Origin of the sequence: Streptomyces sp. NPDC085900, from assembly GCF_044540925.1 — a bacterium.
Taxonomy (GTDB): domain Bacteria; phylum Actinomycetota; class Actinomycetes; order Streptomycetales; family Streptomycetaceae; genus Streptomyces; species Streptomyces gilvifuscus.
The window spans coordinates 125604-237282 of the sequence record NZ_JBITSP010000004.1; the positions used below are offsets into that span (position 1 = coordinate 125604).

The 111679-nt window shown below is 72.0% G+C and carries 98 protein-coding genes and 1 pseudogene (2 of these 99 only partly in view); 35 read left to right on the forward strand and 64 right to left on the reverse strand.

Features of this window, described 5'->3' with window-relative positions; translation table 11 throughout:
* On the forward strand, positions 1 to 359 hold the 3' portion of the coding sequence (locus tag ACIGDI_RS14670) for a cupin domain-containing protein (protein ID WP_399895597.1). It extends 28 nt beyond the left edge of the window; 359 of the gene's 387 nt are visible here — the last part of the coding sequence; its start codon lies beyond the left edge, outside the window; it ends in the stop codon at positions 357 to 359.
* Between the two features lie 152 nt (positions 360 to 511).
* Here the strand turns inward: ACIGDI_RS14670 and ACIGDI_RS14675 are convergent, their stop codons facing one another.
* Positions 512 to 1339, reverse strand: coding sequence for a TIGR02452 family protein (locus tag ACIGDI_RS14675; protein ID WP_399895600.1), 828 nt, complete (start codon positions 1337 to 1339; stop codon positions 512 to 514).
* Between the two features lie 291 nt (positions 1340 to 1630).
* Between ACIGDI_RS14675 and egtA the strand changes: the two genes are divergently transcribed.
* Genes egtA through egtD form a run of 4 tightly spaced genes read left to right on the forward strand, consistent with a single transcriptional unit; the run spans position 1631 to position 6022 of the window.
* A complete protein-coding gene (gene egtA / locus ACIGDI_RS14680) occupies positions 1631 to 2941 on the forward strand; it encodes an ergothioneine biosynthesis glutamate--cysteine ligase EgtA (protein ID WP_399895604.1) in 1311 nt (436 codons plus the stop codon).
* The gene (gene egtB / locus ACIGDI_RS14685; protein WP_399895607.1) at positions 2938 to 4272 is read left to right on the forward strand and encodes an ergothioneine biosynthesis protein EgtB; all 1335 of its coding nucleotides are present in this window, start codon (positions 2938 to 2940) and stop codon (positions 4270 to 4272) included. The genes egtA and egtB overlap by 4 nt, the downstream gene beginning before the upstream one ends.
* The gene (gene egtC / locus ACIGDI_RS14690) at positions 4272 to 5063 is read left to right on the forward strand and encodes an ergothioneine biosynthesis protein EgtC (RefSeq protein ID WP_399895610.1); all 792 of its coding nucleotides are present in this window, start codon (positions 4272 to 4274) and stop codon (positions 5061 to 5063) included. The genes egtB and egtC overlap by 1 nt, the downstream gene beginning before the upstream one ends.
* Entirely contained in the window at positions 5060 to 6022 is a 963-nt protein-coding gene (gene egtD / locus ACIGDI_RS14695) for an L-histidine N(alpha)-methyltransferase (RefSeq protein ID WP_399895613.1), read from the forward strand. The genes egtC and egtD overlap by 4 nt, the downstream gene beginning before the upstream one ends.
* 99 nt (positions 6023 to 6121) lie before the next feature.
* On the opposite strand, the gene ACIGDI_RS14700 is transcribed toward egtD, so the two are convergent.
* On the reverse strand, positions 6122 to 7357 hold the full coding sequence (locus ACIGDI_RS14700) for an extracellular solute-binding protein (RefSeq protein WP_399897613.1): 1236 nt from the start codon (positions 7355 to 7357) through the stop codon (positions 6122 to 6124).
* A gap of 245 nt (positions 7358 to 7602) precedes the next feature.
* On the opposite strand from ACIGDI_RS14700, the gene ACIGDI_RS14705 reads away from it, so the two are divergent.
* Complete coding sequence (locus ACIGDI_RS14705; protein WP_200698837.1) at positions 7603 to 7821, forward strand: dodecin; 219 nt, start codon at positions 7603 to 7605, stop codon at positions 7819 to 7821.
* Between the two features lie 54 nt (positions 7822 to 7875).
* Here ACIGDI_RS14705 and ACIGDI_RS14710 read toward each other — a convergent pair whose 3' ends face one another.
* The 4 genes from ACIGDI_RS14710 to ACIGDI_RS14725 form a co-directional block, all read right to left on the reverse strand.
* The gene (locus tag ACIGDI_RS14710; RefSeq protein WP_399895616.1) at positions 7876 to 8367 is read right to left on the reverse strand and encodes a hypothetical protein; all 492 of its coding nucleotides are present in this window, start codon (positions 8365 to 8367) and stop codon (positions 7876 to 7878) included.
* Between the two features lie 47 nt (positions 8368 to 8414).
* On the reverse strand, positions 8415 to 8705 hold the full coding sequence (locus ACIGDI_RS14715) for a dsRBD fold-containing protein (RefSeq protein WP_399895619.1): 291 nt from the start codon (positions 8703 to 8705) through the stop codon (positions 8415 to 8417).
* 113 nt (positions 8706 to 8818) lie between these two features.
* Positions 8819 to 9520: a CBS domain-containing protein gene (locus ACIGDI_RS14720; protein ID WP_399895622.1), complete on the reverse strand. Its 702-nt coding sequence runs from the start codon at positions 9518 to 9520 to the stop codon at positions 8819 to 8821.
* Positions 9521 to 9574: 54 nt separating this feature from the next.
* Positions 9575 to 10522 carry a universal stress protein gene (locus tag ACIGDI_RS14725; protein ID WP_399895625.1) on the reverse strand — a complete coding sequence of 316 codons (948 nt, stop codon included), beginning with the start codon at positions 10520 to 10522 and terminating at the stop codon, positions 9575 to 9577.
* A gap of 563 nt (positions 10523 to 11085) precedes the next feature.
* Here ACIGDI_RS14725 and ACIGDI_RS14730 point away from each other — a divergent pair.
* Together ACIGDI_RS14730 and ACIGDI_RS14735 are read left to right on the forward strand one after the other, a co-directional pair.
* On the forward strand, positions 11086 to 11223 hold the full coding sequence (locus tag ACIGDI_RS14730; protein ID WP_399895628.1) for a hypothetical protein: 138 nt from the start codon (positions 11086 to 11088) through the stop codon (positions 11221 to 11223).
* Positions 11224 to 11275: 52 nt separating this feature from the next.
* Positions 11276 to 11698, forward strand: coding sequence for a (2Fe-2S) ferredoxin domain-containing protein (locus ACIGDI_RS14735; RefSeq protein ID WP_399895631.1), 423 nt, complete (start codon positions 11276 to 11278; stop codon positions 11696 to 11698).
* Positions 11699 to 11765: 67 nt separating this feature from the next.
* On the opposite strand, the gene ACIGDI_RS14740 is transcribed toward ACIGDI_RS14735, so the two are convergent.
* Complete coding sequence (locus tag ACIGDI_RS14740; RefSeq protein WP_399895635.1) at positions 11766 to 12563, reverse strand: SDR family oxidoreductase; 798 nt, start codon at positions 12561 to 12563, stop codon at positions 11766 to 11768.
* A 137-nt stretch (positions 12564 to 12700) separates the two neighbouring features.
* Here ACIGDI_RS14740 and ACIGDI_RS14745 point away from each other — a divergent pair, with 137 nt between their 5' ends.
* On the forward strand, positions 12701 to 13699 hold the full coding sequence (locus ACIGDI_RS14745; protein ID WP_399895638.1) for an LLM class flavin-dependent oxidoreductase: 999 nt from the start codon (positions 12701 to 12703) through the stop codon (positions 13697 to 13699).
* Between the two features lie 56 nt (positions 13700 to 13755).
* Entirely contained in the window at positions 13756 to 16098 is a 2343-nt protein-coding gene (locus ACIGDI_RS14750; RefSeq protein ID WP_399895641.1) for an ATP-binding cassette domain-containing protein, read from the forward strand.
* Here the strand turns inward: ACIGDI_RS14750 and ACIGDI_RS14755 are convergent.
* From ACIGDI_RS14755 to ACIGDI_RS14790, 8 genes are all read right to left on the reverse strand, one after another.
* Entirely contained in the window at positions 16062 to 16463 is a 402-nt protein-coding gene (locus ACIGDI_RS14755) for a hypothetical protein (RefSeq protein WP_399895644.1), read from the reverse strand. The genes ACIGDI_RS14750 and ACIGDI_RS14755 overlap by 37 nt on opposite strands.
* A 90-nt stretch (positions 16464 to 16553) precedes the next feature.
* A complete protein-coding gene (locus ACIGDI_RS14760) occupies positions 16554 to 17726 on the reverse strand; it encodes a right-handed parallel beta-helix repeat-containing protein (protein WP_399895647.1) in 1173 nt (390 codons plus the stop codon).
* 124 nt (positions 17727 to 17850) lie between these two features.
* The gene (locus ACIGDI_RS14765) at positions 17851 to 19044 is read right to left on the reverse strand and encodes an alanine--tRNA ligase-related protein (RefSeq protein WP_399895650.1); all 1194 of its coding nucleotides are present in this window, start codon (positions 19042 to 19044) and stop codon (positions 17851 to 17853) included.
* Positions 19045 to 19342: 298 nt separating this feature from the next.
* Positions 19343 to 20149 carry a lysophospholipid acyltransferase family protein gene (locus ACIGDI_RS14770; protein WP_399895653.1) on the reverse strand — a complete coding sequence of 269 codons (807 nt, stop codon included), beginning with the start codon at positions 20147 to 20149 and terminating at the stop codon, positions 19343 to 19345.
* Positions 20146 to 20925 (reverse strand): GNAT family N-acetyltransferase, encoded by a 780-nt coding sequence (locus ACIGDI_RS14775; protein ID WP_399895656.1) that lies wholly within the window; start codon positions 20923 to 20925, stop codon positions 20146 to 20148. The genes ACIGDI_RS14770 and ACIGDI_RS14775 overlap by 4 nt, the downstream gene beginning before the upstream one ends.
* 302 nt (positions 20926 to 21227) lie before the next feature.
* Positions 21228 to 21977, reverse strand: a complete 750-nt coding sequence (locus tag ACIGDI_RS14780) for a succinate dehydrogenase/fumarate reductase iron-sulfur subunit (protein WP_399895659.1) — start codon at positions 21975 to 21977, stop codon at positions 21228 to 21230.
* On the reverse strand, positions 21974 to 23920 hold the full coding sequence (locus ACIGDI_RS14785; RefSeq protein WP_399895662.1) for a fumarate reductase/succinate dehydrogenase flavoprotein subunit: 1947 nt from the start codon (positions 23918 to 23920) through the stop codon (positions 21974 to 21976). The genes ACIGDI_RS14780 and ACIGDI_RS14785 overlap by 4 nt, the downstream gene beginning before the upstream one ends.
* Before the next feature lies 1 nt (position 23921).
* Positions 23922 to 24593, reverse strand: coding sequence for a succinate dehydrogenase (locus ACIGDI_RS14790; RefSeq protein ID WP_399897616.1), 672 nt, complete (start codon positions 24591 to 24593; stop codon positions 23922 to 23924).
* Between the two features lie 120 nt (positions 24594 to 24713).
* On the opposite strand from ACIGDI_RS14790, the gene ACIGDI_RS14795 reads away from it, so the two are divergent.
* Positions 24714 to 25601 (forward strand): LysR family transcriptional regulator, encoded by an 888-nt coding sequence (locus tag ACIGDI_RS14795; RefSeq protein ID WP_200704399.1) that lies wholly within the window; start codon positions 24714 to 24716, stop codon positions 25599 to 25601.
* A gap of 15 nt (positions 25602 to 25616) precedes the next feature.
* On the opposite strand, the gene ACIGDI_RS14800 is transcribed toward ACIGDI_RS14795, so the two are convergent.
* From ACIGDI_RS14800 to ACIGDI_RS14825, 6 genes are all read right to left on the reverse strand, one after another.
* Positions 25617 to 26396, reverse strand: a complete 780-nt coding sequence (locus ACIGDI_RS14800; RefSeq protein ID WP_399895665.1) for an SDR family NAD(P)-dependent oxidoreductase — start codon at positions 26394 to 26396, stop codon at positions 25617 to 25619.
* 31 nt (positions 26397 to 26427) lie between these two features.
* Positions 26428 to 27252 carry an alpha/beta hydrolase gene (locus tag ACIGDI_RS14805; RefSeq protein ID WP_399895668.1) on the reverse strand — a complete coding sequence of 275 codons (825 nt, stop codon included), beginning with the start codon at positions 27250 to 27252 and terminating at the stop codon, positions 26428 to 26430.
* A gap of 225 nt (positions 27253 to 27477) precedes the next feature.
* Positions 27478 to 30174 (reverse strand): ATP-binding protein, encoded by a 2697-nt coding sequence (locus tag ACIGDI_RS14810; RefSeq protein WP_399895671.1) that lies wholly within the window; start codon positions 30172 to 30174, stop codon positions 27478 to 27480.
* Between the two features lie 1059 nt (positions 30175 to 31233).
* A complete protein-coding gene (locus tag ACIGDI_RS14815) occupies positions 31234 to 33369 on the reverse strand; it encodes a putative bifunctional diguanylate cyclase/phosphodiesterase (protein ID WP_399895674.1) in 2136 nt (711 codons plus the stop codon).
* Positions 33366 to 34178, reverse strand: coding sequence for an SAM-dependent methyltransferase (locus ACIGDI_RS14820; RefSeq protein WP_399895677.1), 813 nt, complete (start codon positions 34176 to 34178; stop codon positions 33366 to 33368). Before ACIGDI_RS14820 ends, ACIGDI_RS14815 begins: the two co-directional genes overlap by 4 nt.
* Before the next feature lie 250 nt (positions 34179 to 34428).
* Positions 34429 to 35391, reverse strand: a complete 963-nt coding sequence (locus ACIGDI_RS14825; protein WP_399895680.1) for an SCO0930 family lipoprotein — start codon at positions 35389 to 35391, stop codon at positions 34429 to 34431.
* A 747-nt stretch (positions 35392 to 36138) separates the two neighbouring features.
* Between ACIGDI_RS14825 and ACIGDI_RS14830 the strand changes: the two genes are divergently transcribed.
* The 3 genes from ACIGDI_RS14830 to ACIGDI_RS14840 all read left to right on the forward strand — a co-directional run bounded on the left by ACIGDI_RS14830 (position 36139) and on the right by ACIGDI_RS14840 (position 37790).
* A complete protein-coding gene (locus tag ACIGDI_RS14830; RefSeq protein ID WP_272174465.1) occupies positions 36139 to 36267 on the forward strand; it encodes a hypothetical protein in 129 nt (42 codons plus the stop codon).
* 16 nt (positions 36268 to 36283) lie between these two features.
* Entirely contained in the window at positions 36284 to 37048 is a 765-nt protein-coding gene (locus ACIGDI_RS14835; RefSeq protein ID WP_399895684.1) for a DUF4239 domain-containing protein, read from the forward strand.
* A gap of 199 nt (positions 37049 to 37247) precedes the next feature.
* Complete coding sequence (locus ACIGDI_RS14840; RefSeq protein ID WP_399895687.1) at positions 37248 to 37790, forward strand: hypothetical protein; 543 nt, start codon at positions 37248 to 37250, stop codon at positions 37788 to 37790.
* A 96-nt stretch (positions 37791 to 37886) separates the two neighbouring features.
* Here ACIGDI_RS14840 and ACIGDI_RS14845 read toward each other — a convergent pair whose 3' ends face one another.
* Entirely contained in the window at positions 37887 to 38381 is a 495-nt protein-coding gene (locus ACIGDI_RS14845) for a hypothetical protein (protein ID WP_399895690.1), read from the reverse strand.
* Positions 38382 to 38714: 333 nt separating this feature from the next.
* Here ACIGDI_RS14845 and ACIGDI_RS14850 point away from each other — a divergent pair, with 333 nt between their 5' ends.
* Positions 38715 to 39374 carry a class F sortase gene (locus tag ACIGDI_RS14850; RefSeq protein WP_399895693.1) on the forward strand — a complete coding sequence of 220 codons (660 nt, stop codon included), beginning with the start codon at positions 38715 to 38717 and terminating at the stop codon, positions 39372 to 39374.
* A 30-nt stretch (positions 39375 to 39404) separates the two neighbouring features.
* Here ACIGDI_RS14850 and ACIGDI_RS14855 read toward each other — a convergent pair whose 3' ends face one another.
* Both ACIGDI_RS14855 and lysX read right to left on the reverse strand, forming a co-directional pair.
* Positions 39405 to 40241 carry a polysaccharide deacetylase family protein gene (locus tag ACIGDI_RS14855; RefSeq protein ID WP_399895696.1) on the reverse strand — a complete coding sequence of 279 codons (837 nt, stop codon included), beginning with the start codon at positions 40239 to 40241 and terminating at the stop codon, positions 39405 to 39407.
* 94 nt (positions 40242 to 40335) lie between these two features.
* Positions 40336 to 43614 (reverse strand): bifunctional lysylphosphatidylglycerol synthetase/lysine--tRNA ligase LysX, encoded by a 3279-nt coding sequence (lysX, locus tag ACIGDI_RS14860; RefSeq protein WP_399895699.1) that lies wholly within the window; start codon positions 43612 to 43614, stop codon positions 40336 to 40338.
* An 89-nt stretch (positions 43615 to 43703) separates the two neighbouring features.
* On the opposite strand from lysX, the gene ACIGDI_RS14865 reads away from it, so the two are divergent.
* On the forward strand, positions 43704 to 44165 hold the full coding sequence (locus tag ACIGDI_RS14865) for a universal stress protein (protein WP_058921629.1): 462 nt from the start codon (positions 43704 to 43706) through the stop codon (positions 44163 to 44165).
* Positions 44166 to 44178: 13 nt separating this feature from the next.
* Here the strand turns inward: ACIGDI_RS14865 and ACIGDI_RS14870 are convergent, their stop codons facing one another.
* The gene (locus ACIGDI_RS14870) at positions 44179 to 44994 is read right to left on the reverse strand and encodes an alpha/beta fold hydrolase (RefSeq protein ID WP_399895703.1); all 816 of its coding nucleotides are present in this window, start codon (positions 44992 to 44994) and stop codon (positions 44179 to 44181) included.
* A gap of 57 nt (positions 44995 to 45051) precedes the next feature.
* Here ACIGDI_RS14870 and ACIGDI_RS14875 point away from each other — a divergent pair, with 57 nt between their 5' ends.
* Positions 45052 to 45531, forward strand: a complete 480-nt coding sequence (locus ACIGDI_RS14875) for a MarR family winged helix-turn-helix transcriptional regulator (RefSeq protein ID WP_399895706.1) — start codon at positions 45052 to 45054, stop codon at positions 45529 to 45531.
* A 1-nt stretch (position 45532) separates the two neighbouring features.
* On the opposite strand, the gene ACIGDI_RS14880 is transcribed toward ACIGDI_RS14875, so the two are convergent.
* Complete coding sequence (locus ACIGDI_RS14880) at positions 45533 to 46684, reverse strand: CapA family protein (protein ID WP_399895709.1); 1152 nt, start codon at positions 46682 to 46684, stop codon at positions 45533 to 45535.
* Positions 46685 to 46916: 232 nt separating this feature from the next.
* Between ACIGDI_RS14880 and ACIGDI_RS14885 the strand changes: the two genes are divergently transcribed.
* The 3 genes from ACIGDI_RS14885 to ACIGDI_RS14895 all read left to right on the forward strand — a co-directional run bounded on the left by ACIGDI_RS14885 (position 46917) and on the right by ACIGDI_RS14895 (position 48949).
* The gene (locus tag ACIGDI_RS14885) at positions 46917 to 47462 is read left to right on the forward strand and encodes a sigma-70 family RNA polymerase sigma factor (RefSeq protein ID WP_058921633.1); all 546 of its coding nucleotides are present in this window, start codon (positions 46917 to 46919) and stop codon (positions 47460 to 47462) included.
* A gap of 173 nt (positions 47463 to 47635) precedes the next feature.
* A complete protein-coding gene (locus tag ACIGDI_RS14890) occupies positions 47636 to 48148 on the forward strand; it encodes a hypothetical protein (RefSeq protein ID WP_390626900.1) in 513 nt (170 codons plus the stop codon).
* A 150-nt stretch (positions 48149 to 48298) separates the two neighbouring features.
* Positions 48299 to 48949: a zf-HC2 domain-containing protein gene (locus tag ACIGDI_RS14895; protein ID WP_399895714.1), complete on the forward strand. Its 651-nt coding sequence runs from the start codon at positions 48299 to 48301 to the stop codon at positions 48947 to 48949.
* Between the two features lie 27 nt (positions 48950 to 48976).
* On the opposite strand, the gene ACIGDI_RS14900 is transcribed toward ACIGDI_RS14895, so the two are convergent.
* Together ACIGDI_RS14900 and ACIGDI_RS14905 are read right to left on the reverse strand one after the other, a co-directional pair.
* Positions 48977 to 49840, reverse strand: a complete 864-nt coding sequence (locus ACIGDI_RS14900; protein WP_399895718.1) for an Fpg/Nei family DNA glycosylase — start codon at positions 49838 to 49840, stop codon at positions 48977 to 48979.
* Between the two features lie 49 nt (positions 49841 to 49889).
* The gene (locus ACIGDI_RS14905; RefSeq protein ID WP_399895721.1) at positions 49890 to 51956 is read right to left on the reverse strand and encodes a SpoIIE family protein phosphatase; all 2067 of its coding nucleotides are present in this window, start codon (positions 51954 to 51956) and stop codon (positions 49890 to 49892) included.
* 174 nt (positions 51957 to 52130) lie between these two features.
* Here ACIGDI_RS14905 and ACIGDI_RS14910 point away from each other — a divergent pair, with 174 nt between their 5' ends.
* A complete protein-coding gene (locus ACIGDI_RS14910) occupies positions 52131 to 53555 on the forward strand; it encodes a lipase maturation factor family protein (RefSeq protein ID WP_399895724.1) in 1425 nt (474 codons plus the stop codon).
* A gap of 10 nt (positions 53556 to 53565) precedes the next feature.
* Here ACIGDI_RS14910 and ACIGDI_RS14915 read toward each other — a convergent pair whose 3' ends face one another.
* The 9 genes from ACIGDI_RS14915 to ACIGDI_RS14955 all read right to left on the reverse strand — a co-directional run bounded on the left by ACIGDI_RS14915 (position 53566) and on the right by ACIGDI_RS14955 (position 62897).
* Positions 53566 to 54822: an alpha/beta hydrolase family protein gene (locus ACIGDI_RS14915; protein WP_399895727.1), complete on the reverse strand. Its 1257-nt coding sequence runs from the start codon at positions 54820 to 54822 to the stop codon at positions 53566 to 53568.
* Between the two features lie 239 nt (positions 54823 to 55061).
* Entirely contained in the window at positions 55062 to 55895 is an 834-nt protein-coding gene (locus ACIGDI_RS14920; protein WP_399895730.1) for an amidohydrolase family protein, read from the reverse strand.
* Entirely contained in the window at positions 55892 to 56206 is a 315-nt protein-coding gene (locus ACIGDI_RS14925; RefSeq protein WP_399895734.1) for an L-rhamnose mutarotase, read from the reverse strand. The genes ACIGDI_RS14920 and ACIGDI_RS14925 overlap by 4 nt, the downstream gene beginning before the upstream one ends.
* Positions 56203 to 57189: an aldo/keto reductase gene (locus tag ACIGDI_RS14930; protein WP_399895737.1), complete on the reverse strand. Its 987-nt coding sequence runs from the start codon at positions 57187 to 57189 to the stop codon at positions 56203 to 56205. The genes ACIGDI_RS14925 and ACIGDI_RS14930 overlap by 4 nt, the downstream gene beginning before the upstream one ends.
* Positions 57186 to 57941: an SDR family NAD(P)-dependent oxidoreductase gene (locus ACIGDI_RS14935; protein WP_399895740.1), complete on the reverse strand. Its 756-nt coding sequence runs from the start codon at positions 57939 to 57941 to the stop codon at positions 57186 to 57188. The genes ACIGDI_RS14930 and ACIGDI_RS14935 overlap by 4 nt, the downstream gene beginning before the upstream one ends.
* The gene (locus tag ACIGDI_RS14940; RefSeq protein WP_399895742.1) at positions 57938 to 59278 is read right to left on the reverse strand and encodes an L-fuconate dehydratase; all 1341 of its coding nucleotides are present in this window, start codon (positions 59276 to 59278) and stop codon (positions 57938 to 57940) included. The genes ACIGDI_RS14935 and ACIGDI_RS14940 overlap by 4 nt, the downstream gene beginning before the upstream one ends.
* A 31-nt stretch (positions 59279 to 59309) precedes the next feature.
* Positions 59310 to 60335 carry an ABC transporter permease gene (locus tag ACIGDI_RS14945; protein ID WP_399895745.1) on the reverse strand — a complete coding sequence of 342 codons (1026 nt, stop codon included), beginning with the start codon at positions 60333 to 60335 and terminating at the stop codon, positions 59310 to 59312.
* Positions 60328 to 61830: a sugar ABC transporter ATP-binding protein gene (locus ACIGDI_RS14950; RefSeq protein ID WP_399895749.1), complete on the reverse strand. Its 1503-nt coding sequence runs from the start codon at positions 61828 to 61830 to the stop codon at positions 60328 to 60330. The genes ACIGDI_RS14945 and ACIGDI_RS14950 overlap by 8 nt, the downstream gene beginning before the upstream one ends.
* A complete protein-coding gene (locus ACIGDI_RS14955; protein WP_200698880.1) occupies positions 61827 to 62897 on the reverse strand; it encodes a sugar ABC transporter substrate-binding protein in 1071 nt (356 codons plus the stop codon). The genes ACIGDI_RS14950 and ACIGDI_RS14955 overlap by 4 nt, the downstream gene beginning before the upstream one ends.
* A 163-nt stretch (positions 62898 to 63060) precedes the next feature.
* On the opposite strand from ACIGDI_RS14955, the gene ACIGDI_RS14960 reads away from it, so the two are divergent.
* A complete protein-coding gene (locus tag ACIGDI_RS14960; protein ID WP_272174447.1) occupies positions 63061 to 63762 on the forward strand; it encodes a FadR/GntR family transcriptional regulator in 702 nt (233 codons plus the stop codon).
* Between the two features lie 10 nt (positions 63763 to 63772).
* Here ACIGDI_RS14960 and ACIGDI_RS14965 read toward each other — a convergent pair whose 3' ends face one another.
* The 9 genes from ACIGDI_RS14965 to ACIGDI_RS15005 form a co-directional block, all read right to left on the reverse strand.
* Entirely contained in the window at positions 63773 to 64477 is a 705-nt protein-coding gene (locus ACIGDI_RS14965) for an alpha/beta hydrolase (RefSeq protein ID WP_399895753.1), read from the reverse strand.
* A gap of 337 nt (positions 64478 to 64814) precedes the next feature.
* Positions 64815 to 65957 (reverse strand): RNA polymerase sigma factor, encoded by a 1143-nt coding sequence (locus ACIGDI_RS14970; protein WP_399895756.1) that lies wholly within the window; start codon positions 65955 to 65957, stop codon positions 64815 to 64817.
* Entirely contained in the window at positions 65950 to 66372 is a 423-nt protein-coding gene (locus ACIGDI_RS14975) for a YciI family protein (RefSeq protein WP_399895759.1), read from the reverse strand. Before ACIGDI_RS14975 ends, ACIGDI_RS14970 begins: the two co-directional genes overlap by 8 nt.
* 158 nt (positions 66373 to 66530) lie before the next feature.
* Positions 66531 to 69551, reverse strand: coding sequence for an alpha-mannosidase (locus ACIGDI_RS14980; RefSeq protein ID WP_399895762.1), 3021 nt, complete (start codon positions 69549 to 69551; stop codon positions 66531 to 66533).
* A 34-nt stretch (positions 69552 to 69585) separates the two neighbouring features.
* A complete protein-coding gene (locus ACIGDI_RS14985) occupies positions 69586 to 71586 on the reverse strand; it encodes an endo-beta-N-acetylglucosaminidase (RefSeq protein ID WP_399895764.1) in 2001 nt (666 codons plus the stop codon).
* Positions 71583 to 72839, reverse strand: a complete 1257-nt coding sequence (locus ACIGDI_RS14990) for a glycosyl hydrolase (RefSeq protein WP_399895767.1) — start codon at positions 72837 to 72839, stop codon at positions 71583 to 71585. The genes ACIGDI_RS14985 and ACIGDI_RS14990 overlap by 4 nt, the downstream gene beginning before the upstream one ends.
* A gap of 32 nt (positions 72840 to 72871) precedes the next feature.
* On the reverse strand, positions 72872 to 73777 hold the full coding sequence (locus ACIGDI_RS14995) for a carbohydrate ABC transporter permease (RefSeq protein WP_399895770.1): 906 nt from the start codon (positions 73775 to 73777) through the stop codon (positions 72872 to 72874).
* Positions 73774 to 74676: a carbohydrate ABC transporter permease gene (locus ACIGDI_RS15000; protein WP_200698889.1), complete on the reverse strand. Its 903-nt coding sequence runs from the start codon at positions 74674 to 74676 to the stop codon at positions 73774 to 73776. The genes ACIGDI_RS14995 and ACIGDI_RS15000 overlap by 4 nt, the downstream gene beginning before the upstream one ends.
* A 6-nt stretch (positions 74677 to 74682) precedes the next feature.
* Entirely contained in the window at positions 74683 to 75975 is a 1293-nt protein-coding gene (locus ACIGDI_RS15005) for an ABC transporter substrate-binding protein (protein WP_399895773.1), read from the reverse strand.
* A 231-nt stretch (positions 75976 to 76206) separates the two neighbouring features.
* Between ACIGDI_RS15005 and ACIGDI_RS15010 the strand changes: the two genes are divergently transcribed.
* From ACIGDI_RS15010 to ACIGDI_RS15030, 5 genes are all read left to right on the forward strand, one after another.
* On the forward strand, positions 76207 to 77217 hold the full coding sequence (locus ACIGDI_RS15010) for a LacI family DNA-binding transcriptional regulator (protein WP_200698912.1): 1011 nt from the start codon (positions 76207 to 76209) through the stop codon (positions 77215 to 77217).
* A 108-nt stretch (positions 77218 to 77325) separates the two neighbouring features.
* Complete coding sequence (locus ACIGDI_RS15015) at positions 77326 to 78129, forward strand: SAM-dependent methyltransferase (protein WP_399895775.1); 804 nt, start codon at positions 77326 to 77328, stop codon at positions 78127 to 78129.
* A 98-nt stretch (positions 78130 to 78227) separates the two neighbouring features.
* On the forward strand, positions 78228 to 78470 hold the full coding sequence (locus ACIGDI_RS15020; protein ID WP_399895778.1) for a DUF397 domain-containing protein: 243 nt from the start codon (positions 78228 to 78230) through the stop codon (positions 78468 to 78470).
* 85 nt (positions 78471 to 78555) lie between these two features.
* Positions 78556 to 79473, forward strand: a complete 918-nt coding sequence (locus ACIGDI_RS15025; RefSeq protein ID WP_399895781.1) for a helix-turn-helix domain-containing protein — start codon at positions 78556 to 78558, stop codon at positions 79471 to 79473.
* A gap of 230 nt (positions 79474 to 79703) precedes the next feature.
* Complete coding sequence (locus tag ACIGDI_RS15030; protein WP_399895784.1) at positions 79704 to 80312, forward strand: DedA family protein; 609 nt, start codon at positions 79704 to 79706, stop codon at positions 80310 to 80312.
* A 14-nt stretch (positions 80313 to 80326) separates the two neighbouring features.
* Here the strand turns inward: ACIGDI_RS15030 and ACIGDI_RS15035 are convergent.
* Positions 80327 to 80800: pseudogene (locus ACIGDI_RS15035) on the reverse strand (alpha-1,3/4-fucosidase); the annotation flags it as partial.
* A gap of 129 nt (positions 80801 to 80929) precedes the next feature.
* Complete coding sequence (locus tag ACIGDI_RS15040; protein WP_399895787.1) at positions 80930 to 82795, reverse strand: family 20 glycosylhydrolase; 1866 nt, start codon at positions 82793 to 82795, stop codon at positions 80930 to 80932.
* A gap of 296 nt (positions 82796 to 83091) precedes the next feature.
* Between ACIGDI_RS15040 and ACIGDI_RS15045 the strand changes: the two genes are divergently transcribed.
* Positions 83092 to 84441 carry an amidase gene (locus tag ACIGDI_RS15045; protein WP_399895790.1) on the forward strand — a complete coding sequence of 450 codons (1350 nt, stop codon included), beginning with the start codon at positions 83092 to 83094 and terminating at the stop codon, positions 84439 to 84441.
* Between the two features lie 56 nt (positions 84442 to 84497).
* Positions 84498 to 85136, forward strand: coding sequence for a LysE family translocator (locus ACIGDI_RS15050; protein WP_399895793.1), 639 nt, complete (start codon positions 84498 to 84500; stop codon positions 85134 to 85136).
* A gap of 159 nt (positions 85137 to 85295) precedes the next feature.
* Here the strand turns inward: ACIGDI_RS15050 and ACIGDI_RS15055 are convergent, their stop codons facing one another.
* Entirely contained in the window at positions 85296 to 85469 is a 174-nt protein-coding gene (locus tag ACIGDI_RS15055) for a hypothetical protein (RefSeq protein ID WP_106980896.1), read from the reverse strand.
* Between the two features lie 374 nt (positions 85470 to 85843).
* Here ACIGDI_RS15055 and ACIGDI_RS15060 point away from each other — a divergent pair, with 374 nt between their 5' ends.
* The 4 genes from ACIGDI_RS15060 to ACIGDI_RS15075 all read left to right on the forward strand — a co-directional run bounded on the left by ACIGDI_RS15060 (position 85844) and on the right by ACIGDI_RS15075 (position 89527).
* The gene (locus ACIGDI_RS15060; RefSeq protein WP_399895797.1) at positions 85844 to 86950 is read left to right on the forward strand and encodes an ABC transporter ATP-binding protein; all 1107 of its coding nucleotides are present in this window, start codon (positions 85844 to 85846) and stop codon (positions 86948 to 86950) included.
* A gap of 57 nt (positions 86951 to 87007) precedes the next feature.
* Positions 87008 to 88195 carry a permease gene (locus ACIGDI_RS15065; protein ID WP_399895800.1) on the forward strand — a complete coding sequence of 396 codons (1188 nt, stop codon included), beginning with the start codon at positions 87008 to 87010 and terminating at the stop codon, positions 88193 to 88195.
* Between the two features lie 95 nt (positions 88196 to 88290).
* Positions 88291 to 88686 (forward strand): inositol oxygenase family protein, encoded by a 396-nt coding sequence (locus ACIGDI_RS15070; RefSeq protein WP_200698901.1) that lies wholly within the window; start codon positions 88291 to 88293, stop codon positions 88684 to 88686.
* 25 nt (positions 88687 to 88711) lie between these two features.
* On the forward strand, positions 88712 to 89527 hold the full coding sequence (locus ACIGDI_RS15075) for an SDR family oxidoreductase (protein ID WP_399895804.1): 816 nt from the start codon (positions 88712 to 88714) through the stop codon (positions 89525 to 89527).
* A 17-nt stretch (positions 89528 to 89544) separates the two neighbouring features.
* Here the strand turns inward: ACIGDI_RS15075 and ACIGDI_RS15080 are convergent, their stop codons facing one another.
* The 8 genes from ACIGDI_RS15080 to ACIGDI_RS15115 all read right to left on the reverse strand — a co-directional run bounded on the left by ACIGDI_RS15080 (position 89545) and on the right by ACIGDI_RS15115 (position 101267).
* Positions 89545 to 89778: a hypothetical protein gene (locus tag ACIGDI_RS15080; protein WP_399895807.1), complete on the reverse strand. Its 234-nt coding sequence runs from the start codon at positions 89776 to 89778 to the stop codon at positions 89545 to 89547.
* A gap of 74 nt (positions 89779 to 89852) precedes the next feature.
* Positions 89853 to 91346, reverse strand: coding sequence for an SDR family NAD(P)-dependent oxidoreductase (locus tag ACIGDI_RS15085; RefSeq protein WP_399895810.1), 1494 nt, complete (start codon positions 91344 to 91346; stop codon positions 89853 to 89855).
* 103 nt (positions 91347 to 91449) lie between these two features.
* Positions 91450 to 92787, reverse strand: a complete 1338-nt coding sequence (locus tag ACIGDI_RS15090; protein ID WP_399895813.1) for a wax ester/triacylglycerol synthase family O-acyltransferase — start codon at positions 92785 to 92787, stop codon at positions 91450 to 91452.
* A gap of 156 nt (positions 92788 to 92943) precedes the next feature.
* Entirely contained in the window at positions 92944 to 95262 is a 2319-nt protein-coding gene (locus ACIGDI_RS15095) for a GH92 family glycosyl hydrolase (RefSeq protein WP_399895816.1), read from the reverse strand.
* A gap of 57 nt (positions 95263 to 95319) precedes the next feature.
* A complete protein-coding gene (locus ACIGDI_RS15100) occupies positions 95320 to 97929 on the reverse strand; it encodes a PA14 domain-containing protein (RefSeq protein ID WP_399895819.1) in 2610 nt (869 codons plus the stop codon).
* A 145-nt stretch (positions 97930 to 98074) separates the two neighbouring features.
* Positions 98075 to 99295 (reverse strand): glucose-1-phosphate adenylyltransferase, encoded by a 1221-nt coding sequence (gene glgC, locus ACIGDI_RS15105; protein WP_399895822.1) that lies wholly within the window; start codon positions 99293 to 99295, stop codon positions 98075 to 98077.
* 81 nt (positions 99296 to 99376) lie between these two features.
* A complete protein-coding gene (gene glgA / locus ACIGDI_RS15110) occupies positions 99377 to 100528 on the reverse strand; it encodes a glycogen synthase (protein ID WP_399895825.1) in 1152 nt (383 codons plus the stop codon).
* Between the two features lie 37 nt (positions 100529 to 100565).
* Entirely contained in the window at positions 100566 to 101267 is a 702-nt protein-coding gene (locus tag ACIGDI_RS15115) for a (2Fe-2S)-binding protein (protein WP_399895828.1), read from the reverse strand.
* A gap of 227 nt (positions 101268 to 101494) precedes the next feature.
* On the opposite strand from ACIGDI_RS15115, the gene ACIGDI_RS15120 reads away from it, so the two are divergent.
* Positions 101495 to 102595: a DMT family transporter gene (locus ACIGDI_RS15120; protein WP_399895831.1), complete on the forward strand. Its 1101-nt coding sequence runs from the start codon at positions 101495 to 101497 to the stop codon at positions 102593 to 102595.
* On the opposite strand, the gene ACIGDI_RS15125 is transcribed toward ACIGDI_RS15120, so the two are convergent.
* Entirely contained in the window at positions 102585 to 103766 is a 1182-nt protein-coding gene (locus tag ACIGDI_RS15125) for a transglycosylase family protein (RefSeq protein ID WP_399895834.1), read from the reverse strand. The genes ACIGDI_RS15120 and ACIGDI_RS15125 overlap by 11 nt on opposite strands.
* 278 nt (positions 103767 to 104044) lie before the next feature.
* Here ACIGDI_RS15125 and gndA point away from each other — a divergent pair, with 278 nt between their 5' ends.
* Positions 104045 to 105484, forward strand: coding sequence for an NADP-dependent phosphogluconate dehydrogenase (gene gndA / locus ACIGDI_RS15130; protein WP_399895837.1), 1440 nt, complete (start codon positions 104045 to 104047; stop codon positions 105482 to 105484).
* Positions 105485 to 106093: 609 nt separating this feature from the next.
* Here gndA and ACIGDI_RS15135 read toward each other — a convergent pair.
* The 6 genes from ACIGDI_RS15135 to clpB all read right to left on the reverse strand — a co-directional run.
* Entirely contained in the window at positions 106094 to 106447 is a 354-nt protein-coding gene (locus tag ACIGDI_RS15135) for a GNAT family N-acetyltransferase (protein WP_200705158.1), read from the reverse strand.
* A 36-nt stretch (positions 106448 to 106483) separates the two neighbouring features.
* A complete protein-coding gene (gene panD / locus ACIGDI_RS15140) occupies positions 106484 to 106903 on the reverse strand; it encodes an aspartate 1-decarboxylase (RefSeq protein ID WP_200705159.1) in 420 nt (139 codons plus the stop codon).
* Positions 106904 to 107083: 180 nt separating this feature from the next.
* Entirely contained in the window at positions 107084 to 108886 is a 1803-nt protein-coding gene (locus ACIGDI_RS15145; RefSeq protein ID WP_399895842.1) for an FAD-dependent oxidoreductase, read from the reverse strand.
* On the reverse strand, positions 108886 to 109149 hold the full coding sequence (locus ACIGDI_RS15150; protein ID WP_103547772.1) for a UBP-type zinc finger domain-containing protein: 264 nt from the start codon (positions 109147 to 109149) through the stop codon (positions 108886 to 108888). The genes ACIGDI_RS15145 and ACIGDI_RS15150 overlap by 1 nt, the downstream gene beginning before the upstream one ends.
* Positions 109150 to 109154: 5 nt before the next feature.
* Positions 109155 to 109601, reverse strand: a complete 447-nt coding sequence (gene trxA, locus ACIGDI_RS15155; RefSeq protein ID WP_399895845.1) for a thioredoxin — start codon at positions 109599 to 109601, stop codon at positions 109155 to 109157.
* Positions 109598 to 111679, reverse strand: the 3' portion of a protein-coding gene (gene clpB, locus ACIGDI_RS15160) for an ATP-dependent chaperone ClpB (RefSeq protein WP_399895848.1). 558 nt of this gene lie beyond the right edge of the window; only the last 2082 of its 2640 coding nucleotides appear in the window; the start codon falls outside the window, past its right edge; its stop codon occupies positions 109598 to 109600. Before clpB ends, trxA begins: the two co-directional genes overlap by 4 nt.

The window sequence follows — 111679 nt, forward strand, 5'->3', positions numbered from 1 at the left end:
AAGAGCCGATGCCGACCCCCCTGTGCGACATCGACGCCTTGGCCTCGGCGTCCGCAACGGGGGTGCTCTGGAAGCTCACGGAGAGCGGACGCCAGCTCGACGCCAACCTCGTCCGGCTGGCCCCCGGCCGGCACATCGCCCCGCACGCGGAACCGGACCTGGACGTCCTGGTGCTCGTCGTCTCGGGCGCCGGCACGCTCGCGGCCGGCACGGAGGGTGAACCGCTGCCCCTCGCCGCGGGCTCCCTGTTCTGGCTCCCCCACGGCTCCACCCGCAGCATCAGCGCGGGCGACGACGGCCTCGCCTACCTCACGGTCCACCGCCGCCGACCCGGCATGCAGATCGGCCGGGCGCGCTGAGGCGACGACGGACACGCCGGTGCGAAAGCAGCCGTAAAACAACTCGGCCGACCGGGAACGCGGGCCGCCGCTCGTCCGTCTTCCATAGTGAGACCCCCGCGGCATCCCCCGTCCGCGGGGGTCTCGCCGGCTCCCGGGTCCGGTCCCGCCGCCTACGACGGCTGGAGCCGCCCCGTCGGGAACGCCCGCGCGAACGCCTCCCGCGCCGCACTGTCCGGTCTGCGGTCCAGCACCCCGAACACCACGTGCTCGAAGCGCGCCGCGAACCGTCCGCCCGGCCCGAGCAGCGCCCGGAAGGCGGCGGCCACCTGCACCGGGTCGTTCTGGAACACACCGCACCCCCAGGCCCCCAGCACCAGGCGCCGGTAGCCGTGGGCGGCGGCCGTCTCCAGCACCCGTTCCGCGCGCACAGCCAGGGCCCGCGGCAGCTCGGCGGCCCGCTCGGGCGCCGTACGCCGGACGACGCCCGCGTTCGGTGCGGCGGCCGTGAGAAAGCCCGCCGTGTACGGCTCGTCCAGCAGGCGGCCCCGGTCGTCCCGGAAGACGGGGACGGCCGGTGAGTGAATGACGCGGTCCGTGTAGAACGGGTCGCGGTGGGCGCGGTGATGGTCGTAGAACCCAGGGACCTCGAGCAGGCACCGGTACAGCGCGGAGGAGCGGCACAGCGCCTCCTCCTGGGCCTGGGCGCCGTTGAGGAAGCCGCCGCCCGGGTTGCGGGCGGAGGCGAAGTTCAGCACGGCCGGGCCGCCGCCGACGCGATGTGCCGCCTCCAGGCTGCTCTCGCCCGTGACCTCGAAGAACGTCTCGACGGGCACGGCCTGCGGCACGGGGACGGGCTCCGGCCCGTACATGCGCGTACCGGACCGCGCCGCGGCCACGGACCGCTCGATGGACACCTCGCGCCCGCCGGACGCGCGATACGTGCCCGCCGCGACGATCTCCTCCGTCTCGCGCGCGATGCCGCGCAGGCGCGCGCTCATGGCGCCACCCCCGTGGACGCCATGCTCGCGCGCCGTGCGCGCTCCCCCGTCGTGCTCATGCAGGCATCGTGGGTGATGCTGGAGTGACGGTGCAACAGAGTTTTCCGCGTCCGAAAACGCCCAGGAAAGCCCCGGGAAACGCGGGGAAGGAGGAGATTACCGAGCCGGAACGTACCGGTACGCACCCTTGTGCGATGCGGCGCGAGGGTCTTGGGTTGGACGAGTGTCGCCGTCCAGGCGCCTGACGGGCCGGGCCGGCGGCACGGTGGAATCTCAGAAAGGGATCCCGGAATGTCAGATTCAGCCACTGACTGCGGCGACTGTACGGAGCCACGCACCGCCCTGTCCGAAGCCGAGGTGGAGGCCCTGGTCCGGGGCATCTGCTTCAAGACCGGGCCGCCCCGAGGCATCGGGGTCGAAGTGGAATGGCTCGTCCACGAGCTGCGGCAGCCGCGGCTACCCGTCACCCCCCAACGACTCGACGCGGCCTACGCCGCACTGCGGACCGTGCCCCTGAGGTCGGCGCTCACCACAGAGCCCGGCGGCCAGCTGGAACTGAGCTCGCCGCCCGCCACCTCCCTGATGGAGTGCATCGGTACCGTCTCCGCCGATCTCGACGCCGTCCGTACGGCGCTCGCCGGGCACGGACTCGGACTCGTCGGCATCGGCCACGACCCCTGGCACCCGCCCCGCCGCTTCCTGCGTCAGCCGCGCTACGACGCCATGGAAGTCGCCCTGGACCGTACCGGTCCCGCCGGCCGTCGCATGATGTGCACCTCGGCCTCCGTCCAGGTGTGCCTGGACGCCGGGTACGAGGAGCCCGGCCCCCTCGGCCACGGGCGGCGCTGGTGGCTGGCGCACCAGCTGGGCGCGGTGCTCCTGGCCGCCTTCGCCAACTCCCCGCTGGCCACCGGACGGCCCACGGGCTGGCGCTCCACCCGGCAGCTGACGTGGATGGAGATAGGCGCGGGCCGGGCGGGCGGCCCCGTACTGAACGGCGACCCGCGCACGACCTGGGCCCGGCACGTCATGGACGCCCCGGTGATGTGCGTACGGCGCGAGAGCGGCCCCTGGGACGTCCCCGACGGGCTCACGTTCCGCGAGTGGGTCCGCTCGAAGGCGCCCAGACCGCCGACGCGCGAGGACCTCGACTACCACATCACGACACTGTTCCCGCCGGTCAGGCCGCGCGGTTTCCTGGAGCTGCGCATGATCGACGCGCAGCCCGGCGACGACGGCTGGATCGTGCCGCTGGCCGTGACCACCGCGCTGTTCGAGGACCCGGAGGCCGCCGAGACCGCCTACCGGTTGGTCAAGCCGCTGGCCGAACGGTCCGTGGGGCGTCCGGCGCCGCACAATCCGCTGTGGGCCGACGCGGCCCGCGACGGCCTCGCCGACGCCGAGCTGCACGAGACGGCCGTCGGCTGCTTCATCGCGGCACTGGAGGCGCTGCCCCGGATCGGGGCCACCGAGGAGGTCACGGACGTCGTGGCCGCGTACCTGGAGCGCTACGTCCGCAGGGGCCGCACCCCTGCCGACGATCTGCTGGACCGCCTGCGCGAGACGAGCCCTCGCGCCCACGGGAAGGACCTGAGCACATGACCGACCCCGCCATCGACGCACCCCCTATCGATGCGGAAGCACTCCGGGAACGGGCGCTGACCACCCTCACCACCGCCCGTACCCGCACCACGCTGCTGACCAGCTGCGTCGAGGAACCCGACCTGACCGCCCAGCACTCACCCCTGATGTCGCCGCTGGTCTGGGACCTGGCGCACATCGGCAACCAGGAGGAGCTCTGGCTGCTGCGGGCCGTCGCCGGCCGGGACGCGATGCGCCCCGAGATCGACGGCCTCTACGACGCCTTCGAGCACCCCCGCTCCGAACGCCCCACGCTGCCGCTGCTGCCGCCCGCCGAGGCCCGCGCTTACGCGGCCGAGGTGCGCGGGCGGGTGATGGACCTGCTGGAGAGCGCCGACTTCCACGGCACGCGGCTGACCCAGGCGGGCTTCGCCTTCGGGATGATCGCCCAGCACGAACAGCAGCACGACGAGACCATGCTGATCACCCATCAGCTCCGCAAGGGCCCGCAGGCCCTGACCGCCCCCGACCCGGAGCCGGTGCCGCTGTACACCGGTCCGGCCGAAGTCCTCGTCCCCGGTGGCCCGTTCACCATGGGCACCTCCACCGAGCCGTGGGCGCTGGACAACGAACGCCCGGCGCACCGCCGCGAGGTGGCGTCCTTCCACATCGACACCACCCCCGTGACGAACGGCGCCTACCAGGCGTTCATCGAGGACGGCGGCTACGGCAACGAGCGCTGGTGGACGGCCGAGGGCTGGGCCCACGTGCGCAAGAACTCCCTGTACGCACCGCTGTTCTGGCACCGTGACGGCAAGCAGTGGCTGCGGCGCCGCTTCGGGGTGACGGAGGTCGTGCCACCGGACGAGCCGGTCGTGCACGTGTGCTGGTACGAGGCCGACGCCTACGCCCGCTGGGCCGGCCGGCGGCTGCCCACCGAGGCCGAGTGGGAGAAGGCGGCCCGCCACGACCCGGCGACCGGCCGCTCGACGCGCTACCCGTGGGGCGACGCCGACCCGGCGCCCGAACACGCCAACCTCGGCCAGCGGCACCTGCGCCCGGCACCCGCCGGCAGCTACCCGGCCGGTGAGTCGCCGCTCGGCGTACGGCAGTTGATCGGCGACGTGTGGGAGTGGACGGCGAGCGACTTCCTGCCGTACCCGGGCTTCCAGGCCTTCCCGTACAAGGAGTACTCGGAGGTGTTCTTCGGGCCGGAGTACAAGGTGCTGCGCGGCGGGTCGTTCGCCGTGGACCAGGTCGCCTGCCGGGGGACGTTCCGCAACTGGGACTACCCGATCCGGCGGCAGATCTTCTCCGGGTTCCGCACCGCGCGTTCCGCGGGGGACGTCTGATGTGCCGTCACCTGGCCTATCTGGGGCCGCCGGAGCCGCTCGGCACCCTTCTCGTGGAGCCCGCGCACGGCCTGTACCGCCAGTCGTGGGCGCCGCGCCACCAGCGCTACGGCACCGTCAACGCCGATGGTTTCGGCGTGGGTTGGTACGCCGAGGGCGACCCGGTACCGGCCCGCTACCGCCGTGCCGGGCCGATCTGGGCTGACCTGTCCTTCGCCGACCTGGCCCGGGTCGTGCGCAGCGGCGCGGTGCTGGCCGCCGTACGCGACGCGACCCTTTCGGGCGCCGACGCCGAGGCCGCCGCGGCGCCGTACGCCGCCGGGCCCTGGCTGTTCAGCCACAACGGTGCCGTCAGGGGCTGGCCGCAGTCCCTCGCGCCCCTGGTGGAGCGGCTGCCGGCCGTCGACGTGCTGTCCCTGGAGGCCCGCAACGACTCGGCGCTCGTCTGGGCGCTGGTCCTGGCGCGGCTGCGCGACGGCGACGACGAGGGGCAGGCGCTGGCCGACACGGTGCTGGAGGTCGCCGAGGCGGCCCCCGGCTCACGCCTGAACCTGCTGCTCACCAACGGCGAATCGATCACCGCGACCACCTGGGGCGACACCCTCTGGTATCTGTCCCGGCCCGGCCGCAGCACCGTCGTGGCCTCCGAACCCTACGACGACGACCCGCACTGGCAAGAGGTCCCCGACCGCACCCTTCTCGCGGCGAGCCGCACGGACGTGCTGCTCACCCCGCTCAAGGAGCCGAGCGACGCCTCGGCCACCGCACTGCCGAAGGAGCCCCGTACGTGAGTCCGTTCCTTCTCACCCGCACCCTGCCCGAGGACGCCACGGACGCCGCGCTGCGCGCCGACGTCCTGAACGGCCTGACCGGCAACCCGAAGACGCTGCCGCCGAAGTGGTTCTACGACGCCCACGGCAGCGAGCTCTTCGAGCAGATCACCGAACTGCCCGAGTACTACCCGACGCGCGCCGAGCGCGAGATCCTCATCACCCGCGCCGGCGAGATCGCCGCGGCGACGCGGGCCCGCACCCTGGTCGAGCTCGGCTCCGGTTCGTCGGACAAGACGCGCCACCTCCTCGACGCGCTGACCGACCTGCACACGTACGTCCCGGTGGACGTCAGCGAGAGCGCGCTCACCCAGGCCGGGCAGTCGCTCGTCGCGGAGCGCCCCGGACTGAGCGTGCACGCCCTGATCGCCGACTTCACGGCATCGCTGGTACTCCCCGACACGCCCGGGCCGCGCCTCGTGGCCTTCCTGGGCGGAACGATCGGCAACCTGCTCCCCGCCGAACGGTCCGTGTTCCTGACCTCGATCCGCTCCCTGCTCTCCCCCGGCGACGCGCTGCTGCTCGGCACCGACCTGGTCAAGGACGAGAAGGTGCTCATCGAGGCCTACGACGACGCGGCCGGCGTGACGGCCGCCTTCAACAAGAACGTCCTGTCCGTCGTCAACCGCGAGCTCCACGCCGACTTCGACCCCGACGCCTACGACCACGTGGCGTTGTGGGACCCGGAGAACGAGTGGATCGAGATGCGGCTGCGCTCGCGCGCGGAACAGACGGTGAAGATCCCGGCACTGGACCTGGCCGTGGACTTCGCCGAGGGCGAGGAGCTGCGCACCGAGGTGTCGGCGAAGTTCCGCAAGGACGGTGTACGCGCCGAACTGGACGCCGTGGGCCTGGAACTGGCCCGTTGGTGGACGGACGAGGCGGGACGGTTCGCGCTGTCGTTGAGCGTCGCGCGCTGACCGAGGGCGACAGAGGGGCGGGTGACGGCGACGTCACCCGCCCCTCTCGCATGGAACGGGGCGCCGGTGCCGAGCGGGGCGCGTGCCCGAACAGGCGGGTCAGCCCAGGCTGTTCAGCACGCCGGTGATGCGCCGGGAGGCGCGGCGGGCCTCGGTCGCCGGGTCGGCTCCGGTGAGCACCTTGGTCATGTACGGCTTGATCGGGTTGTCGGCCTCGACCGCGCCCCACTGGGGCGTGGCCGGTGTCGCCCGTCCCTGTGCGGCCCCGGCCGCCATGGCCGCGACGCCCTCCTCACCGGCGACGGCCTTGGCCAGGGACTTGCGGTTGGGGACGTAGTTCATGGTCCGGGCCAGGTCGGTGTCCCAGGTGGCGCCGGTGAGCGCGGCGACGACGGCCACGGCGCCGTCCCGGTCGCGTGTGTTGTTCGGTACGACGAGGTCGGAGCCGCCGGTGAAGACGGCGCCGGGGTGGTGCGCGGTCCGGCCGGGGACGGGGAAGAAGCCGATCTTCTCCTTGAGGCCGGGGTTGCGCTGGACGATGGCCCGGGCCTGCCCGGGCACGGCGACGATCTGCGCCACCCGCCCCTCGGCGAAGACGCCCGCCTGCGGCGGGTGTTCCTCGTCGGAGCCGACGGGACCGTGGCCCAGCGCCTGCAGACGGCGGTAGAAGTCCATGCCGCGCAGGGCCGCGGGGGTGTCCAGCGTGCCGCGCCAGCCGCCGCCGTCCCGGTCGCTCGCGAGGTCGCCGCCCTCGTCCCAGATGAAGCCGGCGAGGGTGTACCAGTCCTGTCCGGCGAGGTAGATCCCCTGGACGCCGCCGGAGTCGAGCCGCCGCGTCGCGCTGAGCCAGTCCTCGCGGGTGCGCGGTGCAGCGGTGACGCCGGCCTTGGCGAACAGGTCCTTGCGGTAGATGACGACTCGGTTGGCCGCGTACCAGGGAATGCCGTACTGGTGGGCGCTCTGCTGGCCCGGCTCGGCGAGGCCGGGCAGCCAGTCGCTTCTTCCCCAGCGCAGTGACTCCAGCGTCAGATCGAGCAGCCGGTCCCCTTCCACGTACTGCGGGACCTGCGTGTTGCCGACCTCGATGACGTCGGGTCCGTGGCCGGAACCGGCGTCGAGGGCGGCCTGCACCTTCGCGCCGATGCCGGTCCACTGCTGGATGCGGATGTCGAGCCGGAGGTCGGTGTGTTCGTGCTCGAACCGCTCGGTGAAGCGGCGCAGGAAGTCCTGGGAGGCGCTGTCCTTCATCAGCCACACGGTGACCGTGCGCCGGTCGGAGTCGCCCGGGACGAGTCCACAGGCGCCGACGAGGCCGAGCGGGGCCAGGGCGAGCATGCTGCGACGTCTCACGAGGGGTCCTGTTCTGTCTGCGGACAGGGAAGGGGGCCCGGCGTGGGGGGACGAGCGCGGGGCTCGTACGGGTGTGCCCGGATTTTGGTATGGACCAATGCGGGGGGTCAAGAGGTGCAAGGGCCGCGAAGCAGACGTCTCGCGCTCCGCCGCAGCTTGGGGCACCGTGGAGTGACGCGTGACACACGTGACACTGCGGTCATCACGGCCGTACGGAGAGGAGCACCCGCATGTCGAACCACACCTATCGGGTCACGGAGATCGTCGGCACCTCCACCGACGGTGTCGACCAGGCCATCCGCAACGGCATCGACCGCGCCTCGCACACCCTGCGCAACCTGGACTGGTTCGAGGTCACCCAGGTGCGCGGCCAGATCGAGGAGGGCCGGATCGCGCACTGGCAGGTCGGCCTGAAGGTGGGTTTCCGGCTGGAGGAGGAGTCGCACTGACGGCCCCGCGGGCCGCGCTCAGGTCCGCCCCTCCCGCTGCCCGGCCGGCGGCGCTCAGGTCCGCCCCTCCCGCTCCTGAGCCACCTTCAGCTCGGTCGACGGGGCCGCCCACCGGGCCCGTACGACCCTGAACCCCGCCCGTTCGGCGTCGTCGCACACCAGCTCGTCGTCGTCGACGAACAGACGGATGTCACGGGTGCGGGCGAGGCGGCGCAGGATCTCCAGCTTGGTGCGGCGGGCGGGCCTGCGGTCGTCGTTGCGCCGCATGTGGAGCCGTCCCTCGGGCAGTCCCTGGGCGGCGAGCCAGTCCAGCGTGTCGCGCCGGCAGCGCTCGGGGCGGCCGGTGAGGTAGACGACCTCGCACTCCTTCGCGCTCTCCAGCGCCAGCTCGACGCCCTCGGCGATCGGCGGATCGTCGGGGGCGGCCGCGAAGAAACCGTCCCAGTCGCGCGGCTTGCGCTCCAGGAACCGCTGACGGTGCGCGGTGTCGGCGAGGGTGTTGTCCAGGTCGAACACGGCGAGGGGGCGTGCACTGCTGTCGGTCACCCCTCCACCCTAGGCAGGCGGTGCGGGCGGCGGGCGGCGCGGGCGGCTCACATGGCCCAGCCGAGGGGCTGACGGGGCTCGCGCTCGGCGCCGCCGGCGGCCGTGCCCTCGACGTCGTGCTCGGCGAGGGCCACCAGCTGCCGGCCCAGGTCGTTCAGGGCCCGGCCCGCGGCCAGCTCGTCGCCGATCTCCGGCACGTCCGAGTCCGCGGGGTTGCGGTGCGCTACCCCGTGGCCGGTGAGCGTGGTCGTACCGGTGTCCAGCACGACATGCGCCTTGGTCGTCCTCTCCTCCTCGAAGAGGTGGAGACGCATCCTCCACTCGCTGGTGTGCGCCATGGCGTCCCTCCTTGCACGGGCAGGCTCCGCGCGGGCCGGGGCCGCCCGTCCCGCACCTCCATGCTCGGACGCCCGCGGGAGCCTGTCACCCGGCGCCGCCGGGGAACCGCTGCCTACATGTGGCCGGGAGAGACACCGGCCGGGAGCGGCCGGGAGTCGTCCAGGCGGTAGCCGAGATCCTCCGTGACGGCCACGACCCCGTCGACACGCCGGGCGACGAGCACCGCGAGCCCGGTGTCGCTGCGCCGTTCCACATGCCCGCGCAGCTTCACGACACCGCAGGTGACACCGACGTCCACCAGGTAGCGCGGCTGGCAGAGCGCCGAGGCCACCTGGTCGCGGACGTCACGGCGGATGTCCTCGTCCGGGCGCAGGAAGACCCGCAGCAGGTCGCCGCGGGTGACGATGCCCACCAGCCGGCCCTGCCGGTCCAGCACGGGCAGCCGCTCCACGGCGTGCCGCCGCATCGTGCGCGCCGCCTGTGTCACCGACTCGTCGAGCTCGGCGGTGACGGCGGGCCTGGTCATCAGGTGTTCCGCGGTCGTGGCCCGCGCCTTTGCCGCCGCCGCCCGTGCGGAGCGGGTCAGCCGGGGCAGCCGCGGGCGCCCGCCCCGCCGCACGTCGTCCTGCGCCGCCTGCCGCTGGAGCAGATCGGTCTCGGAGATCACCCCGAGGACCCGCTCCTCGTCGTCCACCACGGGCAGTCCGCTGATGCGATGCTCAGCCAGCAACCCGGCGACCGTCTTGAACGACGCGTCGCGGGTCGTGCGCACCACCTCCCGGGTCATCACGTCCTCGATCGTGCGGTGTCTCATCGTCTTTCCTCCTGCTCCTTCCGGACTTCGGTCGTGCATGTCGGCCGTCCTCGCTCAGTCGGCGGGGACGAGGTAGACCGGGCAGTGCGCGCGGTGCAGCAGCGCGTGGGTGACCGGGCCGAGGCGCGGCGACGGCCCCCGGCCGTGCGGACGGTGTGCCGTGATCACGACGGCGTCGGCCGCGCGCGTGGCCTCCACCAGGGACTCGGCCGCGCCGCCCCACACGGTGTCGGTCTCGACCCCGACCGCCGGGAACTTCTCGCGCAGCGCGGCCACGGCCGCCCGGGGCACCGCCGACTGCTTGCGCGCCTTGGTCTCCAGCTCCGCCCGCAGCCGCTCGGCGGAGACCACGGGACCGGCTCCCGACGTCGCCGGCAGGACACAGCTGTGCAGGACCCTTACCCGGGCGCCCCGCTGCTGCGCCTCCTCGAAGGCGAACCGGGCCGCCTCGGTCTCGGTGTCGGTGCCCACGCCGACCAGCACCTCGCCGTGCTCCAGACCGCCGTACGCGGCCTCACCCCGTACCACCAGCAACGGGCTGCGGCAGCTGCCGGCGAGCCGTCGGCTCACCGAGCCGGACACCAGTCCGGTGATATCGCTCAGACCGCGGCTGCCGATGACGGTCAGCGTGGCGTGCTCGCCCCGGCGCGTCAGCTCCGCCACCGCCGGATGCGGGCTCAGGGTCGCCGTCACGTCCAGTTCCGGAGCCTGCTCGCGCACACGGGCGACGGCGGACTCCAGCACGGCGTGCGCCCGCTCCAGGAGAGACGACGTCTCCTGCCCCGGGCCGCCCGGAAGTCCCTCGGAGGCGCCGTGCCTGGCCCACGGCCAGCCGTGCAGGATCTCCAGCGGAGCCTGGCGCGCCACCGCCTCCGCGACCGCCTGGTCCAGGGCCCGCAGCCCCTCGCCGGACCCGTCCACCCCCACCAGCACATGGCCGTGCAGGGCGGGATGGGGCGCGTACCTGCCGTAGTCCCAGAGGCTTTCGCGCTCATGCGTCATGACCTCTCCTCTCCTGGCCCGGAAGGCCCTCGAGCGCGCCCGGCACGCACCTGCCCACGCGTTGGTCCCTCTCGTCACTTCCAGCCTCGTGAAGAGGCGGCACACCGTGCTTGGGCCCAACGGGCACGAGCCGAGCCACTCGGCCCACGCCGTCCACTGACCGGCCGGACGCCGTGCCGACGGGCACCGGTCGGCGCCGGACCGGGCGCACGGCGGACACCCGAAGGGGCCGAACGGCCCTGCGGGACGGTCCCCTTCGGCCCTGGTACACCCTCCGGGCAGCCGTACGCTGGAATCAGCCTGCGGGGCGAGCGAGGGAGCGCATCCGGGAAGCCACCTTCGACAAGGGACACGAGCCCTTGTCAAAGGAAGGGACGACGGATGGGCTGAGAGGCCGGAAGGTCGAAGGACCGGACGGCGACCTCCATCACCTGATCCGGACCATACCGGCGAAGGGAGCCCACCTCGCAGGTTCTGTCGTGCCCGGGGGGCAACCTTTCCTCCCTCTGCGGCCACTGCCGTGCGAACAGCCACACGGCGAGTACGCGGAGGCGGGAGGCCCCATGCGCGGCAACACGGCGATCTGGACGGCCGCGGTTGTGAGCGCGGCACTGACGGCGGCATCGGGAACGGCGGGCGAGGCGTCGGCGCCGTCCTTCCTCGTACCGCGCAACGGGGCGGACATCGGGGCGCGCTTCTGACCCGACGGACCCGGTGGGGCGGGGCCCAGGACGGATGGATCATGCTTCTCCCATGGCATCCCGGTTCTCCGCCCCCCGCACCACTCTGATCGGCGCGGCCCAGCAGCGCCCCTGCACGCTCGTCGTCTGCCGGGGCTGCTGCTGCGGCGACCCGCGCAAACACCCGGGCAGCGACCACTCCTGGCAACTGGAGCGGCTGCGCGCCGCGGCGGCCGAGTCCGGCTTCCAGGTCCGTACGACCGACTGCCTGGGCCCGTGCGACCAGGCCAACGTCATCGTCGTGCAGCCGTCCGCCGCGGGCCGGCGGGCGGGCGGCCGGGCCACCTGGGTCGGCTTCGCGATGGACGACGACTGCACCCAGGAGGTCATCGACTGGGCTGCGGCGGGCGGCCCGGGCCTCGCCGAGCCGCCGGTGACCCTGGAGCTGCAGTTCATCAGCCCGCCACGCGACGCCCGGACGCGCAGCCGCCGCTGAAGCCCGAGTTCGAGGGCGGGAGTGCGTGCCGGAGTCCGCGACGCCGAGCCGATCCGGACGACAGGGGCTAGGCCAGCCCGCCGTTGCTCATCAGCAGCTGGCCGTTGATCCAGCCGCCCTCCGCGGAGCACAGGAAGTCCACCAGGTGCGCGGTGTCCCGGGGTGTGCCCAGCCGGCCGAGCGGGGTGGCGCGCAGGGAGTGCTCGCGGACGTCCTCCGTCATCCAACCGGTGTCGACGGGGCCGGGGTTGATCACGTTGGCGGTCACGCCGAGGCCGGCGAGCTCGTGGGCGGCGGCCAGGGTGATCCGGTCGAGGGCCCCCTTGCTCGCCCCGTAGGGCAGGTTGCCGACGGTGTGGTCACTGGTGAGGGCGATGATCCGGCCGGCTCCCGCACTTCCGGCGAAGCGCCGCCCGAACTCGCGGATCAGCAGCCAGGTGGCGCGGGCGTTGACGGCGAAGTGCCGGTCGAAGCTCTCCACGGTCGTGTCGAGCAGTCCGGAGTCGACCGACTCGCAGTGGCACATCACCAGCGCGGTGACCCCGCCCAGCCGCCGCTCGGCCTCCTCGAGGACGCGGGCCGGGGTCTCCGGATCGGCGAGGTCCGCCTCGATCGCCGCCGTGGACGCGCCGAGCCCGTTCAGGTCCGCGATGATCGCCGCGGTGGCGCCGGCTTCTCTGCCCCAGGTCATGCGGTCGTCGTAGGGAGCCCAGTAGGTGAAGGCGACGTCCCAGCCCGATGCGGCCAGGCGGCGGGCGATCCCCGCGCCGATGCCGGCCGTGCGGCCCACGCCGGTGATCAGGGCGACGGGGCGGACGGCGGCCCCGCCGGGCACGGTGGGGTCTTGATCGGTAGTCGTCGTCACGATGGGAGATCGTCCCGGGGCGGCCTCGGGGCGTCAACGGCTTTTCCCGGAGCCGCGGACGCGGCGCGCGCGCCCGCGGATCGGCCCCCGGGTGGCGACGTCAGGAATCCTGGGGGCCGCCCGCTGTTGAACCCTGTATGAGCTCCCTGATCGCCCAGACCCGTTTCTCCGTGCTCGACCGCTCCCGGACCCGCGAGGGCCACACGAACGCGGAGGCGCTGCGGGACACCGTGCGACTGGCCCAGGAGCTGGAGGGGCTGGGCTACCGGCGGCTGTGGGTGTCGGAGCACCACGGTGTGCCCGGGGTCGCCGGGTCCGCGCCGACCGTGCTCGCCGCCGCCGTCGCGGCCGCGACGCGCACGATCCGGGTCGGCACCGGGGGCGTGATGCTGCCCAATCACCGGCCCCTGGTCGTGGCCGAGCAGTTCGGGGTACTGGAGTCCCTCTTCCCGGGACGCATCGACATGGGGCTGGGACGGTCGGTGGGCTTCACCGACGGTGTGCGCAGGGCGCTGGGCCGGGACAAGGAGGCCGCCGAGGACTTCTCGGGGCAGCTCGACGAACTGCTCGGCTGGTTCCGCGGCACCTCCCCCACCGGCGTCCACGCCCGCCCCGCCGAGGGCCTGACCGTGCCGCCGTTTGTGCTCGCGATGGGCGAGGGCGCCGACATCGCCGCCCGGGCGGGCCTGCCGATGGTGATCGGCGACCTGCGCAACCGGGAGAAGATGCTGCGCGGCATCGACCGCTACCGCGCCACCTTCCGCCCCTCCCCCTGGGCGGCGGAGCCGTACGTCGTCGTCTCCGGCACGGTCGCCGTGGCCGCCACGCCGGAGGAGGCCCGCCGCCTGCTGATTCCGGAGGCCTGGTCGATGGCGTACTCCCGCACCCACGGCACCTTCCCGCCGCTGCCGCCCGCCGAGCGCGTGGAGGCCCTGACGATGACCGCGAAGGAGCGCGGCTTCTACGAGGCCGGGCTCGCCGGACATGTCGCGGGCACCGAGGAGCAGGTCGCGCACGAGCTGGAGACGGTGCTGAAGGAGACGGCGGCGCAGGAGGTGCTGGTCACCACCAGCACGTACAACAGGGCAGCGCTGGTGGACTCGTACCGCAGGCTGTCGCGGATCTTCGGCGGGTGACGCGGCGCGACCGCATACAATCGCCGGGTTTGCAACGGAGCGACGGAGCCACCCCCATGCCCACCCCCCACGACCCGTACGTCCGTGTCCGCGGCGCCCGCGAGCACAACCTCAAGGGCGTGGACGTCGACATCCCGCGGGATGTGGTGACCGTGTTCACCGGCGTGTCCGGTTCCGGGAAGTCGTCGCTGGCGTTCGGCACGATCTACGCGGAGGCGCAGCGCCGCTACTTCGAGTCGGTCGCCCCGTACGCGCGCCGGCTGATCCACCAGGTGGGCGCGCCGAAGGTCGGCGAGATCACCGGGCTGCCGCCCGCGGTCTCGCTCCAGCAGCGCCGCTCCGCCCCGACGTCCCGGTCCTCGGTCGGCACGGTCACCAACCTCTCCAACTCCCTGCGCATGCTGTTCTCCCGCGCCGGCACCTACCCGCCGGGCGCCGAACGCCTCGACTCGGACGCCTTCTCCCCCAACACCGCCGTCGGCGCCTGCCCGGAGTGTCACGGCCTGGGCCGGGTGCACCGCACGAGCGAGGAGTCGCTGGTCCCCGATCCGTCGCTGTCGATCCGCGAGGGCGCGATCGCCGCCTGGCCGGGCGCCTGGCAGGGCAAGAACCTGCGCGACATCCTCGACGCCCTCGGGTACGACGTGGACCGGCCCTGGCGCGACCTGCCCGCCGGGCAGCGCGAGTGGATCCTGTTCACGGACGAGCAGCCGGTGGTCACCGTGCACCCGGTCCGCGACGCGGACCGCATCCAACGCCCGTACCAGGGCACGTACATGAGCGCCCGCCGCTACGTCATGAAGACGTTCGCCGACTCCAAGAGCCCCACGCTGCGCGCCAGGGCGGAGAGCTTCCTGGTCGCCGCCCCCTGCCCGGCCTGCGGCGGCGCCAGGCTCCGCCCGGAGGCGCTGGCGGTGACCTTCGCGGGCCGCACCATCGCGGACCTGGCGGCCCTGCCCCTGGCCGACCTCGCGGATCTCCTGGTCGGCGAGGACGAGCCCGCCCGCGCGCTCACCGACGACCTGCGCTCCCGCATCGCACCGGTCCTCGAACTCGGCCTCGGCTACCTCGGCCTGGACCGCGCCACCCCCACCCTCTCCACGGGCGAACTCCAACGACTGCGCCTGGCGACGCAGTTGCGCTCCGGCCTGTTCGGTGTCGTGTACGTCCTCGACGAGCCGTCCGCCGGCCTGCACCCGGCGGACACCGAGGCCCTGCTGACCGTGCTGGAGCGGCTGAAGACGGCCGGGAACACGGTGTTCGTGGTCGAGCACCACCTCGACGTGGTGCGCGGCGCCGACTGGCTGGTGGACGTGGGCCCGCGCGCCGGGGAGCACGGCGGGCAGGTCCTGCACAGCGGCCCCGTGGCGGAGCTCGCCGGGGTGGAGGAGTCGGCCACGGCCCGCCACCTCTTCCACCGCTCCCCCGCGCCGGAACGCCGAGCACGGCCCGCTCGCGGGCAGTTGAAGGTGGGCCCCGTCACCCGGCACAACCTGCGGGCGGTCACGGCCGAGTTCCCGCTCGGCGTGTTCACCGCGGTCACCGGCGTCTCCGGGTCCGGGAAGTCCACGCTGATCGGCGAGATCACCGAGGATTCGCCGGGTGTGCGACGGCTGGTGTCGGTCGACCAGAAGCCCATCGGCCGCACCCCGCGCTCCAACCTGGCCACCTACACGGGCCTGTTCGACGTCGTGCGCAAGGAGTTCGCGGCCACGGAGGAGGCCGTGAAGCGCGGTTACGGCGTCGGGCGCTTCTCCTTCAACGTCGCGGGAGGCCGCTGCGAGACCTGCCAGGGCGAGGGATTCGTCAGCGTGGAGCTGCTGTTCCTGCCGAGCACCTACGCGCCGTGCCCGGACTGCGGAGGGGCCCGCTACAACCCCGAGACGCTCGAAGTGACGTACCGGGGACGGAACATCGCGCAGGTGCTGGACCTCACGGTGGAGAAGGCCGCGGACTTCTTCGCCGAGACCCCGGCCGTGGCACGGAGCCTGCGCACGCTCCTCGACGTCGGCCTCGGCTATCTCAGCCTCGGACAGCCCGCGACGGAGCTGTCCGGCGGTGAGGCCCAGCGCATCAAGCTCGCGACCGAGCTGCAGCGCGGCCGCCGCGGCCACACCCTCTACCTCCTCGACGAACCGACGACCGGCCTCCACCCCGCCGACGTGGAGGTCCTGATGCGGCAACTGCACGGTCTGGTGGACGCGGGCCACACGGTGATCGTCGTCGAGCACGACATGTCGGTCGTGGCGGGCGCTGACTGGGTGATCGACCTGGGGCCGGGCGGCGGGGACGCGGGCGGACGGATCGTGGCGGCCGGGCGGCCGGCCGAGGTGGCGGCGGTGGCGGGCAGCGCCACGGCGCCCTACCTGGCGCGGGCGCTGGCCCCCCACACCCGCTGAATCAGGGTGGCCAGGACCGCGGTCGCGGCGAGGCTGCCCACCATGACCATGATCACCCCGACCATGAACAGACCGCTGGAGTCGTCCGACCAGTCGAGGTAGGCGGCGAGCGTCAGCCCGGCCGTGGTGCCGAGAACAGCTCCCGCGATGTGGCTCCGGGAGGCCGCCCAGAACAGCGGCACGAGCAGGGTCAGCACCAGCCCGATCACCTGCCACGGCTGGTAGGGGCCGCTCGTCGTGCCGTCCGGCTGGACGTCGTAGTGCTGGTCCCAGCCCAGCCAGGCGGCCCAGAGCGCGAGCGCTGCGCCGGCCGGCACGAGCACCGGCAGAAGTCGGGACACGGGGTTCGGGAGTCCTTGGGTCATGGCCCAAGCGTTCCGCCGCGGCCCCGGCAGGGCACAGAGCGCACGTACTCAGATCCGTCCGAGTACGTGCGCTCCGCCCGTCGAGTACCGCTACGGCGTCACCCGAACGCCGCCGAACGTCACCGCGAGGCTGCCGTCCGAGGCGAAGGACCAGCCCAGGCCGCCCGAGTAGGAGGAGCAGCGGGAGCCGTTCGAGCCGGTCCAGAACTGGTTGGAGCTGTCGGTGTTGCCGACGGTCTTGTCGTTGGAGCCGCTGACGGCGAAGCGGCACGAGGTGTTGTTGCGGAAGACCGAAGTGCCCGCGTCGAAGGAGAAGTTGCGCTCCGCGTTGTCGACGCTCGCGTTGTTCGAGATCGTCATCGTGCCGGGGTTGCTGTTGTACGTGAACCCGTGGTGGCCGTTGCGGTAGGCGATGCTGTGCCGGACGACGTGGTTGACCGCGATGTCGTCGCCGCCCAGCTTGTAGCCGTTGCGGTCGCCGTTGGAGTTCACGGTGCCGTTGCTGAGCGTGCCGTTGTTGTAGGACAAGGAGTACTCGATGGTCACCGGGCCGATGGCACCCGTGTCGGTCTTGGTGTACAGGTCCCAGCCGTCGTCGATGTTGTTGTGGGAGACGTCGTAGCGGAACACGTTCCCGGTGCCGGTAGTCAGTTTCGCGGCGAAGCCGTCGGCGTCCTCGCCGTCGGAGTCGGCGTTGTCGTGCGACTCCGAGCTCACGATCAGGTTGTTCGACGGCCACTGGCTGCTGGGCGTGCTGGAGGAGATCCGGCCCAGCTGCAGCCCGGTGTCGCGGTTGTACGCCGTCACCGCCCGCTCGACGACGTTGTTGCTGCCGCCGACGTAGATGCCGTTGTCCCCGGCGTGCTGGACGGTGATGCCGTACAAACGCCAGTAATCGGCGTTGAGCTGGATGCCCCGGTTCGACGAACTCTCGCTCTGTGCCGCGAAGTCCAGTACCGGCTTCTCGCCCGGGTAGGCGGTCAGCGTGGTACGGGCACTGGAGGTGCCGTTGCTGCCAGCGGGGATCGTGATCGTCGACGAGTAGTTGTACGTCCCGCCGCGCAGGTAGATGGTGCCGCCCGAGGCGATGCGGCTGATCGCCGTGGCGAGCGTCGTCGGGGCGGACTGCGTGCCGGCCGCGCTGTCGGTGCCGCTCGGCGACACGTACTGCGTGGCGCTCGCGGCCTGGGCCGGCGCGCCCGACAGGGCGACGAGCGCGCCGGCCAGCAGGCTGACCGACGCGAGGACGGATCTCACGTGCATGGTGGTTCCTCCGGTTCGTCCGTGACCAGGGATGCCGTGCAGGAGAAAGCGCTTTCAATGGTTCCCGGACGGGAACGTAAGCGCTTGCTGTGAACGCGTCAATAGCTGTGTGCCTGATTCTTATTCACGGACATGAACTCGACTGAGGTTCGAGCAGTCCCACGACGAGGTCGCGGGGCAGGCCGTGGGTGTCGTGGAGGTAGCCGAAGTCCTCCTCGCTCAGCGGCCGCCGGAACTCCTGCCGGGACAGCAGACGGCGCCCGCGTTCGAGAAGCCTCGTGAACTTCCGCTCCTCCTCCAGGAGTTCATGGCGAACCCGGTCGACGTCGCAGGACTGGCGGAAGTGGTCGAGGGTGTGCAGGAGGGGGTGCGAGGGCAGGTCGGACAGGCTGCGGGAGGGGTCGTCGCGCCGCAGGGTGGTCAACAGGCGGCGGATCAGCCGGCGCAGGACGTAGCCGCGGCCGGTGTTGGACGGTCGTACTCCGTCGCCCAGCACGACGACGCTGGAGCGCAGATGGTCGCAGACCAGCCGTGTCGACTGCTCGTCGCGCAGGTCCCACAGGCCGGGCACCGTGGACGTCCACGGCTCGAACAGGTCCGTGTCGTAGACCGACCGGTGGCCCTGCAGGAGGGTCACGAGCCGCTCCAGGCCCATGCCGGTGTCGACACCGGACCGGCCGAGGGGTTCGAGGCCGCCGTCCTCGTGCCGGTGGTAACGCATGTGAACGTGGTTCCAGATCTCCACCCACCGGGAGTCGGTGGTGGGGGTGCCCTGGGGCGGGGTGCCCTCGCCGCCGGTCCAGACGAAGATCTCGGAGTCCGGGCCGCACGGGCCGACCGGACCGTTGGACCACCAGTTGTCCTCGGTGGTCGACTCCACGGGCAGCCCCAACTCCTCCCAGGTGCGCAGGGATTCGACGTCCGGGCCGACCTGCCCGTCGCCGCCGAAGACCGTGACGTACAGCTGCTCCCGCGGGATGCCGAAGCCGTCGCGCAGCAGCTCGTACCCCCAACGCAGGCTCTGTGAATGGCCGTAGTCGCCGAGCGACCACGAGCCGAGCATCTCGAAGACCGTCAGATGCGTCGGGTCGCCCACCTCGTCGAGGTCGGTGGTGCGCAGGCAGCGCTGGACGTTGACCAGGCGCCGGCCCTGGGGGTGGGGACGGCCCAGCAGGTAGGGGGTGAGCGGATGCATGCCGGAGGTGGTGAACAGCACCGGGTCCGAGGGCGGCGGCAGCAGTGTGCTGCCGGTGACGGGGCGGTGCCCGCGCTCGCGGTAGAAGTCCAGGAAGGTGCGGACGGTCTGCTCGGTGTTCATGACGGTGGTCCTTCGGGTCAGGGGACCGGAAGGGACCGCGCGGGGCAGACGGGCGTTACGACGAGAAAGTCCCGGCGGTCCGTTTCCGGCCGCCGGGGAGAGGTGTGAGGTCAGGCGTCGGCAGCCGGGGAGCTGGTCGCTCGCGCGGCTGCGGTACGGGTTCGCCTGATGACCTTCATGGACCCGACGCTAACAGCACCGGGGCGGACGGTCCCGCGAATTTCCCTCAGCCCCCGGTGCCGGGGGACGGCGGAGAGCCGTCGGTGCCGTGGGGGTCGAGGGCGCTTCCGTTGTGGGGTCAGGCCACCAACGCCGTGTGGGTCCAGTCGGGTTGGGGTGGGGGGCTCGGTTGGGCCGCTCGGGCCAGGGTGCGGCGGTCGGGGTGGGTGTCCGCCGGGATGGCCTCCCGTACCTCGACCTCGGCCACCAGGCCCCGGGTCATCGCGACCCGCCACACCGACGCCAGCAGGGAGTCCTCGCCGATGAAGGCCGGTGCCGTGCTGGCGGTGCCGGCGATCCGGTACCGCAGGCGCACGGGCTGGACGGGGACGTGCGCGTCGAGGGCGGCCTGGAAGACGGCCCGGCGGAAGCTGCCCTGGGCGCGGCCGCACCAGGTGCTGCCCTCGGGGAAGACCCCGACGGCCTGCCCGGCGCGCAGCGCGTCCGCGATGCGGGCGACGGTGTCGGGCAGGGCGCGCAGCCGGTCGCGGTCGATGAACAGGGCGCCGCCGCGGGCCGCGAGGGGGCCGGCCACGGGCCAGTCGCGGATGTCGGACTTGGCGACCATCCGCGCGGGGCGGACGGCGGCCAGCAGCGGTATGTCCAGCCAGGAGATGTGGTTGGCGACGAGCAGCAGCCCGCCGGTGGGCGCGTCGGCGCCGGTGATCCGCACCCGCACCCCGGCGGCCCGGACGATGCACCGGCACCACCGCCTCACCCACTCGGCGGGTATGCGCCCGCCGAACGGCGTCAGCGCGATCCCGGCGAGCATCAGGGCCACGACCGCGGTGATCCGGGCGACGGCGCGCGGTACGGCCGTGGCGCGTCCCCTCTGCTCGATGCACGCCCGCGGGGTGCAGGGCGCGCTGGGCGTCCAGACGCTCATGAGGCCGGGACCAGGGAGAGGAAGTGCCGCAGATAGCGCGGGTTGACGCGGCGCATCGACAGCAGCACGTACAGGTCGGCGACGCCGAAGTCCGGGTCTTGGGCGGGCTCGGCGCACACCCAGGCGCCGAGGCGGAGGTAGCCGCGCAGCAGGGCGGGCAGCTCGGCGTTCGGGGCGGGGGCGGACGGGGCGGCGGACGGGACCCAGGGCAGCAGCGGCCGTACGCGGTACTCCTGCGGAGCCAGGTGCTTGGCCCGCACCCGGTCCCAGGTCGCGGAGGCGAGCGCGCCGCCGTCGGCGAGCGGCACGGAGCAGCAGCCGGCCAGCCATTCGTGGCCGCGGTCGACCATGTAGCGGGCGATGCCGGCCCAGATCAGGCCGATGACGGCGCCGTCGCGGTGGGCGGGGTGGACGCAGGAGCGGCCGACCTCGACCAGGCCCGGGCGGATCGCGTCGAGCGGACCGAGGTCGAACTCACCCTCGGAGTACAGCCGTCCGGCGACCGCGGCCCGCTCGGGCGGCAGCAGCCGGTAGGTGCCGACGACCTGGCCGGTGGTCTCCTCGCGCACCAGCAGGTGGTCGCAGTAGGCGTCGAAGGCGTCGATGTCGTAGCCGGGCTGCGCGGTGGTCAGCAGGGCGCCCAGCTCCCCGGCGAACACCTCGTGCCGCAGCCGCTGCGCGGCGCGCACGTCGGCTTCGTCGCGGGCGAGGGAGACGGAGTAGCGGGTGGGGGCGGCGGGCTGTGCGGGGCGGTCCAGGGTGGTTACGCCGGTCATGGCTCTCTCCAGGTCGACGGCCGGGGACGGCGGAGCGGGAGCAGACCGTTGGCGCGTGATCTGCCGCCCCTGTTCTTCCGATGCCGGCTGACCTTCGCGTGACGGACGCAGAGAGAGCGGGTGTGGGCTTGCTGAACGGCTCGCCCTGGACAAGCGAGACGGGGCCGGGGAGCACCGTCCCGACCCCGCCCGTCCGCGCGTCTTCGGCGAACGTTCACTGTGGCGCCCGTACGGCGCGCGGGGAACCGCGCGACAAGCCGCGGCAGTCCCGCGGCCGCCGCCGCGCATGTCCCTCTACGGCGCTACCGCTTGGCCACCTTGCGAGTGGCCCGCAGCCACTCCTTGTTCATGCTCGTGATGGACACCAGCGGAATCCCCTTAGGGCAGGCGGTGGCGCACTCCCCGGCCAGCGTGCATCCGCCGAACCCTTCCTCGTCCATCTGCGCCACCATGTCCAGCACCCGGGTCTCCCGTTCGGGCGCCCCCTGCGGCAGCACGTTGAGGTGGTTGACCTTGGCGGAGGTGAACAGCATCGCCGCCCCGTTCGGGCACGCGGCCACGCACGCCCCGCATCCGATGCACTCCGCGTGCTCGAAGGCGAAGTCGGCGTCCGGCTTCGGCACCGGCGTGGCGTGCGCCTCCGGGGCGGAACCGGTCGGCGCGGTGATGTACCCGCCGGCCTGGATGATCCGGTCGAAGGCAGACCGGTCCACGACCAGATCCTTGATCACCGGGAACGCGGACGCCCGCCAGGGCTCGATGTCGATCGTGTCGCCGTCCTTGAAGGACCGCATGTGCAGCTGGCAGGTGGTGGTCCGCTCGGGCCCGTGCGCGTCCCCGTTGATGACGAGGGAGCACGCGCCGCAGATGCCCTCGCGGCAGTCGTGGTCGAAGGCGACCGGGTCCTCGCCCTTGAGGATGAGCTCCTCGTTGAGGGTGTCGAGCATCTCCAGGAAGGACATGTCGGAGGAAATGCCGTCCACCTCGTACGTGGACATGGCGCCTTCGGCGTCGGCGTTCTTCTGCCGCCAGACGCGCAGGGTGAGCCTCATGCGTAGCTCCGCTGGGTGGGGTGGACGTACTCGAAGACCAGGTCTTCCTTGTGCAGGGTGGGCGCCTCGCCGGTGCCGGTGAACTCCCAGGCGGCCGCGTACGCGAACTCCTCGTCCCGGCGAGCCGCTTCACCGTCCGGGGTCTGGGACTCCTCGCGGAAGTGGCCGCCGCAGGACTCGGCGCGGTGCAGTGCGTCGAGGCACATCAGCTCGGCGAGTTCGAGGTAGTCGACGACGCGGTTGGCCTTCTCCAGCGACTGGTTGAACTCCTCGCCGGTGCCGGGCACCTTGATGCGCCGCCAGAACTCCTCGCGGATCTCCGGGATGCGCTCCAGCGCCTTGCGCAGACCGGCGTCGCTGCGCGCCATGCCGCAGAACTCCCACATCAGTTCACCGACTTCGCGGTGGAAGGAGTCGGGCGTGCGGTCGCCGTCGACGGACAGCAGCAGGTTCAGCCGGTCCTGCGTCTCAGCCAGCACCTCCTGGACCACGGGGTGTTCGTCGGTGACCTCGTCCTGGTGGGGGTTGCGGGCGAGGTAGTCGTTGATGGTCGCCGGCAGTACGAAGTAACCGTCGGCCAGGCCCTGCATCAGCGCGGACGCGCCGAGGCGGTTCGCCCCGTGGTCGGAGAAGTTGGCCTCCCCGATGGCGAACAGGCCGGGGACGGTGGTCTGCAGGTCGTAGTCGACCCACAGGCCGCCCATCGTGTAGTGCACGGCCGGGTAGATCCGCATGGGCACCCGGTACGGATCCTCGTCGGTGATCCGCTGGTACATGTCGAAGAGGTTGCCGTACTTGGCCTCGACGGCCTTGCGGCCCATGCGCTCGATGGCGTCGGCGAAGTCCAGGTACACGCCCTGTCCGCCGGGGCCGACCCCGCGGCCCTCGTCGCAGACGTTCTTCGCGGCGCGGGAGGCGATGTCGCGCGGGACCAGGTTGCCGAAGGAGGGGTAGATGCGCTCCAGGTAGTAGTCGCGCTCGTCCTCGGGGATCTGGTTCGGCGGCCGTTGGTCGCCCTTGGCCCTGGGCACCCAGATCCGGCCGTCGTTGCGCAGCGACTCGCTCATCAGGGTCAGCTTGGACTGGTGGTCGCCGGTGCGCGGGATGCAGGTCGGGTGGATCTGCGTGAAGCAGGGGTTGGCGAAGTACGCCCCGCGGCGGTGGGCCCGCCAGATGGCCGTCGCGTTGGAGTTCATGGCGTTCGTCGACAGGTAGAAGACGTTGCCGTAGCCGCCGCTGGCCAGGACGACGGCGTCCGCGAAGTAGGTGGAGATCTTCCCGGTGATCAGGTCCCGGGCGACGATCCCGCGCGCCCGCCCGTCGACGACGATCAGGTCGAGCATCTCGGTGCGCGGGTGCATCTCGACGTTCCCGGCGGCGATCTGCCGGCTCAGCGCCTGGTAGGCGCCGAGGAGGAGCTGCTGGCCCGTCTGGCCGCGGGCGTAGAAGGTGCGTGAGACCTGGACGCCGCCGAAGGAGCGGGTGTCGAGCAGGCCGCCGTACTCGCGGGCGAACGGCACGCCCTGTGCCACGCACTGGTCGATGATCTCGACGGAGATCTGCGCGAGGCGGTGCACGTTGGACTCCCGTGCCCGGAAGTCGCCGCCCTTGACGGTGTCGTAGAACAGCCGGTGGACGGAGTCGCCGTCGTTGCGGTAGTTCTTCGCCGCGTTGATGCCTCCCTGCGCGGCGATGGAGTGGGCGCGGCGCGGGGAGTCCTGGTAGCAGAACTGGACGACGTGGTAGCCCTGTTCGGCCAGGGTGGCGCCGGCGGAGCCGCCCGCGAGTCCGGTGCCCACCACGATGACCGTGTGCTTGCGCCGGTTGGCGGGGTTGACCAGCTTGGCCTCGAAACGGCGCTTGTCCCAGCGCTCGTTGACCGGTCCGGCCGGGGCCTTGGTGTCGGCGACGGGTTCGCCGGTGACGTAGTCGGTGTAGGTCATGTCAGCTCACCACTCCGGTCATGACGCCCACGGGTACGGCGATGAAGCCGGCCGTGAGCAGCAGCGCGAGGACGTTCGCGACGGTCTTCAGGGCGCGGTCGCGGGTGCGGCTGCCGACGCCGAGGGTCTGGGCGGCGCTCCAGAAGCCGTGCCTGATGTGCAGGCCGAGCGCGAGCATCGCGACGATGTAGATGACGTTGCCGTACCAGGTGGAGAAGGTGTCCACGACGTTCTGGTACGGGTGGCCGGGCTGGAAGCCGCCCGAGTGGACGGTGCCGGTGGTCAGGTCGAGGAGGTGCCAGACGATGAACAGGCCGAGGATGATCCCGCCCCAGCGCATCGTGCGCGTCGCGTAGCTCGCCCTGGCCTTCCTGTGCACGTACTTGCCGGGGCGCGCCTTGATGTCGCGGCGGCTGAGCTGGTACGCGGACACGGCGTGGGCGACGACGGCGGCGATCAGCACGACGCGGACCAGCCACAGCGTCCACTCGTAGTGCATGAACGGTTCGCCGACGGTACGCAGCCAGTGCGCGTAGTGGTTGAACTCCCCGGGCCCGAAGAAGATCTTCAGGTTGCCGATCACATGGGCGACCAGGTACAGCAGCATGATCACGCCGCTGACGGCCATCACCGTCTTCTTGCCGACGGAGCTGTCCCACACCGTGCGCGCCATCGACGGCCGTCGGTCCGTCCGCGTTGCCAGAGCCATGAGTCCTGACGTTAGGGCCGTTCGGCCCCATCGGTCCAAGACATGATCGACCTCGATTCCATAGGCTGCGGCTATCGTACGAGGATGCAGTTCCAGCAACTCCAGTACTTCGTGGCCGTCGCCGAGACCCGGCACTTCACCCGGGCCGCCGAACTGGTCCATGTCGCCCAGCCGTCGCTCTCGCAGCAGATCAAGGCGCTGGAACGGGAGCTCGGGGCGGATCTGTTCCGGCGCGCGCGGGGCAACATCACGCTCACCGACGCGGGTGAGGCGCTGCTGCCGCTGGCCCGCCGCATCCTGGCCGACGCGGACACCGCCCGGCAGGAGGTGCAGGAACTGGCGCAGCTGCGCAGCGGCCGGGTGCGGCTGGGCGCCACGCCGAGCCTGTGCACCGGCCTGCTGCCGGACGTGCTGCGCGCCTTCCACGACCGCTATCCCGGTATCCGGCTGCTGATCGAGGAGGGCGGCTCGCACGACCTCGTACGCGAGCTGGCGCGCGGCGCCCTGGACCTGGCCCTGGTGGTGCTGCCGCTTCCGACGCCGTCCCCGGCGCTGACGACGGTGGAGCTGCTGCGCGAGGACCTGGTGGTGGTCTCGTCACCGGAGGCACCCGCCCCCGGCGGCCCCGGCCGGCGTACCGTGCGCATCTCCGATCTGGAGGGCGAGCGCCTGGTGATGTTCCGGCACGGCTACGACCTGCGGGAGCTGACCGTGGCCGCGTGCCGCGCCGAGGGGTTCGAGCCGGGGTTCGCGGTGGAGGGCGGCGAGATGGACGCGGTGCTGGGGTTCGTGCGGGCGGGGCTGGGCGTCGCCGTCGTACCCCGGATGGTGGCGACGCGGACGGGCCGGGGGCTGCGGGTCACCCCGCTCGCCCGGCCCGGTCTGCACCGCACGATCGCTCTCGCGCACCGCAGCGACGTCGCTCCGCCGCGCGCGGCCAGGGAGCTGCAGCGGATGCTGTTGGAGCACTGAGCACCCGCCGCGCGGTCACCAGGTGGGGATGAAGCCACCGTCGATCACCAGGTCGCTGCCGGTGATGTTGCGGGAGCGGTCCCCGGCGAGGAAGAGGACCAGGTCGGCGATCTCGGCGGGCTGCGAGAAGCGGCCGGTGACGGTGGCCTTCGAGGCCTGCGCGACCACGTCGTCCGCGGTGATGCCGGCGGCGGCCGAGACCGTCTGCGCCACTCCGCCGCCGCCCAGCCACAGCTCCGTCTCGACGGGGCCGGGGCTGACGGTGTTCACGCGGATGCCCTTCGGGCCGACCTCCTTCGACAGCGCCTTGGAGAAGGCGACCAGGGCGGCCTTGCCCGCGCTGTAGTCGATGACCAGCGGGTCCGGGAGGGTGGCGTTGACGGAGCCGACCGTGATCACCGAGCCGTCGCCGGCGTCCAGCATGACCGGCAGCGCCGCGCGGGTGACCCGTACGGCGGTGAGCAGGTTCAGGTCGATCGTGCGCCGCCACTCCTCGTCGGTGACCGACAGGAAGCCGCCGGTGCGGGCGGGTGCCGAGCCGACGTTGTTGACCAGGACGTCGATACGTCCCCCGGCCGCGGCGATGAGTTCCCCGGCCGCGTCCGGCTCGGCGAGGTCGACCGGCACCCAGGTCACCGAGCCTTCCTTGACCAGGGTCTCCAGCCGTTCGGAGGTCGTGCGCGATCCCGCCACGACATGGGCGCCCGCCTGGGCGAGGGCCTCGACGATCGCCAGTCCGATGCCCTTGCTGGCGCCGGTGACGACGGCGGTCCTGCCCTGCAGTTCGCTGCTCATACTGTCCAACTCCCTTGATGTGAAAGCGAAATCAGGCGTGTGCGGTGTCATGGCCCTGGATGTCCTGCCGGTCCAGCCAGTCCAGCGCGTACTCGGCGACGGTCCGCCAGCCGTGGTCGACGGTGAGCGAGTGGCCGCGGTCGGGGAACTGCTTGAGCTCGGTGACGGCCGGCGAGTCGCCGTAGAGCTTGTAGGCGGAGCGGGTCACCACGTCCGGGACGGTGTGGTCGGCCTGCCCGGAGATCAGCAGCAGCGGGCCCCGGTCGGGGTTGCGCGTGGCGACCTCGGCGGCCGAGTGGCGGGTGAAGTTGGCGAACGCGGCCTCGAACAGCGGGCGGCCCGGCGAGGGGACGGTGAACCGCTCGTGCAGGGTGTCGGACTCGGCCTGCTCCAGCGCGTTGCCGAAGCCGTAGCGGAACTGCGCGGGGGTCAGGGAGACGGAGCGCTTGCGGTTGGCCGGGTTGCCCAGCACCGGGAAACCGGCGCGCAGTTGGGCCGGGGGAAGGGCCTTGACGCCCTTGATCTGCGCCGGGTCGACGGCGACCGCGGCCCGGGCCAGGCCCTTGCCGAGCAGCTTCTGGGCGATCAGCCCGCCGAAGGAGTGGCCGATCAGAACGGGCGGGGCGTCCAGGGAGCGGATGATGCCGGCGTAGTGGTCGGTGACGTCGTCGATGCCGAGCCCGGCGACGGCCTCCGGGTGCCGGCGCGCCTCGGCGACGGTGGCGGCCTCGCCGGGCCAGCCGGGGGCCACGGGCGCGTAGCCACGTTCCGTGGCCAGGTCGATCCAGGGCTGCCAGGACGAGGCGTGCAGCCACAGTCCGTGGATGAGGACGAGGGGGGTGCGCGATGTGGCCATGTCCGGCTCCTGAGGCCTCGGGACCGCCGAGGGGCGGTGCGTTGTCTTCACAGTGCCGCGACAGTCACTTCCGCCGATTGAGTCGAATGACTGCCGTCCGCGTCGCATGACTGCCGCCCGAGCCGGATGACTGTCGTCCGCGTCGCATGACTGTGGTCCGAGTCGCATGACCGTGGTCGCCGACTCAACGGGTCCGGCGACGGTGGCAGGCCTCCCGGAACGCGTTCAGGCTCCGTCCAGAGCGTCCCGCAGGGAGGCGCGGGAGGAGATGCCGAGTTTGGGGAAGATCCGGTAGAGGTGGGCGCCGACCGTGCGCGGGGAGAGGTAGAGCCGGGCGCCGATCTCCTTGTTGCTCAGGCCGCTCGCCGCGAGCTCGGCGATCTGCCTCTCCTGCGGGGTGAGCGCCGTGTCCGTGGCGGTGTGCCCGCCGGGCAGGCCGGAGGCTCGCAGCTCGGCCTGGGCGCGGCGCAGCCAGGGGGTGGCGCCGAGCCGTTCGAAGGTCTCCGCGGCCCGGCCGAGGGCCGTCCGGGCCGCCGTGCGGTCGCGGGTGCGGCGCAGCCACATGCCCTGCTCCAGACGGACCCGGGCCAGCTCGAAGGGGAAGCCGACGCCGGCCGGATGGGCGACCGCCCGCTCGAACAGCGACCCCGCCTCGGTGTCGTCGGCCGTCATCGCCAGCGCGGCGGTGGTCAGGAAGTCCAGGCGCGGGGAGATCGCGGGCAGTCCCTGGTCACGGGCCGCCTGCGCATGCGTCCTGGCCTGGTCGGAGCGACCGGTGTGCACGGCGGCCTCCACCAGGTCCAGCACTGTGCGCAGGGAGTGCTGGGAGTACGGCGTGAAGGTCCCGGGCGCGGTGAGGCCGCCGGCGTAGACGTAGGCGCTCTCGTAGTCGCCGGTGGTCAGGCCGAGGGCCGCGCCGGTGGCCTCGGCGAGCTGGGTGAGGTAGCCGACGCCGCGCGGGCGGGCCCAGCGGTCCACGCGGTCGACAGCCGCGCGGGCGGCGTCGGCGTCGCCGCGCCAGGCCGCGAGAAGGCCGAGGAAACCGTGGTACTGGTACTCGAACAGCCGATAGCCGTGGGCGACGGTGAGGGCGAGTCCGCGGCGGCCGGTCTCCTCGGCGGCGTCCCACTCGCCGCTGGAGATCTGGTCGAGCATGACGAGCTGCTGCAACGTCATCGCGTTGGTGACCGCGCCACTGCCCGTCTCCCGCTCGGCGACCCGGCGCACCAGCGTCCGGTACTCGCCCAGCGCGTCCAGGAAGTACGCGGCCACGCCGAGCCGCATCACGTCCCACGGCTGGCCGTCGCCGAGCTCGGCGAACGCGGCCAGAACCCGCTCGCGCGCGCCGGCGCCTCTGCGGGCCACATCGCCCCAGGCGTCCCGGTAGAGCGGGGTCGGGCCGCCGACGCGGTCCGTGTCCCGGTCCATCAGCTCGTCGCTCACCCGCCACAGGGCGGGGTCGGCGGAGAACATGCTGATGGCCAGCAGCAGGTTCAGCAGGCGTGCGCGGATCTCCTGGTCGGCGTCCGGCGAGAGCGCCTGAAGTTCCGCGGCGACCCTGCGGTGGGCGGAGCGGACGTCGCCGTCCTCGTAGAGCGCGGTGTAGGCGTACGTGATCACGGCCGTCGGCGACCGGCCCGCCCCGGCCAGCCGGTCGGAGGCCTCGCGCAGTTCGTGCGCCTGGTCCAGCAGGGCGGACTGGGCGGCGACGTAGGCGGCCTCGCCGAGGCGCCGGGAGCGCTGGGCCGCGGTGGGACTGAGTTCGGCGGCCCGGGTCAGCAGGCTGAGGGCGGCCGCCGAGCCGCCGCGCGCGGTGGCGGAACGGGCGGCGCGCTCCAGGACGACGGCGACCGACTCGTCCGGGTCCACGGTGGCCGCCGCGAGGTGGGTGGCGTGGCGTTCGAGTTCCTCGCGGTGCAGCCGGGCCAGGTCGGCGTGGGCGGCACGGCGTTCGTTGGGGGTGGCGGACTGCAGCAGGGCGGAGCGGACGAGCGGGTGGCGGAAGACCAGGTCGCCGGTGTCGGCGTCGGTGGTGAGCAGGCCGTGTGCGACGGCGCCGTCGACGGCGCGCAGCGGATAGCGGGCCCGGCCCGGCAGCGCGGCGGCGCCGGTGCCGTCGAGGGCGGCCCGCAGCAGCTCCGCGCGCTCGGCCCGGCCGAGGCCGGCGATACGGTCGCCGTACAGGCGCTCCAGCCGCCGGGACAACGGCAGTTCGGGCCGGTCGGCGGAGCCGTCCAGGGTGGCGGGCAGCTCCAGCAGGGCGAGGGGGTTGCCGCGGGCCTGGTCGAGGATCCGGCGCCGGGCCGGTTCGGGGAGGCCGGGACTGCTGGTGTCCAGCAGCCGGGCCGAGGCCTCGGCCGACAGCGGTGGCACCGTCAGTTCGGGCAGTCCGGCGCTGTCCCACGGCGACGGCGTGTCGGCCCGTACCCCCACCGCCATCCGCACGGCGTGCCCGGACAGCCGCCGCGCGATGAACCGCCCCACCTCCGCGCTCTGCGGATCCAGCCAGTGCGCGTCGTCGACCACGAGCAGCAGCGGTACGTCGCCGGAGGCCAGGGCCAGCAGATCCAGTACGGCGATGCCCAGGGCCATCACCGACGGCGGCTCCCCGGTGCTGCGGCCGAAGACGATGTCGAACGCCGCCCGCGTCGCCGGGGCCAGCGCGTCGGCATCGGCCAGCAGGGGGTGCAGCAACTGGTGCAGTCCCGCGAAGGCCAGTCCGGCCTCCGCCTCCACTCCGGCCGCCCGCACGACACGCTGCCCCAGCCGGGCCGCCTGTGCCGCCGCCACGTCCAGCAGCGCGCTCTTCCCCACCCCGGGCTCGCCCCGCAGCACGAGCGCCCGCCCCTCGGCGGAGGCGACGAGCCCGTCCAGCTCACCGACCTCCCGCTCCCGCCCCACCACCGAACCCACACTCGCCATGTGCACATGCTCCCCCTTACGGCCGCACCCCGCCGCCGAAATCCCACCCACCGCGCGCACACGACAAGGGACCGGCGCGACCACAGCCCCGGGACCGGCTCCACCGGGCTGCGGGGAGGCGGCCCGGGCTAGGACCGGCAACGCGGGCCGCCTCCCTGCCGGACGGACCGAGGACAAGGACGCACCACCGCCGTCCCGGACGGGCCGAGGATTGGCGACAGGGGCCGCCTCCCGGCCCGAGGGGCCGAGACTGCCGCGCCGAACGGGCCGGGGATTGGCGACGCGGGCGGTCGCCCGGCCGAACGGGCCGAGGGACAAGCACGCGCCACGCCGTCCCGGACGGACCGAGGATCGGCAGCGCGGGCCGCCTCCCGACCCGAGGGCGAGAAACGGGAGCGGACCGCCCACCCGCTCCGACGACCCGGACCGCCGCCCGGCCCGGAAGGGCGAAGGACCGGAACGGACACCGCCGCCGCCCGGTCCCGAGGGGCCGAAGGTCCGGAACGGACGCCTCCGCCTATCCCGGACCGGCCGAAGGATGAGAACGGGCCGCCTTCCTTCCCGTCCGGGACCGGCCGAGGCGCGGGAACAGACCGCCCCCGTCCCGAACGACACAGCGGCCCGACCCCGGCCGGAGGGGCCGAAAGCCCGGAACGGACGCCTCCGCCGTTCCGGAGCAGGCCGAGGGGCGGAACGGACCGCCACCCGTCCTGAACCACTCGGGCCGCCCCGGCCGGAAGGACCGAAGGTCCTGCCGCCCCGGCCGGAAGGACCGAAGGTCCAGAACGGACGCCGCCGCCCGGCCCGGACCAGCCGAGGGACGAGAACGGGCAGCCGCCGCAGTCCCGGACCGGCCGAAGGGCGAGGACGGACCGTCGCTCCCGCCCCGGACAGGACGGGAGGCGGGAACGGGCCGCCGCGCCCCTCACCGGACAGGACGGGAGGCGGGCATGGGCCGCCGCTCCCCCCGCCCCGCCCCGGCCGAGAGGCAGGCAGGCACGGACCGCCACCGTCCCGGACCGGCCGCGCCGTCGGTCGCCGGATCCCGGCGCCGACCCGTCAGCCCGTTGCGTCGACCAGTGCCAGTTCGTGCAGGCGGTCCGGTGGGCCCGGGCGGGCGTAGTACCAGCCCTGGGCCGTGTCGCAGCCCAGTATCCGCAACTGCTCGGCCTGGGCGCCGGTTTCCACGCCCTCCACGGTGACCGCGAGGTCGAGGCTGTGGGCGAGCGAGACGATCCCCTCGACGATCTTGAGGTCGACGGGGTCGGCCGGGAACTGCTGCATGCCCTGGGTGAAGGAGCGGTCCAGCTTGAGGATGCTGACCGGCAGGCGGCGCAGGTTGGCCAGGTTGGAGTAGCCGGTGCCGAAGTCGTCGAGGGCGATGTCGATGCCCATCTCGGCGAGCCGGCGCAGGGGTTTGAGCAGGTCGTCGTCCGCGCCGATCAACGCCGACTCGGTGACCTCCAGGCACAGGGCGTCCGGTTCGACGCCCGCGCGTTCCAGGATGTCGACGGTGTCCTGCACCAGCCCGGGGTGGGTGAGCTGGCAGGGCGAGAGGTTGACGTTGATGCGCAGCGGGCCCGCCTGGTCGTGCCGTTCCCGCCACTCCCGGGCCTGCCGTACCGACTGCTCCAGCACCCAGCGGCCGAGCGGCACGATGAGGCCGGTGTGTTCGGCGAGCGGGATGAAGCGGTCCGGGCCGAGGACGCCGTGCTGCGGATGCAGCCAGCGCACCAGGGCCTCGGCGCCCCGGACGCTGCCGTCGCCGAGGTGGACCAGCGGCTGGTACTCGATGAAGAACTCGTCCCGCTCCAGCGCGGCCGGCAGAGCGGTGGTCAGGCCGTGCCGGGTGATGGCGCGGGCGTCGGCCTCCGGGTCGGCCAGTTCGAAGCGGTTGCCGCCCGCCGACTTGGCCCGGTACATGGTGATGTCGGCGCTGCGCAGCACCTCGGCCGGGCTGCGCTCGCCGGCCGGCCCCTCGACGATGCCGATGCTGCCGCGCACGGTCAGCTCACGGCCGTCGATGCTGATGGGGGCGAGCAGTGCGCCCATGATGCGGGCGGCGAGGTCGTCGACCCCGCGCTGGGTGTCGGGGCCGGTGGTCAGCGCCACGAACTCGTCGCCGCCGAGCCGGGCGACCATCTCGCCGGGCGCGGTGGCGCAGGACTGCAGGCGGTCGGCGACCTCGACGAGCAGCCGGTCGCCGGCCGCGTGGCCCAGGCTGTCGTTGACGGTCTTGAAGCCGTCGAGGTCGAGGTAGCACAGGCCGAAGCGCTGGTCGCCGCCCGCGCCGAGGGCCTTCTCCAGGCGCTCGAAGAAGAAGGTGCGGTTGGGCAGGCCGGTGAGCGCGTCGTGGGTGGCCTCGTAGCGCAGGCGGAGGTTGAGCAGCCGGCGCTCGGTGGTGTCCTCCATGAGGGCGAGCTGGTACTGCGGCTTGCCGTCGGCGTCGCGCAGCAGGGAGACCGTCAGGTTGGTCCACAGGACCGTTCCGTCAGGGCGGTAGAAGGCTTTTTCGAGGTGGTAGTGCTCGCGCTCGCCGCGGACGAGCTCCTCGTACAGCGTCCAGGTCTGGGGCGCGTCCTCGGGGTGCGTCCACTCCTTGACGTTGCGGGTGCGCAGGGCGTCCTCGGGGATGCCGAACATGCGCAGCAGGGCGCCGTTGACCTGGAGGATGTTGCCGTCCAGGTCGGCCATGCCGATCCCTATGGCCGCGCCCTCGAAGACCGCGCGGAAGCGGGCCTCGGTCGCGTGCAGCGCCTGTGCCACCACGCCCTGCGCCTTCAGAGCGGCGGCGGAGATCGCCTCCTGCTCGGCGAGGGTCCGCTCGCGCAGCTTCTGGGCGAATCCGGCGGCCATGGCGTGCTGCAACCGGGCGCATCGGGCCCGCAGTTCCTCCCGGTCGCCGTCCTCGCCGCAGTAGAGCACCAGGTAGGCGTCGACGCAGTCGAGGGTCCGGCTGAGCGCCTCGGGGTCGGTGCAGTGGGCGGAGACGAGGGCGGCGCCCACCGCCCTGCCCTCGTCCGCGTCGAGCGGCCGTGCGTGCAGGGCCCGGCTCAACCGCCGGGCCAGCGGCAGGAGTTCCTGCTCGAACTCCGGCCGGGTCAGCGACGTGGAGGTCACGGGGAACACCGCCCGGCTCCAGATCGTCGCGAACCGGCGCAGTCTGTCCTCCGGCCCGTCCGGCTCCGCGGTCACGCCGTACGCCCCACGCCGGCGAACCCGGAGAAGGCGTAGGGATCCTCGTCCTCGGGCGCCGTATCCGGCCGCCAGTGCGGCATCGGCACCAGTCCCGGTTCCACCATGTCGTACCCCTCGAAGAACCGCGCGATCTCGTCGCGCGAGCGCATGATCAGCGGGTTGCGAATGTCCTTGTACACGTCCACCGTGCCCGCGGCCCGCTCCGGGGAGAGCGGGATTCCCTCGTACGAGGCATGGGTGAGGATCAGCATGCTGCCGGGCGCGAGCGCGTCGCGCAGCTGGGCCACCGCCTCGTACGGGTCGTCCTCGTCCTCCACGAAGTGCAGTATGGCAACGAGAAGCAGCGCCACTGGCCGATTCAGGTCGATCAGGCGCTCAACTTCGGCGCTGGCGAGGATCTCCTGCGGCTTGCGGAGGTCGGCGGCGACGACACCGGCGTCGTCGTTGCCCTCCAGGACCGCCTGGCTGTGCGCGACGGCCACCGGGTCGTGGTCGACGTAGACGACATGCGCGCCGGGGCTGGCGTTCTGGGCCACCTCGTGGACGTTGCCGAAGGTCGGGATGCCTGAACCGACGTCCAGGAACTGGGTGATGCCCTCTCCGGCCGCGAACCGCACCGCGCGGCGCATGAACGCCCGGTTCGCCTGCATGATCTTGGGCAGGCCCGGCATGTGCTCCATCGCCTTGCGGGCCGCCTCCCGGTCGACCTCGAAGTTGTGCGAACCGCCCAGGTAGAAGTCGTAGATCCGGGAGACGCTCGGCACCGAGATGTCGATGCTCCGTGGGGCCCAGGCGGGACGTTCCATCTATCTCTCCAGGGGCGTAGGCGATCCGGTGTTCGAGCTGAGGCTACTGATCGCCTGCCAACGGGGCGAGCCGAAACGGAAATTGACCGTCCGTTCCCGGTCACTGCCTGCGGCACGTGCCGCATTCGCCCGTCGAAAAGCGGCAAATCGCCGCGCACGAAAAGCGGTCCGCCCCCTCCGTGCGGTGCGGAGGGGGCGGACCTGCGATCGAACGCGCGTGGAGGTGCGGTCAACCCTGGGGAGGTGACGCCTACTTCTTCGGCGCGCCGATCGGCTTTCCGGAGGGGGCCATGACGTACCAGGTGCCGCCGACGCCCTGGCCGTTGGTGTCCCCCGGCTCGGTGTCGCCGGAGAAGGTGTACGCCGGCCAGCAGTCGACGGTCATCTGCTTGACGCCGTCGGGGCGGGTGAAGCCCATCAGGCCCTTCTTCTCGATGCCCTTGGTGTCGTTCGGGGCGACCGGGGCGACGGCCGGCCACTTCTCCAGGCAGGCTCCGGTGCAGTTGGAGATGACCTTCGGCCAGGCCACGTCCTTGACGAAGCGGTAGACCGTCATGCCGTTCTTGTCGACGACGATCTCGCCGAGCTTGGGGTCCTTGCGGACGGACAGGCCGGGCAGGCTGGCCAGGGAGGCCTTCTTGCCGGTCGGGGCCAGCGCGAACCACTTGCCGCCGACGCCCTGCCCGGTGACGTCCCCCGCCTTGGTGTCCTTCGCGTAGCGGTACGCGGGCCAGCCCCCGATGGTCAGCTGCTTGGTGCCGTCGGCCCGGGTGACCTCGCCGAGCAGGGACTTGTCGATACCGGCGCCGGCGGAGGCGTCGTCGGCGGGCACGGGCGGCCAGGCCTTGGCGCAGTCGCCGTCGCAGTTGGACTTGGGGGGCTCGGCCGTGTCCTCGTCGTAGCGGTAGAGGGTCAGGCCGGCGCCGTCGGTGAGCACCTTGCCGAGCTCCGCGTTGTCGGTGACGGCGAGCTTGCCCGCGGGGCCGCTCTGGCCGCCCGCGGCCTGCTGTCCGTCGGCGCCGTAGCCGTTGCCCGGGCTGGCGCTCGCGCTCGTACCGGCGCCCACGCTGCCGTATCCACCGGCCGGGGCCGTGGCGCCCACGTTCTGGCTGCCCACCGAAGAGGTGCCGCTTTCCTGGCCGCACGCGGTCGTAAGGGCCAGCATGGCCGCGGCGCCCACCACGAACGAGGCGCTCCGCCAGGAGGTCTTCATCGTCAACAACTCCCCATGATCACAAGGGTGTTGCAGCGCCCTGCTGCGCCGCCGCACGAGCATGGGTACGCATGAGACCTGCGGTTGTGTTCAACCGTCTCACAAATTTCTTTCCGCAACCCGCGCCACCCGCACGCCGACTCGCACACGAGTGCGCGTCACGGGCCCCACGGGGTTACGTCGATCAAACCGCCGCACGCCGCCATCCCCCGTTCGGGCCAAGTTGCGCGCACGTCGGCGTGTGGCGGCCCCGCAGGCCTCATGATCTTCGTCGTGCATGGACCCGAACCGACCCAAACCGCCCTTGCCGCAAGGCTGTTGACGCTGGCCGCGTTGACCTGGCTGCTCGTCGGGGCCCCGGCCGGCAGCGCGGCCGCCGACGCCTGCGCCTACGCGTCGACCGGCCCCGACGGCACACAGGCGGTGGCGGTCGCCGGGAGCCTCTCCTGGCCGACACCCCCGGCATGCCCGAAGCCCACTCCGCCCCCGCCGCCGCCTCCGACCCCGCCCTGCCCGACGCCGACGCCCACCCCCACGCCACCCCCGGCTCCGAGCCCTCCCCCGGCCCCCGAACCCCCGCCCCCCAGGCCGAAACCCACGCCGAAGCCGGTGCCACCGCCACCGCCCCCACCACGCCCCGCCGCACCGCGTCCGGCCCCGCCCCCTCCCCCGCCGCCCCCCGCCCCGGCTCCGCCACCCGCGCCGAAGCCGTCGCCCAAGCCCACCCCGCACCCGTCCGCGACCCCCGTGAGCTATCCGCGCTACCGGGCGCCCGCGCCGCACCGGCTCCGCCACGACGGCCCCTCGCCGCTCACCTTCGTCCTGCTCATCACCGCGCCCGCCGCGATCGCCGTCGCCGCGCTGCGCCCCCGCTGATTCCTGGAGGCACCTCTTGCCGGATTGGCTTGTTCTCACCCTCGCGATGCTGGCCGCGTGCGTCGTGGTGGTCGTCATCACCGTCGTACGCCACAAGGCCGCGCCCGAGGACGAGGACCCCAGCGAGACCCCCGACGTCATCGAGTACATGACCATGTGGATCGGCGTGGTGTACGCCATCGTCCTGGGCCTGGCCATCGCCGGGGTGTGGGAGGGCCGCAGCGCCGCCCAGGACCACGTCCAGACGGAGGCGGTGGCGCTGCACGAGATCTCGGAGCGGGTGCGGGTCTATCCGCCCGACGTCCGTGACCGCATCCGGGAGGATGTCAACGCCTATGTCGGACAGGTCGTCGACACCGAGTGGAAGACGATGGCCGACCACGCGAAGACGACCGCGCGCGGCGACGAACTCTTCGACCGCGTCCGCCACGACGTCACCGACTACCAGCCGGGGAACGACTTCGAGGCGCAGGCCTACCAGCCGCTGCTCGACCAGGTGACCACGGCCGCGCAGGCCCGCAGCGCCCGCACCGACTCCCTCGGGGCGACCATGCCGGGCGTGGTGTGGTTCGGGCTGCTGAGCGGGGCCGTGATCACCATCGGCATGGTCTTCGCCCTGCAGATCCGGCGCACCGCGCGCGAGCTGGTCCTCGCCGGGCTGTTCTCCGCCCTGATCGCCTTCCTGCTCTTCCTCATCTGGGACTTCGACGCGCCCTACAGCCGGGGCATCACGGCGTCCGCCGCCCCTTTCCTCAATCTCTTCCCGCACCTGAACGGCTGACAGTCACTCACCCGACGGGCCACCCGGACAAAGGGACCACGCCGTGCGTGTCCCCTGGGTGGCCCAGTGTTTTGCCCCATTCGCCCGACTGAGATCGCGCGGGCGCACACATGTTCCTAGCGTTTCGGTCATCGAGGTGCATTTATGGCGCAAGCGGAAACGGTCCGCAGCTGCTCCTCGGGGACCCGGAGGATTCACCATGCGCGCGATACGCGTCGCTTCGGCCGCACTGCTGGGCGTCGGCGCCCTCGCCTTCTCCGCAGCGCCCGCCGCCGCGAACGGCGGCGGCAATGTCACGCCGTTCGGCTTCAGCGTCCTGCCCACGACCATCGCGGCCGGCGGGCAGATCACCTTCCGGCTCGACAGGGACAGCGGCGGCTGCAAGGGGTCGGTGACCGTCTCCTCGGCCGTCTTCGACACCGTCACGATCCCGCGCGGACGCTCGTCCGGGACGGCGACGGTGGACGTGGACGCCAAGGCCATGGCGGTGTACCAGGTGACGTTCAGCTGCGACGGGATGAGCGGGTCGACGGATCTCACCATCGCCGGAGGCAGGCCGGCGGGCCCCACCCCGGTGCCGATCAACCCCGTCAACCCGGACCGGGGCGTGCACGCGGGTGAGGGCGGCAGCGTCGCCGGGTTCGACCTCCGGGAGATCGGTCTCGGCGCGGCACTGATCGCCGGCTCCGTCGGGGCGGCGTACCACTTCTCGCGGCGCCGCGGCCACGAGGACGGCGCCTGACCGGGACCGGTCACGCATGCCCCCGCCCCGGATCCTGGCCAGGATCCGGGGCGGGGGCCGTTCCACGTGCGATCCGCGCTCCGAAGGGGGAGGCGGTCAGATCCGCCTCTCCGCCCTGCGGCGCATCAGGAAGACCCCGCCGCCGACGACGGCCGCGGCCACCAGCCCGCCGCCGATGGCCATGTCGGTCGGGGTCGCCCCGGTGGAGGAGCTGCCGCCCAGGCCGCCACGGACGCCGCCGATCACGGTGTAGGCGGTCGGGTTGGTCAGGGTCTGGCTGCCGCAGGTGACCGTGATGCTGTGCGAGCCGGTGCGGGCGTTGGTGTTGACCGTCGCGGTGCCCCTCGACGTGTTGCTGTTCCCGACCCGGTTCAGCGTCGTGGACGGGAACGCGTCGGAGGTCGCCACGGCCAGCCCCGGGCAGCCGTCGACGGTGATGGTCAGCTGCCCGCCACGGGCGATGACGCTGGGCAGGGCAACGAGGTTGCTCAGGGTGATGGGCATGCCGTCGCGTGCGACGGCCGTCGGGGCGGCGAGCCCGAGGGTGGCGACCACGGCGGCCGAGGCCGCCAGGGCACGAGTGGTACGCATGTGATCCTCCGCGGAAGACGCCCCGGGTCCCGTCCCCGGTCGATCGGCGAGAAAGCGCCTCCCAGAAAGACCCTCAGTTGCCGTGCGGCGGCCCGCATTTCGGCGATGGTCCGTCCTGGTGAGAGGACACGCCGGACGACAACCGCACAATCGGATATCTCCGCAGGTCACGGACCGTCAGAAAATTCCTGGGAGTGGCAACTCGGATGGCGCACCGGCAACACGCGGGGCCACCCGTTCGGCTTGTGCCCCGTCGCCGGTCGCGTGCGCGGGACTTAGCGTTCTCGTATGCGCGAATGACGTGGCGACGGCCGCGTCGAGAGGGGAAGTCGAATGTCTGCGTTCGAGCTGGCCGAAGAAGAGGAGCAGCCGAAGAAGCGCGCTCCTTGGGGCGTGATAGCGCTTGTTCTGCTGACCGGCCTCGCGCTCATTCGGAACGGGTCGGGAGAGTTCGACGTGGGTCCGCCGCAGCCCGCCTCGGCGGCCGCGGCGGACAGCCGTGTCCCCGGCGGCACCTTCGCCAAGGTCCAGGCGTTGCCGTACGCCGTGCCCGACCGGGTCAGGATCCCCACGATCCGGGTCGACGCGCCGGTCATGCCGGTGGGCCTGGACTCGGACGGCTGGGTCGGCGCGCCGCCGCCGGAGGACCCGAACCTGGCGGGCTGGTTCACCGGCGCGGTGTCGCCCGGCGAGAAGGGCACCGCGGTCGTCGTCGGCCACGTGGACAACAAGTCGGGCCCCGCCGTTTTCTACGGACTCGGGGCCCTGAAGAAGGGAAATCGCATCGAGGTCGCCCGTAAGGACGGAAAGACGGCCGTGTTCGAGATCTACGGCATCGAGGTGTTCGCGAAGAACAACTTTCCCGGGGACCGCGTCTACGGCTCCAAGGGTGAGCCGGAATTGCGGGTCATCACCTGCGGGGGCGGTTTTTCGAAGCAGCACGGATACGACGGGAATGTCGTCGTCTTCGCCCGCCTGGCCGAGGTCCGCTGAGCGTTCCCCGGCCGGGCGGGCGGAATCCGCTCAGGCGTAGCGGCGCCTCGGCACGGTGAGGTGGTAACCGGAGTCCAGCAGGTGCGGCAGATACCGCCGCAGGGCCCGGACGCTCTGGGAGCGGTCGCCTCCGGCGTCGTGCGAGAGCACCACGACGCCGGGGGCGGCGCCGTCCTCCACGTGGTCGACGATGACGCGGGTGCCCGGGGTGGTCCAGTCCTCGGTGTCGACCGTCCAGGCCATGGGCTCCATGCCCAGTTCGGCCTCGATCTGGAAGACCGAGCGGTTCCACGCCCCGTACGGCGCACGGAACCACAGCGGACGCTCCCCGTAGGCCTCCTCGATGACCTTGCTGGTGCGCTGCAGCTCCGAGTGGATCCGGCTGCGGCTCAGCCGGGTCAGCAGGGGGTGGGACCAGGTGTGGTTGCCGACGACGTGGCCCTCGTCGGCCATCCGGGCCAGCAGGTCCCGGTTCCAGTCGGCCTGCTCCCCGCACACGAAGAACATGGCGCGGACGTCGTGCTCGGCCAGGGTGTCCAGGATGTGCGGCGTGTAGCGGGGGTCGGGCCCGTCGTCGAAGGTCAGCACCATGGTGCGACCACGCCCCGAGATGCGCAGGAACGGCTCGTGCCGCACCGCGGTACGGGCGGCCGTCCGTTGCGGTGGTCCGTACCCGGTCAGGGGCTGGAGACGGTAGGCGGAGGGGGAGAGCATGGGTCGTGCCTGCGCGCCGGCGGCGGAGGCGGCCGTGCGCGCCGGTTCGTCGCCCGCGCCCAGCGTCAGCGCGCCGGCGGTGCCCGCGGCACCCAGAGCGGCGGCGCCGGCGATCAGCATTCCGCGCCGCGTGAGGAACTGATCCTTCTTCATGACTCATCAGTCGCCCGGCGGAAGGCCGACTCCCACAGCGACACCGCGCCGGCGGCGGGAAAGCACCCGCTCGGCCCAACGGGAGGGGGCACGGTCAGCGGCGTCGCACCAGCGGGAAGGGCAGCGTCTCCCTGATCGTGCGGCCGGTGAGGAACATGACCAGCCGGTCCACGCCGATGCCGAGGCCGCCGGTAGGCGGCATCGCGTATTCGAGGGCGTCGAGGAAGTCCTCGTCCAGTTCCATGGCCTCGGGGTCTCCCCCGGCGGCGAGCAGGGACTGGGCGGTCAGCCGGCGGCGCTGCTCGACCGGGTCGGTCAGCTCCGAGTAGGCGGTGCCCAGTTCGGTGCCGAAGGCGACCAGGTCCCAGCGCTCGGCGAGCCGCGGGTCGGCTCGGTGCTGCCGGGTGAGTGGGGAGACGTCGGTCGGGAAGTCCTTGTAGAAGGTGGGCAGCTGGGTCCTGTCCTCGACCAGCCGTTCGTACATCTCCAGTACGACGTCGCCGCGGCCGTCGTCGGGGGTGTACGGCACTCCGGCGCGGTCGCAGATCCGCCGCAGCGCGGGCAGTTCCGTGTCCGCGTCGATCTCCTCCCCGACGGCCTCGGAGATCGCGCCGTGGACCGTCCTGACCGGCCACCGGCCGGAGATGTCGTACTCCTTGCCGTCCTTGCGGGCGACGGGTGTGCCGAAGGCGGCGGTGGCGGCGCCCTGGATCAGTTCGCGGGTGAGGTCGAGCATCACGTCGTAGTCGGCGAAGGCCTGGTAGGCCTCCAGCATGGTGAACTCGGGGTTGTGCTTGTAGGAGACGCCCTCGTTGCGGAAGGTGCGGCCCAGCTCGAAGACCTTCTCCAGGCCGCCGACGCACAGCCGCTTGAGGTACAGCTCGGGGGCGATGCGCAGGTACAGGTCGAGGTCGTAGGCGTTGATGTGGGTGGTGAAGGGGCGGGCGTTGGCGCCACCGTGGATCTGCTGGAGCATCGGTGTCTCGACCTCCAGGTAGCCGCGGTCCAGCAGTCCCTGCCGCAGGGCCTGTACGGCGGTGGAGCGGGCGCGCACGAGTTCGCGGGCGTCGGGCCCGGAGATCAGGTCGACGTGGCGCAGCCGGACCTTGGCCTCGGGATCGGCCAGGCCCCGGCGCTTGTCGGGCAGGGGGCGCAGGCACTTGCCGGTCAGCAGCCAGTCGGTGACGAAGACGGTGGGTTCGCCCTTGTCGCTGACGCCGGCCCGGCCGGTGGCGGTGATGTGGTCGCCGATGTCGGTGTCGGCGGTGAACCGGTCGAGCGCGGGACCGGACTCCGAACGGGTCAGCGCCAGTTGGTGATCGCCCGACCAGTCGCGCAGGACGACGAAGACGATGCCGCCGAAGTCGCGGACGAGCATGATCCGGCCGGCGACGGTGACGTGCTCGCCCTCGGGGACGTCGGCGAGGGCGTGGGTGCGGGCGGGGACGCCCACCGGGTAGGGGTCGATGCCCTGGGCCCGCAGACGGTCCAGTGTGCGGTGCCGGACGCGGACCTGTTCGGGCAGGCCGGCCGGCGAATCGTCGGGCCCGGCCTCGCCCCCTCCGTCGAGGCCGAGCGCCGACAGCGACGGCAGGCCCTCCGTCGTGGCGGGCCTGGGCGCACCCTTCGAGTGCCCCTTTCCCCAGAGTTTGCGCAACGACGGGACGGAAACGAAGCCTTCGGCGATTCCGGAGGCCAGGCCGATCCGGGCGAGGGCGCCCGCGTCGCCGTAGCAGATGAAGCGCGGGTACCACTGCGGGTGGTACTTGGCGTTGGAGCGGTAGAGGGCCTCCAGCTGCCACCAGCGGGAGAAGAACAGCAGCAGCCGGCGCCACAGCCGCAGGACCGGTCCGGCGCCGATGCGGGAGCCTTCCTCGAACACCGAACGGAAGGCGGCGAAGTTGAGGGAGATCCGGCGCACTCCCAGCTTCGGGGCCGCGGCGCACAGTTCGGCGACCATGAACTCCATGACGCCGTTGGGGGCGGTGCGGTCACGGCGCATCAGGTCGAGGGAGACGCCGTCGCGGCCCCAGGGGACGAAGGAGAGCAGGGCGAGCAGGCGGCCGTCGCCGCCGAGGGCCTCCACGAGGAGGCAGTCGCCGTCGGCCGGGTCACCGAGGCGGTCCAGGGCCATGGAGAAGCCGCGTTCGGTCTCGGTGTCGCGCCAGGCGTCGGCCTTGTCGACGATCTCCTCCATCTCCGCGTCGGTGAGGGCGGAGTGGCGGCGGATGCGGCTGGTGGCGCCGGTGCGGCGGATGCGGTGGACGGCCTGCCGGGTCACCCGCATGTCGCGGCCGTCGAGGTCGAAGTCGGCGACGTCGAGGATCGCCTCGTCGCCGAGCTCGAGCGCGCCGAGGCCGGCGCGGGCATACGCCCTGGCGCCGTCCTCCGAGGCGCCCATCGCCGCCGGCGCCCAGGCGTGCCGGCGGGCCACGTCCTGCCAGGCGGCGATGGCGTGCGGCCAGGCCTCCCGGTCGCCGACCGGGTCGCCGCTGGCCAGGCAGACGCCGGCCTCCACGCGGTAGGTGACGGCGGCCTTGCCGCTGGGCGAGAAGACGACGGCCTTGTCGCGGCGGGTCGCGAAGTAGCCGAGGGAGTCGTTCTCGCCGTAGGCCCCGAGCAGGGCGCGGATACGGGGTTCCTCGTCGCCGTGCAGGGCGGATTCCATGCGCTGGGAGCGGAACAGGGTGGCGGCCGCGTTGAGGAGGGCGAGGGCGCCGAACAGGCCGAGCAGGAAGTACAGGGCGCGGGGCGGGCGGCCGTCGAAGGAGCGGGCGGAGACCAGTCCGCCGCAGACCCGGTTGGCGGCCCACAGCAGGCGCTGGCCCCAGGGCAGGGTGCCGGGGAAGAGCTCGACCAGGCCCCAGCCGGCGAGGATGCCCAGGGCGAGTCCGGCGATCAGGACGCCGACCGCCCGGCGTACGGCGGCGCGGCGCGAGGCGGCGTAGAACTCCCGGCGGGCGACGATCAGCACGACGAGCAGGAGTCCGCAGACGACGAGCGACGGAAGGGCCTCGGCGTACAGGCCGAGCAGTACGTCGACGGCGTCGTCGACGACCAGCAGCCCCAGGTAGACCACGACCAGCCACCAGGCGACCTTCTTGCGCGCGGCGGTCGCGCCGGCCAGCAGCAGGAGGAAGACGGCGTAGGCGAGGTTGGCGCTGACCGGGACGGTGATCAGGTCGAGGAAGCGGACGATCGGCCGCAGCAACAGGCGCAGGGGCGGGATGAGGGCGAGCAGGACGCAGAGGACGGCGAGGGCGCCGAAGAAGGTCGCGAAGGCCTCCGGCACCTTGCTCATCGGGCCGCTTCGGGGCTGCGGTGTCGGGCTCGTCGCTTCCTTGCGCGCGGAGGCCTCCGCCGTGGCACTCATGTACCGACTGTAGGAAGTTCCCGGCCACCACGCTCCCCCAGAGGTCCCGCGCACCGGGCGGACCTGGGCCTTCCGATAACCTCACAGCCGTGACGGAACAGCACTCGCACCAGTTCGAGCGGGGCACCGACGGGCCCAAGGTCATCGTCGTCGGCGTGGACGGCTCCGACTCCTCCCTCCGGGCGGCGGCATATGCCGGAGGCCTGGCTCGGCGTCAGCGGGCGCTGCTCGCCGTCGTCTACGTCCAGCCGGTGATGGCGGCGGGCGCCGCGATGGGGGCGCCGGTGGCGGAGACGACGGACGAGATCGCCGAGGACCTGGTCAAGCAGATCCGCGAGGCCACCGAGCGCACGAAGGGGATATTCGACGTGCGCTGGGAGTTCCACACCTTCCGCGGCGACCCCTACGGCGGTCTGGTGAAAGCCGCGGACGAGCTCAAGGCGGACGCGGTGGTGGTGGGCGCCTCGGAGCAGGCGGGCCATCGGATCGTGGGGTCGGTGGCGGTGCGGCTGGTCAAGGCGGGGCGTTGGCCGGTGACGGTGGTGCCGTAGCACCGGCGGGGGGTCAGAGTCCGCGGAGGAAGTCGAGCAGGATGCGGTTGAAGGTCTCCGGCTTCTCCATGTTCAGGTAGTGGCCCACCCCCTCGATGGTCTCGGCGCGCCCGTCGGGGACGGCCTGGGCCAGTCGTTGTGCCGCGTCGAGGAGTTCGACGGGCTCCAGGCTGCCGTTGACGGCGAGCACGGGGACGTCGATCTTCGGCAGGCGGGACCAGGAGTCGGTCACCCGCACCAGCCAGTCCGTCTCTCCGGGCGTGTGCTTCGACATCGTCCGGAAGGCCATCTCCCGCAGCCGGTGCCCGATGTCGGGGTCGACGTCGTCGGCGCCGCGGTGCTCACCCGGCACGACCCGCAGGAAGGCGTCGAGCCACCCCTCGAGGTCGCCGGCGCCCAGGGTGCGCGCGTACTCGGCCTGGATCCCCCGCGTCCAGTCGTCCGTGTACTGCCAGTCGCCGGTCGCGGCGCCGCAGGTGACGACCGCCCGGACCAGCTCGGGGTGCTCCAGCACCGTGTCGGTGGCGATCACGCCGCCCATCGAGACGCCCACGACGACCGCGGGACCGACGTCGAGGTGGCGCAGCAGCGCGGCGAGGTCGTCCGCCCAGCGGAAGGGGCCGGTCGCGTTGGCGGAGGAGCCGTGGCCGCGGGTGTCCGGGGCGATCACGCGGTACTCGGCCGCCAGCGCCGGTATCTGGTCCCGCCAGACGCGGTGGTCGACGTATCCGGGGTGGAGGAGGACCACGGGGTCGCCGGAGCCGATGTCGAGGTAGGCGAGGTCGCCGTCGGAGGAGGGGAAGAAGCGGAGATCCGAAGCAGCAGTCATGACAACCAAGGTGTCATCTTGCGGAGATTTTGGCAACCAAGGTGTCATGATGGTCGGGTGAACGACAGCGACGACCCCCTCGCCCCCGACGAGCTGGGCCACCGCGTCGCGGAGGTCTTCGACCTGGTCGGCCCGCTCTACCGGCGCGCCCTGCGCAAGCTGGAGCAGGGCGAACCGGCCGAAGGCGCCTCCGTCGGGGTGCGCTCGGTGCTGGATCTGCTGCGGCTGAGCGAGCCGATGACGGTGCCGCAGATGGCCCGCGTCCTGGCGCTGAGCCGGCAGTTCGTCCAGCGCATGGTCAACGACGCGACGGCGCGCGGCTGGACGGAGGTCACGCCCAACCCCGCGCACCAGCGCTCCTCCCTGATCCGCCTCACCGAGGAGGGCAGGGTGGCCATCACCGCGATCCGCGCCCGCGAGCGGGCCCTGAACCAGCAGGTCGGCGGCGGCCTGACCGACGCCGAACTGACGGCCTGCACCAAGGTGTTGCGGGAGATGCTCAAGCTCTTCGAGCAGGCCGACACCGACCAGGAGTGACCTACTTCCCCATCACCAGGCCGTCCTTGGCCGCACCCCGGCCGAGGACGACGTCCCGGATGCGGTCGCGCACCCCCTGCAGGCCGGCGCCCTGGCCGATCGCCCGGTTCAGGTCGACCACCCGCCCGGCGTCGACGTCGAACATCTGCGGGATGAACTCGGCCCTGGTCACCTCCCAGCGCCCGCCCGGGCGGGCCGGCGGCGCGAAGGTGAAGCGGCCGAGGGTGGACTGGTCGCCGCGCGGGTCCTGGACACCCTGCTGGTTGTACATCTCGCCGGCGATCTGGTCGCCCATGCCGTAGATCACCCAGGTGCCGTTGACCTTCTCGTAGGCCTGTGGGACATGGGCGTGGGTGCCGAGGATCAGGTCGATGTCGGGGCGGCCGCCGGTGCGGGAGGCGGTGAGCGTGCGGGCCAGGTCGAGCTGCTGCCGGTCCGGTTCGTCCTGCCACTCGGTGCCCCAGTGCAGGGAGACGACGACCACGTCGGCGCCGGCCTGCCGGGCGGCCCGGGCGTCCGCGACGATCCGGCCGGGGTCGATGAGGTTGACGGCCCAGGGCTCGCCCGCCGGCATCGGGATGCCGTTGGTGTCATAGGTGTAGGCGAGGTGGGCGACCTTCGCCGGGCCCGCCTGGAGGATGGTGACGGTGTGCGCCTCGCCCTCGGTGCGCGCCGAGCCCGCGTGCCGTACGCCCGCGCGGTCGAGGGCGTCGAGGGTGCGGCCGATGCCCGCGGCGCCGTCGTCGAGGCTGTGGTTGGAGGCGGTGGAGCAGCCGTCGTAGCCGGTGGCGGCGAGGCCTTGGGCCACTTCGGGCGGGGACTTGAAGACGGGGTAGCCGGTGTAGTCGCCGTTCTCTCCGTAGACGGTCTCCATGTGACACAGCGCCAGGTCGGCGCGGGAGACGATGGGTTTGACCCCGGCGAGCATAGGACGGAAGTCGTAGCGGCTGCCGCCTCCGTCGAAGCGCGCACGGTCGATGATGGAGGAGTGCGGGAGGACGTCGCCGGAGGCGACGAGTGTGAATCCGCGTGCGGGGGCCGGGGCCGGCCGTCCGGCCCGGGGCGCCGCTTCGTGGTGCTGGGCCTGGCAGGCGGCGCCCCCGGCGAGGACGGCCGTGAGGGCCAGGGCAACCTGCTGTCTGCGTGCAATCATCAGCTCACCCCACTGTGGTCATATTTACTGACAAAAGGTACGAACTGGACGACTCCGTCCCTGGCTTCGACCCGCCGATTAGCCCGTCCGGCACGCGGGAGGGCGATCCGGCCCTGTGTGAACGGGCCGTCACGGACCGTTCGTCGTACCGTTCGTCGACGCGATCGACCGTCCGCCGCAGATCCCGGCGCGGCCCCTGTCCCGAATCCGCCCCCTGCGATGCCATACGCGCATGACGGCCGGAACCACCCTCACGAACGGGACGACCGCCGAGCACGAGCTCGCCGCACTGCAGCGGGAGCACGGCCGGCCCCTCTTCGCGCTCCTGCTCCGGCTCTGTGACGGCGACCGGCAACGCGCCGAGGACCTGGTGCAGGAGACCCTCGTGCGCGCCTGGCAACACCCCGAGGCGCTGCGCGCCGACGACTTCGAGTCGGTACGGCCGTGGCTGATGACCGTGGGACGGCGGCTGGCCATCGACGCGCGGCGGGCCCGGCAGGCTCGGCCGGCCGAGGTCGGCGACGCGATCCTGGAGAACTCGCGGGTGATCGCCGACCACGCCGAGCGGGCCGCCGCCGCGCTCGACGTGCGCGAGGCTGTGAAGACACTCACTCCCGAGCATCGCGAAGTCCTGGTGCTCGTGTACTTCCAGGGGGCGAGTGTGGCGGAAGCCGCCGAGGCCCTCGGAATCCCTGCCGGTACCGTGAAGTCCCGCGCGTACTACGCGCTGCGCGCCCTGCGCCGGGTGCTTCCCGGATATGCGGCCGACCTGCGGTGAAACCGACGGCTCAGTCAAACCTCCGTAAAGCGCCTTGCTGAGGACCCCGGTTGAGTAATCGGCTGTCCTCATCCGTGTTCCGGATGGGAGCGCGGCACCGGGAAACCGGCGCCGCGGTCCCAGGGCCCGGGTGCTCGGGCAGACGCGCACGCACCGGAGGAAGGCAGGAAGGGATGCTGGACAGAGGTCAAGAGAGCACGGACGGCGCCGGCGGGGAACTGGTCGTCCCCATGGCCTGGTTGTACGCCGAGTACATCGCCGACGAGCTGTTGCGCACGGGCGACCTGATGCCGCCGACATCCATGGAGTTCCGCGCCGGGCGCGACGCCCTGGCCCTGACCGTCTTCCTCTCGGACACCGACGGCGAACTCTCCGGTATCCGGGTGGTGTCCCAGCTGGAGACCTGGCTGTCGCTGACGGCCTACGACCAGCCGTGGCAGGACTGGGTGCGTGAGCGGATGGCCGATCTCGGCGCCGTGGCGGCCGCTTCGGGCGGGCCCGCGCCCGACCTGGAACTCGCGGCGGCGGCCTGGCGCTGGCTGGAGGAGACCGAGTTGCTCGCGCCCGATCTGAACGCGGTGCCCGGCGGCGCCGTAGGGGTCGGCGAGGACGAAGGTCCGAAGGTGTGGACGAAGGCGTGGCAGCTCGGACTGCCCCTCGGTCATCTCGCCATCCACCTTTTTTAGCCGTGTTTCGATCCGGACCAATCCTCGTGCCGGGCCGCTCCGAATCCCTTGGTTGCGATTCCCCTGAGTCTTGAGTGATTCGGCGGTCTGGTCCGTACCGGTGGGAGCAAGGAGTAACCCAACCCGCACCCAACGGCACGAGGTTTCGGCATGAGGTCCCAGGAGAGGCATCGCGACGTCGCCGCGTACGCGCTCGGCGTGCTGGACGAGGCGGACGCCTTCCGCTTCGAGGACCACCTCATGGAGTGCGCGCGCTGCGCCGCTCACGTGACCGAGTTCGGGCCCGTCACCCGGCAGATGATGCTGTACCGCCGGTCGACGCCTCGGTTCGTGAGCCCCATGACCAGCCCCGGCCCCCAGCTGCTCGACAAGCTGATGGCCGCGGTGGCCAACCGGCACCGGGCGACGCGGCGGCGTTTCCTCTACGGCCTGGCCGCCTCGGTCGCCATCGCCGCGGCCGCCCCCGGCATCATGATGCTGGCCAACGGCGGCGACGGCGCCGTGAGGATGGCGGCGACCGACGCGAAGACGGGCGTGTGGGCCCAGGTGACGACGGCGGACGCGGACATGGGCAGCAATGTGGAGCTCGAGGTGAAGGACGCCGCGGGCCCGCGGGCCTGCCGGCTGGTCGCCGTCGGCCGCGACGGCTCCGAGCAGATCGTGACCAGTTGGACGGTCCCGGACCACGACGCCCGCCCGATCACGATGCGGGGCAGCACGGCCATGCACATCGCCGAGATCGCCCGCTACGACCTGCGGACGGCGCAGGGCCAGCACCTGGTGACGCTGGACGCGCACTGAGCGGGCGGCCCTCCCCCGGCCCGCCGCCTACTTCAGCAGCCGCGACATCCTGCGGTCCGCCAGCGGCTTGCCGCCCGTCTGGCAGGTCGGGCAGTACTGCAGGGAGGAGTCGCTGAAGGAGACCTCGCGGATGGTGTCGCCGCAGACCGGGCAGGGTTCGCCGGTGCGGCCGTGGACCCGCAGACCGCTCTTCTTCTCCGCCTTCAGCCGGCCCGCGGCCAGGCCCCTGGAACGCTCGACCGCCTCGGTGAGGGTGGTGCGCAGGGCCTCGTAGAGGCGGGTGGTCTCCTCCGGAGTGAGGGACGCGGCCAGTTTGAACGGGGACATCTTCGCCGCGTGCAGGATCTCGTCGCTGTAGGCGTTGCCCACCCCGGCGATCAGGCTCTGGTCGCGCAGGGCGCCCTTGATCTGGCGTCGCTCGGACTTGAGGAGCTTGGCGAACGCCTTCTCGTCGAAGGTGTCGGCGAGGGGATCCGGACCGAGCCGGGCGATGCCGGGGACCTCGTGGGGGTCCCGGACGACGTAGACCGCGAGACGCTTCTGGGTGCCGGCCTCGGTGAGGTCGAAGCCCTCGCCTGTTTCCAGGGCCACACGCAGGGCGAGGGGGCCCTTGCCGGGGCGGGGCGGGCCGTCGGGCAGCCGGTCCCTCCACTGCAGCCAGCCGGCGCGGGCCAGATGGGTCACGAAGTGCGGGCCGCCCTCGGTGGCGAGGTCGAGGAACTTGCCGTGCCGCCGCACGGCGCCGACCTCCCGGCCCTCGACGGCGGAGAGCGGGGGGTCGTACGTCTTCAGGACGCTGATCGCGACGGGCAGCACCCGCACCATCTCGTGTCCGACCAGGTGCTCGGTCAGGAAGTCCTTGAGCGCTTCCACCTCGGGGAGTTCCGGCATACGTCCAGGGTGCCACCCGGCACCGACAGCGCCAGGCGGACCGGCCGGGTCACGGCATCAGGAACTCGCACCACACGCACTTGCCGCCGCCCCGCGCCTCCACACCCCACACGTCCGTGAGCAGGTCGACCAGGAGCAGGCCCCGCCCCGAGACGCCCGACTCCCCCGCCTCGCGGCGACGCGGCAGGGCGCTGGAGGAGTCCTCCACCTCCACGCGCAGCCGCCGTTCGCTGCCCGTGAGCACCCTCAGGGTGAGGATCGCGGAGCCCTCGGTGTGCATGAGCGCGTTGGTGATCAGCTCGTCGGCGACCAGTTCGATCTCGTCGGCACGGTCCCTCGCTCCCCAGGCGCGGACCGCGGCCCGGATCATGTGGCGGGCCTCGGTGAGCGCCTCGGGGTCGCCGGGTGCCACGTGCTGCTGGAGCCGGCCGCCGGAGCGGGGGGCGTCCAGGCCGCGGCGGCGCAGCAGGAGCAGGGCGACGTCGTCGTCGCCGCCGCGTTCCTCGGCGACGTCGATGAGGCAGTCCGCGAGGTCGCGTACGTCGTCCGGGCCGGCGGCGATGAGGGCGGTGAGGGTCCGCATGCCGTCGTCGAGGTCGGCGCCGGGCTGCTCGACCAGGCCGTCGGTGCACAGCATCAGGGTGTGACCGGGGTCCAGTTCGATGGTTCCGACCGGGTACTCGAGGCTGCCGAACTCGGCGGACAGGCCGAGCGGAAGGCCGCCCGGGACCGGGATGCGGTGACAGCCGCCGTTCTCGTCACGGATCAGCGGGTCGATGTGGCCGGCCCGGACCACCTGGACGACCCCGGTGGACAGGTCGGCCTCGGCGTACAGGCAGGTCGCGAAGCGGTCGGTGTCGAGTTCGTGGAGGAAGACCGAGGCGCGGGCCATGACGGTGGCCGGGGTGTGGCCCTCGGCGGCGTAGGCGCGCAGCACGATGCGCAGCTGGCCCATGACGGCGGCCGCGTGCGTGTCATGGCCCTGGACGTCGCCGATGACGGCACCGACCCGCCCGCCGGGCAGCGGGATGAGGTCGTACCAGTCGCCGCCGATGTCCCGGCCGAGGGAGGCCGAGCGGTAGCGGACGGCGACGTCGGCGCCGCGGACGCTGGGGATCGTGCGCGGCAGCATGGCCTGCTGGAGGCCGGTGGCGAGGTCCTTCTCCTGTTCGTAGAAGGTGGCCCGCTGCAGACTCTGCGCGATGCTGCTGCCCAGGGCGAGCAGGACGTCGCGCTCGTCGGGCGAGAAGCCGCGCCGGTCGCTGTAGAGCAGGCCCATGGCGCCGATCGGGCGGGCCTGCACGATCAGCGGCAGATAGGCGGCCGCGGTGATGTCCAGGTCGGTGATGTGCGGCCACAGGATGGGGTAGCCCTTGGCGAACTCCTCGGGCGACTCGATGAAGCGGGGCTTGAGGGTCCTCACGACCTCGCTCATCGGGTAGGGCTCGTCGATCCGGGTGACGAGGGTGCCGGGCACGAAGCTGCCCTCGGGGCCCTCGGCGATCAGCCGGATGCGGCCGGCCTCCACCAGGCCCATGACCAGGCTGGTGGCGCCCAGGTGGGTGAGGCCCTGGGTGTCCTTGAGGACGTCGATCACGTCCTGCACGGTGCGGGCGTGGGCGAGTGCGGCCGTGGTGAGCTGGACGACGCTGGACTGGTCGCGCCGGGCCTCGTCCTGGGCGGTCCGCTCCTCGTGGGCGGCGAGCTCGGCGAGTTCCTGGGTGGCGTCGCGGACGATGCCGATGATGCGGCGCGGGCGGCCCGTCTCGTCACGCCGGATGTAGCCCTGGGTGTGGGTCCAGCGCAGGCCGCCGTCGCGGCGGCGGATGCGGAAGTAGGCGCCGTAGTTCTCGCTGCCGTCCTTCATGGCCTGGGCGACCAGGGCGTCGAGACGGTAGGCCTCGGCGGGCGGGACCCGGACGGAGAGGTGCTCGGGGTGGCCGTCGTACTCGTCGGGGCGCAGGTCGAAGACCTCGTGGGCCTGGGCGTCCATGTGGAAGAGGCCGGTGTCCAGGTCCCAGTCGAAGCTGCCCATGCGGTTGAGCGCCAGGATCGGAGCCGGGTGGGCGTGCCAGTCGTCCGGGAGTGACAGGGCGCTCGCTCCCCGATCAACCATGGAGCCACCTTGCCAGGGTTTGCCCGAATCTTCGACCGGGACGACAGGACGTGTTCGTCGTATTTCGTTCCACGGCCGTGCCGCGATCACCACTCGGCTTACACAGGCGGAGGATGGTTACACGGAGCGTGACATGAGGTTCCGGCGCGACACTGGAGTGAGGAGCGCACGGTCGTGGACTGGTTCACCGCACCCGAGTACTGGACGAGCCGGCTGGTCTTCCAGCGGGCTCTGGCCGGCGTGTACTTCGTGGCGTTCCTTTCGGCGGCCCTTCAGTTCCGGGCGCTCATCGGCGACAGGGGCATGTTGCCGGTCCCCCGTTTCACCGCCCGGGTGCCCTTCCGGCGTGCCCCCAGCCTCTTCCTGCTCCACTACTCCGACCGATTCTTCGCGGCCTGTGCCTGGACGGGCTGCGCGGTCGCCGCCGCGCTGGCCGCGGGCCTCGACTCCCGACTCCCGCTGTGGGCGGCGATGTTGCTGTGGCTGCTGCCCTGGCTGCTGTACCTGTCGATCGTCAACGTCGGCCAGACCTGGTACGCGTTCGGCTGGGAGTCCCTGCTCCTGGAGGTCGGCTTCCTCGCCGTCTTCCTCGGCAACGACGAGGTGGCCCCGCCGATCGTCGTGCTCTTCCTGCTGCGCTGGGTGCTCTTCCGCGTCGAGTTCGGGGCGGGACTGATCAAGATGCGCGGCGACGCCTGCTGGCGGAAGCTGACCTGCCTCGACTTCCACCACGAGACGCAGCCGATGCCGGGCCCGCTCAGCTGGTTCTTCCACCATCTCCCGGCGCCCGCGCACCGGGTCGAGGTGGCCGCGAACCACGTCACCCAGCTCGTCGTGCCCGTTCTGCTGTTCGCCCCTCAGCCGGTCGCCACGGCCGCCGCGTCCCTGATGATCGTCACCCAGCTCTGGCTGGTGCTGTCGGGCAACTTCTCCTGGCTGAACTGGATCACCATCGTGCTGGCCGCGTCCGCGCTCGCGCTCCCGTCCGACGCGCCGTCGTCCGTGCCGGCCGCCCCGCTCTGGTACGAGGTCCTGGTGTCGGCGGTCGCCGCACTGCTCGTCGCGCTCAGCTACCGTCCCGTCGCCAACATGGTCTCCCGCCGCCAGATCATGAACCGCTCCTTCGACCCGCTCCATCTGGTGAACACCTACGGCGCGTTCGGCAGCGTCAGCCGGGTCAGGTACGAGGTGGTGATCGAGGGCACCGCCGACGACGTGCCCCGCGAGGACTCGGACTGGCGGGAGTACGAGTTCAAGGGCAAGCCGGGCGATCCCCGGCGCCGGCCGCGCCAGTTCGCGCCGTACCACCTCCGCCTGGACTGGCTGATGTGGTTCGCGGCGCTCTCCCCCGCCTACGCCGAATCCTGGTTCGGCGGGCTGGTGGAACGGCTGTTGGAGAACGACCGCGACACACTGCGGCTGCTGCGCCGCTCCCCGTTCCCGCCGGATGAGCCACCGCGCTTCGTACGGGCGCGGTTGTTCCGCTACCGGTACACGAGCTGGCGCGAGCTGCGGGAGACCGGGGCGTGGTGGGAACGGACCTATGTCCGCGAGTACCTGCCGCCGACGCGGTTGGCGGGGGTGGCGCAGCGGTCCTGAACGGGGCCCGTCAGGCGTGCCGTCGCGGGAACGGGCGCAACTCCGGGTACCGGCCCGACATCCCGTCCAGCAGGCCGTCGTCGTCCCGGCCCCGCAGCCAGCGGTCGAAGAAGGCGGCGAGACAGGCCCGTTCGGCGCCGATGGCATGCCTCGGCGGGATGGTGCCGATGTTCGCCACGACCGTCTTCCGGGGCAGGCCCAGCCGGTGGGCGATCTGCGGGATCAGCGCCTCCGCGTCGGTGTACGTCGCGTGCTCCGCGCCCCGCAGGGTCAGGCCCCGGTGCCGGCCGCGGCTGTTGCGCCACAGCGCGTCCCAGGACGGCACCGCGTCCAGGTCGTTGCCGTCCATGCCCATCAGCAGGAAGGGCCGGTCCAGGCCGTCGGCGGCGACGGTGGAGAGGTTGCCGGGCGTGCTGTCCTTCTGGACGTAGGCGAGGACGCCGTCGAGGTCGGCCGCCGCGGCGATGCGCGGGTCGTCGTGCATCGCCTGCAGCGCGGTGAAGCCGCCCGCCGACTGGCCGAACATGCCCACGCGGTCCATGTCGAGGGCACCGCGCAGCTCGCCGGGGAGCGCGCCGGGCAGTGCGTCGAGGAGGAAGCGGGCGTCCGCCACGCGAACGGCCAGCGTCTTGCGCAGGAGGGCGGTGATGCGGTCCTCGTCCGGGTACGCCTTGTCGTACTCGGCCGGCAGGACGGTCTTCTCGACGCGCCCGTCGGGGAACTGGACGGCCACGGCGTCGTAGGTGTGGTCGAGCATCACCACGACATGGCCCCGGGAGGCGAGGTCGTCGCAGAGCGTGGTGCCCAGGGATCGCGGGTCTCCCGCACCGGGCGAGTAACAGATCACCGGGCGGGGGGACTCGCAGCGGTCGATCGGGGCGCCTTCGTGGGCGTGCGTGCGGGTGGCCGACCAGTCGACGGCGTCGGCGGGCACGCCGGTGAAACTGTTGAGGGCCGCGAAGGCGGCAGCCTCGCCCGGGAGCATCTGCGGCGCGGCCGGGTGTCCCTCGACGGCGCGGGCCGGGTAGCGGACGCTGACCATGAGCTCCCGGTACGGCCGGGCCGGGACCCAGGGGTCGGTGCGGGTGCGGTCGACGAGGCGCAGGGAGACCGTCCCCACGGGGTGGGGCCCGCTCGGCGGCGGCAGGGTCGGCTTCAGCGGGCCCGTCGTGCGGGGGGCCGCGGACGCGGTGCGCGCGGTGGTGCCGGGCAGGAGGGTCGTGGCGGCGGCGACGGCCGAGAGCAGGGCGGCACGGCGGGTCGGCATGGCGGGGCCTCTTCGTCTGTCGGGTCGGCGGTTTCTGCGACCCCTCCAGGGTTGTGGATCAAGACGGCCGCCACCATCCGGTGGGCCGGTCGACGGGCCTGGGGGTTAACCCGTACGCGGGCCCTGCCGAGTCATCGATCGCCTTTCGTCCGCTGCCGGGCGGGGGCTGGGGTTCGCGCGGCGAGTGAGTCTCACCGCTCGCCCGTCCGGGACGGACGCTTCCCGGCGGGCCGATGGGGTCATAGCCGGTAGACGCGGGTCGCCGTGTCACCCATGATTCGCGTCCGCTCGGACTCGCCCAGGCCGGCGATCAGTCGCCGTGTCGCTTCCACGACTTCGCCGTATGTCGCGGCAAGGGTGCACACGGGCCAGTCCGAGCCGAACATCAGGCGGTCGGGGCCGAAGGCCTCCAGAGCCGTTTCGACGTACGGGCGGAGGTCGTCGAGGGTCCAGCCGGCGGGGTCGGCCTCGGTGACCAGGCCGGAGAGCTTGGCGACCGTGTTGGGGAGGGCGGCCAGGGTCCGCAGGTCCGTGGCCCAGGGCTCCAGGGCGCCGGAGACGATGGGCGGCTTGCCCAAGTGGTCCAGCACGAAGGTGAGTCGAGGCAGCTGCGCGGCCGCCTGCGCGCAGGCCGGGAGTTGCCGGGGCAGCACCACCAGGTCGTAGGCCAGGCCGGCCTCGGCGACCGCGGTCAGGCCGCGGAGTACGTCGGGGCGCAGCAGCCATCCGGGATCCGGCTCGCCCTGGACCTGGTGGCGGATGCCCTTGAGGTGTGCGCCGCCGGGGAGGGCGCGCAGACGGGCGAGTTCGTCGGCGATGTCGGGGCGGGTGAGGTCGGTCCAGCCGACGACGCCGGCGACGAGGTCGTGCGCGTCGGCCAGGGCCAGGAACTCCGGGGTCTCCTCGGCCACGGTGACCGTCTGGACCAGGACGGTGCGGTCGACGCCGGCCGCGCGGGCCTCGGGTTCGAGGTCGGCGACCGTGAAGTTCCGTCGTATGGGGCTGTGTCGGGGGATCCAGTCCTGGTCGCGGACCGACAGGTCCCACTCGTGGTGGTGGGCGTCGACCGTCACGGCAGCTCCCAGACCACGGGCAGGCCCGCGTTCGCGCCCTCGTCGGAGTAGTCGTGCACCACGTCCAGCAGGTCCGCCATGCGGGCCTGCCAGGCGACGTTGACCGGCAGCCGCTCCAGCTCCGCGATGAGGCGGGCGTAGTCCTCGCACTCCAGGACGTGGAAGAGATCGGTGCCGCTGCGCCAGATGGTCCAGGACGTGGCGCCCGCCGCGCGGATGGCGTCCGTGAGTTCCCCGGGGACCTCGCGGTGGGCGGCCTCGTACTCCGTGACGCGGTCCGCGCGGACCTTGGTGTGCAGGGCGACTCTCATGACGGCTCCTCGGCGGGGACGGGGGCCTCGGCCGGCAGGAGCCGCTCCGCGCGCAGCTCCTGCCAGAGACCCGAGGGCACCTTCGCGGCGAACTGCCGTGCCGCGTCCCGTACTTCGTCCGCCGAGCGGGCCCCGACGAGTACGCTCGCGACCGCCGGATGCGCCGCGCAGAACGCGAGGGCCGCGGCCCGCAGGGTGCTGCCGTGCCGTTCGGCGATCGCCTTCAGGCGCAGGGCGCGGTCCAGCAACTCACCGGGCGCGGTGGCGTAGTTGTACGTCGCTTGCGGCTGCGGGTCGGCCAGCAGACCGGAGTTGAAGGCGCCGCCGATCGCCACCGACGTGCCGCGTTCCTCGGCGGCCGGCAGCAGCTCGGTCAGCGCCCGCTGGTCGAGCAGGGTGTAGCGGCCCGCGCACAGGACGACGTCGACGTCGGTGTCGCGGACGAAACGGGTGAGCATCTCGGCCTGGTTCATGCCGGCGCCGATCGCGCCGACGACGCCCTCGGAGCGCAGTTTCTCCAGCGCCGGGTAGCCCTCCCGGAAGGCCTGCTCGGCGTGGTCGTCGGGGTCGTGGAGGTAGACGACGTCGACCCGGTCGAGGCCGAGCCGTTCCAGAGCGGCCTCCAGGGTGCGTCGTACGCCGTCGGCGCTGAAGTCCCACACGCGGCGGTGCGTGGCGGGTACGGCGAAGCCGTTCGCCAGGTCGTCGCCGCCCTCGTCCGACGGCTCCAGGCGGCGGCCGACCTTGGTGGAGATCGTGTAGTCGGCGCGTGGGTGCTCCCGCAGCGCGGCGCCGAGGCGGCGCTCGGACAGGCCGAGGCCGTAGTGCGGGGCGGTGTCGAAGTAGCGGATGCCCTCCGCCCAGGCGGCGGACACGGCCTCGTACGCCTGTTCCTCGGTCACCTCGGTGTAGAGGTTGCCGATCACCGCACCGCCGAAGGCGAGTTCGCTGACCTCGACGGTGCTGTCGCCGAGGCGGTTCACCGGCCCACCGGCCTCAGGCGCAGGCCCTGCATGCCGCCGTCGACGGCGAGCGAGGTGCCGGTGGTGGCACCGGACTGCGGGCTCGCCAAGTAGGCGATGGCACCGGCGACTTCGTCCGCCGAGACGAGCCGGCCGGTGGGCTGGCGGGCTTCCAGGGCGGCGCGTTCGGCGGCCGGGTCGGGCGCCTTGTCCAGCAGGCGGCCGATCCACGGGGTGTCCGCCGTACCGGGGTTGACGCAGTTGACGCGGATGCCCTCGCGGATGTGGTCGGCGGCCATGGCGAGGGTGAGCGAGTACACGGCGCCCTTGGTGGCGCTGTACAGCGCGCGCTGCGGGAGGCCGGCCGTGGCCGCGACGGAGCAGGTGTTGACGATCGCCGCGTGCCGCGACTCGCGCAGGTGCGGCAGGGCGGCGCGGGCCACGCGGACCATGCCGACCACGTTGACGTCGAGGACCCGATGCCATTCGGCGTCGTCGTTGTCCTCGACGGTGCCCTGCGCGCCGATGCCCGCGTTGTTGATCACTACGTCGAGGCCGCCCAGCTCGGCGACCGCGGCCGCGACCGCCTCCCGTACGGAGGTGTCGTCGCTGACGTCGGCGCGGAAGGCCAGCAACGGCTTCTCTACGGTCGAGGGGTCGAGGTCGAGGACGGCGACCTGGGCGCCGCGGGCGGCGAGGAGGTCGGCCGTGGCCCGTCCGATACCGGAGGCTCCTCCCGTCACCAGGGCCTTCAGCCCCGCGAAGTCGGTCATGCCGCCCGTCCCTTCTTCTCGTCGAGGTCGGCGGCCCAGAAGGTGCCGCCGGGGAAGGTGTACCGCGCGATGGACTCCGGTCGCATGGCGGCCGAGAAGCCCGGCGCGGCGGGTGCCCGGTAGTGGCCCTCGCGGATCACCACCGGATCGAGGAAGTGGTCGTGCAGGTGGTCGACGTACTCGATGACCCGGTCCTCGGTGGTGCCGGTGACCGCGACGTAGTCGAACATCGACAGGTGCTGGACGAGTTCGCACAGGCCGACGCCGCCCGCGTGCGGGCAGACCGGCACGCCGAACTTCGCGGCGAGCAGCAGGATCGCGAGGTTCTCGTTGACGCCGCCGACGCGGGCCGCGTCGATCTGGACGACGTCCAGGGCGCCGGCCTGCAGCAGCTGCTTGAACACGACCCGGTTCTGGACGTGTTCGCCGGTGGCGACCTTGACCGGGGCGACGGCCTCGCGGACGGCGGCGTGCCCGAGGACGTCGTCGGGGCTGGTGGGCTCCTCGATCCAGTACGGGTCGAACTCGGCGAGGGCCTTGGTCCAGCGGATGGCCTCGGCGACGTCCCAGCGCTGGTTGGCGTCGATCGCCATGCGGACGTCCGGGCCGACGACCGAGCGGGCGACCCGGCAGCGGCGGATGTCGTCGTCGAGGTCGGCGCCGACCTTCAGCTTGATCTGTGTGAAGCCGTCGGCGACCGCCTGGGAGGCGAGCCGGGTGAGTTTCTCGTCGCTGTAGCCGAGCCAGCCGGCGGAGGTCGTGTAGGCGGGGTAGCCGCGCTCCCGCAGCCGGGCCGTGCGCTCTCCTGCTCCGGCGCGGCCCCGGCGCAGGATGTCCAGTGCCTCCTGGGGCGTGAGCGCGTCGGTCAGGTACCGGAAGTCGATCTGCCCCACCAGCCACTCGGGGTCGGACTCGGCGAGCAGCCGCCACAGCGGCTTTTCGGCACGTTTGGCGGCCAGGTCCCACACGGCGTTGACGACCGCGCCGATCGCCATGTGCATCACGCCCTTCTCGGGCCCGAGCCAGCGCAGCTGGCTGTCCCCGATCAGGTCCCGGTACACCACCGCCGGATCGGCGCACACCTCGTCCACGGGCCGTCCCACCACGTGGTGCCGCAGCGCGTGGATCGCGGCGACCTGGACCTCGTTGCCCCGCCCGATGGTGAAGGTGAACCCGTGCCCCTCCAGGCCGTCCTCGGCGTCGGTGCGCAGCACGAGGTAGGCGGCCGAGTAGTCGGGGTCGGGGTTCATCGCGTCGGAGCCGTCGAGCTCGCGCGAGGTGGGGAACCTGATGTCGTGGGTGTCGACCGCGGTGATGCGGGCGGGCGTCGGGGACACGGAGGGCCTTTCGGTCGTGGGCTGGGGCGGGTCAGTCCTGGGCGCGGCCGGTGGTGAGACGGGCGACCAAGAGGGCGAGCAGGATGATTCCGCCGTAAATAGCCTGAATCCAGTACGGCTGGACCTGTGCCTGGGTGAGCAGGTTGTCGACGGTGCCCAGCAGCAGCACACCGGTCAGGGCGCCGAACATGGTGCCCTTGCCGCCGTCGAGGCTGATCCCGCCGATCACCGCCGCGGCGAACACCGTGAAGATCATGTTCTGGCCCTGGTTGGCGTTGATCGCCCCGACGTAGCCGGTCTTCATGATGCCGCCCACCGCGGCCAGCACTCCCGCGCTCAGGTACACGCCGAGCATCACGCGGTCCACCCGGATTCCGGCCGCCCGGGCCGCCTCGGCGTTGCCGCCGATGGCGTACAGGGCGCGGCCGACCCGGTGGTAGCGGAGTACGGCGCCCGCGACGGCGAAGCTCGCGGCGGCCACCCACACCGAGATCGGCACCTGGAGGAACGTGGTGGTGTGGATCGCGAAGAAGGCGTCCGGCATGTCGAAGAGGGTCTTGCCCTTTGTGGCGCCGACCAGGACGCCGCGCAGGATGATCAGCATCGCGAGCGTGACGATGAACGCGTTGAGCCGCAGCTTCACCACGAGAAGGCCGTTGAAGAGGCCGACCGCTCCGCCCACCACCAGGATGGCCGGCATCGCCAGCCAGGTGGGCAGTTCGACACCCCAGCCCGCACTGGCCGCCGGCAGCACGAGCAGTGCGCCGATCGCGGGTGCGATGCCGACCACCGATTCCAGGGAGAGGTCGAACTTGCCGGTGATGAGGACGAGGGCCTCCGCGAGGACCACCATCGCCAGGGACGCCGACGACGCGGCGATGGAGATGAGGTTGTTCTTGGTGAGGAACGAGTCGTTGACGAAGGCTCCGATCACCAGGACCGCCAACAGGGCGGGCAGCAGGGCGAGTTCGCGGGCCCGCCGCAGCAGTACGGCCCGCGCCGACCGGGCGTCGGGCAAACTCACCGGCTTCACCGGCGGAGCCTTGGTGTCAGCCATGGTGGTCCACTCCTTCGATGGAGGCGATCAGCTCGTGGTCGCGCCAGCCCGCCGGATGCTCTGCGACGACGCGGCCGTGGAAGAGGACGAGGACGCGGTCGCAGCGCCGCAGGTCGTCGAGTTCGTCGGAGACGACCAGCACGGCGGTGCCGTCCTCGCGGGCGCTGTCCACGCGGGCCAGCAGTGACTCCTTGGACTTCACGTCGACTCCGGCGGTGGGGTTGATGAGGATCAGCAGCCGGGGGTCGGAGGCGAGGGCGCGGGCCATGACGACCTTCTGCGCGTTGCCGCCGGACAGGTCGGAGACCGACTGCTCGGGGCCCTCGGTGTGGATGTCGAGGCGGTCGATCAGCTCGGCGGCGAATCCGCGTCTGCGGTCGGTGCCGATGAAGCCGAAGCGGCCCAGCCGGTCGAGGACGCTCATGGTGGTGTTGTCGCCGACGGACATGGAGCGCACCAGGCCCTGGTCGTGCCGGTCGCGCGGGACGCAGCCGACGCCGGCGGCGAGGGCGGCCGGCACGGAGCCGAACGTCAGCGGTTCGCCGTCGAGCCGTGCCGTTCCGCCGGTGGGAGCGCGCAGGCCCGCGAAGGCTTCCGCCAGCTCGATCTTGCCGCTGGCGCTGGAGCCGGCGAGCCCGACGACCTCACCGCGCCGGACGGTCAGATCGATGTCCTCGTACGTCTCCGAGGTGAGCCCGCGCGCCTCCAGCAGGACGGGCGCGCTGTCGTCGACGAGCCTTTCCTGGACGGCCTGTTCGGCGATCGCCTCGATGCTCTCGCCGGCCATGGCCTCGATCAGTGCCGCCCTGGGCAGTTCGGCGACGGGCGCCGTCGTGATCCAGCGGGCGTCGCGCAGCACGGTGACGGTCTGGCAGACCTCGTAGACCTCCTGCAAGTGGTGCGAGATGAACAGGAAGGTGACGCCGGAGTCCTGCAGGCCGCGCATGCGCTCGAAGAGCCGCTCGATCTCCCGGTTGTCGAGCTGGGCGGTGGGCTCGTCGAGGACGATGAACCGGGCGCCGAAGCTCAACGCGCGCGCGATCTCCACCATTTGGCGGTCCTCGACCTTGAGGTCGGCCGTGCGCGCCTCGGGGTCGACGTGCACGTCCCAGGTGTCGAGGAGGGCGGCCGCCTCGTTCTTCAGACGGCGCCAGCTGATGAATCCGCGGCTGACCGGCTGCCGGTTGATGAAGAGGTTCTCGGCGACCGTCAACTCGGGTACGACGGTGGGGTGTTGGTAGACGCAGGCCACCTTGCGGCGCCATGCGTCGCGGTCGGCGAGCGAGGGTGCCGCTTCGCCGTCGAAGCGGACGCTGCCCTCGTCGGGCGCCTGGAGTCCGGTGAGGATGTTGACCAGGGTCGACTTGCCGGCGCCGTTGCGTCCGACGAGGGCGTGGGACTCGCCGGGCAGCACGGTGAGCCGGCCGTCGGCGAGGGCGGTGGTGGGGCCGTAGCGCTTGACGATGTCCCGCGCCTCGACAAGTGGCGTAGTCATTTGACCGTGTTGCCCCAGAGCTTGGGGTCGTCGACGTTGGACTTGGTCACCAGCGGGGCGGGCAGTTGGTCCTCGAGGATGCCGCCGGGCAGCTTGACGATGGTGGAGTCGTGGTCGGTCGGGCCGGGCTGGAAGGTCTTCCCCTGCATCGCCGCCTTGATGTAGTACATGCCGTACTTGGCGTAGGCGTCGGCGGGCTGGGAGACGGTCGCGTCGATCTCACCCTTGCGGATGGCCTCGAACTCCTGCGGGATGCCGTCGTTGGAGACGATGACGATGTGGCCCTTGCTCCCCGCCGCCTTCAGCATGTTCTTCGACTTCAGGGTCTGCAGGGTCGGCGCGAGGTAGACGCCGCCGGCCTGCATGTAGATGCCCTTGATGTCGGGGTTGGCGTTGAGGAGGGTGTCGAGCTTCGAGGCCGCCGTGTCGGACTCCCACTTGGCGGGGATCTCCAGGACCTTCAGCTTGGGGTACTTCTTCTTCACGCAGGAGCGGAATGCCTCGGAGCGGTCGCGGCCGTTGACGGAGGCCAGATCGCCCATGATCTGCACGACCTTGCCGCTGGTGATGTGCGCTCCGAGGTAGTCGCAGGCCTTGGTTCCGTAGGCGACGTTGTCGGCGCGTACGACCATGGCGACCTTGCCCTTGTCGGGCGCCACGTCGACGGCGACGACCGGCACGCCCTTGCGCTCGGCCTGCTTGAGGCCGGCCTCGATGGCGGCGCTGTCCAGGGGAGCGACGACCAGGCCCTTCACGCCCTGGTTGAGCTGGTTGTCGATGTCGGTGATCTGCTGCGAGGGGTCACTGTTGGAGTTGACCGTCTTGAGCGCGTCGACACCTTCGGACTTGGCCATCTTCGGCACGTAGTCGTTGTAGGACTGCCAGAACGGCGAGGTCAGCAGGGGCAGGATCACCCCGACCTTGCCGGTGCCACCGCCTCCCGTGCTGCCGGAGCCGGTGTCCTTGGTGCTTCCGCACGCCGCGAGCGCGAGCGAGGCGCTCGCGGCGACCGCGACGGCTGAGACGATCCGCATTCTGTTCCGCTTCCCCACTGTCCTGCCGGGCATCTGGCGGCTCCTCGTTGAGCGTGTTCGAGCAGATGCCCGCATACTTATCAGACCACTCCCGCGAAACAACACCCTCCGGCAGCAGAATTCCGGGATTTTGGCCGTAGTGGTCGGACCACCTTGCCGGTTAGACTGCGGCGCACCCGGTGAGTGGAGGAGTGGCGTGGACGAGACAGCCCCGCAGAAGGGCACCGTGACGCAGCGCGCCATCGAGCAGATCAAGGCCTTCATCGCGGAGGGCCGGCTGGAACCGGGCCAGCGCCTGCCCACCGAGCGCGACCTCGCCGTGCAACTCGGCATCTCCCGCAGCTCGATGAGGGAGGCGATCCGTGCGCTGACCGTGCTCGGGGTGCTGGAGGCCCGGCACGGCTCCGGCATCTACGTCACCCAGCTGGAGGCCGGCGACCTGCTGGAGACGTTCGGCGTCGTCGCCGACCTCTCGCGGGGCCCCGCGCTGGTGGAGCTGCTGGAGGTGCGGCGCATCCTGGAGTCGACGGCGACGGCGCTGGCGGCGGCCCGCATCACGCCCGACCGGCTGGCCGAGGTGGAGAAGCACCTGCTGGCGATGAACGCCACCGACGACCCCGAGGAGATCCTCGCCCACGACCTCGCCTTCCACCGCGAGATCGCGGCGGCGGCCGGCAACGACACCATGGCGGCCATCCTGGAGGGCCTGTCGTCACGGACCTTCCGTGCCCGGGTGTGGCGCGGCTACCAGGAGGAGGGCGCCTTCGAGCGGACCCGCCGGGAGCACGCGGCGATCCACCGCGCCCTGGTGGCTCGCGATCCGGAGGCGGCCCGGGCGGCGGCGGCCGCGCACGTGGGCGAGGTGGAGGAGTGGCTGCGGGCCCAACTGGGCGGCTGAGAACAGCAGTTCATGCGGCGTTCTCGGGGAGGGCGAGCTCCACGAGGTGGCGAGCGGAGCCGACCGGATCGACGATCTGGTGCAGATGCTCGCCGGGCAGGTGGGCCACGCGCCAGCCCCGTTCGCGCGCCTCGGCGGCCAAGCCGTCGTACGGAGGGCCGAACAGGAGGTACGAGCAGGGGTGGTCGTCCCATCCCACGGGGACCGGGACGCGCTGCTCGTAGTAGGACAGCGGGAGGCGGGGCTGCTCCTCCACCACGGTCCTTCGCAGCGACGGGTCGGGGAACATGGGGGCCACGTCCGCCTCCTCCCACCAGTCCGTCCACCGCGGCAGTCGGCCGTCGACGGCCAACGGCCGCAGGAAATCGAGCAGTTCGGGGGTGGCCACCGAGGTCGGCCCGCTCCGGGCCGGCAGGGCCGCGTCGACGAACACCGAGCCCACCACGGGATGGTCGAGGCCCGCGCGCGTCACCGGGACGAACAGGCCCGCGTTGCTGTGGGCCACGAGCACGACGGGCCTGTCGGCCGGCACCCGCCGGAGGTCGTCGCGGACCGCGTCCACCACGCGGGGCCAGAACGGCGGGTCACCCGAGCCGACACCCAGCAGGGACGGCACCCGCACCTGATACCCCGCGGCCGCGAGCCGCTCGGCCACCGGACGCCAGGTCGAGGGCCCGACGGACGGACTGTGCACGAGAACGAAGATCGGCCGCATGGGAGGATCCTGTCGCTCCCGCCCGCTCGGGCGCGACGGAATCGGCTGACAGCAGAGCGCAGGTGCCGTCCCGGACACGAGCGCGCCGACTGCGGCGGAGGGCGCCGACGGCGAAGACGGCGAAGACAGCGAAGCCCCCGCGCCGGGCGGCGAAACCGACCCGCTCCGTCCCCGCAGGGCGCCGTCGAGATCGTGCTCGGCGTCCCGCCCGACCGGTTCGCGCCGCGGACGGAGCGGCAGGTCGACCGGCGCGCCGACACTGCCGGCCGCTCTGACGGGAACGGCGCACGGCACGGCGCCCCCGCCGGGCGCCACATCGACATGTCGATGTGGCGTGTCAGCTCCGGTGGGTGTTGAGGCGGGCCGCCTGGCGGGTCAGGTGGTCGCGTTCGGCGAGATTCGGGGCCTTGTGGGCCGCCTCGGCGTACAGCCGGGCCGCCGTGGCCAGGTCGCCGTCGCGTTCGTGGAGGTAGGCCGCCACCGCGGTGTGCCGGGGTACGGCGGTGTCCACCTGCGCGAGCGCGGCCAGGCCGGCGCGCGGTCCGTCCGCCTCGCCGACGGCGACCGCGCGGTTGAGCCGGACGACGGGGCTGTCGGTCAGGCGGGCGAGTTCGTCGTACCACTCGACGATCTGCACCCAGTCGGTCTCCGCGGCGGTGGGCGCGTCGGCGTGGAGGGCGGCGATGGCGGCCTGCGCCTGGAACTCGCCCAGCCGGTCGCGGGCGAGGGCGGCCTGGAGGATCCCGATGCCCTCGGCGATCAGCCGCGTGTCCCACCGGCCGCGGTCCTGTTCGGCGAGCGGGATCAGCCCGCCGTCGGGCGCGGTGCGGGCGGCGCGCCGGGCGTGGTGGAGCAGCATCAGGGCCAGCAGCCCGGACACCTCGGGGTGGTCGATGGCGGCGGCGAGCTGCCGGGTGAGCCGGATGGCCTCGGCGGCGAGGTCGACGTCACCGGAGTAGCCCTCGTTGAAGACCAGGTAGAGGACCCGCAGCACGGTGGCGACGTCCCCGGGCTGGTCGAACCGCACGCCGGCCACGGTCCGCTTGGCCCGGCTGATCCGCTGGGCCATGGTCGCCTCGGGCACCAGGTAGGCCTGGGCGATCTGCCGGGTGGTGAGCCCGCCGACCGCGCGCAGGGTGAGGGCCACGGCGGAGGACGGGGTGAGCGAGGGGTGGGCGCACAGGAAGTACAGCTGAAGCGTGTCGTCCACGGCGGGCGCGGGCCCGGGAGCCGGTTCGTCCTCTACGCGGTCCTCACGGCGGCGGCGTGCAGTGTCCGAGCGGGTCTGGTCGAGGAACTTCCGCCAGGCCACGGTCACCAGCCAGCCCTTCGGGTCCCGGGGCGGATCGGCGGGCCAGACGCGGACGGCCTCCACCAGCGCGTCCTGTACGGCGTCCTCGGCCGCCGCGAAGTCGGCTCCGCGGCGGACGAGGACGGTGAGCACGCTCGGGGTGAGGCTTCTGAGCAGTGCCTCATCCACCGGGGTGGCACTCCGTGACGGTGGGCGCCGCGGCGAGGAAGGGGCGCAGCTCCAGCCACTCGTGGATCGGCTTCCCGCCGGCCCCGGGCGCGGCCGACAGCTCCCCCGCCAGTTCGACGGCCCGCTCGTGGCTGTCGACGTCGATGACCATCCACCCGGCGATGAGGTCCTTGGTCTCGGCGAACGGCCCGTCGGTCACGGGCGGGCGCCCCTCACCGTCGTACCGCACCCAGGTCCCCTCGGGAGCGAGCGCCTGCCCGTCGACGTACTCCCCCGTCTTCACCAGCCGGTCCGCGAAGTCCCGCATGTACTGCACGTGCGCCGAGATCTCCTCCGGCGTCCACTGCTCCATGGGGATGTCGTTCACCGCGGCCGGGGCACCGCGGTAGTGCTTCAGCAGCAGGTACTTCGCCATCGGGGTTCTCCTCGGTCCTGGTGCGACCCATTGTGGCCGCGTTCACCCCTGGGACGGAGCAGGGCCGCCGTTCTCGACATCCCCGGCACTACGGAGCACGGGCCGCCAGGGATCCCGGGACCCGCCTGACGAGGACGGTCCGCCTGTTCGACACCCGTCTAGGCCCTCCGCAACCGCAACGTCACCAGTTCGAAGGGCCGCAGGCGTACGGCGATCCGCGCGCCGTCGCGCTCCACCGCGGCGCCGTCCGTCAGCGGCCGCTCCAGGAGGTCGGTCACCGTGACGTCGGCGACCTCGAACCCGGCGCAGAGCACGGCCCGAACCCGCCCGCCGTGGGCCTCGTGGAAGCGCACCACGACGTCCCCGCTGCCGTCGTCGGCCAGCTTGACGGCGGTGATCACCACCGCCTCCTGATCGACCGACACCAGCGGCGCGACCTCGCGCGCACCCTCGACCCGCCGCTCCGGGACGTTGATGCGCCAGCCCTCCCGGACCGCGTCCCCGATGCCCGCACCGGGCACCAGCGCGTGCCGGAAGCGGTGCACGCCCTGGTCCGTCTCCGGGTCCGGGAAGCGCGGAGCGCGCAGCAGGGACACGCGGACCGTGGTGGTCGTGCCGCGGTCGCCGTCGGTGCGCACCGTGCGGGTCACGTCGTGGCCGTAGGTCGAGTCGTTGACGATTGCGACACCCCAGCCGGGTTCCTCCAGATGGACGAAGCGGTGGTTGCAGGCCTCGAACTTCGCCGCCTCCCATGAGGTGTTGGTGTGGGTGGGGCGGTGGAAGTGACCGAACTGGGTCTCCGACGCGTACCGTTCGGCATGCACGTCGAGCGGGAAGGCGAGCTTGAGGAACTTCTCCGTCTCGTGCCAGTCCACCTCCGTGTCCAGCACCAGCCGCCGCTCCCCCGGCGGCAGCGACAGCACCTGCGTGACCCGCGAGGCGCCGAAGGAACGCACGATCCGCACCGACGTGCCGTCCTCGCCGGGGGTCACCTCGTCGGCGTCGGTGAGGTCGGTCACCGTGTTGCGGTAGAACTCGTCCACGTCCCAGGCGTCCCACATGTTCGGGAAGTCGGGGTGGAGCTGGAGGAGGTTGGCGGCCCGGCCGGGGGCGATCGTCTCGCGGTCGGCCGTGCTGTCGTACGCGGACACGACCAGGCCCCGGGCGTCGATCTCCACCCGCAGCAGGCCGTTGTCGAGGACGTGCCCGCCGCGGGGGCGCGGCGAGAGGTGCGTCGCACCCTGGGTGAGTGCGGTGCCCGCGGCGCCTGCGGGGACGCCGGCGCGGGCGTGCGGGGCCGCGTTGAAGACGAGGGGCGTCGAACCCTCGCCCGCCAGGGCGCGTTGGGCGGCGTCGATGACGGCGTCCAGTTCGGCGGCGACCCGCTCGTACGTCGCCCTCGCCTCCCGGTGCACCCACGCGATCGACGAGCCCGGCAGGATGTCGTGGAACTGGTGCAACAGCACCGTCTTCCAGAGGCGGTCCAACTCCTCGTACGGATACGGGAATCCGGCGTGTACGGCGGCGGTGGCCGCCCACAGTTCGGCCTCGCGCAGGAGGTGTTCGCTGCGGCGGTTGCCCTGCTTGGTCTTCGCCTGGCTGGTGAGTGTGGCGCGGTGGAGTTCCAGGTAGAGCTCGCCGACCCAGACGGGCGGCTCGGGATATTCGGCCTCGGCCTTCTCGAAGAAGTCCCGCGGAGTCTCCCAGGTGACGGTCGCCGAGCCCTCCAGGTCCCGCACGCGTGCGGCCTTCGCGACCATCTCACGGGTGGTGCCGCCGCCCCCGTCGCCCCAGCCGGTCGGGGCGAGGGAGTGGCGGGCCACTCCCTTGTCCTTGAAGTTGCTTGCCGCGTGGGCGAGTTCGCTGCCCTTCATGGAGCAGTTGTAGGTGTCGACCGGCGGGAAGTGGGTGAAGATCCGGGTGCCGTCGATGCCTTCCCAGCGGAAGGTGTGGTGCGGGAACTTGTTCGTCTGCGACCAGGAGATCTTCTGGGTGAGCAGCCACTTGGAGCCGGCCGCGCGGATGATCTGCGGCAGCCCGGCCGCGAAGCCGAAGGTGTCGGGCAGCCAGGCCTCCTCGTTCTCGATGCCGAACTCGTCGAGGAAGAATCGCTTGCCGTGCACGAACTGACGGGCCATCGCCTCCGAGCCCGGCATGTTGGTGTCCGACTCCACCCACATGCCGCCGGCCGGCACGAACCGGCCGTCGGCCACGGCCTTCTTCACCCGCGCCCACACCTCGGGCCGGTGCTCCTTCACCCACGCCCACTGCTGGGCCTGGGACATGGCGAAGACGAAGTCGGGCTCGTCGTCGAGGAGGGCGGTCATGTTCGAGGTGGTGCGGGCGACCTTGCGGACCGTCTCGCGCAGCGGCCACAGCCACGCCGAGTCGATGTGCGCGTGGCCGACCGCGCTGACGCGGTGGGCGGAAGGAGCGGCGGGGGTCGCCAGCACGTCGGTCACACGCGAACGGGCGGCTTCCGCAGTGGCGTTGACGTCCTGAAGGTCGATCGCGTCCAGGGCGCGTTCCACCGCCCGCAGGATCTCCCAGCGCCGGGCGGACTCCACCGGCAGCTCGGCCATCAGCTCGCCGAGCACCTCCAGGTCGATGACGAGCTGCCACACGGTCTCGTCGAAGACGGCGAGGTCCATGCGGGTGAGGGTGTACTGGGGGTCGCTGCCGGCGGTCTCCTTGTCGCCCAACTGTGTCGGCAGGAAGGGGTGGTAGTCGAGGATGACCGGGTTGGAGGCGGCCTCGATGTGCAGGCGCACCTCCTCGCCGCCCTCGACGGGGGCACCGATCCGCACCCACTGGTTGCGCGGGTTGAGGCCCTTCACCGGTGTGCCGTCGGGGCGGTAGACCAGGCCCTCGCACTGGAAGCCGGGCATGTTCTCGTCGAAGCCGAGGTCGAGGACCGCCTCGACGGTCCGGCCGGCCCACGCCTCGGGCACCGTCCCGGTGACGCGGAACCAGCTGGTCCCCCACGGAGCACCCCAGCGGGCGCCCACCGCGATCGGCTCGGGTTCGGCCGCCAGCCCCTCGGCGACCGGCACCGGCTCACCGGGCGCGTGCCACACCGCGACCTCGAGCGGCACGGCCTCGGGGTACACGGCGGGACGGAGGCGCTCGTCCAGGACGCGCTTGAGACGGGCTTCGACCAGGGTGCGGTCGTCATGCATGCGGGTGCTCCGTAGCTCTTCCGGTGGCGGGTGGTTACCAGGTGTGGGTCACGGTGACGGGGGCCGACGAGGTGTACAGCTCCCCCACGGCGCGCAGCTCCAACCGCGCGGCCTTCTCGCCCTGTTCGGGCTGCAGGCCGGCGAGGAAGTACGCCCGTTGGCAGGTCGCGCCGAGGAAGCGGCGGGTGCCGTCGGCCAGGAGGCGGTGCAGGGTGTAGTGACGTACGTCGCCGGGTGCGGGGTCCCAGGCGAGGCGCAGGTCGCCGCCGGAGGCCGCCGTGACGCGCAGGCCGGAGGGGGCCTCGGGGGTGGCGACGGTGTCGCGGACCGCGAGGCCGCCGAGACGCCACCGCACCGGACCGGCGGTCGCGGTGAGCCGTACGGCGATCGAGTGGACCGTCCCCGTCAGACCTGTCAGCGGGACGGTCACGGTCTGCCAGCTGTCGACCGAGTTCACGGGCAGGAAGGTGTACGGCGGTGTCGCACCCGGGGCGTCCGGCTCGGCCAGGGCGACCGCGAGTTCGATGTTCACGGTCCCCGCGTCCGTCCGGTGCGTCAGCTCGACCACCGTGCCGGTGCCGGCCGGCAGCCGTGTCGCGTACAGCTCGACCGTCGTCGGAGCGTCCAGTTCACCGTCGACCAGCACGCTGCTGCCGCCCCGCCACGCGTCCGCGAAGTCGAACGACACCGCCGGCCGCGCCCCCGCCGTCCGCACCACCCACCGCCGCGACGGCAGCCGGTCCTGGAGGCCGAGGTGGTTCCACGGCGTGTCCGACGTGACGACCCCCTTCTCGTACCAGCGCAGCCCGTGCCCGGTGTTGAAGGTGCTCGCGAAGGGCACCCCGCTCACCGTCGACCGGTCCGCGACCGACACGGCGGGCGCCCGCCAGGGGTCGGCGGTGTCGGGCCGCGACGGATCCAGTGAACGCCCGGTCCAGAACCGGTCGTCGGCGGTGTGGAAGTCGTCCGGAGTGCGCGAGGCGGGCAGGTGGTTGCGCGTCCACTCGGGCCGGTAGAAGCCGATGGACGTGATGTGCGCCTTTCCGGCGGGCACGATCGCGTCCCAGTTCACGGACGTGTTCGACCCGTTGGACTCTACGTCGACGCCCGCCCACAACTCGTACCGGCTGCGCCCCAGTTGACCGGCCTTCTGCCCGGAGGAGGCGAGGCTGCCCGCGCTCCAGCGGAAGTCCACGAACATGTCGTCGGCGGCCTGGAAGAACGCCTGGTTCTGGCTGTTCAGCGCCCCCTGCCAGCTCACCGTCCCGTTCACGGTCATGGCGTCGTACCAGGTCACGCGCTGTCCACGGGCCCTTGCCAGCGCCTTCAGCTCCTTGACGAAGCCAAGCATGTCGGCTCCCAGCGCCGCGTTGCCGCCGCTCGTCTCGGCGTTCACGAACCAGCCGTCGAAGCCGTACGCGGCGGCCACAGCCACCAGTTGTGCGGCGAGCGGGTAGTGTCCGGCGGCGTCCTTCTGCACCAGGTCCCGCGTCCACTGCAGCTGTCCGCCGTAGGCGACCGGTGGCAGGAAGATGTTGCCGAGGACGGGGACGCCGTGGCGGTGGGCGGCGTCGACGATGGGCGCGTTCGGGGCGAGGATCAGCCCCTCGCCGGACGAGCCGCCCCAGAACACCAGCTCGTCGAGGTACGCCCAGTGGGTGAGGGCGTAGTAGTCGGCGGTGGCCGAGCCCTGGGAGGGGTTGCCCGACGTCGGCCCGAAGGACACCAGCGACTGGACGCGGGCCTGTCCCGAGCGGGCGGTCGCGTTCGCCGGGGTCGGGGTGAAGCGGGACGCCAGCGGCACCGAGGCGGCGTTGAAGGCGAGGTCCGGGTCGCCGGCGGCCGTCCAGGACTTCAGGCTGCGCCAGGTGACGCCGGTGCCCGGGGAGCCCGCGGGCAGGGAGTCGGGGTACCAGTACGAGGCGTACGGCTGGGTGGCCGCGGCGGTGGCTTTCGGCGCCGCGAAGGCGGGCAGCGGTGGCAGCAGGGCGGCCGCGGCGCCGGCGAGCAGGACGGTGCGTCTGGTGGGGTTCACGAGCTGGTGCCTCCTTGTGGGGTGGGGAGTACCTGTTCGGGAGTGACGACTTCGGTGATGCCGCGCGCGGCGAGGTGGTCCCCGTCGTCCGCGCGGGTGTCCAGGACGGTCGTGGGCCGGGCGCCGTCGGCGGTGAGCCGGAAGAAGGCGTCGAAGACCGGGCCGCCGGGAGCGCAGCGGGAGCGCGAGCCCGGCTCGGCGGGGACCACGAGCGCAGTGGTCCGCGGGGCGGGAGCCCTGTGCTCACCGGATGCAGCCGCGGCCAGTACCCGTGCCGTGTCCTTAGGGCGCCGGTCGTTGGTCAACAGGCCCAGGCCGTATTCGAGTTCGGGGAAGTCGGCCAGTTCCCGGGACACGTCGTGGGAGCACCACCAGGTGATGCCCCAAAGGTCGGGGCAGTCCAGCGCGTTCGCGACGGTGGCCTCGGTGAAGGCGGCGGCGTGCTCGGGCGGGACCAGCGGCGCGGGTGCGCCGACCTCCTGCAGCCAGACCGGTCGGTGCGGGTCGCCGGCCCAGGCCTTGGAGAGTTCGACGAGGTAGGCGGCGTGGTGTTCGGTGGGGACGGCGGTACGGCCGTGGCGCTGGGCGGTGCCGTTGAAGACCCAGGAGTGCACGGCCGTCAGCGCCCCGTGCCGGGCGGCCTGCGCCGGGGTGAACGGCATGTCGTCCTGGTACCAGGTGGCGTCGTACTCGGCGTGCAGGTGCAGTCTGCCGGGGGCGCCCTTCTCGCAGGCGGCCAGCATGCGCCGCAGCCAGGCGTCGATCTCGTCCTCGGTCGCCCGGTCGGGGTCGGGATGCGGGCCGGCGGAGAACTGGTTGACCTCGTTGCCGAGGGTCATGCCGAGGAAGTTCGGCCGGTCGGCGAGCGCGGCGGCGAGCGTGCGCAGGTACTCCGCCTGGCCGTCGAGCACGTCCGGGTCGGTGAACAGGTTGCGCCGGTGCCAGGTGCGCGTCCACGCGGGCAGGAAGTCGAAGCTGCTCAGGTGTCCCTGCAGGCCGTCCACGTTGACGTCCAGCCCGCGTTCGGCCGCCGCGTCCACGAGCTGCGTCAGCTGCTCGACGGCACGCCCGCGGATCAACGTCCTGTTGGGCTGGAAGTACGGCCACAGCGGGAAGACCCGGATGTGGTCGAGGCCCAGTGCGGCGATGGAGTCGAGGTCGGCGCGTACGGAGTCGGGGTCGAAGTCGAGCCAGTGGTGGAACCACCCTTCGCTGGGGGTGTAGTTGACGCCGAAGCGCACGGCAGGAGGCATGCGGTGTCCTTGCGGGGGCGAGTCGGGGATGTTCAGCCCTTCACGGCGCCCTCGCCCACCCCGCGGAAGAAATACCGCTGCAGACAGGCGAACAGGGCGATCAGCGGTGCCACGGCGATGACCGTGCCGGCGGCGACGAGCCGTTCGTCGTTGGCGAAGGTGCCGTGCAGATAGTTGAGGCCGATGGTCAGGGTGAACCTGGAGGGGTCGCTCAGCACGATCAGCGGCCACAGGAAGTCGTCCCAGGCGCCCATGAAGGCGAAGATGGCGACGACCGCGACGGTTCCCCTGACCGACGGCAGCGCGATGCGCAGGAACCGCTGCCAGACGTTGGCGCCGTCGACGTAGGCGGCCTCCTCGATCTCGTAGGGCAGGTTGAGGAAGGCGTTGCGCATCAGCAGCACGTTCATGGCGCCGATGCAGCCGGGCAGGACGACCCCGACGAGGGTGTTGTTCAGGCCCAGCTCCCGCATGGTGGTGAACTGGGCGATGATGATGCCCTCGACGGGCACGAGCATCGCGAGGATGAACACGAGCGTGGCGACCCGGCGCCCCCGGTAGCGCAGCCGGGCCAGCGCGTAGCCGGCGAGGGCCGAACCGACGCAGTTGGTCACGACGTTGGCGGTGGCGACCTTCAGCGAGTTCAGGGCGTAGTCCCAGACGGGGATGGTGTCGGCGACGCGTTCGTAGTTGTGCAGGGTCGGGTGGCCCGGCAGGAACCTGGGCGGGGAGCTGAAGATGTCCTCCGTCGGCCCCTTCAGGGAGGTGGACAGCTGCCACAGGAACGGGCCGACGGTCAGGGCCAGCACGGCGAGCAACAGCGCGTAGCGCAGGACCAGTTCCCACACCCGGATGCGGCGGCCGTGCTCGTCGGTGACGCGGGGTTCGCGCGCCGCGGGCTTCTCGGTCCGCGGTCGTGTCCTCTCCAGGACGCTCATGTCTCGTCCCTCCGGTCGGCGCGCAGTACGAGCAGCATCAGGGCGACGGTGACGACGAAGACGACCACGGAGATGGCCGAGGCGTAGCCGACGCGCCCGGTCAGGCCGGTGCCGGTGCGCTGGACCAGCATGACCAGGGTGGTGTCCTCGCCGGCCGGTCCGCCGCTGGGCCCCGCCATCAGGTACACCTCGGAGAAGACCTTGAAGGCGGCCACCGAGGACAGCGCGCCGACCAGGACCATGGTCGAGCGGACGGCGGGCACGGTGACGGTGAGGAAGCGGCGCACCGCTCCCGCGCCGTCGACGGCGGCGGCCTCGTGGAGTTCGCGGGGGACGTTCGCCAGCGCCGCCAGATAAATGATCATGTAGTAGCCGAGGCCCTTCCAGACCGTGACGGCCATGGCGCTCAGCAGGAGCAGCCACTGGTCGCTGAGGAAGCCGACCCGGCCGACCCCGATGGTCTCCAGCAGCGAGTTGACCAGGCCGCGTTCGTCCAGCAGCCACACCCAGATGAGCCCGACGACGACGATCGAGGCGACGACCGGGGTGTAGAAGGCGGACCGGAAGAAGGTGATGCCGGGGATGTTCTTCTGGACCAGCAGCGCGAGCAGCAGCGGCAGGACGACGAGCGCGGGGACGACCCCCACCACGTAGAGGGTGCTGTTGCGCAGGCCGATCCAGAACATGTCGTCGTGCAGCAGCTCGCGGAAGTTGGCGAGCCCGACGAACTTCCCCGGGATCAGGGTGCGGCGGTCGGTGAAGGAGTTGACCAGCGTGGAGACGAACGGGTACAGGATGAACACGCCGGTGATCAGCAGTCCGGGCGCGGCGAACAGCCAGGGGCTGAACGGCAGTTGGCGCCGCACGCGCTGCACCCGGGAGGCGGTGGACAGGGCCATCGGCTGCTATCCCTGCTGCTGGAGAAGCGTGTTGCACTGCTTGACAGCGTTGTCGAGAGCCGCCTCGGGGCTCTCCTTGCCCTGCAGCGCCTTGGCCACCTCGTTGCGCAGCGCCGTCTTCATCTGCTCGCTGAACAGCACCGGGGTGTAGTTGACCGCGTTCTTCAGCGACTTGGCGGCGGCGATGCGCACCCGTGTCTCGTCGGTGCCGTCCTCCTTGGTGAAGTACGGGTCGTCGAGCGAGCCGGCGGTGCTCGGGAAGATGGCGACCTTCTTGGCGAAGGACATCTGGTGCTCGGCGTCGGTGACGAAGTGCGCGAAGGCCACGGCGGCCGGCGTGTGCCTGGTCTTGGAGTTGACCATCACGCCCATGACGTACATGTTGACGTGGCCGGTGCTGGTGATCTGGTCGGTGATGCCGATGTTCTTGTACAGGTTCGGCGCCTGCTTCTTGAAGTTGCCGAGGTCGAGGGCGCTGCCGGGGTTCATGGCGACGGCCTCGGTGAGGAACTTCCTGCCGGAGGACTCCGGGGTGGCGGTGAGCGCCTGCGGGTCCAGGGCCTTCGCGTCGTACAGCTCCTTGTACTTCGCGAGCATCTGGACGCCCTTGGCGTCGTTGAAGGTGAAGGCGGTGCCCTGCTTGTTCATCAGCTCGACGCCGTAGCGGCCGAAGTCCTCGATCGTCGGGACGTTGGCGAGGGTCGCCACCTTGCCGTCGCTCTTCTTCGCGAGTTCGAGGGCGTCGGCGAAGAGTTCGTCGTACGTCTTCGGCGGCTTCTCGGGGTCGAGGCCGGCCTTCTTGAAGAGGGACTTGTTGTAGAACAGCGGGCCGGTGTTGAGGTACCAGGGGAAGGCGTACGTCCCCGTCATGCCCGGTATCCGATGGCTGGCCCAGGCGCCCTCGAGGTACTCCTTCTTGTACTTCGCCGCGGCCTTGTCGAGATCGAGGGCGAGGCCGGCCTTGGCGAGCGGGGCGACGAGGTCGGGCGAGACGTTGACGACGTCGGGCAGGGTGCCGCCCGCCGCGTCCGCGCTGATCTTGTCGGCGTAGCCCTCGGCGGGCTGGTCGACCCACTTCACATGGGTGTCCGGGTACTTCTTCTCGAAGTCGGCGATGACTCCCTCGAAGTAGTCCTTGAAGTTGGCGCGCAGGTTCCAGGTCTGGAAGGTGATGTCGCCCTGGACCTTGCCCGAGGCGTCGGTCGAGCCGCCGCCGTCACCCCCGGAGCCGCAGGCGCTCAGCGGCAGGGCGAGACAGAGGGCAGCGGCGGCGGCGAGGGTTCTGCGGGATACGGGCACGATGGAACGGCCTCCTTGTGCGGCGGAGTGGCAGCGGGGTTGGCCAACGACCGAGACCCTGCACGCCGTTTCAGCGGCCCGTCAATGGCACCGGCGAAGCTAATTTCATTAGTTGCTAAAGCGCATTAGGTTCTTGCAGCTGAACCGCATTAGTGCATATTCTCGCGGAATCCTTCGGACGAATGGGGAATCACCGTGTCAGGCAAGCGGTCACCCGCGCCCCGGCCCACGATGAAGGACATCGCGCGGCACGCCGGGGTCTCCCAGAGCGCGGTGTCCTTCGCGCTCAACGGCCGGCCGGGGGTCTCCGAGGGGACCCGCGACCGGGTGCGCCGGGTCGCCGAGCAGCTGGGCTGGCGGCCCAGCACGGCGGCGCGTCAGCTGTCCGGCGAGGGCGCGGCGACGGTCGGCTTCGTCCTCGCGCGGCCCGCGGACACGCTCGGCGTGGACTCGTTCTTCCTCCAGCTCGTCTCGGGCATCCAGGAGGTGCTGGCCGAACGCCATCTCGGCCTGCTCTTCCAGGTGGTGGAGGACGTGGCCGACGAGTGCGCGGTCTACCGGCGCTGGTGGGCCGAGCACCGCGTCGACGGCGTCCTCGTCGTCGACCCGCGCACCGACGACCCGCGCCCCGGCCTCCTCGACGAACTCGGCCTGCCCGCCGTGGTGATCGGCGGCGCGCCGGACGAACGCCATCCGGGCATCTCCACCGTGTGGGCGGACGACGCGGGCGCGATGGCCTCGGTCGTGGACGAGCTGTACGCGCTGGGCCACCGCCGGATCGTGCACATCGCCGGTCTGCCGGGCCTGGCCCACACCGAGCGCCGGATCCGCACCCTGCGCGCCGAGGCCGGACGCCGGGGCCTGACCGAGGTGGAGTCGGTGACCACGGACTACTCGGACGCGGAGGGCGCGGCCGTCACCCGCCGGGTCCTGGAGCGCCCCGCTCCCCCGACGGCGCTGATCTACGACAACGACGTGATGGCCGTCGCGGGTGTCGCCACCGCCGCCGAACTCGGCTTCTCCGTACCGGCCGACGTGTCGGTGGTGGCCTGGGAGGACTCGGCGCTGTGCCGCATGGTCAAGCCGTGGCTGTCGGCCCTGTCCAGGGACAGCGTGGAGTTCGGGCGCACCGCGGCCCGGGAGCTGACCGCGCTGGTGGACGGGGGGCCGGCCCGGACGGTGCGGGTACCGGTACCCCGGGTGATCGTGCGCGACAGCACGGGGGCGGCGCGGGGCCGCTGACGCGGCGCCTCACCCGAGGGGGCGGAGGCCCCGCGGCACGCGGCGCGGCGACCCCCGGCCGGTGTCAACGGCCGGACGACGCAGCCCAGTTCGTGTGACCCTTTCCCCATGACGGACGAAGCCCCGCCGGACGACCGGCTGCGACTGGACCGGCCCCACTCGGCCCGGGTGTGGAACTTCCTGCTCGGCGGCAAGGACAACTACGCCGCCGACCGGCAGGCGGGCGAGGCGATCCTGCGGATGTTCCCGGACATCGCCATGCTCGCCCGCCTCCAACGGCGCTTCCTGGTCCGGGCCGTGAGCCATCTGACCGCCGAGGCGGGCATACGCCAGTTCCTGGACGTCGGCACCGGACTGCCCACGGCCGACAACACCCACGAGGTGGCCCAGCGGATCGCCCCCGACAGCCGCATCGTGTACGTCGACAACGACCCCCTCGTGCTGGTGCACGCCCAGGCCCTGCTCACCAGCACCCCCGAAGGCGCCTGCGACTACCTCGAAGCGGATGTCCGCGACCCCGAAGGCATCCTCCAAGAGGCCGCGCGGACACTGGACTTCGACCGGCCGATCGCCCTCACCATGCTCGGCATCCTGGGCCAGCTCCCCGACTCCGACGACCCGCACGCCCTCGTCAGGCGCTATCTCGACGCCCTTCCCTCCGGCAGCTGCCTGGCCCTGGCCGACGGCACCGACACCGACGAGGCGCTCAACCGGGCCATCGCCGTCTACAACGCCAACTCCACCGGCTCCTACCACCTGCGCCCGCCCGAGCGGATCGCGGCCTACTTCGACGGCCTCGAGCTCATCGAACCCGGCATCGTGCCCATCTCCGAGTGGCATCCGGAGCCCGTCGACGTCGGTGAGACGCCCAGCGGGGTGGACACGGTCTGCGGTATCGGCCGCAAACCGTGAAAAACGCAATTACCGCTGCAATTGCAGAGGATCTTGGTACTGTCATTCTCGGGCAACAACGGTGTCCGCCGGGCGAGTCGATCGCGAAGAGGCTTCAGATGCGACGAGTGGACAACGGCATGCCGGCGGCCGAACTGACGGACGTGGTCTGGCACAAGAGCCGGTACAGCAACCCCGAGGGCAACTGCGTCGAACTCGCGCTGCTCCCGGACGGCCGTGTGGCCGTGCGCGACTCCCGTCACCTGGAAGGTCCGGCACTCGTCTGCACCGGCGCCGAGATCTCCGCCTTCGTCCGCGGTGTGAAGGACGGCGACTTCGACGGCCGACTCCCCGGTCGCTGAGGTCAGCACACCCCGCGGACGGCCGGAGGGCGCCGGTCGAGCACCGTCGCCCTCCGGCCACTCCACCTCTCCCGAGGGGACGATCATGACGCCGGCTCGCCCCGAACGCGTCTCTCCCGACCCCGGCCCCGCCTCCGGCGTCGTGAGCCTCCGGCACGGCGGGCCGACCGTACAGCGCGTCATGCTGGGCACCCGCCTGCGCCGCCTGCGCGAGTCCCTCGACATCACCCGCGAGACCGCCGCGTCGGCCATCCGCGCCTCGGACGCCAAACTGTGCCGCATGGAGCTGGGCCGCGTGGGGTTCAAGGTCCGTGACGTCGCCGATCTGCTCACCCTGTACGGCGTCGAGGACCCGGACGTACGGGAGGAGTTGCTCGACTCCGTGCGGCAGGCGAACCGGCCCGGCTGGTGGCGGGCGTACGGCGACGCCTTCCCCAGCTGGTTCGAGCAGCACCTCGGGCTGGAGGAGGCGGCCTCCCTCATCCGCACCTATGAGGTCCAGTTCGTCCCCGGCCTGCTGCAGACCCCCGCCTACGCCGAGGCCGTCATCCGCCTGGGCCGCACCGTCACCTCGCAGGACGCCGTCCGGCGCCGGGTCGATCTCCGGATGACCCGCCAGGAACTGCTCTCCCGGCCCGACGCGCCCAGGCTGTGGGTCGTGGTGGACGAGGCGGCACTGCGCCGACCGCTCGGCGGCCCCGAGGTGATGCGCGCCCAGCTGCGCCGACTGGCGGAGGCGGCCGACCTTCCCGGCGTCACCGTGCAGGTACTCCCCTTCCACGTCGGCGGGCACGCGGCGGCCGGCGGCCCGGTCACCGTGCTGCGCTTCCCCGTGCCCGACCTGCCCGACGTCGTCTACCTGGAGCAGCTCTCCAGCGCCCTCTACCTGGACAAGCCCGAGGACGTCGACCACTACCTCGCCGTCATGGACCGCCTCAGCGTGGTCGCGCTGCCGGCCGCGGACTCGGTGGACTTCCTGGAGCGGGTCCTGAGTGAGACATGACGGCGCGGGCCGCGCGCGGGCGCGGCCACTGCCGTCGGGTGGCGGGTCCGGCCTCCCTCGGCCTCGACGCACCGCGCTGGGTGCGGGCACGCCCCCCGGTGACACGCTGTCCCTGCGGACGACAGTGAAGCGCCGCCGGGCCGGGGACGCCTCCCGGCGCCGGTCGGGGGTACTCGTCGGTGTGCCGCCGGTGAAGGTCACCGGGCGGCGGCCGGGAAGGGAGTCGGCGGATGAGCACGCTCCTCCACTGGCTCGACGATCTGTCCGCGCCCGTGGTGTACGTGGTGGTCTCGGCCATGGTCTTCGCCGAGGACGCGTTGTTCTTCGGGTTCGTGCTGCCCGGTGAGACGGCGGTGATCGTCGGCGGCGTGCTGGCCCGGCAGGGCGTGGTCGACCTGGTGTGGCTGTCGGTCGCCGTCGTCGTCGCCGCGATCCTCGGAGACGGCGTCGGCTACGAGATCGGCCGGCGACTGGGGCCGCGGCTGCTGGGCAGCCGTGCGCTGCGCCGGAAGACGGAGCGGGTGGAGAAGTCCCGCGACCTGCTGCGCCGGCACGGGCCGGCGGCGGTGTTCATCGGCCGCTTCATCGCCCTGTTCCGCTCCTTCGTCCCGGCGATGGCCGGCGCCTCGGACATGCCGTACCGCCGCTTCCTGCTCTACAACGCGCTCGGCGGGGTGATCTGGGGCGTCGGCAACGCCGTACTGGGCTATGCGGCGGGGGCCGCCTACCAGCACGCGGAGACCCTGGTCGGGCGTTCCGTCGCGCTGGTGACGGCCGTGCTGGCGGTCGTCGCCCTCGTCGTCTGGCGCGTGCGCAAGCACCGCCGGAACCACGCGTGACGGCGTTCCCGCCGTCAGACCCGCGAGCGGTAGAGCGCGAACTGCGCGAGGTGGACGGCCGCACGTGCCGACGTGACCCGCAGCCGCCAGCGGCGGGCCCGTACCGGCGCCTGGAGCAGCAGGATGCGGCTCGCGCCGATGGTGCCCGCCGAGGCGACCCGCACCCAGTCCCCGTCGACGACGGCTTCCACCACGAACGCCTCGACCTGCTGACCGTGCCGGACGTCCTCGGCGAGCCGGATCCGGTCCACCTCGCGTGCCGTGCCGAGGTCGACGGTCCGCGCCCCGGCGGAGTCCGCGACCCGCGCGCCCCGGGCGAGGTCGGTGGGCAGCTCCGCGTCGACGCGTTCACGGAACTCGCGCAGCCGGACCACGTCGGTGGCGTGGAGCAGTCCGTCGGTGTCCGGCGGGACGTTCAGCAGCAGCACCGAGTTGCGGCCCACCGAGCCGAAGTAGATGTCGGTCAACTCATCGACCGACTTGGGACGAGGGAACCGTAAGGTGCGTCGGCCGGTGCCGCCAGGGCAGGCGTCGCGGGGACGCCGACCGCGGCGAGGGCCGCCGCCGAGGCGACGAAGGTACGTCTGGAGACTGCCATGGTGTTCCTGCTCCTCGGGTCAGTCGGCGGTCAGGTGCCACACGGCCGGGGTGCGCTGGTCCGGCGGGTACTGGACCGTCCGGCCGTCGTCGGTGACGCTCAGCGCCATCTGCGTGATCGCGTTGACGAGCCGGAAGCCGCCGGCGGCGGCTTCCAGTTGCCAGCGCTGCAGGGTGTCCGTCGCGTCACAGGCTGCCCGGTCGGCCTCAATGCCGGGCTGGAGCGGCACGTTGAGCGTCAGCCTGCCGCCGCTGATCTCCAGACAGCCGTCCGCGGTCCTGAGCGAGGCGTAACCGTCCGCGGTACGGGTCAGGTCGGCCTTGAAGGAGACCCCGCCGGTGGTGAGGGTGTACGCCCCCTCCGGCACCGGCACCGGCAGCCGGGTCGGATCCCGCCACCCCGGCGCGTGCCCGACCGCCGTGCGGCGGGCGGTGAACTCCGCGTAGGTGGCGTCGGGGTGGGGGTCGCCCCAGGTGGCCTGGGCGATGTGGCGCAGCGCGGGCCACAGCTCGACTGCGACCTCGTTCTCGGTCTCACCGCGGCCGTTGTCCGGCCAGAGACTGATCTTCGCGCCGGTGACGCCCTTGCCGGAGGCGAGTTTCTCGCCCTCGAAGCTGCGCGGGTCCCAGCTCTGGTCGTACAGGGACCGGGTGTCGGAGTGGAAGCCGCCGCGGACGAGGTAGAGCGAGTAGGCCGCGTTCATCAACGGGTAGCCCTGCGCGATGAGTCGACTGGGCTTCACCGCCACGTTCAGCCAGTGCTCGACGGTCGTACCGGCCGCCACGGGCACGGTGTTGGCGCCGGTGAGCCCGTCGTTCCAGATGCGCAGCTTCCGGCCCTTGCTCGCGGCGTAGGCCTGGACGCGGTTGACGAAGTCGACGTACGCGTCCTGCGGGGTGGCGCTCGAACCGTACTTGTCCTGGGCGTACTGGAGCATCTGCGGATACTTGGAGTAGTCGGAGCCGAGCATGTACTCGTCGGCTCCCATGTGCCAGGACTTCGCGGTGAAGACCTGCGCGTACTCGTCCATCAGGCCGGTGTAGTAGTCGAAGGCCTTCTGCCGGGTGACGTCGAGGCGGGCGGGCTGCTTGTTGCCGTCGGAGTCGGTGAGCTGCAGGTCGGGGCGGTTCTCGATCCACGGGTCCATGTGGCCCGGGGAGTTGATCTCGGGGATGATCTCGACGTGGTACCGGTCGCCGAGGGCGACGAGCCGGCGGATCTCGTCCTTGGTGTAGTAGCCCCAGGTGTCGGCCTCGGGGTGGGCGTCGCTCTTCACCTTCAGCTCGACCAGCAGCTGGTTGAGCTTGTGGTACGCCATCTCGCGGACCAGGTTCTCCAGCCAGGGCAGCGTGATGTGGACGTAGCAGGCGCAGACGCCGACCCCGCGTTCCCGGTAGCGGGGTCCGTCGACCGTGCGCCCGGCGGGGATCCGGTCGCCCTGGGCGAGGAGTTGCAGGAGGGTGCGGGTGCCGTAGAAGGCGCCGGTCTCGGTGGCGCCGGTCACCGACAGCCGCCGTCCGGCGCGGAGTTCGTAGCCCTCGGCGCCGAGAGCCGTGCGAGACGCCTGGACGTCGATGACGATGTCGCCGGTGCGGGCCCCGCCGGGGACGACCGGCACGGTGCCGTGCCCAGCCGCCCGCAGGTCGTCGGCGAGGGTGTCGGCGACGCGGCGCTCCGCCGGAGTGTCCGCGACCAGTCGGGTGCCCCGGCCGAAGAGGTAGCCGCCCGACTCGGCCGACCAGTCGGCCAGTGCCGGCACCGTGACCGGCGCCCGCCCCTCCTGCTGCTGTTCCTCCTGCGCGGCCGCCGACGTCGGCGCCGCCAGGAGTGTCAGTGCCGCCGTCGCGCCGAGCAGGCGCAGCGCTCGCTTCCGGAACTCAGCCATGCCACTCCACCTCGGACGGAGGCTCCCATTCATCGGAGGTCTGATCATTGGGCGGCCTCACAGGGCTGTCAATGGGGCGCGATTCGACCCCAGTTGGGCCAGTGATCGGATGACCTGCGGGTCCGAGGAGAGCGGCCCGACGGCACCGCTCCAAAAGTCCAAGAAGACCCACCCGAATGTCCAAGAGCCGGTGCTCTCGACGTGGGGCCGGGCTCCGGGGCAGAGTGCTCTCCGTACCGACGATTACTGACGAGTACTGACGAGCAAGCCCCTGTAACGCACCCCGAGGAGCGCCCGTGACCAGCTGGGTCGGCCGGACCGCCGCCGAGATCGCCGCCGCCGTACGCGAGAAGCGCGCCACGCCGCGGGACGTGGTGGCCGAGCATCTCGCCCGGATCGAGCGGCTGGACGGACGCGTGGGAGCGTTCCGGGTCGTGCGGGCCGAGGCGGCGCTGGCCGAGGCCGACGAGGTGGCCTCGCGTGCCGACCTGGCCGAGCTGCCCCTGGCCGGTGTGCCGGTCGCGGTCAAGGACAACCTCGCCGTGCGGGGCGAGTCCAACCGGGTCGGCTCGGCCGCGACGCCGGACACGCCCGCCGCCGAGGACCATGTCACCGTGGCCCGGCTGCGGGCGGCGGGGGCGGTGGTCGTGGGCCTGACGAACGTGCCCGAGCTGTGTGTCTTCGGCACCACCGAGGGCGTGCACGGCACCGCCCGCAACCCGTGGGACCTCACCCGTACGGCGGGCGGCTCCTCGGGCGGCAGCGGGGCCGCGGTGGCCGCGGGCTTCGTGCCGCTCGCCCTCGGCAACGACGGCATGGGCTCCCTGCGCATCCCGGCCGCCAACTGCGGTCTGGTCACCATCAAGCCGGGGCACGGGGTCGTCCCCGCGGGCATCAGCGACGGCGACTGGTTCGGCATGTCGGAGAACGGGCCGCTCGCCACGACGGTCGAGGACACCCGCCTGATGCTGGCGGTCCTCGCGGACACGGACACCGAGGCGGCAGGGCCGTCCGAGCCGGCCATGCGCAGGATCGCCGTGTCGCTGCGCAGCCCCCTGGCCGGCGTCACGGTCACCCGGCCCTACACGGCCGCGGCCCGCGACGCCGCCGGCGTCCTGATCAAGGCCGGCCACCAGGTCCGCCGCGCCGACCCGCCCTACCCGCTCTCACTGAGCACGACCTCCCTCGCCCACTGGACGGCGGGCACGGCGGTGGACGCCCAGGGACTCGACCCGCGCCGGCTGGCCCGGCGCACGCGCGTGCACGCCGCGGTCGGCCGCCGTTTCGTCGGCCGCGTCCGCGCCGGCGACAGCCGGGAGCGGCTGCGCCGCCGTCTGGAGCCGTTCTTCACCGAGTACGACGTGCTCCTCACCCCGGCGCTGGCCCGCCGCTCCCCCCGGTCGGTGGCCTGGCACGAGCGGGGCTGGCTGGCCAACATCCTCGCCAACACCAACTACTCGCCCCTCACCCCGCCCTGGAACCTGACCGGCTGGCCGGCGATGTCCGTGCCCTTCGGCACCCTGCCCTCCGGCGCCCCGACCGCCGTCCAGCTGGTGGGCCGCCCGGGCTCCGAGGCGCTGCTGCTGGAGGTGGCGCGGCAGCTGGAGGAGCTGCACCCGTGGCAGCGCACGGCGCCGCTGGACTGAGAGGGCACGGAAAATAGGGCTGAGAGCTGACGCCTCGCCGTGCTTGCATGAAGAGCATGATGTCCACCGACCGACTGCTCGCCTTCGCGGCGCTGTCATTGCTGCTGATCGTGATCCCGGGCCCCAGCGTCCTGTTCGTCGTCGGACGGGCGCTCGCCCAGGGGCGCCGGGCCGCGCTGACCACCGTCGTGGGCAACACGCTCGGCGCCTATCTGCTGGTGGTGGCCGTGGCGGTCGGCGTCGGTTCCGTCGTGGAACGCTCCGTCCTGGTCTTCACCGCGCTGAAGCTGGCCGGCGCCGCCTACCTGGTGTACCTGGGTGTCCGGGCGTGGCGCACCCGCGGTTCGCTGCGGGCGGCGTTCGCGGGAGGCGGGGAGGTGCACAGCGGGCTGCGCACGTTCTGGGAGGGGTTCGCCGTCGGCGTGACCAACCCCAAGACGATCGTGTTCTTCGCGGCCGTCCTCCCGCAGTTCGTCGACCGCGACCGGGGGCACGTCACCTTGCAGATGCTGGTGCTGGGCCTCGTCTTCAACGCCATCGCACTGGCCTCCGACAGCATGTGGGGCCTGGCCGCCTCCACCGCCCGCGCCTGGTTCGCCCGCTCCCCGCGCCGACTGTCGCTGGTGGGCGGGACCGGCGGACTGACCATGATCGCCCTGGGCGTGACCGTGGCCGTCACCGGCCGCAAGGACTAGCGCGGCCGGCGCATGGCCGCGACACACGAGACGCGGCCGACTCATGGCCGCGACACACGGAGCCGCGGCCGGTGTCGGCCGCGGCTGCTGTGTTCCGCGGGGGCGTGAGTGTGGCGGTACGCCACCGCGGTCGGCGATCGCGAAGATCCTGCCGTGGGTTCAGTCGACGCTGGGCAGGATGTGGGGTTCGGCGAGGTCGTCCTCGTAACCCGCCAGGCGGATGGGGGCGGACCGGGCCCACACGTCCAGGCTGCCGAGCTCGCCGGGCCTGCGGCCGGCGCGCTCGGTGCGTTCCTTGGGGCGCTGTTCGCGATTCGTCTTCTCCGGTGTCACCGCGCACTCCTTATGTGTCGGGTCACCCTCGGGGCATACCGGCCACTGTGTGGTCCGGCACTTGACGTCCGCTCGGGTGTGAGTCGAAAGCAGTTCGGACGCGGTGGCGCCGGTAACTCGAGTACGAGCAGGCCGTTGTCAACGGCTCGCCCCGGGACGGACGTGGGTGTGGGTGGGACCCTGTGGTGCTGTCCGTCCGGACCAGATTAACCAAATGAGCGGCACCCTGCTCTATGGGGCTGAAAACTTGGGGTTACTGTTGTAATTCCTCCTGTTTCATTCCCCTCTTGCGTCACTCTTTCGGACTAGAGGCGTGCCGAACGGCAACACCCGTTCCACTCTGGGTTCCAGGACCCGTCCGGGAGGTGGATGTCATGGCGTCCGTCACCTTCGACCAGGTCACCCGGCGCTTCCCGTCGGGCGACCGGCCGGCCGTCGACTCGCTCGACCTCGAGATCGAGGACGGTGAGTTCATGGTGCTGCTCGGACCTTCCGGGTGCGGAAAGTCGACCTGCCTGCGCCTGCTCGCCGGGCTGGAGGACGTCGATGCGGGGTCGATCCACATCGGCGTCCGTGACGTCACCCATCTTCCGCCCCGCGAGCGGGACGTCGCGATGGTGTTCCAGAACTACTCGCTGTACCCGCATTTGTCGGCTGCCGACAACATCGGCTTCCCGCTGCGGATCGCGCGCATGCCCCGGCAGCACGCGCGGGGCCGGGTCGGCTTCGCCGCGTCCGTGCTGGACATCGAGCGGTACCTCGGGCGCAGACCGCGCTCGCTGTCGGGCGGCGAACAGCAGCGGGTGGCGACCGGGCGAACGCTGGTGCGGGATCCGCGGGTGTGCCTGATGGACGAGCCCCTGTCGAACCTCGACGCCCGGCTGCGGGTGGAGACCCGGGGTCGGATCGTCCGGATGCAGCACCATCTGGGCATCACCACGGTGTATGTCACGCACGATCAGACCGAGGCGATGGCCATGGGCGACCGCCTCGCCGTGCTCAGGGACGGGGTGCTGCAGCAAGTCGGGCGGCCGCGCGAGGTGTTCGCGCGGCCGGTCAACACCTTCGTGGGCGGGTTCGTCGGCTCGCCGGCGATGAACCTGTTCCGGCTGCGGCTCTCCCCGGACGGCGCCGGGCTCGGCGGTCTGGACGTGCCGCTGCCCCGCTCCGTCCTGCGGGCCGCGGCGGCGGAGGGCGCCGCCGAGATCGTGCTCGGCGTGCGGCCCGAGCGGTTCGAGGTCCTGCCGTCGCAGGACCGGACGACGCCGGGGCTGGACCTGGTGGTCGAAGCGGTCGAGGACACGGGCGCCGTCGTCCACCTGCACACGTCCGCGCCCGCGGCCGCCCGGCTCGGCGACGTCGTCGTCCGACTGCCCGGGCGTCCCACGCACTCCGAGGGGGAACCCGTGCGCGTGGCGGTCCGCACCGACGCCGTGCACTGCTTCTCGGCCGTGACCGGCATGCGCTACCCATACCCCTAGGGGGTACAGTGCCGCGGAGAGGTGTCACACCGGACGCACCGGAAGGACCACAACCCCATGGACGCGATCCTCCACGCGCTCTCCATCACCGGATCGATGACCTGGGAGATCACCTGGGCCCTGGTGCTCGGCTTCGCGCTGTCGGCCGTCGTGCAGGCGGTGGTTCGCAGGTCCACGGTCGTACGGCTGCTCGGCGACGACCGCCCACGCACCCTCACCCTGGCGGCCGGCCTCGGCGCCGCCTCCTCGTCCTGCTCCTACGCGGCCGTGGCGCTGGCCCGCTCACTGTTCCGCAAGGGCGCGAACTTCACCGCCGCCATGGCCTTCGAGATCGCCTCCACCAACCTCGTCGTCGAACTGGGCGTGATCCTCGCCCTGTTGATGGGCTGGCAGTTCACCCTCGCCGAGTTCACCGGCGGCCCCATCATGATCGTGGTGCTCGCGGTGCTGTTCCGGATCTTCCTGCGGCAGCGTCTGCTGAGCGAGGCCCGCGAACAGGCCGGGCGCGGGCTCGCCGGCTCCATGGAGGGCCATGCCGCGATGGACATGTCGGTCGGCGGCGAGGGGTCGTTCGCGCGGCGGCTCCTCTCCCGCGACGGCTTCACCTCCGTCTCCCACGTGTTCGTCATGGAGTGGGCGGCGATCCTGCGCGACCTGGTGGTCGGCCTGCTGATCGCGGGCGCGATCGCCGCCTGGGTGCCCGACTCCTTCTGGCAGTCCCTCTTCCTGGAGGGCCACCCGCTCGCCGCGAAGCTGGTCGGCCCGCTCCTCGGCCCCCTGGTGGCGATCGCCTCCTTCGTCTGCTCCATCGGCAACGTGCCGCTGGCGGTGGTGCTGTGGAAGGGCGGCATCAGCTTCGGCGGCGTGGTCGCGTTCATCTTCGCGGACCTGCTGATCCTGCCGATCCTGAACATCTACCGGAAGTACTACGGCCCACGGATGACGGCCTTCCTGCTGGTCACCTTCTACGCGGCGACGGTCCTCGCCGGCTACGCGGTGGAGCTGGTCTTCGGCGGCCTCGGGCTCGTCCCCGACCAGAGCGCGGCGACGATCCCCGACGAGGGTGTGTCGTGGAACTACACCACCTGGCTCAACATCGCCTTCCTGCTGCTCGCCGCGGTGCTCGTATGGCGGTTCTGGCGCACGGGAGGGCCCGCGATGCTGCGCATGATGGGCGGAGCGCCGTCCGAGGAGGGCCACGAACACACCGGGCACGCGCACCACGACCCGCACGCGCAGCACTGAAGGGGCCGCGCAGTTCAAGTCCCGTTGGCCGATTCGAAACACGGCCATGATCTGCTGACGCCACGGCAACGGCCCGTCCGGCGGGAGACTGACGCATGGAGCTGCGCAGTGTCGAGGAGCTGATGGATCTGCTGTACGCCTGCCGGAGCCGGCACGCGCTGCGCACCGCCGCCCTGCTGCGCCGCAGCCGCCCCGCCGACAAGGAGCTCCAGGTGGCGGGGCTGGTGCACGACATCGGGCGGTTGCTGTGCCCCGGCGACGAGTCCCGCCGGGCCGAGCACGCCGCCGCGGCCGTGAGGCCGCTGCTCGGCGAGCGCGTCTACCGCCTCGTGCGCCGTGACGGCCGCGCCGGCGAAGACGATCTGGTACGCCTCGTCCTGGCGGACGAGGAGAGCCGGACCGCCGGGTTCGACGCCGGCGTCCTGGAGGACTGGCGCACCGTCCTGGAACTCGTCGCCGCCCGCAACTCCCGCCTGGGGGCTGTCGACTGACGGCCCGTCATGAGACGGTACGGCGATGACGTCGTCGTACGCGCAGGACGGGCTGCAGGGCCGGGCCGCCGTGGTGACCGGCGGGACCCGGGGCATCGGGCGCGCGGTCGCCGAGCGGCTGGCCGCGGCGGGCGCACGGGTGTGCGTGACCGCTCGGGACGCACAGGAGGTGCGGCGCGCGGCGGCCGAGCTGGACGGGGTCGGCGTCAGCGGCGACGTCGGCGACCCGGACCATCTGCGGGAGGTCGTCGACACCGCCGTGCGGGCGTTCGGGCGGCTCGACGTCGTGGTCAACAACGCGGCGACCAACCAGCCCTACGGCCCGCTCATGGACGCCGACCCCGAGGCGTGGCGGGCGGCCTTCGCCGTGAACGTCGAGGCACCGCTGCGGCTGGTGCAGGGCGCCTGGCGGGCGTGGATGCGCGAGCACGGCGGCTCGGTCGTCAACATCTGCACCGAGGGCGCCGGCCACGCCGGGCCCAACGTCGGCGCCTACGGCACCAGCAAGGCGGCTCTGCTGCACCTGACCCGGCAGCTCGCGGGCGAGCTGGCGCCGAGGGTGCGGGTGAACTCGGTCTCCCCCGGGCTGGTGCGCACCGAGATGGCCCGGTTCGTGTGGGAGCCCGAGGAGGCTCGGGTGGCCGCCGGTCTGCCGCTCGGGCGGATCGGCGAACCGGACGACATCGCGCGGGCCGTGGTGTGGCTGGCGTCCGACGCGGCCGAGTGGATCACGGGCGCGGATCTGCTGGTGGACGGCGGCACACGCGTGAGGACGGCGCACTCCGCACGGGAGTACGCCGTCCACGACATGCTTCGCTCATACGCACCACCTCGCTCATGACGGCGGCGGAGGCTCCCTCACGGGAACAGTGCGATGCCGACGAGGATCAACAGGATGATGCCGGCGACCAGCGCGACCGTTGCCCACGGGCCGCGGTGCTTCATCGGACTCCCTTCGCCACCGCCGCGCGGCCGGTCCTCCGGCAGCAGGGCGTGCTCCGGGCGGTCGCTGCCGTAGAACTGTTCATCGGTCGGGTAGCGGTTACGAGGGTCGTTCTGCGCTCGCGGATCGATGCCGTGTGGACTGCTCATGGTCACTCCCTGGCGCGGTGTTCACCAGGGTCCGGGTTCCCGGGCGACGCCGGGCCACACGCTCGTCCCCGCGGTCACCACTTTCCGGGCGCGTAGTCCTTCAGGAAGACGCCGTACAGGTCCTCGCCCTGCTCGCCGCGCACAATCGGATCGTAGACCCGCGCGGCCCCGTCGACCAGGTCGAGCGGGGCGTGGAAGCCCTCCTCGGCCAGGCGCAGCTTGTCGAAGTGGGGACGCTCGTCGGTGATCCAGCCGGTGTCGACCGAGGTCATGAGGATGCCGTCGGTCTGGAACATCTCCTGGGCGCTGGTCCGCGTCACCATGTTCATCGCGGCCTTGGCGGCGTTGGTGTTCGGGTGGCCCGCTCCCTTGTAGCCGCGGCCGAAGACGCCCTCCATCGCCGACACGTTCACGACGTAGGCCCGCTTGCCGGCCGCCCTGCGCGCGGCCTCGGCCATCGCCGGCCGCAGCCTGCTGATCAGGATGAACGGGGCGGTGTAGTTGCACAGCTGGGTCTCCAGCAGTTCCACCGGCGAGATCTGCTCGATGGTCTGCACCCAGGTGTTGCTGTCGACGACGTCGGGGACCAGGCCGCCCGCGTCGATGGCGGTGCCGTCGAGGTGCCGGGCGACGCTGGCGTTGCCCGCGACCAGGGCGAGGTCGGCGACCTGCTGGGCGTCGAGGCCGCTGATGCCCAGCGGCAGCGCGGTCAGCCCGTCGACCGCTCCGGAGTTGAAGGCGCCGATGACGTGGTGGGCGGGCAGCTCGCCGGCGGGCAGCGGGGCGCTCTCGCCCTCGACGAGGGCGGCGTAGGCGGAGGGCAGGCGGCGTACGGTCTGCGTGGCGTTGTTGACGAGGATGTCCAGCGGGCCCGCCTCGGCGACCTGCTCGGCGAGCGCGACGGCCTGCGCCGGGTCGCGCAGGTCGATGCCGACGACCTCCAGTCGGTGCATCCACTGGGCGGAGTCGTCCATCGCCTTGAAGCGGCGGATGGCGTCCTTGGGGAAGCGCGTGGTGATCGTGGTGTGGGCGCCGTCGCGCAGCAGCCTGAGCGCGATGTACATGCCGATCTTGGCGCGGCCGCCGGTGAGCAGGGCGCGCTTGCCGGTGAGGTCGGCGCGGGCGTCGCGCTTGGACCGGTTGGTGTGGGCGCAGTCCGGGCAGAGCTGGTGGTAGAAGTAGTCGACTTCCACGTACCGGGTCTTGCAGGTGTAGCAGGAGCGGGGGCGCTGGAGTATCCCCGCGACCCGGCCCTCCTCGGTCCGCGAGGACGGCAGCAGACCCTCGGTCTCGTCGTCGATGCGCTGGGCGGAGCCGGTCGCCGTGGCCTCGGTGACCGCCTTGTCGTGGGCGGTCTTGGCGGCCCGGCGCTCCTGACGGCGGCGCTGCTTGACCGTCCGGTACACGCCGGCGGTGGCGCGGCGCACGGCGATCGCGTCCGGGTGGTCGACCTCGAGCTTGTCGAGTTCCTCCAGCACGCTCAGGCAGACGGCGAGCCGCTCCGGGTCGATGCCGGGCCCGTACACGACCTCGTCCGTGGTCGCCGGACCTTCCTCTGTCACCGTCATCGCGCTGCCGTTTCCCTGATCACCCGAGCGGCGCTCCGATCGCACCCGCTGTCGAAGGAAGGATTTTACGGAGCGCCGGGCCGGTCCTCCAAACGTGAGGCGGTCAGGAGCCGCAGGCAGTGATGAGAGTCTCGACCTCCCGGGTCAGGGCCGCGGCCAGACGGTCCAGGTCCGGTACGGCCTCGGCGTCGGCGACGAGGCCGTAGTGGACGTGGCCGCGGTAGGTGGAGACGGCGACCGCGAGGGCCTGGCCGCAGGCCAGCGGGGCCAGCGGGTAGACCTCGGTGACCGGGTTGCCGCCGAGCTTCAGGCCGAAGCTGGGCAGAGGCACGCTGGTGACCAGAATGTCGAACCAGAGCCGGGCCGCCTGGCTGACCAGCGGGCCGCCGAGCCGGTGGGCGAGCGGGGGCACGTGGTCGGCGAGCAGGGCGACGGCGCCCGCGCCCCGGTTGGGGCCGGCGTTCTTGTTGCGGTCCATGGCGGTACGGACCGTGGCGAGGCGACCGAGCGGGTCGGGGTCGTCGACCGGGAGCCGTATCAGGTAGCCGGAGAGGCGGTTGCCCTGCGGGGTGGCGGTGCGCGGGCGGCGCTTGGAGACCGGGATCAGGGCGCGCGGCGCCACGCCCTCGCTGCCGTCGCCGCGCTCGTCCAGCCAGCGGCGCAGCGCGCCGGCGACGACCGCGATCAGGACGTCGTTGACGGTGCCGCCCTCGGACTTGCGGATGCGGTGCACGTCGTCGAGGTCGACGACGACGCCTGCGGTGCGGCGGGTGCCGGTGGCGTCGGAGGTGAACGCCGGCGACGAGCGCGCGGCCAGGCTGGACAGGGCCACGGAGGTACCGATGTCCAGGGCCCGGCCCACGTCGGACACGGCGCCCCGCACCAGGTCCGGAAGCCTGCGCACGTCGGGCAGCAGACCGCCGCCCTTCGGCTCCTCGGTCCGCGGCCTGCGCTCGGGCAGGTCCATGGGGTCCAGCACGGCGGCGGCGAGGGTCAGCGCGCGCAGCCCGTCGGCCAGGGCGTGGTGGAACTTGAACAGCACGGCGAAGGACACACCGTCCTGGCCGGGCAGCACGTGTGCCTCCCACGGCGGCCTGCCGCGCTCCAGCGGGCGCTCCATGAGCCGGCCCGCGTCCGCGTGGAAGTCGGCGGTGGGGGCGTGCAGCCTGACGTGGTGGAGCGGGTCGAAGTCGGGGTCCGGCTCGCGGGTGGCACCGCCGAAGGCCAGTGGCCGGAAGGAGAACGGCTGCCACACGTCCCGGATCCGCATGCGCAGCCCGGGCACCGCGGCGGCGCGGGCGGCGAGCAGGTCGGCCGCGTGGGCGCCGGCGGTGGGCGAGTGGGCGGAGAAGACGCCGAGGGCGCCCAGGTGCATGGGGTGCTCGGCGGACTCGATGTTCCAGAACGCCAGGTCGAGAGGAGCGAGCAGGTCAGAAGTCAATGGCTTGCCTCGCGTCGACGACGGGTGAGCAAGCAGTCAATCGCCCTCAGGCGATTACGGTCAAGTACGATCAAGCTACACACAGTTAACAGCAGATTAAGTCCGGCCACTCGTCCCGCCCCCACGAGAGGGGCGGGACTCGTGTGGCGCCTGGGGTCACTTCAGGGCAGGCGGCGCCGCCTCGGGTGACGTAGCCCACTCGGACGGGCGCGGGCCGACCGTGAAGGAGATCCTGCGCATCGAGCGCAGATCGCCGGTGGTCAGGTACGCGCTGTCGTGCGGTGTTCCGTCCGTGCGCACCGACTGGGTGTAGCGGTCGGTGGCGGAGGTGCCCGGGGCGGTGACGCTCAGGGCGCCGCGCGGGTAGTAGCGGCGGTCCAGGGTCAGGTCGACGCGGTCGAAGACCGGCGTGGACAGGCCCCAGGTGTCGTATCCGGGCTGGACCGGGAAGATCCCGATCGACGACAGCACCATCCAGGCGGACATGGTGCCGAGGTCGTCGTTGCCGGTCATGCCGGTCGGGCCGTCCGTGAAGAGGGTCAGCGCCGCGTGCACGACGTCGGTGGTCTTCCAGGGCCGGCCGGTCGAGAGGTAGGTGTAGGGGGCGATGAGGTCGGGCTCGTTCTGCGGGTTGTACTTGTCGGCGTTGTAGTAGTCGTACGGGCCGTTGACCCACACCTCGCGGGCCGTCTTCGCCGGGTCCTTCAGCAGCTGGTCGTAGGCGAAGAAGGAGTCGAGCCGCTCGTCGGCCGCCTGCGCGCCGCCGATCAGGTCCACCATGCCCGGCAGGTCCTGCGGCACCAGCCACTGGTACTGCCAGGACGTGCCCTCGTGGAAGCCCACGCTCTGCGCCGGGTCGGCGGGGCCGGTGAAGGCGCCGGAGGCGTCCCGGGCGCGGAAGAAGCCGGTCGAGGGGTCGAAGATGTTGCGGTAGTTCTGGGCGCGGGCCGCGTAGCGGGCCGCGTCGTCGTCGTGCCCGAGGTCGCGCGCCATCTCGGCGAGGACCGCGTCCGCGAGGGCGTACTCCAGCGTGGCCGAGGCGCCCTGGTGGTAGTCCGAGTCACCGGGCTTCGCCTTCGGGCGGTCCTTGACGTACGGGGCGAAGCCGTTCGCGATGTATTCCTGGTTGGCCTCCCTGCCCAGCGACGGCGAGTCCGCGGGCGGCACCCCGTCGGCGTTCCTCCTCAGCGCCCGGTAGGCCCGCTCCTCGTACCCGGCGAGCAGTCCCTGCTGGTAGGCGTTGGTCAGGAACGGGGTGACCGGGTCGCCGGTCATGATGTTCGTCTCGACCGTGCCGTAGCCCCACTTGGGCAGCCAGCCGCCGTCCTCGGAGACCTTGACGACCGAGATCGCCATGTCCCGTGCCTCGCGCGGCGCGAGCAGGGACAGCAGCTGGGACTGGGTGCGGTAGGTGTCCCACAGCGACCAGTTCTGGTAGTACGTGAACCCCTCCGCGCGGTGGACCTTCTGGTCCCAGCCCCGGTAGCGGCGGTCGGCGTCGCTGCCGACGTTGGGCGCCAGGAAGGACCGGTACAGCGAGGAGTAGAAGGTGCGGCGCAGCGTCTCGTCGCCGCCCTGGACGCGTACCTTCGCCAGCCGGTTCTCCCACGACCGCCGGGCCGCCTCGCGCACGGCGTCGAACGAACGCCCGCCCTCGGCGCGGAGGTTGCCCGCCGCGCCGGCCGCGTCGACGTACGACAGCGCCGTGGTGGCCTCGACGGTGCGGTCCTCGGTGGTGTCGAAGCGGACGTAAGCGCCGTCGGCCCCGGTGGTCGAACCGGCCGTGACCGTGCCGCCGTCCCAGGTGCCGTAGGCGGTGAAGGGGCGGTCGAAGCGGGTGATCGTGTAGACGGTGTAGGGCCGGGTGCCCTGGCAGAAGCCGCTGCCGGTGATGGCGGTGCGCACCGTGTGGTCGTCGAGGATCTCGACCCTGCTGACTCCCTTCTTGTGCAGCGACTGCCCCGCGTTCAGCAGGACGTTGGCCTTGTCGGTGGCGGGGAAGGTGTAGCGCTGCACTCCGGTGCGCTCGGTCGCGGTCAGTTCCGCCTCGATACCGGTGTCCAGGCCGACCCGGTAGTAGCCGGGGCTCGCCGCCTCGTGGTCGTGGCTGAAGCCGGCGGCGTACTTGGCGTAGTCCGTCTGCGTGACGTCACCCGTGGTCGGCAGGACGGGCAGGTCGCCGCCGATGCCGCAGCCGACGCCGGACAGGTGGACCAGGGAGAAGCCCCGGATGTGGGCCCAGGAGTAGTCGTAGCCGGTGTTGTGCCCGGTGTCCGGCGAGAGTTGCACCATGCCGAAGGGCACGGCGGCGCCGGGAAAGGTGTTGCCCTCGTTCTCGGTGCCGATGAACGGGTTCACCAGGTCGGTGAGCCTGCCGTCCCTCGGCTCGGCGGCCCGGGCGGCGGGAGCGGCGAGCAGCGCGGACGCTGCCACCACCCCCGCCGTGCACAGGCGCAGGCGCCGGGTCCATCTCATGTCGTAGAGCCTCCGTCGGGCGTGAGACAGCGTTGTCTGCATGATCGGGTTCGCGGGTCAGTCAGCCGCGCATCCCGCGGGGTTCGGCTGCGACGCGTCGCGGATCAGCGCCTGCTGGGCGGCCCGCACGCGCTGGGCGTCCGGCTTGAGCACCCGGCGGTCGTAGGTCAGCAGACCGTTCAGCTCGCCCTCGACGTCGGAGATCTGCGTGTAGACGGCTCCGTTGCTCCCCCGGCACGCAAGGGCGTGCACCTCGGCGAGCTTCGTCAGGTAGTCGTCGGTGTAGGCCGCCGGGTCGACGTCGACGTACGACTGCTGGACCGACCAGGCGTGTCCGGGCACCGCGAGGCCCAGGCCGCCGTACTCGCCGCTCACCAGGGCGCGGCGGCCGTCGGGGTGGGGTGGCAGGGCGGGGCTGGGATAGCCGTGCTCGTCCATGATGTCGCCGGTGCCGCCGTCGGCCCCGAGGTTGAGCCCGGACATGGAGTTGACCAGGCGGGTGGGGTCCCAGGCCTTGGCCTGGTCGGCGATGCGGGCCATGTCGTACTGGCCCCAGCCCTCGTTGAAGGTGACCCACATGACAACCGACGGGCTGCTGATGTGCTCGTCGATCACCTGTTTCATCTCGCGCTCGAACTCGGCGCGGGCGGCCGGGCTCGGATCGACGCCGGCGGTCATCGCGGGCATGTCCTGCCACACCAGCAGACCGAGCCGGTCGGCCCAGTAGAACCAGCGGTCGGGCTCGACCTTGATGTGCTTGCGCACGGCGTTGAAGCCGAGCTGCTTGTGCACCTTCAGGTCGTAGGCGAGCGCGTCGTCGGTCGGGGCGGTGTAGAGGCCGTCGGGCCAGAAGCCCTGGTCGAGGGTGGCCATCATGAAGACGGGCTTGCCGTTGAGGAGGGTGCGCGGGACGCCGTTCACCTTCTCGACGGAGCTCGAGCGCATCCCGAAGTAGCTGCCGACGCGGTCGCTGCCGACGGTGACCTTCAGGTCGTACAGGAAGGGGTCGTCGGGGGACCACAGGTGCGGGTCGTGGACGGTCAGGGTGAGCGGGCTTCCGGTGCGGCCGCGGGCCGTGGCGACCTTGCGGTGTCCGGCGTACGCGGTCGCCGTGACGGGTAGGCCGTCGCGGGCCCCCTGCGGTTCCACGGTGAGCCGGCTGTTCGCGACGTCCGGGGTGAGCTTCAGAGCGTCCACGTGGTCGCGCGCGACGGGCTCCATCCACACCGTCTGCCAGATGCCCGAGGTGGGCGTGTACCAGATGCCGCTCGGGTCCAGGCGCTGCTTGCCGAGCGGCGGGTTCTCACCGGAGGCCGCGTCGGTCGGGTCGTAGACGCCGACGATCAGTTCCTGGGTGCGGCCGGGCTTCAGCGCGTCGGTGACGTCGGCGCCGAACTTGTCGTAGCCGCCCTGGTGTTCGGTCACCTTGACGCCGTTGACGTACACCTCGGCGCGCCAGTCGACGGCCCCGAAGTTGAGCATCAGCCGCTTGCCCGAGCCGATCCTCCAGCCGGCCGGGACGGTGAAGGTGCGGCGGTACCACATGCGGTCCTCGTGCCGTTCCAGCCCGGAGAGCTGGGACTCCACGGGGTACGGGACCAGGATCCGCTCGGCGAGGTTCCTGCCGACCGGCGGCCGCTCACCCGCCGACGCCGCGGCGAACTGCCAACGGCCGTTCAGGTTGCGCCAGTCGGTGCGGGTCAGCTGCGGACGCGGGTACTCGGGGTGGGCGTTGCCCGGGCCGACCCGGTCGGCCCACTTCGTGCGCAGCTCGTACGTGGAGCGGTTGGGGCCGCTGCTCCAGAACGCCTTGACAACGTTGCCGTCGGCGTCGGTGAGGCCGCCGTCGCCGTCGTAGCGGACGTCCGCGGTGCCGCTCGCGGTGCCGGTCTTGTTGCCGACGACGGGCTGCTCCAGGGAGACCAGCAGGGACCGGGGGTCGGCCGGGTCCGGCTCGGCGCTTCCCAAAGGCCACTTGGCGCCGCCGATCACGGCTGTCAGGTGGTCGGTGAGGCCGGCCGGGGGTGCGGCGAGGCGCTGGGCGAAGTCCAGCCGGAGGGTGCGGCCGGTGCCGGTGACGGTGGCCGCCACGGCGCCGTCGTAGTCCCAGCCGTCGGGCAGCCGGAACGCCGACTGCGGAACGGCCTCCTTCACGCCGCCGGGCTCGGTCCAGCGCACGTGCAGGTTGGAGCCGCCGTAGTGCTCGAAGTACTCGACCTTGATGTCGTAGGCCCGGCCTGCGGTCAACTCGACGGGCTGCGAGGTCTGTTCGCGGTCCCAGTCGTCGACCCAGTGGTCGATGACGAGAGCGCCGTCGATCCAGAGGCGGAAGCCGTTGTCGCCGGTGATCGAGAAGGTGTGCGCTCCGGTCTTCTCCGGGACGATCTTTCCGGTCCAGCGGACGCTGACGTCGTCGGACCGGCCGGTGGTGAAGGCCAGGCGTGGTTCGAGGTTGTCGAAGTCGAGGTTCGGATCGAAGCCGGTGGCCTTGAGCTCGTGGAAGTCGAAGGCGCCGGGGGCGGACTGGGTGTAGTACTCGCCCTTCAGACCGTGGACCTCGACGGGGTCCTCGGCGGCGGTGGCGGTGGGGGCGGCGACGAGGCCGACCGCGCCCAGTACCGCGGCGAGCAGTAACGCGAGCCTGTCTCTGAGGCGTCTGGCGTGCACGGAACCCTCCCATAACAACGTTGTCATGGACAGCAGTTGGCATGACAACACGGATTCCGCTTTGCGTCCAGGGACATGACAACAGCCCCGGCCGTCGATGTGGGCCGGGGCTGTCCCGAGCGCGCCTTGCGGGAGACCGGCTCGGCTACGACACCACCTGTCCCTTGCCGAGCGCGATCACGCCGCCCTTGGAGACCGTGTACAGCTCCGCGTCCCGCTCCGGGTTGACGCCGATGGTCGCGCCCGGGGGCACCTCGACGTTCTTGTCCAGCACCGCCCCGCGCACGACCGCGCCGCGCCCGATGTGGACGTTGTCGTGCAGGATCGAGCCCTGGACCACCGCGCCCGGGTCGACCAGGACTCCCGGCGACAGCACGGAACGGGTGACCTGGCCGCGGATCAGGCAGCCTGCGCTGATGATCGACTCACTGGCCATGCCGCCCGCGTTGAAGCGGGCCGGGGAGAGCTGGTAGGAGTGCGTGTAGATCGGCCACTGCCGGTTGTAGAGGTTGAAGGCGGGCCGCTCGGCGATGAGGTCCATGTGGGCGTCGTAGTACGCGTCGAGGGTGCCCACGTCGCGCCAGTAGCCGCGGTCGCGGGTGGTCTCGCCGGGCACGTGGTTGGCGCTGAAGTCGTACAGCTGGGCCTCACCTCTCTCGGTGAGCTGGGGCAGGATCGAGCCGCCCATGTCGTGCACCGAGTTCCCGTCCTCGGCGTCCCGCTGCAGGGCCTCGATCAGGGCCTTGGTGGTGAAGATGTAGTTGCCCATGGAGGCGAAGACGCACTCCGGGTCGTCGGCGAGGCCGGGCGGGTCGGCGGGCTTCTCCAGGAACCTCTCCACCGTCAGCCCGTCCGAGCCGGGCGTGATCACGCCGAACTGCGACGACTCCGAGCGCGGCACCCGGATGCCGGCCACCGTCACGCCCGCCCCGGACTCGATGTGCTGGGCGAGCATCTGGCGCGGGTCCATGCGGTACACGTGGTCGGCGCCGAAGACCACCACGTACTCGGGGCTCTCGTCGTGCACCAGGTTCAGCGACTGCAGGATGGCGTCCGCGCTGCCCAGGTACCAGCGCGGGCCCAGCCGCTGCTGGGCCGGCACCGGTGTGACGTAGTTGCCGAGCAGGCTCGACATCCGCCATGTGGTGGTGATGTGCCGGTCCAGCGAGTGCGACTTGTACTGGGTCAGCACGCAGACGCGCAGGATGTCGCCGTTGACGAGATTGGACAGCACGAAGTCGACTAGGCGGTACGTACCGCCGAAGGTGACCGCTGGCTTCGCGCGATCCGCCGTCAGGGGCATAAGGCGCTTGCCTTCTCCGCCCGCCAGCACGATCCCGAGCACCGAAGGTCCGCCACGACGCATGGTCGCTCCCCTCACCGTGGTTGATCCATCCCTGCCCCTGCCCAGGGCGGAGTAAGCCTGTTCGAGGAAGTCCCCTTCGTTCTATTCCTGTTTCAGGATCTCCTCGTAAAGGCGGACGGTACGGCGGGCGACGGCATCCCAGCCGAACTCCACCACCGCACGCTCGCGCCCCGCCTCACCCATCCGCCGTGCCGCCTCCGGGTCGCCGACCACCGAATCCAGGGCCCGCGCGAGAGAGGCCTCGAAATCGTCGTCCACGGTGACGAGTACCCCCGTCCGGCCGTCGTCCACGACCTCGGGGATGCCGCCGACCCGGGAGGCCACGACGGGGGTGCCGCAGGCCATCGCCTCCAGGTTCACGATGCCGAGCGGCTCGTACACCGAGGGGCACACGAAGGCGGCCGCGTGGGTGAGGAGCTGGATGACGTCGGGGCGCGGCAGCATCTGCGGAATCCAGTGCACATGGTCGCGGACCCGGCTCAGCTCCTCGTACAGCTCGCGGAACTCACGGTCGATCTCCGGGGTGTCCGGCGCCCCCGCGCACAGCACCACCTGCACGCCCGGGTCGATGTCCCGGACGGCCCGCAGCAGGTGCGGCACGCCCTTCTGGCGGGTGATGCGGCCGACGAAGAGGAGGTACGGGCGCCCGCTGTCCAGGCCGATGCGGGTGAGGACGTCGGTGCCGTGGTCGGGGCGGTACAGCGTGGTGTCGATGCCGTTGTGCACGATGTGGACCTTGGCCGGATCCAGCGCCGGATAGCAGCCCAGGATGTCCTCGCGCATGGCGCCCGAGACGGCGATCACGGCGTCGGCGGACTCGATCGCGGTGCGCTCGGCCCAGCTGGACAGGGCGTACCCGCCGCCGAGCTGCTCGGCCTTCCAGGGGCGCAGGGGCTCCAGCGAGTGCGCGGTCATGACGTGGGGCACGCCGTAGAGCATCTTCGCGAGGTGGCCGCCGAGGTTGGCGTACCAGGTGTGGGAGTGGACCAGCTCGCGGCCCTCCAGACCGGCGGCCATGGCGAGGTCCACGGAGAAGGTGCGCAGCGCGTCGTTGGCGGTGTCCAGGGCGGCCCAGGGGCGATGGCGTACGACGCCGACTCCGCGGCCCTCTCCCCAGCAGTGCACCTCCAGGTCGACCAGGGGGGTCAGCTCCCGGGCGAGGAACTCGACATGGACGCCCGCGCCGCCGTACACGTCCGGGGGGAACTCCCGGGTCAGCAGTCCCACACGCACCCGATACCCCTTGCCTCGGCGACCAGTTCCTTCATGGTCACCCAGATGCGCCGCGCGCGGAAGGGCGCGGCGGTCGTGTGAAGCAACAGTCACCGCACACGCCCCCGCCGGGCACCCGGTAGTACAGGCAGCAGCTGCGGCGGCGGAAGGCGGCGCCGGTGAGGGTGCCGGTGCCCGACAGGAGGGGGTGGGCGAGGAGCGCGGCGGTGAGGGGGCGGGCCGCGGGGCCCAGCTGCCGGGCGGTGCCGACGAGGGCGGAGGCGGCGTTGCCCCACAGCAGGCCGGGGGCGACGCGGTAGTGGGCGCGCAAAGCCTCGGCCAGGGGTTCGAGGTGGCCGTGCAGGACGACGCCGGCGACGGTCTCCGGGTCGGCGGGCAGCGGGCGGACCTCGGACAGCCACAGGTCGTCGGGGGCGCTCGCGTCGGGGTCCCAGCGCAGCAGGGCGGGGTTCAGGTCGGGGACGGCGTCGTACGCGAGGGCGCAGCCGAGCGTCACCGACCACAGCCGGGCCGCGAGCCCCTGCTGGAACACGGAGGCCGCCACCCGCGGCTCCGGGGCACGCAGCACGGCCGCGACCTTCTCGACCCGGAAGGTGAGGGGATTGCCGTACGTCTTTGCCGGTCGGTTCTCGTACGTCCGAGCTAGTGTGGGCAGAGCGGAAGACAGCGCTCCGCCCGCATTCAGTACGAAGAAACCGCCGAGCGGTCTCAGGCCGGCGAGTTCGGGGTCGAGGTCCACGAGAGCAGTAGTACCAAGGCCCCTAGGGGACGGCTTCCAGGGGTGTCCACCCCGTGTCGCCCACCCTGGGGATGACGGTGCCCGATTCGTACTCCATCGGCAGTAGGACCCATTGCGTGCTCAGGGACGACGACGGGAACAGATCGACAAGGCATCGTGTTGCCTATGAAGGCCGACCGTTCGCCGCGCAGGGGTAACCGCCCCCGCCACACGCAGAGGAGCAATCGATGAGTGCCCTCGCGTTGTCCGTGCTCCTCTCCCTCGTCTCCGCCGTCGCCTACGCCGGCGGGGCGATCGTGCAGGAGCGCGTTGCGGTGTCCTCGCCCGGCGAGCAGTACGCGCCGCTGCACCGGCCGTCCTGGTGGGCGGCGGTGGCCCTCAACGGCCTCGGCGGTCTGCTGCACGTGGTGGCGCTGGCCTACGGCCCGCTCAGCCTGGTGCAGCCGCTGGGCGCCCTGACCATCGTGTTCGCGCTGCCGATGGCCGCGCTGTTCGTGGGCCGCCGGGCCGGTGCGACCGCCTGGCGGGGCGCGATCATGGCGACCGTGGGCCTCGCCGGCCTGCTGGCCCTGGTCGGCGCGTCCGAGGGGCAGTCGCTGGACACGGCCCAGCGGGTCGCGGTGGCCGTGGTCACCGGCGGTGTGGTCGTGGCCCTGATGATCGCGGGCCGGGCCGCCCACCGGCACCCGGCGGTGCGCAGCATGCTGCTGGCGACCGGGTCCGGCATAGCGTTCGGCATGTCCTCGGTGTTCACCAAGACCGTCGCGGTCGACTGGAGCGAGGGCGTGACCGTGTCCGACCTGCCGTCCCTCGGCGTGATCGGGGTCTTCGCCACGGCCGGCATGCTGCTGTCCCAGGCCTCCTACCGCGGCGCGGGCCTCGCGGCCCCGCTGGCCACGCTGACGGTCGTCAACCCGGTGGTGGCGGCCGCGGTCGGCATCACGATGTTCGGCGAGACCTTCCGTTACGGCACCACCGGCACGGCTCTCGCGCTGAGCTGCGGAGTGGTGGCGGCGGGCGGCCTGATCCTGCTGACGACGGAGCGGCTCGCCCGCACCGCCGAGACCGAGACGGCCGTCGAGACCGAGTCGGCCGCCGTGACCGGACCGGCCGCCGAGCCGGAGCCCACGCCCGTCGAGGAGGAGCTGCTCACCGCGGAACTCCTCGTTCCGGCGCAGGTGGGCCCCACGGTCCTGGAGGTCGCCTACGACGAGACGGACGAGCTCTCGCTCGACCCCGCCCGCTACCGCTTCTACGGCCCGTTCTACGGAGGCTCCTACATCCCGGCGCCGGCCCTCGACCGGCACCGGGTGCGGGTCAAATCCTGACGCCTCCGGCCCTGAGATAGGCGAGAGGGTCGATGTCGGAACCGAAGCCGGGCCCCGTCCGCACCTCGAAGTGCAGATGCGGGCCCGTCGCGTTGCCCGTGGCCCCCGACCGGCCGATGCGCTGGCCGGGGCTCACGCTCTGCCCGGCCCGCACCGAGATCGCCGACAGGTGCCCGTACTGCGTGTAGCGGCCGTCGGAGTGCCGGATCACCACCTGGTAGCCGTAGGAGCCGCCCCATCCGGCGGACACGACGTGACCGGCGGCGACCGCCTTCACCGAGGTGCCGGTGGGGACGGGGAAGTCGACACCGGTGTGGTAGCCCTTCGACCAGGACGAGCCCGGCACGTGGTAACCGGTGCCGATCGGGCCGTTCACCGGCGCGACCAGAGCGTGGCGGGTGGGCGCCTGCTCCTTCTTCTCGGCGGGCTTCGCGGTGGGCTTCGCGGTGGTCGATGAAGAAGCCTTCTTCGCCGGGGACTTGGTGCCGGTGTGGGTCGTCGGGGCCTTGCCCCGCAGGTGCAGCCGCTGGCCGGGCAGGATCAGGTCCGGATCGGCCCCGATCGTCGAGCGGTTGGCGTCGTACAGTCGCTGCCAGCCGCCCGTGACGTGCTCGGTCTCGGCGATCTCGGAGAGGCTGTCGCCGCGCACCACGGTGTACATCTCGGCCGTGCCCGCCCGTGACTGGGGCGTGGTGTGCGGCTGGACGTCCTTCACCGAGGTCTTCTTCGCGTGCTTCGAGCTGTTCGCGCTCCTCGTGCCGGCGCTCTCGGTGTGCACGTCAGGGGTGCCGCCCCCGCGGGACAGTCCGGCCTGTACCGAGCACACCGGCCAGGCGCGCGGCCCCTGCCCGTCGAGGACCTTCTCGGCGACGGCTATCTGCTGGTCCTTGGTGGCCAGGTCGGCGCGGTGGGCGTACGCCCGGCCGCCGTAGGCCTCCCAGGTGGACTGGGTGAACTGCAGTCCGCCGTAGAAGCCGTTGCCGGTGTTGATGCTCCAGTTGCCGCTGGACTCGCAGGCGGCGACCTTGTTCCAGGTCGACACGTCGGCCGCGTGGGCGGTGCCGGCTCCGATCAGCGGGATCGCCATTCCCGCGCTGCCCGCGGTGACGGTGAGTGAGGCGCGGTTGATCCTGTTCGGCTGATACCGGCGGTGCCGGCCGCGTACGGCCATGGAGATCCCCCTCGACATGCGTCAGGAGGGCCAAAAGTAAGCGCCGCGAACAGGCCATGACAAGACGGCAATCGGCCGCCCTGTATCTCAAGCCAACAGGAATACGCCGCAGTTGCGGATCGGCTGAGGCAGGTGGGGCCCGTCGTCCGTACTTGCGTACGCCACGCCGGACAACCCGGACATGCGCCGGGCGTACCGGCAAGTCAGGATGGTCGGTGGGGCGATACTGACGGGCACGACCGGCACCACCGATACCGGATCCTTGAGGAGCCAACCGAATGAGCAAGACAGCCCAGATCGGCGTCACGGGCCTCGCGGTCATGGGCCGCAACCTCGCCCGGAACTTCGCGCGCAACGGCTACACGGTCGCCTTGCACAACCGGACGGCGGCGCGTACGCACGCCCTCGTCGAGGAGTTCGGGGACGAGGGCGACTTCATCGCGACGGAGACCGCCAAGGAGTTCGTGGCGGCGCTGGAGCGGCCGCGGCGGCTGGTCATCATGGTCAAGGCGGGCGGTCCGACCGACGCGGTGATCGACGAGTTCGCGCCGCTCCTGGAGCCCGGCGACATGATCATCGACGGTGGCAACGCGCACTTCGCGGACACCCGCCGCCGCGAGGCCGCGCTGCGCGAGCAGGGCATCCACTTCGTCGGCATGGGCGTCTCCGGCGGCGAGGAGGGCGCGCTGAACGGGCCGAGCATCATGCCGGGCGGCCCGAAGGAGTCGTACGACTCGCTCGGCCCGATGCTGGAGAAGATCTCGGCGAAGGCCAAGGACGGCGCGCCCTGTGTGACGCACGTCGGTCCCGACGGGGCCGGGCACTTCGTGAAGATGGTCCACAACGGCATCGAGTACGCCGACATGCAGCTCATCGGCGAGGCCTACCAGCTGCTGCGGGACGTCGCCGGCTACTCCCCCGCGCAGATCGCCGAGATCTTCCGCACCTGGAACACGGGCCGGCTGGACTCCTACCTGATCGAGATCACGGCCGAGGTGCTGTCCCACGTGGACGCGGCGACGGGCAAGCCGTTCGTGGACGTGGTGGTGGACCAGGCGGAGCAGAAGGGCACGGGCCGCTGGACGGTCCAGATCGCCCTCGACCTCGGCGTCCCGGTGTCGGGCATCGCCGAGGCGGTCTTCGCCCGCTCTCTGTCGGGCCACGCGGCGCTGCGCGAGGCCTCCCGCGGCCTGAAGGGCCCGAAGGCGTCCCCGCTGTCGGAGTCCGAGGCGGGGGCCTTCGCGGACCGGGTGGAGCAGGCCCTGTACGCGTCCAAGATCGTCTCCTACACGCAGGGCTTCCACGAGATCGCCGCGGCCCGTGAGGAGTACGACTGGGACATCGACCTGGGCGCGGTCTCGGCGATCTGGCGGGGCGGCTGCATCATCCGCGCCGCGTTCCTGGACCGCATCCGCTCCGCGTACGACGCCCGCCCCGACCTGCCGAGCCTGCTGTCGGACGAGACCTTCGCCCAGGAGATCGCGGCCGCCCAGGACGACTGGCGCGAGGTCCTGGTCGCCGCGACCCGCCAGGGCGTGCCGACCCCCGGCTTCGCCGCGGCCCTCGCCTACTACGACGCCCTGCGCGCGGAGCGGCTGCCGGCGGCGCTGACGCAGGGGCAGCGGGACTTCTTCGGCGCCCACACCTACCGGCGCACGGACCGCGACGGCTCGTTCCACACCCTGTGGGGCGGCGACCGGTCGGAGGTGACCGCGTAGTCGGGGCCCTTCCCGACGGGTCCCACGGGGCGACGGACGGCCGGGCGGCCGTCCGTCGCTTCTTTTCGTACCTGCCACCGGCACCGGGCCGGTCGCGTCAGCTCAGGGGCGGGCCCGGCTCCGGGTTCGGCACCGGTTCCGGTCCCGGCGGGATCGGCGACGGGTCCGGTGGCGGGACGGGGGTCGGCGGCGACGGGGGCTGCGGCGGCGGGGTGGGCTCCGGCCCGGGGGGCGGCTGGGGGTTGGGGACCGGAGACGGGTACGGGTCCGGCGGCTGGGGGTCCGGGCCGGGATTGGGGCCCGGCGGTACGGGGTCGGGTCCCGGCGGTACGGGGTCGGGGTACGGGTCGGTCATCAGGTCCTCCGGCCAGTCGGTCGACGTCGGCTCTGGACTACTCCCCCGCGTACCCGGGCGCCGTTTCCCCACTCACCCGCCCGTATGACGACCTGGGCCCGGTCGGCCCCGCCCGGCGCGCGCCGGTGCCACGAACCCGACGGGGCCGGACAGGGCCGGACAGGGCCGACCATTGCGGAGATGCGTACGGCCCGCGCCGTCCGTCCTGCCACCCGGCGGCACGGACGGTCGGCGCGGCGCCGTATGACGTCGGCTCAGAAGCGTCCGGGGTGCGCCACCAGCCATTCCTTCGCCGCGCGCAGCAGCTCGGGATCGGCGGCCGGGGCCACGTCCGGGTGGCGCTCGGCCCACTTCACGACGTACGGGCACAGCGGCGCGACGACGACGCCCTCGCGCTCGGCGATGGCGTACAACTCCCGTGCCAGGGACCCCGCGATGCCCTTCCCCTCGTGGGCCGGCTCCACGATCGTGTGGACCGGGACCAGGGCGCGCCGGGGCGATTCGAGGACGAAGTACTCGATGTGGCCGACGACTTCGCCGTCCGCGCCGTCACCGAGGGCCTCCAGGCGGCCCGCCGCCCGGTCGTCGCGAATCTCGATGTCACTCATGAGGCACGCTCCTGGTCTAGGGGCGCCAGTCCGGGCTCAGGCCGGTACGGCCTGCGGGCTGCGCTGCTGGTCCGAACCCGGTACCGGCTCGGAGGGGTCGGCGCCCTGGGCCACGATGCGGTTGTCGCGGTCCACGTGCACGACCCGGGGCCGCAGCGCCCGGGCCTCGGCGTCGGTCACCTGAGCGTAACTGATGATGATCACCAGATCGCCGGGGTGGACGAGATGGGCGGCGGCACCGTTGATGCCGATCACACCGGAGCCGCGCTCGCCCTCGATGACGTACGTCTCCAGGCGCGAGCCGTTGGTGATGTCCACGATGTGCACGAGCTCGCCGGGCAGCAGGTCGGCGGCGTCGAGCAGGTCGGCGTCGATGGTCACCGATCCCACGTAGTGCAGGTCGGCCTGGGTGACGGTGGCTCGGTGGATCTTGGACTTGAACATGGTGCGAAACATGAGAGTGCTCCCGATTCGTCTGCTCCCTGCCTGCTCCTGCAGGTCAAGGGCGATTCGGAGATTACATCGTTTCGCATGCTCGGTCAGCTGTCGCAAGGTGTTCGAGGACTCACACTGACCCGTCGCCGGCTTTTGTGTATGAGGCGCGGGAATCCTCGTGATCTCATCGCCCGCCATGCGTCATGCGAGCCATGCGGACTCCTTGTGACGTAGGCGTGGCGAGACGTCCGAGCCGCCCGCGGCGGCGGACGTGCCCGTGGTGCCGGGGGCGGCCGAGTGCCCCAGGTGCCGGTGCACGAAGTGGATGGCCATCGCGCCCTCACCGGCCGCCGAGGCCACCCGCTTCACCGAGCCGCTGCGGACGTCGCCCGCCGCGAAGACCCCGGGCAGGCTGGTCTCCACGGTCATGCAGGGGCGCCCGCGGCCGTGCCACATCTCGGGGTGGGCGCAGGCCTCCTGGGCCTCCGGGCCGGTGAGGACGAAGCCGCGGGAGTCGAGGGCCATGCTGCCGGCGAGCCACTCGGTGTGGGGGTCGGCGCCGGTGAAGACGAACAGGCCCCCTGCCGCGAGCCGGCGGTGCCCGCCCGTACGGTTGTCGACCACGTCGAGCTCCTCCAGCGCCTCCTGGCCGATGACCTCGGTGACCTCGGTGTGCAGCAGGACCTGCACCCGCGGATGGCGCTCGACCTGGTCGACCAGGTAGCGGGACATGTTGGCCTCCAGGCTGGGTCCCCGGACCAGCAGGTACACCTTCGGCGCGTACCCGGCGAGGAACAGCACCGCCTGGCCCGCCGAGTTGCCTCCGCCGACGACGGCCACCGGGTCGGTGCGGCACTGCTGGGCCTCGTAGACGGTCGCCGAGTAGTGGACGCTCGTTCCCTCCAGGCGTTCGATGCCGGGCACCTGGAGCTTGCGGTAGCGGGCACCCGTGGCCAGGACGACGGCACGGGCGGCGATCTCGGTGCCGTCGGCGAAGGCCACCACGTAGTGGTCCTCGTCCTTGGGGTGGAGAGCGGTCGCCTCGACCGGAATGCTGATCCTGGCGCCGAACTTGTCGGCCTGGAGCACGGCGCGTTCGGTGAGTTCGGCGCCGGAGATGCCGGCGGGGAAGCCGAGCAGATTCTCGATGCGGGACGACGTGCCGGCCTGGCCGCCGGTGGCCATCGCCTCCACCACGGTGGTGCTCAGGCCCTCGGAGGCGGCGTACACCGCGGCAGCGAGGCCGGCGGGTCCGGAGCCGACGATCAGGACGTCGCCGTGACGGCTTCCGGCGGGCAGTGACGGCAGGCCGATGAGCCGGGCCAGTTCCGCGTTGCTGGGGTTGCGCAACAGGGTGGTGGCCCGCCAGATGACGAGCGGTGTCTCCTCAGGGCCGACGCCGAAGCGGCGCAGCAGGTCCTCGGCCTCCTCGTCGGTCTCCAGGTCGATCCAGCGGTGCGGCAGCCGATTGCGGACGGCGAACTCGCGCAGCCGCCGGGTGTCGGGCGAGTAGCGCGAGCCGATGATGCGGAAGCCGGCGCCTTCTCCGACGAGCAGCGCACGACGGCCCAGGCAGGCGCGCAGCACGACGTCCCCGATGGAGGAGTCCTGGGACACCAGGTGGCGCAACCGGTCCAGGGAGACGACGAGGACCTCGCCCGGCTCCCTGGCGACAGCGGTGTAGAAGGCCACCTGTCCGTGCAGCAGCCCGAGTTCGCCGATGAAGCGACCGGGGCCGTGCACGCGCAGCAGGTGCTCCTCGGGAGTGCCGTGGTCCTCGACGACGGCGACGGTACCGCTGAGGACGACGAAGAACGTCTCGCAGCGCTCCCCTTCCCGGATCAGCACGTCGCCCGGAGCCATGCTCCGGCGTTGCCCGTGCTCCGCCAGACGTGCGATCTGGTCCTCCGCGAGGCGCGGATACGCCCCGCAGATGTCCGGGGTCTCCGGGAAGGCCGCCTCCTGCGGCATCGGTCCTTCGCCCGTCGACCGGTCGCCGGACATCAGACGAACGCCTCGTGGACGTAGCACCAGCGCCATTCCTCACCGGGCTGGAACGACTGCACGATCGGATGGTCGACGGCAGCCGCGTGCCGGCGCGCGTGCTTGTTGGGAGAGGAGTCGCAGCAGCCGACGTGCCCGCAGGTCAGGCAGAGCCTCAGGTGGACCCACGGGGAGCCGAGCAGCAGACACTCCTGGCACCCTTCGGGGGTCAGCGGCCGGACCGGCCGGACAAGCGCGAGGTGGGGGTCTGCGTGCAGGGTCATCCGGATCACCCTTCCCGGGCTGTGATCGACTGTTCCACCCACTGGCGCAGGGCGGGGGCGGGCGCCGCCCCCGCCTGCCGGGCGACCGTCTCGCCCTGGTCGAGGACGAGCAGCGTCGGTACCGCCTGAACCTCGAAACGCTGCGACAGCCGCGGGTTCTTGTCGACGTCGACCTTGACCAGTTTGATGCGGCCGGCGAGATCGGTGGCGACCTTCTCCAGCGCGGGGCTGACCATGCGGCAGGGGCCGCACCAGGTGGCCCACAGGTCGACCACGACGGGGACGTCGGCCCGCTCGACGACTTCGGCGAAGTCGTCGTCGCCCGCGTCCACCATCCACGGCAGGGGCTGCTTGCAGTGGCCGCACCTGGGGCGGCCCTCCGCGGCCGCGGGCACCCGGTTGGTGCGCCCGCAGTTCGGACACTTGACGGTCGTCGCCTGCAACGTGCTCATGCCGCCCGCGCTCCCTTCACGTCCTCGGGCTGGTCGTAGGTGACCACCAGCTCTCCGTGTTCGGCGTCGACGCGGACCGTCGCGCCGTCCTGGACGTCGCCGCGCAGCAGGGCGCGTCCGACCAGTGTCTCGACCTCGTGGGAGATGTAGCGGCGCAGCGGCCGGGCCCCGTACACCGGGTCGTAGCCCTGGTGGGCGATCACTTCCCGGGCAGCGGGGGTGAGTTCGACGGTGATGCGGCGTTCGGCGAGCCGCTGCCGCAGTTCGTCGAACTGCAGCTCCACGATGCGCTCGATCTGCCGCTCGCCGAGCGGCTTGAACAGCACGACGTCGTCGACGCGGTTGAGGAACTCCGGGCGGAAGTGCCCGCGCAGCTCGCCCATCACCAGGGCGCGGGCGTCGGGCTTGATCTCGCCTTCGGCGGTGGCGCCGTCGAGGAGGTGCTCGGAGCCGATGTTGGACGTCATGATGATCACGGTGTTGCGGAAGTCGACGGTGCGGCCCTGGGCGTCGGTGATGCGGCCGTCGTCGAGGATCTGCAGCAGGGTGTTGAAGACGTCGGTGTGCGCCTTCTCGATCTCGTCGAACAGCACGACCGAGTACGGCTTGCGGCGTACGGCCTCGGTGAGCTGGCCGCCCTCCTCGTAGCCGACGTATCCGGGCGGTGCGCCCATCAGCCGGCTGACGGTGTGCCGCTCCTGGTACTCGCTCATGTCGAGGCGGACCATGTTCTCCTCGGAGTCGAACAGGGTCCGGGCGACGGTCTTGGCCAGCTCGGTCTTCCCGACGCCGGTGGGGCCGAGGAAGATGAACGAGCCGATGGGGCGGCGCGGGTCGCGGATGCCGGAGCGGGCGCGGATGATGGCGTCCGTGACGAGTTTGACGGCCTCGTCCTGGCCGATGACGCGCTCGCGCAGGATCTCGTCGAGGCGCAGCAGCTTCTCGCGTTCGCCCTCCTGGAGGCGGGCGACGGGGATGCCGGTCCAGGCGGCGACGATCTCGGCGATCTCCTCCTCGGTGACGACCTCGCGCAGCAGCCGGTTCTGCCCCTGTTTGGCGGCCAGTTGCTCCTCCTCCGCGGCGAGTCGGCGCTCCAGGTCCTGGAGCCGGCCGTAGCGGAGTTCGGCGGCGCGGTTGAGGTCGTAGACGCGTTCGGCCTCCTCCGCCTCGATGCGGACCTGCTCCAGTTCCTGGCGCAGTTCCTGCACGCGGCGGATCGCCTGCCGTTCGGCCTCCCACTGGGCGCGTTTGGCGTCGGCCTCGCCGCGCAGGTCGGCCAGTTCCCTGCGCAGCTCCTCCAGGCGGGCCTTGCTGGCGGGATCGGTCTCCTTGGACAGGGCCGCGTCCTCGATCTCCAGGCGGGTCACCCGGCGGGTGATCTCGTCGAGTTCGGCGGGCATGGAGTCGATCTCCGTACGCAGCCGGGCACAGGCCTCGTCGACGAGGTCGATGGCCTTGTCGGGCAGGAAACGGTCGGTGATGTAGCGGTGGGAGAGCGTCGCCGCCGCGACCAGCGAGGTGTCCTGGATCTTGACGCCGTGGAAGACCTCCAGGCGTTCGCGCAGTCCGCGCAGGATGGAGATGGTGTCCTCCACGCTCGGCTCGTCGACGAGGACCTGCTGGAAGCGGCGTTCGAGGGCGGCGTCCTTCTCGATGTGCTTGCGGTACTCGTCGAGGGTGGTCGCGCCGATCATGTGCAGTTCGCCGCGGGCGAGCATCGGCTTGAGCATGTTGCCCGCGTCCATGGCCCCTTCGGCCGCGCCCGCGCCGACGACCGTGTGCAACTCGTCGACGAAGAGCAGGATCCGCCCCTCGGCGGCCTTGACCTCGCTGAGCACGGCCTTGAGGCGTTCCTCGAACTCGCCGCGGTACTTGGCGCCGGCGACCAGGGAGCCCATGTCGAGGGCGAACACCGTCTTGTCGCGCAGGCCCTCGGGGACGTCGCCGCGAACGATGCGCTGGGCCAGGCCCTCGACGATGGCGGTCTTGCCGACGCCGGGGTCGCCGATGAGGACGGGGTTGTTCTTGGTCTTGCGGCTGAGGATCTGGGTGACCCGGCGGATCTCCGCGTCCCGGCC

What these genes read in the sequence shown, in the direction of transcription:
- ACIGDI_RS14675 (WP_399895600.1), bottom strand. Translation starts at nt 1,339, where the DNA reads ATGAGCGCGCGCCTGCGCGGCATCGCGCGCGAGACGGAGGAGATCGTC.
- egtA (WP_399895604.1), top strand. Translation starts at nt 1,631, where the DNA reads ATGTCAGATTCAGCCACTGACTGCGGCGACTGTACGGAGCCACGCACC.
- egtB (WP_399895607.1), top strand. Translation starts at nt 2,938, where the DNA reads ATGACCGACCCCGCCATCGACGCACCCCCTATCGATGCGGAAGCACTC.
- egtC (WP_399895610.1), top strand. Translation starts at nt 4,272, where the DNA reads ATGTGCCGTCACCTGGCCTATCTGGGGCCGCCGGAGCCGCTCGGCACC.
- ACIGDI_RS14700 (WP_399897613.1), bottom strand. Translation starts at nt 7,357, where the DNA reads ATGCTCGCCCTGGCCCCGCTCGGCCTCGTCGGCGCCTGTGGACTCGTC.
- ACIGDI_RS14705 (WP_200698837.1), top strand. Translation starts at nt 7,603, where the DNA reads ATGTCGAACCACACCTATCGGGTCACGGAGATCGTCGGCACCTCCACC.
- ACIGDI_RS14715 (WP_399895619.1), bottom strand. Translation starts at nt 8,705, where the DNA reads ATGGCGCACACCAGCGAGTGGAGGATGCGTCTCCACCTCTTCGAGGAG.
- ACIGDI_RS14720 (WP_399895622.1), bottom strand. Translation starts at nt 9,520, where the DNA reads ATGAGACACCGCACGATCGAGGACGTGATGACCCGGGAGGTGGTGCGC.
- ACIGDI_RS14725 (WP_399895625.1), bottom strand. Translation starts at nt 10,522, where the DNA reads ATGACGCATGAGCGCGAAAGCCTCTGGGACTACGGCAGGTACGCGCCC.
- ACIGDI_RS14730 (WP_399895628.1), top strand. Translation starts at nt 11,086, where the DNA reads ATGCGCGGCAACACGGCGATCTGGACGGCCGCGGTTGTGAGCGCGGCA.
- ACIGDI_RS14735 (WP_399895631.1), top strand. Translation starts at nt 11,276, where the DNA reads ATGGCATCCCGGTTCTCCGCCCCCCGCACCACTCTGATCGGCGCGGCC.
- ACIGDI_RS14745 (WP_399895638.1), top strand. Translation starts at nt 12,701, where the DNA reads ATGAGCTCCCTGATCGCCCAGACCCGTTTCTCCGTGCTCGACCGCTCC.
- ACIGDI_RS14750 (WP_399895641.1), top strand. Translation starts at nt 13,756, where the DNA reads ATGCCCACCCCCCACGACCCGTACGTCCGTGTCCGCGGCGCCCGCGAG.
- ACIGDI_RS14755 (WP_399895644.1), bottom strand. Translation starts at nt 16,463, where the DNA reads ATGACCCAAGGACTCCCGAACCCCGTGTCCCGACTTCTGCCGGTGCTC.
- ACIGDI_RS14760 (WP_399895647.1), bottom strand. Translation starts at nt 17,726, where the DNA reads ATGCACGTGAGATCCGTCCTCGCGTCGGTCAGCCTGCTGGCCGGCGCG.
- ACIGDI_RS14765 (WP_399895650.1), bottom strand. Translation starts at nt 19,044, where the DNA reads ATGAACACCGAGCAGACCGTCCGCACCTTCCTGGACTTCTACCGCGAG.
- ACIGDI_RS14770 (WP_399895653.1), bottom strand. Translation starts at nt 20,149, where the DNA reads ATGAGCGTCTGGACGCCCAGCGCGCCCTGCACCCCGCGGGCGTGCATC.
- ACIGDI_RS14775 (WP_399895656.1), bottom strand. Translation starts at nt 20,925, where the DNA reads ATGACCGGCGTAACCACCCTGGACCGCCCCGCACAGCCCGCCGCCCCC.
- ACIGDI_RS14780 (WP_399895659.1), bottom strand. Translation starts at nt 21,977, where the DNA reads ATGAGGCTCACCCTGCGCGTCTGGCGGCAGAAGAACGCCGACGCCGAA.
- ACIGDI_RS14785 (WP_399895662.1), bottom strand. Translation starts at nt 23,920, where the DNA reads ATGACCTACACCGACTACGTCACCGGCGAACCCGTCGCCGACACCAAG.
- ACIGDI_RS14790 (WP_399897616.1), bottom strand. Translation starts at nt 24,593, where the DNA reads ATGGCGCGCACGGTGTGGGACAGCTCCGTCGGCAAGAAGACGGTGATG.
- ACIGDI_RS14795 (WP_200704399.1), top strand. Translation starts at nt 24,714, where the DNA reads ATGCAGTTCCAGCAACTCCAGTACTTCGTGGCCGTCGCCGAGACCCGG.
- ACIGDI_RS14800 (WP_399895665.1), bottom strand. Translation starts at nt 26,396, where the DNA reads ATGAGCAGCGAACTGCAGGGCAGGACCGCCGTCGTCACCGGCGCCAGC.
- ACIGDI_RS14805 (WP_399895668.1), bottom strand. Translation starts at nt 27,252, where the DNA reads ATGGCCACATCGCGCACCCCCCTCGTCCTCATCCACGGACTGTGGCTG.
- ACIGDI_RS14810 (WP_399895671.1), bottom strand. Translation starts at nt 30,174, where the DNA reads ATGGCGAGTGTGGGTTCGGTGGTGGGGCGGGAGCGGGAGGTCGGTGAG.
- ACIGDI_RS14820 (WP_399895677.1), bottom strand. Translation starts at nt 34,178, where the DNA reads ATGGAACGTCCCGCCTGGGCCCCACGGAGCATCGACATCTCGGTGCCG.
- ACIGDI_RS14825 (WP_399895680.1), bottom strand. Translation starts at nt 35,391, where the DNA reads ATGAAGACCTCCTGGCGGAGCGCCTCGTTCGTGGTGGGCGCCGCGGCC.
- ACIGDI_RS14840 (WP_399895687.1), top strand. Translation starts at nt 37,248, where the DNA reads ATGCGCGCGATACGCGTCGCTTCGGCCGCACTGCTGGGCGTCGGCGCC.
- ACIGDI_RS14845 (WP_399895690.1), bottom strand. Translation starts at nt 38,381, where the DNA reads ATGCGTACCACTCGTGCCCTGGCGGCCTCGGCCGCCGTGGTCGCCACC.
- ACIGDI_RS14850 (WP_399895693.1), top strand. Translation starts at nt 38,715, where the DNA reads ATGTCTGCGTTCGAGCTGGCCGAAGAAGAGGAGCAGCCGAAGAAGCGC.
- ACIGDI_RS14855 (WP_399895696.1), bottom strand. Translation starts at nt 40,241, where the DNA reads ATGAAGAAGGATCAGTTCCTCACGCGGCGCGGAATGCTGATCGCCGGC.
- lysX (WP_399895699.1), bottom strand. Translation starts at nt 43,614, where the DNA reads ATGAGTGCCACGGCGGAGGCCTCCGCGCGCAAGGAAGCGACGAGCCCG.
- ACIGDI_RS14870 (WP_399895703.1), bottom strand. Translation starts at nt 44,994, where the DNA reads ATGACTGCTGCTTCGGATCTCCGCTTCTTCCCCTCCTCCGACGGCGAC.
- ACIGDI_RS14880 (WP_399895709.1), bottom strand. Translation starts at nt 46,684, where the DNA reads ATGATTGCACGCAGACAGCAGGTTGCCCTGGCCCTCACGGCCGTCCTC.
- ACIGDI_RS14885 (WP_058921633.1), top strand. Translation starts at nt 46,917, where the DNA reads ATGACGGCCGGAACCACCCTCACGAACGGGACGACCGCCGAGCACGAG.
- ACIGDI_RS14890 (WP_390626900.1), top strand. Translation starts at nt 47,636, where the DNA reads ATGCTGGACAGAGGTCAAGAGAGCACGGACGGCGCCGGCGGGGAACTG.
- ACIGDI_RS14895 (WP_399895714.1), top strand. Translation starts at nt 48,299, where the DNA reads ATGAGGTCCCAGGAGAGGCATCGCGACGTCGCCGCGTACGCGCTCGGC.
- ACIGDI_RS14900 (WP_399895718.1), bottom strand. Translation starts at nt 49,840, where the DNA reads ATGCCGGAACTCCCCGAGGTGGAAGCGCTCAAGGACTTCCTGACCGAG.
- ACIGDI_RS14905 (WP_399895721.1), bottom strand. Translation starts at nt 51,956, where the DNA reads ATGGTTGATCGGGGAGCGAGCGCCCTGTCACTCCCGGACGACTGGCAC.
- ACIGDI_RS14915 (WP_399895727.1), bottom strand. Translation starts at nt 54,822, where the DNA reads ATGCCGACCCGCCGTGCCGCCCTGCTCTCGGCCGTCGCCGCCGCCACG.
- ACIGDI_RS14925 (WP_399895734.1), bottom strand. Translation starts at nt 56,206, where the DNA reads ATGAGAGTCGCCCTGCACACCAAGGTCCGCGCGGACCGCGTCACGGAG.
- ACIGDI_RS14935 (WP_399895740.1), bottom strand. Translation starts at nt 57,941, where the DNA reads ATGACCGACTTCGCGGGGCTGAAGGCCCTGGTGACGGGAGGAGCCTCC.
- ACIGDI_RS14945 (WP_399895745.1), bottom strand. Translation starts at nt 60,335, where the DNA reads ATGGCTGACACCAAGGCTCCGCCGGTGAAGCCGGTGAGTTTGCCCGAC.
- ACIGDI_RS14950 (WP_399895749.1), bottom strand. Translation starts at nt 61,830, where the DNA reads ATGACTACGCCACTTGTCGAGGCGCGGGACATCGTCAAGCGCTACGGC.
- ACIGDI_RS14955 (WP_200698880.1), bottom strand. Translation starts at nt 62,897, where the DNA reads ATGCCCGGCAGGACAGTGGGGAAGCGGAACAGAATGCGGATCGTCTCA.
- ACIGDI_RS14965 (WP_399895753.1), bottom strand. Translation starts at nt 64,477, where the DNA reads ATGCGGCCGATCTTCGTTCTCGTGCACAGTCCGTCCGTCGGGCCCTCG.
- ACIGDI_RS14975 (WP_399895759.1), bottom strand. Translation starts at nt 66,372, where the DNA reads ATGGCGAAGTACCTGCTGCTGAAGCACTACCGCGGTGCCCCGGCCGCG.
- ACIGDI_RS14980 (WP_399895762.1), bottom strand. Translation starts at nt 69,551, where the DNA reads ATGCATGACGACCGCACCCTGGTCGAAGCCCGTCTCAAGCGCGTCCTG.
- ACIGDI_RS14990 (WP_399895767.1), bottom strand. Translation starts at nt 72,839, where the DNA reads ATGCCTCCTGCCGTGCGCTTCGGCGTCAACTACACCCCCAGCGAAGGG.
- ACIGDI_RS14995 (WP_399895770.1), bottom strand. Translation starts at nt 73,777, where the DNA reads ATGAGCGTCCTGGAGAGGACACGACCGCGGACCGAGAAGCCCGCGGCG.
- ACIGDI_RS15000 (WP_200698889.1), bottom strand. Translation starts at nt 74,676, where the DNA reads ATGGCCCTGTCCACCGCCTCCCGGGTGCAGCGCGTGCGGCGCCAACTG.
- ACIGDI_RS15010 (WP_200698912.1), top strand. Translation starts at nt 76,207, where the DNA reads ATGAAGGACATCGCGCGGCACGCCGGGGTCTCCCAGAGCGCGGTGTCC.
- ACIGDI_RS15015 (WP_399895775.1), top strand. Translation starts at nt 77,326, where the DNA reads ATGACGGACGAAGCCCCGCCGGACGACCGGCTGCGACTGGACCGGCCC.
- ACIGDI_RS15020 (WP_399895778.1), top strand. Translation starts at nt 78,228, where the DNA reads ATGCGACGAGTGGACAACGGCATGCCGGCGGCCGAACTGACGGACGTG.
- ACIGDI_RS15025 (WP_399895781.1), top strand. Translation starts at nt 78,556, where the DNA reads ATGACGCCGGCTCGCCCCGAACGCGTCTCTCCCGACCCCGGCCCCGCC.
- ACIGDI_RS15030 (WP_399895784.1), top strand. Translation starts at nt 79,704, where the DNA reads ATGAGCACGCTCCTCCACTGGCTCGACGATCTGTCCGCGCCCGTGGTG.
- ACIGDI_RS15040 (WP_399895787.1), bottom strand. Translation starts at nt 82,795, where the DNA reads ATGGCTGAGTTCCGGAAGCGAGCGCTGCGCCTGCTCGGCGCGACGGCG.
- ACIGDI_RS15050 (WP_399895793.1), top strand. Translation starts at nt 84,498, where the DNA reads ATGATGTCCACCGACCGACTGCTCGCCTTCGCGGCGCTGTCATTGCTG.
- ACIGDI_RS15060 (WP_399895797.1), top strand. Translation starts at nt 85,844, where the DNA reads ATGGCGTCCGTCACCTTCGACCAGGTCACCCGGCGCTTCCCGTCGGGC.
- ACIGDI_RS15065 (WP_399895800.1), top strand. Translation starts at nt 87,008, where the DNA reads ATGGACGCGATCCTCCACGCGCTCTCCATCACCGGATCGATGACCTGG.
- ACIGDI_RS15070 (WP_200698901.1), top strand. Translation starts at nt 88,291, where the DNA reads ATGGAGCTGCGCAGTGTCGAGGAGCTGATGGATCTGCTGTACGCCTGC.
- ACIGDI_RS15075 (WP_399895804.1), top strand. Translation starts at nt 88,712, where the DNA reads ATGACGTCGTCGTACGCGCAGGACGGGCTGCAGGGCCGGGCCGCCGTG.
- ACIGDI_RS15080 (WP_399895807.1), bottom strand. Translation starts at nt 89,778, where the DNA reads ATGAGCAGTCCACACGGCATCGATCCGCGAGCGCAGAACGACCCTCGT.
- ACIGDI_RS15085 (WP_399895810.1), bottom strand. Translation starts at nt 91,346, where the DNA reads ATGACGGTGACAGAGGAAGGTCCGGCGACCACGGACGAGGTCGTGTAC.
- ACIGDI_RS15095 (WP_399895816.1), bottom strand. Translation starts at nt 95,262, where the DNA reads ATGAGATGGACCCGGCGCCTGCGCCTGTGCACGGCGGGGGTGGTGGCA.
- glgC (WP_399895822.1), bottom strand. Translation starts at nt 99,295, where the DNA reads ATGCGTCGTGGCGGACCTTCGGTGCTCGGGATCGTGCTGGCGGGCGGA.
- ACIGDI_RS15120 (WP_399895831.1), top strand. Translation starts at nt 101,495, where the DNA reads ATGAGTGCCCTCGCGTTGTCCGTGCTCCTCTCCCTCGTCTCCGCCGTC.
- ACIGDI_RS15125 (WP_399895834.1), bottom strand. Translation starts at nt 103,766, where the DNA reads ATGGCCGTACGCGGCCGGCACCGCCGGTATCAGCCGAACAGGATCAAC.
- gndA (WP_399895837.1), top strand. Translation starts at nt 104,045, where the DNA reads ATGAGCAAGACAGCCCAGATCGGCGTCACGGGCCTCGCGGTCATGGGC.
- ACIGDI_RS15135 (WP_200705158.1), bottom strand. Translation starts at nt 106,447, where the DNA reads ATGAGTGACATCGAGATTCGCGACGACCGGGCGGCGGGCCGCCTGGAG.
- panD (WP_200705159.1), bottom strand. Translation starts at nt 106,903, where the DNA reads ATGTTTCGCACCATGTTCAAGTCCAAGATCCACCGAGCCACCGTCACC.
- ACIGDI_RS15145 (WP_399895842.1), bottom strand. Translation starts at nt 108,886, where the DNA reads ATGTCCGGCGACCGGTCGACGGGCGAAGGACCGATGCCGCAGGAGGCG.
- ACIGDI_RS15150 (WP_103547772.1), bottom strand. Translation starts at nt 109,149, where the DNA reads ATGACCCTGCACGCAGACCCCCACCTCGCGCTTGTCCGGCCGGTCCGG.
- trxA (WP_399895845.1), bottom strand. Translation starts at nt 109,601, where the DNA reads ATGAGCACGTTGCAGGCGACGACCGTCAAGTGTCCGAACTGCGGGCGC.